The sequence below is a fragment of the Alcanivorax sp. DP30 genome, assembly GCF_009882945.1.
Taxonomy (GTDB): Bacteria; Pseudomonadota; Gammaproteobacteria; order Pseudomonadales; family Alcanivoracaceae; genus Alcanivorax.
Map to the genome: position 1 here is coordinate 341,038 of NZ_WTUY01000005.1, position 110,455 is coordinate 451,492.

Annotated in this window: 116 protein-coding genes, 2 tRNA genes and 1 riboswitch (2 of these 119 running past the window's edge); of the genes, 64 read left to right on the forward strand and 54 right to left on the reverse strand. The window is 57.7% G+C overall.

Annotated features, from left to right (window positions below; all coding sequences use genetic code 11):
- On the reverse strand, positions 1 to 283 hold the 5' portion of the coding sequence (locus GQF00_RS12510) for an START domain-containing protein (RefSeq protein WP_161319492.1). 440 nt of this gene lie to the left of the window's left edge; the window shows 283 of its 723 coding nt (coding positions 1-283); its start codon is at positions 281 to 283; the stop codon falls past the left edge of the window.
- Between the two features lie 337 nt (positions 284 to 620).
- On the opposite strand from GQF00_RS12510, the gene GQF00_RS12515 reads away from it, so the two are divergent.
- Positions 621 to 1,922 carry an exo-alpha-sialidase gene (locus GQF00_RS12515; RefSeq protein ID WP_161319493.1) on the forward strand — a complete coding sequence of 434 codons (1,302 nt, stop codon included), beginning with the start codon at positions 621 to 623 and terminating at the stop codon, positions 1,920 to 1,922.
- Entirely contained in the window at positions 1,912 to 2,544 is a 633-nt protein-coding gene (locus GQF00_RS12520; protein WP_202560491.1) for a hypothetical protein, read from the forward strand. Before GQF00_RS12515 ends, GQF00_RS12520 begins: the two co-directional genes overlap by 11 nt.
- Here the strand turns inward: GQF00_RS12520 and GQF00_RS12525 are convergent.
- Positions 2,493 to 4,025 (reverse strand): sodium:solute symporter, encoded by a 1,533-nt coding sequence (locus tag GQF00_RS12525; RefSeq protein ID WP_161319494.1) that lies wholly within the window; start codon positions 4,023 to 4,025, stop codon positions 2,493 to 2,495. The two genes, GQF00_RS12520 and GQF00_RS12525, sit on opposite strands and share 52 nt — an antisense overlap.
- A 76-nt stretch (positions 4,026 to 4,101) precedes the next feature.
- Positions 4,102 to 4,617 carry a cold shock domain-containing protein gene (locus tag GQF00_RS16785; protein WP_304503111.1) on the reverse strand — a complete coding sequence of 172 codons (516 nt, stop codon included), beginning with the start codon at positions 4,615 to 4,617 and terminating at the stop codon, positions 4,102 to 4,104.
- Positions 4,618 to 4,884: 267 nt separating this feature from the next.
- Between GQF00_RS16785 and GQF00_RS12535 the strand changes: the two genes are divergently transcribed.
- Positions 4,885 to 5,928 carry a GNAT family N-acetyltransferase gene (locus GQF00_RS12535; protein ID WP_161319495.1) on the forward strand — a complete coding sequence of 348 codons (1,044 nt, stop codon included), beginning with the start codon at positions 4,885 to 4,887 and terminating at the stop codon, positions 5,926 to 5,928.
- A gap of 208 nt (positions 5,929 to 6,136) precedes the next feature.
- Here the strand turns inward: GQF00_RS12535 and GQF00_RS12540 are convergent, their stop codons facing one another.
- The 8 genes from GQF00_RS12540 to GQF00_RS12575 form a co-directional block, all read right to left on the reverse strand.
- Positions 6,137 to 6,502, reverse strand: coding sequence for a hypothetical protein (locus GQF00_RS12540; RefSeq protein WP_161319496.1), 366 nt, complete (start codon positions 6,500 to 6,502; stop codon positions 6,137 to 6,139).
- Positions 6,503 to 6,697: 195 nt separating this feature from the next.
- Positions 6,698 to 8,599, reverse strand: a complete 1,902-nt coding sequence (locus tag GQF00_RS12545) for a M48 family metallopeptidase (protein WP_161319497.1) — start codon at positions 8,597 to 8,599, stop codon at positions 6,698 to 6,700.
- 9 nt (positions 8,600 to 8,608) lie between these two features.
- Positions 8,609 to 9,196, reverse strand: a complete 588-nt coding sequence (locus GQF00_RS12550; protein ID WP_161319498.1) for a LemA family protein — start codon at positions 9,194 to 9,196, stop codon at positions 8,609 to 8,611.
- A gap of 259 nt (positions 9,197 to 9,455) precedes the next feature.
- Positions 9,456 to 9,911 (reverse strand): DUF962 domain-containing protein, encoded by a 456-nt coding sequence (locus GQF00_RS12555; RefSeq protein ID WP_161319499.1) that lies wholly within the window; start codon positions 9,909 to 9,911, stop codon positions 9,456 to 9,458.
- A 217-nt stretch (positions 9,912 to 10,128) separates the two neighbouring features.
- The gene (gene cyoE / locus GQF00_RS12560) at positions 10,129 to 11,040 is read right to left on the reverse strand and encodes a heme o synthase (protein ID WP_161319500.1); all 912 of its coding nucleotides are present in this window, start codon (positions 11,038 to 11,040) and stop codon (positions 10,129 to 10,131) included.
- Complete coding sequence (locus GQF00_RS12565) at positions 11,037 to 12,095, reverse strand: heme A synthase (RefSeq protein WP_161319501.1); 1,059 nt, start codon at positions 12,093 to 12,095, stop codon at positions 11,037 to 11,039. The genes cyoE and GQF00_RS12565 overlap by 4 nt, the downstream gene beginning before the upstream one ends.
- Positions 12,096 to 12,102: 7 nt before the next feature.
- Entirely contained in the window at positions 12,103 to 12,717 is a 615-nt protein-coding gene (locus GQF00_RS12570; RefSeq protein WP_161319502.1) for a hypothetical protein, read from the reverse strand.
- Positions 12,718 to 12,764: 47 nt separating this feature from the next.
- Positions 12,765 to 13,514, reverse strand: coding sequence for an SURF1 family protein (locus tag GQF00_RS12575; RefSeq protein WP_161319503.1), 750 nt, complete (start codon positions 13,512 to 13,514; stop codon positions 12,765 to 12,767).
- Between the two features lie 162 nt (positions 13,515 to 13,676).
- On the opposite strand from GQF00_RS12575, the gene GQF00_RS12580 reads away from it, so the two are divergent.
- Positions 13,677 to 13,961, forward strand: a complete 285-nt coding sequence (locus GQF00_RS12580; protein ID WP_161319504.1) for a twin transmembrane helix small protein — start codon at positions 13,677 to 13,679, stop codon at positions 13,959 to 13,961.
- An 87-nt stretch (positions 13,962 to 14,048) separates the two neighbouring features.
- A complete protein-coding gene (locus GQF00_RS12585; protein WP_161319505.1) occupies positions 14,049 to 14,231 on the forward strand; it encodes a hypothetical protein in 183 nt (60 codons plus the stop codon).
- A 93-nt stretch (positions 14,232 to 14,324) separates the two neighbouring features.
- Here GQF00_RS12585 and GQF00_RS12590 read toward each other — a convergent pair whose 3' ends face one another.
- Positions 14,325 to 14,660, reverse strand: a complete 336-nt coding sequence (locus GQF00_RS12590; protein ID WP_161319506.1) for a DUF1820 family protein — start codon at positions 14,658 to 14,660, stop codon at positions 14,325 to 14,327.
- Between the two features lie 460 nt (positions 14,661 to 15,120).
- Here GQF00_RS12590 and coxB point away from each other — a divergent pair, with 460 nt between their 5' ends.
- The 9 genes from coxB to GQF00_RS12635 all read left to right on the forward strand — a co-directional run bounded on the left by coxB (position 15,121) and on the right by GQF00_RS12635 (position 26,167).
- Positions 15,121 to 16,329, forward strand: coding sequence for a cytochrome c oxidase subunit II (gene coxB / locus GQF00_RS12595; protein WP_161319507.1), 1,209 nt, complete (start codon positions 15,121 to 15,123; stop codon positions 16,327 to 16,329).
- Positions 16,330 to 16,343: 14 nt separating this feature from the next.
- Positions 16,344 to 17,951 (forward strand): cytochrome c oxidase subunit I, encoded by a 1,608-nt coding sequence (gene ctaD / locus GQF00_RS12600; protein WP_161319508.1) that lies wholly within the window; start codon positions 16,344 to 16,346, stop codon positions 17,949 to 17,951.
- 21 nt (positions 17,952 to 17,972) lie between these two features.
- The gene (locus GQF00_RS12605) at positions 17,973 to 18,548 is read left to right on the forward strand and encodes a cytochrome c oxidase assembly protein (RefSeq protein ID WP_161319509.1); all 576 of its coding nucleotides are present in this window, start codon (positions 17,973 to 17,975) and stop codon (positions 18,546 to 18,548) included.
- Between the two features lie 28 nt (positions 18,549 to 18,576).
- Positions 18,577 to 19,455 carry a cytochrome c oxidase subunit 3 gene (locus GQF00_RS12610; protein WP_161319510.1) on the forward strand — a complete coding sequence of 293 codons (879 nt, stop codon included), beginning with the start codon at positions 18,577 to 18,579 and terminating at the stop codon, positions 19,453 to 19,455.
- A gap of 474 nt (positions 19,456 to 19,929) precedes the next feature.
- Positions 19,930 to 20,511, forward strand: coding sequence for a hypothetical protein (locus GQF00_RS12615; RefSeq protein ID WP_161319511.1), 582 nt, complete (start codon positions 19,930 to 19,932; stop codon positions 20,509 to 20,511).
- Between the two features lie 71 nt (positions 20,512 to 20,582).
- Positions 20,583 to 21,692 carry an OmpP1/FadL family transporter gene (locus GQF00_RS12620; RefSeq protein WP_161319512.1) on the forward strand — a complete coding sequence of 370 codons (1,110 nt, stop codon included), beginning with the start codon at positions 20,583 to 20,585 and terminating at the stop codon, positions 21,690 to 21,692.
- A 49-nt stretch (positions 21,693 to 21,741) separates the two neighbouring features.
- Entirely contained in the window at positions 21,742 to 23,688 is a 1,947-nt protein-coding gene (locus GQF00_RS12625; protein WP_161319513.1) for a caspase family protein, read from the forward strand.
- On the forward strand, positions 23,688 to 24,797 hold the full coding sequence (locus tag GQF00_RS12630) for an LPP20 family lipoprotein (protein ID WP_161319514.1): 1,110 nt from the start codon (positions 23,688 to 23,690) through the stop codon (positions 24,795 to 24,797). The genes GQF00_RS12625 and GQF00_RS12630 overlap by 1 nt, the downstream gene beginning before the upstream one ends.
- Before the next feature lie 14 nt (positions 24,798 to 24,811).
- A complete protein-coding gene (locus tag GQF00_RS12635) occupies positions 24,812 to 26,167 on the forward strand; it encodes a hypothetical protein (RefSeq protein WP_161319515.1) in 1,356 nt (451 codons plus the stop codon).
- A 79-nt stretch (positions 26,168 to 26,246) separates the two neighbouring features.
- Here the strand turns inward: GQF00_RS12635 and GQF00_RS12640 are convergent, their stop codons facing one another.
- Both GQF00_RS12640 and rapA read right to left on the reverse strand, forming a co-directional pair.
- Positions 26,247 to 26,909 carry an alpha/beta hydrolase gene (locus GQF00_RS12640; protein ID WP_202560492.1) on the reverse strand — a complete coding sequence of 221 codons (663 nt, stop codon included), beginning with the start codon at positions 26,907 to 26,909 and terminating at the stop codon, positions 26,247 to 26,249.
- Between the two features lie 2 nt (positions 26,910 to 26,911).
- Positions 26,912 to 29,797 (reverse strand): RNA polymerase-associated protein RapA, encoded by a 2,886-nt coding sequence (gene rapA / locus GQF00_RS12645; RefSeq protein WP_161319516.1) that lies wholly within the window; start codon positions 29,795 to 29,797, stop codon positions 26,912 to 26,914.
- 180 nt (positions 29,798 to 29,977) lie between these two features.
- Here rapA and GQF00_RS12650 point away from each other — a divergent pair, with 180 nt between their 5' ends.
- The 3 genes from GQF00_RS12650 (at position 29,978) to GQF00_RS12660 (ending at position 34,573) form a co-directional block, all read left to right on the forward strand.
- Positions 29,978 to 30,157, forward strand: coding sequence for a hypothetical protein (locus tag GQF00_RS12650; protein WP_161319517.1), 180 nt, complete (start codon positions 29,978 to 29,980; stop codon positions 30,155 to 30,157).
- 18 nt (positions 30,158 to 30,175) lie between these two features.
- Positions 30,176 to 30,904, forward strand: coding sequence for a glutathione S-transferase family protein (locus GQF00_RS12655; RefSeq protein WP_161319518.1), 729 nt, complete (start codon positions 30,176 to 30,178; stop codon positions 30,902 to 30,904).
- A gap of 240 nt (positions 30,905 to 31,144) precedes the next feature.
- The gene (locus GQF00_RS12660; RefSeq protein ID WP_161319519.1) at positions 31,145 to 34,573 is read left to right on the forward strand and encodes an FG-GAP-like repeat-containing protein; all 3,429 of its coding nucleotides are present in this window, start codon (positions 31,145 to 31,147) and stop codon (positions 34,571 to 34,573) included.
- A 75-nt stretch (positions 34,574 to 34,648) separates the two neighbouring features.
- On the opposite strand, the gene uca is transcribed toward GQF00_RS12660, so the two are convergent.
- The 11 genes from uca to GQF00_RS12715 all read right to left on the reverse strand — a co-directional run bounded on the left by uca (position 34,649) and on the right by GQF00_RS12715 (position 45,556).
- Entirely contained in the window at positions 34,649 to 38,236 is a 3,588-nt protein-coding gene (gene uca, locus GQF00_RS12665; RefSeq protein ID WP_161319520.1) for an urea carboxylase, read from the reverse strand.
- 91 nt (positions 38,237 to 38,327) lie between these two features.
- Complete coding sequence (locus GQF00_RS12670) at positions 38,328 to 38,966, reverse strand: urea amidolyase associated protein UAAP2 (protein WP_161319521.1); 639 nt, start codon at positions 38,964 to 38,966, stop codon at positions 38,328 to 38,330.
- A 41-nt stretch (positions 38,967 to 39,007) separates the two neighbouring features.
- Entirely contained in the window at positions 39,008 to 39,724 is a 717-nt protein-coding gene (locus GQF00_RS12675) for an urea amidolyase associated protein UAAP1 (protein ID WP_161319522.1), read from the reverse strand.
- Between the two features lie 28 nt (positions 39,725 to 39,752).
- Positions 39,753 to 40,544, reverse strand: a complete 792-nt coding sequence (locus tag GQF00_RS12680; RefSeq protein WP_161319523.1) for an ABC transporter ATP-binding protein — start codon at positions 40,542 to 40,544, stop codon at positions 39,753 to 39,755.
- Between the two features lies 1 nt (position 40,545).
- Positions 40,546 to 41,364, reverse strand: a complete 819-nt coding sequence (locus tag GQF00_RS12685; protein WP_161319524.1) for an ABC transporter permease — start codon at positions 41,362 to 41,364, stop codon at positions 40,546 to 40,548.
- Between the two features lie 63 nt (positions 41,365 to 41,427).
- The gene (locus GQF00_RS12690) at positions 41,428 to 42,492 is read right to left on the reverse strand and encodes a putative urea ABC transporter substrate-binding protein (protein ID WP_161319525.1); all 1,065 of its coding nucleotides are present in this window, start codon (positions 42,490 to 42,492) and stop codon (positions 41,428 to 41,430) included.
- A gap of 56 nt (positions 42,493 to 42,548) precedes the next feature.
- Positions 42,549 to 42,667, reverse strand: a riboswitch (guanidine-I (ykkC/yxkD leader).
- A 185-nt stretch (positions 42,668 to 42,852) separates the two neighbouring features.
- Positions 42,853 to 43,623, reverse strand: coding sequence for a dienelactone hydrolase family protein (locus GQF00_RS12695; protein WP_161319526.1), 771 nt, complete (start codon positions 43,621 to 43,623; stop codon positions 42,853 to 42,855).
- Positions 43,624 to 43,703: 80 nt separating this feature from the next.
- Positions 43,704 to 44,018, reverse strand: a complete 315-nt coding sequence (locus GQF00_RS12700) for a hypothetical protein (RefSeq protein ID WP_161319527.1) — start codon at positions 44,016 to 44,018, stop codon at positions 43,704 to 43,706.
- Positions 44,019 to 44,077: 59 nt separating this feature from the next.
- The gene (locus GQF00_RS12705; protein WP_370519499.1) at positions 44,078 to 44,653 is read right to left on the reverse strand and encodes a glutathione peroxidase; all 576 of its coding nucleotides are present in this window, start codon (positions 44,651 to 44,653) and stop codon (positions 44,078 to 44,080) included.
- Between the two features lie 63 nt (positions 44,654 to 44,716).
- Entirely contained in the window at positions 44,717 to 45,085 is a 369-nt protein-coding gene (locus tag GQF00_RS12710; protein WP_161319528.1) for a HopJ type III effector protein, read from the reverse strand.
- A gap of 78 nt (positions 45,086 to 45,163) precedes the next feature.
- The gene (locus GQF00_RS12715; RefSeq protein ID WP_161319529.1) at positions 45,164 to 45,556 is read right to left on the reverse strand and encodes a hypothetical protein; all 393 of its coding nucleotides are present in this window, start codon (positions 45,554 to 45,556) and stop codon (positions 45,164 to 45,166) included.
- Between the two features lie 67 nt (positions 45,557 to 45,623).
- Here GQF00_RS12715 and GQF00_RS12720 point away from each other — a divergent pair, with 67 nt between their 5' ends.
- From GQF00_RS12720 to GQF00_RS12750, 7 genes are all read left to right on the forward strand, one after another.
- Positions 45,624 to 45,950, forward strand: coding sequence for a GIY-YIG nuclease family protein (locus GQF00_RS12720; protein WP_161319530.1), 327 nt, complete (start codon positions 45,624 to 45,626; stop codon positions 45,948 to 45,950).
- The gene (locus tag GQF00_RS12725; RefSeq protein ID WP_202560493.1) at positions 45,934 to 46,524 is read left to right on the forward strand and encodes a LemA family protein; all 591 of its coding nucleotides are present in this window, start codon (positions 45,934 to 45,936) and stop codon (positions 46,522 to 46,524) included. Before GQF00_RS12720 ends, GQF00_RS12725 begins: the two co-directional genes overlap by 17 nt.
- Positions 46,521 to 47,243, forward strand: a complete 723-nt coding sequence (locus GQF00_RS12730; protein ID WP_370519500.1) for a YgcG family protein — start codon at positions 46,521 to 46,523, stop codon at positions 47,241 to 47,243. The genes GQF00_RS12725 and GQF00_RS12730 overlap by 4 nt, the downstream gene beginning before the upstream one ends.
- Entirely contained in the window at positions 47,243 to 47,854 is a 612-nt protein-coding gene (locus GQF00_RS12735) for a TPM domain-containing protein (protein ID WP_161319531.1), read from the forward strand. The genes GQF00_RS12730 and GQF00_RS12735 overlap by 1 nt, the downstream gene beginning before the upstream one ends.
- A 15-nt stretch (positions 47,855 to 47,869) precedes the next feature.
- The gene (locus GQF00_RS12740) at positions 47,870 to 48,541 is read left to right on the forward strand and encodes a c-type cytochrome (protein ID WP_161319532.1); all 672 of its coding nucleotides are present in this window, start codon (positions 47,870 to 47,872) and stop codon (positions 48,539 to 48,541) included.
- Positions 48,534 to 49,520, forward strand: a complete 987-nt coding sequence (locus GQF00_RS12745) for a c-type cytochrome (RefSeq protein WP_161319533.1) — start codon at positions 48,534 to 48,536, stop codon at positions 49,518 to 49,520. Before GQF00_RS12740 ends, GQF00_RS12745 begins: the two co-directional genes overlap by 8 nt.
- Positions 49,521 to 49,857: 337 nt before the next feature.
- The gene (locus tag GQF00_RS12750; RefSeq protein WP_161319534.1) at positions 49,858 to 50,073 is read left to right on the forward strand and encodes a hypothetical protein; all 216 of its coding nucleotides are present in this window, start codon (positions 49,858 to 49,860) and stop codon (positions 50,071 to 50,073) included.
- A 96-nt stretch (positions 50,074 to 50,169) separates the two neighbouring features.
- On the opposite strand, the gene GQF00_RS12755 is transcribed toward GQF00_RS12750, so the two are convergent.
- Positions 50,170 to 50,246 (reverse strand) — tRNA-Met (locus GQF00_RS12755).
- 226 nt (positions 50,247 to 50,472) lie between these two features.
- Between GQF00_RS12755 and iscR the strand changes: the two genes are divergently transcribed.
- The 4 genes from iscR (at position 50,473) to GQF00_RS12775 (ending at position 53,652) form a co-directional block, all read left to right on the forward strand.
- Positions 50,473 to 50,934: a Fe-S cluster assembly transcriptional regulator IscR gene (gene iscR, locus GQF00_RS12760; RefSeq protein ID WP_161319535.1), complete on the forward strand. Its 462-nt coding sequence runs from the start codon at positions 50,473 to 50,475 to the stop codon at positions 50,932 to 50,934.
- Between the two features lie 170 nt (positions 50,935 to 51,104).
- Positions 51,105 to 52,253 (forward strand): IscS subfamily cysteine desulfurase, encoded by a 1,149-nt coding sequence (locus GQF00_RS12765; protein ID WP_161319536.1) that lies wholly within the window; start codon positions 51,105 to 51,107, stop codon positions 52,251 to 52,253.
- Between the two features lie 85 nt (positions 52,254 to 52,338).
- Positions 52,339 to 52,911, forward strand: a complete 573-nt coding sequence (locus GQF00_RS12770; RefSeq protein ID WP_161319537.1) for a heme NO-binding domain-containing protein — start codon at positions 52,339 to 52,341, stop codon at positions 52,909 to 52,911.
- Positions 52,912 to 53,088: 177 nt separating this feature from the next.
- The gene (locus GQF00_RS12775) at positions 53,089 to 53,652 is read left to right on the forward strand and encodes a heme NO-binding domain-containing protein (protein ID WP_161319538.1); all 564 of its coding nucleotides are present in this window, start codon (positions 53,089 to 53,091) and stop codon (positions 53,650 to 53,652) included.
- A 7-nt stretch (positions 53,653 to 53,659) separates the two neighbouring features.
- On the opposite strand, the gene GQF00_RS12780 is transcribed toward GQF00_RS12775, so the two are convergent.
- The 7 genes from GQF00_RS12780 to sufB form a co-directional block, all read right to left on the reverse strand.
- Entirely contained in the window at positions 53,660 to 54,109 is a 450-nt protein-coding gene (locus tag GQF00_RS12780; protein WP_161319539.1) for a SufE family protein, read from the reverse strand.
- Between the two features lie 106 nt (positions 54,110 to 54,215).
- A complete protein-coding gene (gene sufT, locus GQF00_RS12785; RefSeq protein WP_161319540.1) occupies positions 54,216 to 54,758 on the reverse strand; it encodes a putative Fe-S cluster assembly protein SufT in 543 nt (180 codons plus the stop codon).
- 2 nt (positions 54,759 to 54,760) lie between these two features.
- On the reverse strand, positions 54,761 to 55,120 hold the full coding sequence (locus GQF00_RS12790) for an iron-sulfur cluster assembly accessory protein (protein ID WP_161319541.1): 360 nt from the start codon (positions 55,118 to 55,120) through the stop codon (positions 54,761 to 54,763).
- A 211-nt stretch (positions 55,121 to 55,331) separates the two neighbouring features.
- Positions 55,332 to 56,546: an aminotransferase class V-fold PLP-dependent enzyme gene (locus GQF00_RS12795; RefSeq protein WP_161319542.1), complete on the reverse strand. Its 1,215-nt coding sequence runs from the start codon at positions 56,544 to 56,546 to the stop codon at positions 55,332 to 55,334.
- The gene (gene sufD, locus GQF00_RS12800; protein WP_161319543.1) at positions 56,546 to 57,769 is read right to left on the reverse strand and encodes a Fe-S cluster assembly protein SufD; all 1,224 of its coding nucleotides are present in this window, start codon (positions 57,767 to 57,769) and stop codon (positions 56,546 to 56,548) included. Before sufD ends, GQF00_RS12795 begins: the two co-directional genes overlap by 1 nt.
- Positions 57,766 to 58,521, reverse strand: a complete 756-nt coding sequence (gene sufC / locus GQF00_RS12805; RefSeq protein WP_161319544.1) for a Fe-S cluster assembly ATPase SufC — start codon at positions 58,519 to 58,521, stop codon at positions 57,766 to 57,768. The genes sufD and sufC overlap by 4 nt, the downstream gene beginning before the upstream one ends.
- Before the next feature lie 145 nt (positions 58,522 to 58,666).
- Positions 58,667 to 60,106, reverse strand: coding sequence for a Fe-S cluster assembly protein SufB (sufB, locus tag GQF00_RS12810; protein ID WP_161319545.1), 1,440 nt, complete (start codon positions 60,104 to 60,106; stop codon positions 58,667 to 58,669).
- 295 nt (positions 60,107 to 60,401) lie between these two features.
- Here sufB and ndk point away from each other — a divergent pair, with 295 nt between their 5' ends.
- From ndk to GQF00_RS12870, 12 genes are all read left to right on the forward strand, one after another.
- The gene (gene ndk, locus GQF00_RS12815) at positions 60,402 to 60,833 is read left to right on the forward strand and encodes a nucleoside-diphosphate kinase (RefSeq protein WP_161319546.1); all 432 of its coding nucleotides are present in this window, start codon (positions 60,402 to 60,404) and stop codon (positions 60,831 to 60,833) included.
- An 83-nt stretch (positions 60,834 to 60,916) separates the two neighbouring features.
- Positions 60,917 to 62,059, forward strand: coding sequence for a 23S rRNA (adenine(2503)-C(2))-methyltransferase RlmN (gene rlmN / locus GQF00_RS12820; RefSeq protein WP_161319547.1), 1,143 nt, complete (start codon positions 60,917 to 60,919; stop codon positions 62,057 to 62,059).
- Complete coding sequence (pilW, locus tag GQF00_RS12825; protein WP_161319548.1) at positions 62,059 to 62,841, forward strand: type IV pilus biogenesis/stability protein PilW; 783 nt, start codon at positions 62,059 to 62,061, stop codon at positions 62,839 to 62,841. The genes rlmN and pilW overlap by 1 nt, the downstream gene beginning before the upstream one ends.
- On the forward strand, positions 62,838 to 63,707 hold the full coding sequence (locus tag GQF00_RS12830) for a RodZ domain-containing protein (protein ID WP_161319549.1): 870 nt from the start codon (positions 62,838 to 62,840) through the stop codon (positions 63,705 to 63,707). Before pilW ends, GQF00_RS12830 begins: the two co-directional genes overlap by 4 nt.
- Before the next feature lie 18 nt (positions 63,708 to 63,725).
- Positions 63,726 to 64,844, forward strand: a complete 1,119-nt coding sequence (gene ispG / locus GQF00_RS12835) for a flavodoxin-dependent (E)-4-hydroxy-3-methylbut-2-enyl-diphosphate synthase (protein WP_161319550.1) — start codon at positions 63,726 to 63,728, stop codon at positions 64,842 to 64,844.
- 101 nt (positions 64,845 to 64,945) lie between these two features.
- A complete protein-coding gene (gene hisS, locus GQF00_RS12840) occupies positions 64,946 to 66,214 on the forward strand; it encodes a histidine--tRNA ligase (protein WP_161319551.1) in 1,269 nt (422 codons plus the stop codon).
- 178 nt (positions 66,215 to 66,392) lie between these two features.
- Positions 66,393 to 67,034, forward strand: coding sequence for a YfgM family protein (locus tag GQF00_RS12845; protein ID WP_370519501.1), 642 nt, complete (start codon positions 66,393 to 66,395; stop codon positions 67,032 to 67,034).
- A gap of 11 nt (positions 67,035 to 67,045) precedes the next feature.
- Positions 67,046 to 68,236, forward strand: coding sequence for an outer membrane protein assembly factor BamB (gene bamB / locus GQF00_RS12850; RefSeq protein ID WP_161319552.1), 1,191 nt, complete (start codon positions 67,046 to 67,048; stop codon positions 68,234 to 68,236).
- Positions 68,237 to 68,434: 198 nt separating this feature from the next.
- Positions 68,435 to 69,841 (forward strand): ribosome biogenesis GTPase Der, encoded by a 1,407-nt coding sequence (gene der, locus GQF00_RS12855; protein ID WP_161319553.1) that lies wholly within the window; start codon positions 68,435 to 68,437, stop codon positions 69,839 to 69,841.
- 98 nt (positions 69,842 to 69,939) lie between these two features.
- Positions 69,940 to 71,982, forward strand: coding sequence for a TonB-dependent siderophore receptor (locus GQF00_RS12860; protein ID WP_161319554.1), 2,043 nt, complete (start codon positions 69,940 to 69,942; stop codon positions 71,980 to 71,982).
- Position 71,983: 1 nt separating this feature from the next.
- Positions 71,984 to 72,841, forward strand: a complete 858-nt coding sequence (locus tag GQF00_RS12865) for a hypothetical protein (RefSeq protein WP_161319555.1) — start codon at positions 71,984 to 71,986, stop codon at positions 72,839 to 72,841.
- A gap of 59 nt (positions 72,842 to 72,900) precedes the next feature.
- The gene (locus GQF00_RS12870; protein WP_161319902.1) at positions 72,901 to 74,757 is read left to right on the forward strand and encodes an ATP-binding protein; all 1,857 of its coding nucleotides are present in this window, start codon (positions 72,901 to 72,903) and stop codon (positions 74,755 to 74,757) included.
- Here the strand turns inward: GQF00_RS12870 and xseA are convergent.
- Positions 74,702 to 76,060 carry an exodeoxyribonuclease VII large subunit gene (gene xseA, locus GQF00_RS12875; RefSeq protein WP_161319556.1) on the reverse strand — a complete coding sequence of 453 codons (1,359 nt, stop codon included), beginning with the start codon at positions 76,058 to 76,060 and terminating at the stop codon, positions 74,702 to 74,704. The two genes, GQF00_RS12870 and xseA, sit on opposite strands and share 56 nt — an antisense overlap.
- A gap of 264 nt (positions 76,061 to 76,324) precedes the next feature.
- Here xseA and guaB point away from each other — a divergent pair, with 264 nt between their 5' ends.
- From guaB to GQF00_RS12890, 3 genes are all read left to right on the forward strand, one after another.
- Positions 76,325 to 77,794: an IMP dehydrogenase gene (guaB, locus tag GQF00_RS12880; protein ID WP_161319557.1), complete on the forward strand. Its 1,470-nt coding sequence runs from the start codon at positions 76,325 to 76,327 to the stop codon at positions 77,792 to 77,794.
- Positions 77,795 to 77,963: 169 nt separating this feature from the next.
- Positions 77,964 to 79,535, forward strand: coding sequence for a glutamine-hydrolyzing GMP synthase (gene guaA / locus GQF00_RS12885; protein WP_161319558.1), 1,572 nt, complete (start codon positions 77,964 to 77,966; stop codon positions 79,533 to 79,535).
- Positions 79,536 to 79,866: 331 nt separating this feature from the next.
- Positions 79,867 to 86,079 carry a cadherin-like domain-containing protein gene (locus tag GQF00_RS12890; RefSeq protein ID WP_237440514.1) on the forward strand — a complete coding sequence of 2,071 codons (6,213 nt, stop codon included), beginning with the start codon at positions 79,867 to 79,869 and terminating at the stop codon, positions 86,077 to 86,079.
- 286 nt (positions 86,080 to 86,365) lie between these two features.
- Here GQF00_RS12890 and GQF00_RS12895 read toward each other — a convergent pair whose 3' ends face one another.
- A complete protein-coding gene (locus tag GQF00_RS12895; RefSeq protein WP_161319560.1) occupies positions 86,366 to 87,568 on the reverse strand; it encodes a hypothetical protein in 1,203 nt (400 codons plus the stop codon).
- Between the two features lie 431 nt (positions 87,569 to 87,999).
- On the opposite strand from GQF00_RS12895, the gene infC reads away from it, so the two are divergent.
- From infC to GQF00_RS12935, 8 genes are all read left to right on the forward strand, one after another.
- Positions 88,000 to 88,542, forward strand: a complete 543-nt coding sequence (gene infC, locus GQF00_RS12900; protein WP_370519511.1) for a translation initiation factor IF-3 — start codon at positions 88,000 to 88,002, stop codon at positions 88,540 to 88,542.
- A 42-nt stretch (positions 88,543 to 88,584) separates the two neighbouring features.
- Positions 88,585 to 88,779 carry a 50S ribosomal protein L35 gene (gene rpmI / locus GQF00_RS12905; protein WP_161319562.1) on the forward strand — a complete coding sequence of 65 codons (195 nt, stop codon included), beginning with the start codon at positions 88,585 to 88,587 and terminating at the stop codon, positions 88,777 to 88,779.
- Between the two features lie 25 nt (positions 88,780 to 88,804).
- Entirely contained in the window at positions 88,805 to 89,164 is a 360-nt protein-coding gene (rplT, locus tag GQF00_RS12910) for a 50S ribosomal protein L20 (protein WP_161319563.1), read from the forward strand.
- Positions 89,165 to 89,424: 260 nt separating this feature from the next.
- The gene (gene pheS, locus GQF00_RS12915; protein WP_161319564.1) at positions 89,425 to 90,444 is read left to right on the forward strand and encodes a phenylalanine--tRNA ligase subunit alpha; all 1,020 of its coding nucleotides are present in this window, start codon (positions 89,425 to 89,427) and stop codon (positions 90,442 to 90,444) included.
- Positions 90,445 to 90,474: 30 nt separating this feature from the next.
- Positions 90,475 to 92,850 (forward strand): phenylalanine--tRNA ligase subunit beta, encoded by a 2,376-nt coding sequence (pheT, locus tag GQF00_RS12920; RefSeq protein ID WP_161319565.1) that lies wholly within the window; start codon positions 90,475 to 90,477, stop codon positions 92,848 to 92,850.
- A gap of 20 nt (positions 92,851 to 92,870) precedes the next feature.
- The gene (gene ihfA, locus GQF00_RS12925) at positions 92,871 to 93,173 is read left to right on the forward strand and encodes an integration host factor subunit alpha (protein WP_161319566.1); all 303 of its coding nucleotides are present in this window, start codon (positions 92,871 to 92,873) and stop codon (positions 93,171 to 93,173) included.
- Positions 93,154 to 93,513, forward strand: a complete 360-nt coding sequence (locus tag GQF00_RS12930; RefSeq protein WP_035230230.1) for a MerR family transcriptional regulator — start codon at positions 93,154 to 93,156, stop codon at positions 93,511 to 93,513. Before ihfA ends, GQF00_RS12930 begins: the two co-directional genes overlap by 20 nt.
- Before the next feature lie 374 nt (positions 93,514 to 93,887).
- Positions 93,888 to 93,964, forward strand: a tRNA-Pro gene (locus tag GQF00_RS12935).
- 90 nt (positions 93,965 to 94,054) lie between these two features.
- On the opposite strand, the gene GQF00_RS12940 is transcribed toward GQF00_RS12935, so the two are convergent.
- The 19 genes from GQF00_RS12940 to GQF00_RS13025 all read right to left on the reverse strand — a co-directional run bounded on the left by GQF00_RS12940 (position 94,055) and on the right by GQF00_RS13025 (position 104,986).
- The gene (locus GQF00_RS12940; protein ID WP_161319567.1) at positions 94,055 to 95,146 is read right to left on the reverse strand and encodes a phage integrase Arm DNA-binding domain-containing protein; all 1,092 of its coding nucleotides are present in this window, start codon (positions 95,144 to 95,146) and stop codon (positions 94,055 to 94,057) included.
- Positions 95,146 to 95,352, reverse strand: coding sequence for a hypothetical protein (locus GQF00_RS12945; RefSeq protein ID WP_161319568.1), 207 nt, complete (start codon positions 95,350 to 95,352; stop codon positions 95,146 to 95,148). The genes GQF00_RS12940 and GQF00_RS12945 overlap by 1 nt, the downstream gene beginning before the upstream one ends.
- 50 nt (positions 95,353 to 95,402) lie before the next feature.
- Positions 95,403 to 95,612 carry a hypothetical protein gene (locus tag GQF00_RS12950; protein ID WP_161319569.1) on the reverse strand — a complete coding sequence of 70 codons (210 nt, stop codon included), beginning with the start codon at positions 95,610 to 95,612 and terminating at the stop codon, positions 95,403 to 95,405.
- Positions 95,612 to 95,827, reverse strand: coding sequence for a DUF551 domain-containing protein (locus tag GQF00_RS16845; protein WP_161319570.1), 216 nt, complete (start codon positions 95,825 to 95,827; stop codon positions 95,612 to 95,614). The genes GQF00_RS12950 and GQF00_RS16845 overlap by 1 nt, the downstream gene beginning before the upstream one ends.
- Positions 95,828 to 95,996: 169 nt before the next feature.
- Positions 95,997 to 96,368, reverse strand: a complete 372-nt coding sequence (locus tag GQF00_RS12960) for a phage protein NinX family protein (protein ID WP_161319571.1) — start codon at positions 96,366 to 96,368, stop codon at positions 95,997 to 95,999.
- A 249-nt stretch (positions 96,369 to 96,617) separates the two neighbouring features.
- Positions 96,618 to 97,163: a hypothetical protein gene (locus tag GQF00_RS12965; RefSeq protein WP_161319572.1), complete on the reverse strand. Its 546-nt coding sequence runs from the start codon at positions 97,161 to 97,163 to the stop codon at positions 96,618 to 96,620.
- A 120-nt stretch (positions 97,164 to 97,283) separates the two neighbouring features.
- Positions 97,284 to 97,535 (reverse strand): hypothetical protein, encoded by a 252-nt coding sequence (locus GQF00_RS12970; RefSeq protein WP_161319573.1) that lies wholly within the window; start codon positions 97,533 to 97,535, stop codon positions 97,284 to 97,286.
- A complete protein-coding gene (locus GQF00_RS12975) occupies positions 97,528 to 97,764 on the reverse strand; it encodes a hypothetical protein (RefSeq protein WP_161319574.1) in 237 nt (78 codons plus the stop codon). Before GQF00_RS12975 ends, GQF00_RS12970 begins: the two co-directional genes overlap by 8 nt.
- Positions 97,757 to 98,644, reverse strand: coding sequence for a hypothetical protein (locus tag GQF00_RS12980; RefSeq protein WP_161319575.1), 888 nt, complete (start codon positions 98,642 to 98,644; stop codon positions 97,757 to 97,759). The genes GQF00_RS12975 and GQF00_RS12980 overlap by 8 nt, the downstream gene beginning before the upstream one ends.
- A complete protein-coding gene (locus GQF00_RS16750; protein WP_255461758.1) occupies positions 98,637 to 98,759 on the reverse strand; it encodes a hypothetical protein in 123 nt (40 codons plus the stop codon). The genes GQF00_RS12980 and GQF00_RS16750 overlap by 8 nt, the downstream gene beginning before the upstream one ends.
- 229 nt (positions 98,760 to 98,988) lie before the next feature.
- Entirely contained in the window at positions 98,989 to 99,396 is a 408-nt protein-coding gene (locus tag GQF00_RS12985) for a single-stranded DNA-binding protein (RefSeq protein ID WP_161319576.1), read from the reverse strand.
- Between the two features lie 32 nt (positions 99,397 to 99,428).
- Entirely contained in the window at positions 99,429 to 101,042 is a 1,614-nt protein-coding gene (locus GQF00_RS12990) for a YqaJ viral recombinase family protein (protein WP_161319577.1), read from the reverse strand.
- 2 nt (positions 101,043 to 101,044) lie between these two features.
- The gene (locus GQF00_RS12995) at positions 101,045 to 101,959 is read right to left on the reverse strand and encodes a recombinase RecT (protein WP_161319578.1); all 915 of its coding nucleotides are present in this window, start codon (positions 101,957 to 101,959) and stop codon (positions 101,045 to 101,047) included.
- 47 nt (positions 101,960 to 102,006) lie between these two features.
- Positions 102,007 to 102,234, reverse strand: a complete 228-nt coding sequence (locus tag GQF00_RS13000; protein ID WP_161319579.1) for a hypothetical protein — start codon at positions 102,232 to 102,234, stop codon at positions 102,007 to 102,009.
- Entirely contained in the window at positions 102,227 to 102,448 is a 222-nt protein-coding gene (locus GQF00_RS13005; RefSeq protein ID WP_161319580.1) for a hypothetical protein, read from the reverse strand. The genes GQF00_RS13000 and GQF00_RS13005 overlap by 8 nt, the downstream gene beginning before the upstream one ends.
- Positions 102,445 to 102,732 (reverse strand): hypothetical protein, encoded by a 288-nt coding sequence (locus GQF00_RS13010; protein WP_161319581.1) that lies wholly within the window; start codon positions 102,730 to 102,732, stop codon positions 102,445 to 102,447. Before GQF00_RS13010 ends, GQF00_RS13005 begins: the two co-directional genes overlap by 4 nt.
- Positions 102,733 to 102,735: 3 nt before the next feature.
- The gene (locus tag GQF00_RS13015) at positions 102,736 to 103,029 is read right to left on the reverse strand and encodes a hypothetical protein (protein ID WP_161319582.1); all 294 of its coding nucleotides are present in this window, start codon (positions 103,027 to 103,029) and stop codon (positions 102,736 to 102,738) included.
- Between the two features lie 221 nt (positions 103,030 to 103,250).
- Positions 103,251 to 104,153 (reverse strand): hypothetical protein, encoded by a 903-nt coding sequence (locus tag GQF00_RS13020; protein ID WP_161319583.1) that lies wholly within the window; start codon positions 104,151 to 104,153, stop codon positions 103,251 to 103,253.
- A 59-nt stretch (positions 104,154 to 104,212) separates the two neighbouring features.
- Positions 104,213 to 104,986 carry a LexA family transcriptional regulator gene (locus GQF00_RS13025; protein WP_237440515.1) on the reverse strand — a complete coding sequence of 258 codons (774 nt, stop codon included), beginning with the start codon at positions 104,984 to 104,986 and terminating at the stop codon, positions 104,213 to 104,215.
- On the opposite strand from GQF00_RS13025, the gene GQF00_RS13030 reads away from it, so the two are divergent.
- The 13 genes from GQF00_RS13030 to GQF00_RS13090 form a co-directional block, all read left to right on the forward strand.
- On the forward strand, positions 104,985 to 105,251 hold the full coding sequence (locus GQF00_RS13030) for a helix-turn-helix domain-containing protein (protein WP_161319585.1): 267 nt from the start codon (positions 104,985 to 104,987) through the stop codon (positions 105,249 to 105,251). The genes GQF00_RS13025 and GQF00_RS13030 overlap by 2 nt on opposite strands.
- Before the next feature lie 40 nt (positions 105,252 to 105,291).
- The gene (locus tag GQF00_RS13035) at positions 105,292 to 105,711 is read left to right on the forward strand and encodes a hypothetical protein (protein ID WP_161319586.1); all 420 of its coding nucleotides are present in this window, start codon (positions 105,292 to 105,294) and stop codon (positions 105,709 to 105,711) included.
- Between the two features lie 473 nt (positions 105,712 to 106,184).
- Positions 106,185 to 106,460, forward strand: coding sequence for a hypothetical protein (locus GQF00_RS16625; RefSeq protein WP_202560495.1), 276 nt, complete (start codon positions 106,185 to 106,187; stop codon positions 106,458 to 106,460).
- Positions 106,461 to 106,462: 2 nt separating this feature from the next.
- Complete coding sequence (locus GQF00_RS13045; RefSeq protein WP_161319587.1) at positions 106,463 to 107,308, forward strand: hypothetical protein; 846 nt, start codon at positions 106,463 to 106,465, stop codon at positions 107,306 to 107,308.
- Entirely contained in the window at positions 107,292 to 108,053 is a 762-nt protein-coding gene (locus tag GQF00_RS13050) for an ATP-binding protein (RefSeq protein WP_161319588.1), read from the forward strand. Before GQF00_RS13045 ends, GQF00_RS13050 begins: the two co-directional genes overlap by 17 nt.
- Positions 108,050 to 108,316, forward strand: a complete 267-nt coding sequence (locus GQF00_RS13055) for a hypothetical protein (protein ID WP_161319589.1) — start codon at positions 108,050 to 108,052, stop codon at positions 108,314 to 108,316. The genes GQF00_RS13050 and GQF00_RS13055 overlap by 4 nt, the downstream gene beginning before the upstream one ends.
- The gene (locus tag GQF00_RS13060) at positions 108,313 to 108,621 is read left to right on the forward strand and encodes a hypothetical protein (RefSeq protein WP_161319590.1); all 309 of its coding nucleotides are present in this window, start codon (positions 108,313 to 108,315) and stop codon (positions 108,619 to 108,621) included. Before GQF00_RS13055 ends, GQF00_RS13060 begins: the two co-directional genes overlap by 4 nt.
- Positions 108,618 to 108,845, forward strand: coding sequence for a hypothetical protein (locus tag GQF00_RS13065; RefSeq protein WP_161319591.1), 228 nt, complete (start codon positions 108,618 to 108,620; stop codon positions 108,843 to 108,845). The genes GQF00_RS13060 and GQF00_RS13065 overlap by 4 nt, the downstream gene beginning before the upstream one ends.
- The gene (locus tag GQF00_RS13070; protein ID WP_161319592.1) at positions 108,842 to 109,018 is read left to right on the forward strand and encodes a hypothetical protein; all 177 of its coding nucleotides are present in this window, start codon (positions 108,842 to 108,844) and stop codon (positions 109,016 to 109,018) included. Before GQF00_RS13065 ends, GQF00_RS13070 begins: the two co-directional genes overlap by 4 nt.
- Entirely contained in the window at positions 109,015 to 109,464 is a 450-nt protein-coding gene (locus GQF00_RS13075; protein WP_202560496.1) for a recombination protein NinB, read from the forward strand. Before GQF00_RS13070 ends, GQF00_RS13075 begins: the two co-directional genes overlap by 4 nt.
- Before the next feature lie 10 nt (positions 109,465 to 109,474).
- Positions 109,475 to 109,756, forward strand: a complete 282-nt coding sequence (locus GQF00_RS13080; RefSeq protein WP_161319593.1) for a hypothetical protein — start codon at positions 109,475 to 109,477, stop codon at positions 109,754 to 109,756.
- A 160-nt stretch (positions 109,757 to 109,916) separates the two neighbouring features.
- Positions 109,917 to 110,276, forward strand: a complete 360-nt coding sequence (locus GQF00_RS13085) for a hypothetical protein (protein ID WP_161319594.1) — start codon at positions 109,917 to 109,919, stop codon at positions 110,274 to 110,276.
- 9 nt (positions 110,277 to 110,285) lie between these two features.
- On the forward strand, positions 110,286 to 110,455 hold the 5' portion of the coding sequence (locus GQF00_RS13090; RefSeq protein ID WP_161319595.1) for a hypothetical protein. It continues 85 nt past the right edge of the window; 170 of the gene's 255 nt are visible here — the first part of the coding sequence; its start codon is at positions 110,286 to 110,288; the stop codon falls past the right edge of the window.

A 110,455-nucleotide genomic window follows, 5' to 3' on the forward strand; every position in this document is an offset into this window, starting at 1 on the left:
GGCCCCTGCGATCAAACTCTTCGGCGCTGTCCACGAAATGCAGCCATTTGGGAATCGACGGATAGTCGTTCAACACCGCGACCAGTGCATATTCGTCTTTCAGCTCGAAACGGGTAACACCGCGAAAGGTTTTCAGGCGGGATTCGTCCCGGTGCTTCATGTACACCTGGATGTCATTTCGGTCACTGACCAGTTTCCAGTCCTGTAGGTCATCCTCTGCGTGAGCAGCTGACAACACCAGCAGACAAAGAAGCGCCAACCCGATCTGTACAAATCGTTCCATGGTTGGAGTATTAATCCTTAATGTTATTTTTGGCATATCAACTGCAATCATTATGACACCAATCACGGGGAGATGGACATATTGTGATCACATTGCGGCAGATGCGTTTCCGGGTTCAGATGGTCGGCCCCGTTCCCGAGGGTTAACGGCAGGCAATTTTATGAATGCTGTAATAGGGTATGCAGCCAGTGCGAGAGAGTCGCTTTTGGCGAGAATGTACGAGAGCTCGGGCGAGTCCGCCCGGGATCTCTGCTGAAGCGGTGTCGCGCACTGGTGTAGCGTGCTGTTTCATGGACAATAGGCGACCCAATAAACACTCTGTTGTGTAGAAATCAAAATGAAGCGTTTTTTCCATTTGTTGGTGGGGGCTGGATTGGTGGCCGGGTATTTTGCCGCGTCACCGGCACATATCTGGGAGCCGGCTCCTGACTTTGCCGTGCCCGACACCCGGCCTGCCCCGGCGCATGATGGTTGGCAGCTCCGCTTCGCTTCGGATGCCGATACGCCGCTGGTACACGCGCCGGCCATGGTAGAGCTTCCCGATGGCCGTCTGCGTGCGTTCTGGTTTGCTGGCAGCCGCGAAGGCGCCCCGGATGTGAATATTCACAGCGCCGTGTTCGACCCGGCCCAGGCGGCCTGGAGCGACGAGGCCGTGGTGGTGACCCGTGAGCAGATCAGCCAGGGCTGGGGGCGCCATGTGCGCAAGCTTGGCAATGCGGTGCCGGTGCTGGATGACGATGGCCGCATGCGTCTGATCGTGGTGGCGGTCAGCTTTGGCGGCTGGGCAGCCAGTCGTCTGGTGGTACTGGAATCGTTTGATCAGGGAGCCAGCTGGACGTTCGACAAGCCCTTGGTCACGACGCCGTTTCTAAATGTCAGCACGCTGGTGAAAACGCCCCCGATTCGTTATTCCGATGGCTCCATCGGCTTGCCGGTGTATCACGAGATGATTGGCAAGTTTGGTGAGATTCTACGCCTGGACGAGGATAGTCATGTGCTTGGCAAGTCCCGTATTGGCCATGGTCGCAAGGCGATTCAGCCGCTGGTTCTGGTGGATTCTCCCCGGCAAGCGGTGGCTTTTCTGCGCAACGAGAATGAGCCGAATAACGGCTATCTCTACCAGTCTGCCAGCCGGGATGGTGGCTGGCAGTGGGATGCGTTGAGTTATTCCGGGCTTGAAAACCCCAGCGCAGCCCTGGGTGGCCTGGTCCTGGGCCAGGGCCACTGGCTGGTCGTGGCCAACTGCAACCGTGAAGAGCGGGATGATCTGTGTGTGCGCGAGACCCGCGATGCTGGTGAGAGCTGGCAGAGGCGCTGGGTGTTGCATGACCGGGAGCCATGGCGGGATGTGCGGCTTGATGAGGAGGATTTTGCATCGCTGATTCAGCAGGAAATGGCCGATGGCAAACTTCCGGAGAATCCGGACAAGCTGCTGGCGCGAGTGCAGGGTAACAAGTGTGATCAGCGCCATGGTTGCCGCTTCCAGTACGACTACCCCTACATGATTCGTACTGCCAATGGTGATCTGCATATTCTTTATACTTGGAACAAAAGCGCCATCCGCCATGCCTGGTTGAAAGCGGAGCCTGTTTCGCTACCGCAGACGTCTGCCGAGGGAGGCGCTGGCCATGACCTTTGATCTATTGATTGCTGCTCTGGTACTGGTGGCGGTGCAATTGCGAATTTCCGCTGCGCTGTTGTCCAGGCCTGCCCGTATTGTGCTGTCGCTGGTGGTGTTCCTGTGGGCGCTGTTGCCTTACCCGTGGGGGCCGGCGGCCTGGCTGCTGAGTTACTTGGCCAGCTTCAGCGTGGCGTCCGGTTTGCTGGCGGTGCTGGCGATAAAACACCGGATAACCGGTATTTACTGGTTGCCGGTGAATCAACTACGAGGCGCCTGCTTGCTGCTTGTCGTACTGGCACTGTGGTTTTACCCGGCCAGCATGGGCTCTACGTATCTGGATCCTTACGCGATGGGGTACGGGAATTTCAGTCTGAGCACTGGACTGTTGCTGGTGGGCCTGTTGGCCTGGGTGCTGCGTGCCTATGCATCGTGTCTGATACTGGTGGCGGCGCAGCTGGCGTTCCGGATGGATCTGCTGGCCAGCGACAACTTGTGGGATTACCTGCTGGATCCCTGGTTGGTGTGCTGGGCTGCAGGATGGCTGATCCGGGATCGGCTGCTGCGGTCCCGGAACGGTGAGGGGGGCGCTCAGTCAGCGGCCGCCGCTGATGATGCGGGCCACAATGATGCGGCGAAATAGCCCACCACAAACATCAGAAGATTGCCGATAAGGCCGGTGTAGTAGAGATCAAAGGGGGCGCTGAGCACATCCGGCAGCAGCCCCTTGTTGGTCAGCACTGTCCAGCCGGTGAACACCAGGGTGCAGCCAATCCCGCACCATGCTGCCCGCGCATCTCCCCGCTGGCTGAAGAAACCCAGCAAATACAGCCCCAGCATGCCGCCGCCCAGCAACGAGACAAGGATGGTGGACGTGTCCTGCAGGGTCTTGGTTTCTGCGTCGTTAAGCCATAATGCTCCGCCAATCATGAATACGGTTACTGCAACGGCGATGGCCCATGCCACCTGCAGATAATGGCGATCATCCCGTCCGGGGCGCAGGTGGCGCCGGTAGAGATCCACCACGCTGACGGTGGTCACCGAGTTGATGCTGGAATCCAGCGAACTCATGGCGGCGGCCAGAGCGGCGGCGATCACCAATCCGGCCACGCCGGCGGGGAGGTAGCCGGTTATAAAGTGTGGCATGAGCGTTTCGGCGCGCGCCTCGCCCTGCAAAATGGCACTGGCTTGCACGTCCGGGAAGACCTGAAAGAACACCCACAGTGCGGTCCCCAGGAACATGTAGAATGCCCAGATCGGCAGGGCGGTGAACAGATACACCCACAGGCCGCGGCGGGCCTCTTTGGTAGATTGGGAGGCGCAGTAGCGCTGCACCGTGTTCTGATTGCTGGAATATTCGGTGAGCCAGTTGGTCAGACCGATCAGCAACATCATGGTGGCGGTTTTCTCACTCAGGGAAAACGACCAGGACGTCTCACCGGGGCCACCGTCTTCCCAAGGCGCGAGAGCGAATTTACCGGCGTTACCGGCCATATCGAAAATCTGCCCCAGACCACCGGGAAGCGCCTCCAGAATCACCCACAGACACAGGATGCCGCCCAGAAGCAGGATCACGGTTTGCAGCACATCGGTCCAGATCACCGCATCGATGCCGCCGATCACGGTATAGAGCCCGACAAAAAGGCCGCCCAGAACAATGGCGGTAGTTGGCGTCACGCCGGTGACTTCCTGAATCAGCAGTGACAGCAGCCACAGGATCATGGCCAGTCGCACTAGTTGGGCTACCAGAAAGGCGATGGCGCCATAAACCCGAATGGAAGGGCCGTAGCGGAGCTCCAGAAACTCGTAGGCACTGGTCATGTTGCCGCGCCGGAAAAACGGCAGGAAAACAAACGCTGCCACCAGCATGGCCGGCAGCAGTGCAAGATTGGGGAGGTAGCGAATCCAGTCGGTCTTGAAGGCGTCCGCAGGGTAAGCCAGGAAGGTAATGGAGCTGATGGAGGTGCCCACCAGCGACAGACCGATCACCCAGCCACGAAAGCGGCGACCGCCGACGAAGTATTCTTCAGTGCTGGTATTTTTACGGGAAAAATAGACCCCGATACCTAGAACCACGCACAGGTAGCCAGCCAGAACGATCCAGTCTGCAATTGCCAGTTTCATTGTTGTTATTCCGGTTCAGGCAGCAGCGACACGCAACATGCCATGGGTGCAGCATGTCGCGTGTCGCGTGATGCGTTTACTGCTCGATGTAGACGTTATCGGCTTGCTCGCCACGGTCGGACATGCGGGTGTCGAAGCGCACCTTGGTACCGGTGCGCAGGCTGCGGCGCCCACCGTTCTGCACGGCCTTGAAGTGGACGAACAGTTCTTCGCCCTTGTCAGTGAGAATGAAGCCGAAGCCCTTGTTGGGGTTGAACCACTTCACTTCGCCACGTTGTTGGCCGTTGCTGCCTGGCAGCGGCAATGGCAGGTTGGCGGGTGCCAGTTTACCGAACGGAATCAGCGGCAGCAGATAGACAGCTGCGGGGAGCCACATCCACCACTGGTCGGCGAAAACCCGGCCGCCATGGCTGGCGACCAGACCGGCCAGGTAAAAGAATACGGCAACATGTAATGGCAGACGTGCTGAGCCATCACGCAGGCAGACCAGATTGACGGCCGCCGCCAGCAGCAGGCCCAGGCCGGTTTGCTGGCTGTGGACGTTGGAAAGCTGGATGGTAGCCAGGTTTTCGTGAATGGTGACAATGGCCATTTCCGGCGCGAATAACAGCCACGCGCCTGGGATGGCAAGCAAAAGTGCCGCAATAGCATAAAATGCGGTCAAAGGTTTAGAGACATTCATGGATTTGACGTTACCTTGTGAAGATTGAGAGTTAACTAAAGATATAGAGCCACCGGTATCAAGGTGGCATTGCCCGGTTTGCGCATTACGCATTAAAAGTGCCAAAAAAGCGCCTTGTACCACCGTGCAATGCGCGCATTGTACCCAAGCCGGTGCGGAAACTCATGTGGAGTGACATTGTCCGACTATCCCTTTCTTGATAAGGCCTATCTGGGTGCCCTGGAAAACAGTGGCGCGGTCACAGCAGAGCGTGGCTGGACCCCCTGTCACCTGGCGCTGGAGGACGCATGGTTGCCGCTTTATGCGCGTAGTCATTCCCGTGGCGAGTATGTCTTCGACTTCAGCTGGGCAGAGGCCTATCAGCGTCATGGTCTGGCCTACTACCCGAAACTGGTGACCGCCATTCCCTATACCCCGGTGACGGGACCGCGGTGGCGTGGTTCCCCGGATCCGGGGCAATTGTGGGATGCTGTACAGGCGCAGATGGTCGAGACGGGGGCCAGTGGATGGCATCTGTTGTTCCCGGATCAGCCCAGCCGCGAGGCGCTGGAGGAGCTGCCGCTGGTGGCTCGGCAGGCCTGTCATTTTCGCTGGCTGAACCGGGATTACCGCGATTTCGATGATTATCTGGCCCGTTTCCAGTCCCGCAAACGCAAGAATCTACGCAAGGAACGTCAGCGAGTGTGGGATCAGGCGGTGACGGTTCAGCGTATCCCCGGCCCGGCAGTGACGCTGGATCAGTGGCGAGTGTTCTATCAGTGCTACGCCAGTACCTATCTCAAGCGCGGCCAGTACCCCTATCTGGATGAGAGCTTTTTCCTGCAGCTGTCAAAAAAACTGGCGCCACAGATTCTGCTGGTGCTGGCATATCGCAAGGACAAGCCGGTTGCGGCAGCATTGTATTTTCAGGACTCGCAACAACTGTACGGACGTTACTGGGGGTGTCTGGAGGAAGTGGATGGTCTGCACTTCGAGCTGTGCTATTACCAGGGCATCGAGTATGCCATCGAGCGAGGATTACAGGTGTTTGATCCCGGGGTTCAGGGGGAGCACAAGATCCTGCGTGGTTTTGAACCCGTTATCACCTGGTCCCTGCATCATCTGCGTGAACCAGCTTTCCAAAATGCCATTGCGGATTTCTGCAAGGAAGAGGCGGAGCATGTGCAGCGCTATCGGGACGAGGCCATGACGTTGTTGCCGTTCAGGAAGGATGGGGGGTAAGGCGCTTGGACCGTGCTGCTGCAGGAGCATGGCTCAGCGGAGTAACGCACGCAGTGCATGCCCAAAGGGGGAGCGAAGTGAATAACCTGCCAGCAGCCCAGGGAAGGCAAGGGTTCCAGAATCGGGTGTCGAGTGACGATTTTTTGAAAGACAAAAACTAATTAGCCCCCATCTTCCGGGATTTCAGCTTTTCGAAACGCGTCCGGCGTTACGCGGCCACCTGCTCCTCACGGTGATAGAGGATGGACATGGTGATCAGGTCGCAGGGGTCGGACTTGGGATGCTCGGGAGACTTGGGGCCCAGGGCATGGGTAACGTCATCCATCTCGCTGGCGGCCGGTTCATTCAGATCTGCCAGGAACTCCCAGACGCGTCCATCGCGGTCCACCAGGGTGCCGGTATAGATGCCATCATCGAACAAGCCGACACTTGAAAATACGGTGTTGTCCAGGTCGAGCCCCTGTGCAAGTACCCATTGGGAGAGTGCGGGGTTCAGGTCACCATTACGAACCTGCCGGGTAAGATGATCCACCGCGGCCCAGGCATTTCGTGTGCTGGCTTTGTTGAGTTCCATATCCGCTTACCTTGTATCTGCTGCTGATCCCAGTATGTCTGTTTCCTGAACAACTATCCGGGGATGGACAGGCCAAAATGCCCGAGCTGACCTGAGTGATTTTTACTTGTACACAAGTGCCAGCATATAGCCATATTCTGAAATCAGTGTAAGCGATTGGCTATTCGTGAAGCAGATTCATGCAATAAATTGCGACTAACGGCGGTCAAAAAGAGGTGGAAGGGGGCACTCCAGCAGGCTGGAAAGTGCGCGAAGCAGTTCGCGTTCTGCGGTTTTCAGTGTGCCATCAGCCATGGCCAGGTCCACGGCACAATCGATGATCGGACCTTTCAACAGCGGGGACAGGTCTGCAAGCCGATCCACGGCGCTGAACAGTTTGGCGCTGCTGCAATGACTCAGGGGAAGAAGGCTGCGCGCTGCCGGGAGCAGGCTGCCCGCGTGCTGACGGAATAGCGCTTCAGCCTGGGCCTCGCTTGCACCACCCGCCCATACCAGTACAGAAAACAGTTGTTGCAGCTCCTGGGCAACGGCTCCAAGCCGATGGAAACGGGTATGTCGGTTGCGGCCGGCATTGTCGTCAAGCTGTTGCCGGGCCAGCGCCAGCAGGGTCCATTCAAACAGGCTGAAATGCTGGTCGGCGTTGCACAGCCTTTCCAGATCCGCCAGCAGCTTGCGGCGACTGTCGCGGGGCTGGCTCTTCAGGCTCGGCAAGGCCATGTCGATCAGGGGAAGGCGTGTTTCAGGCCCGAGCTCGCGCACCGCACGGGTCAGTGACTGGAACGCTTGAGAGTCGGCAAGCTTGCAGCGGGCAAGCAGCATGGTGCTGTCTGCACGGCTGCCGGCCAGTACCAGTGCAAACAGGACTTGCCGGGCCCCCTCCGGGGTATGGGCTTGAGAGCGAATGGAGCCCGGCAGGGCGGACAGTAGTTGCTGTGCATATGCCATGTCTCCCTGCTGAACGGTTCCCACCTGTTGAGAGGGGGCCGCTGAAGCGGAGTTGTTGCCTCTCCCGGCGGCGAAGCCGGCTGCGCCTTCCGGGGGCGCTACGCTGGATGCGCTGGCAGGGGATGACGAATCCTGTTGTCTGGCACGCGCCCTGGCGCGGGCAACCCATTCCGGCCCAAGGGCGGCAAGCCGCTCGTCCAGAGAAGGGTGGGTGGCCAGCCATTGCTTGAGCTTCATGGGGATAGAGGGCGCAAAGCACATGTGGCTCATATCTTCCGCGTGGGACGACGCCAGGTGGGACCCGCCATCATTTCGGATATGGATCAACGCACCCGCCAGTCCGGCCGGGTTGCGGGTGAACTGCACGGCGGAAGCATCGGCGAGCAGCTCACGCTGACGACTGATGGCAGCCTTGATCAGGCGGCCAAAGAACAGCCCCACGTAGCCGATCACCACGAGTGCCAGCCCCAGTGCCGGCAAACCATTGTTCTTGCTGCGGGAAGAATACGCGCGCCGTGAGCGACTTCCGCTGCGCAACAGGATTTCGCCGATTTTTCCCACCGCCAGAATGCCGGCGAGTACGGCGACCATGCGCAGATTGATGCGGATATCCGAATTGAGGATGTGGCTGAATTCATGGCCGATGACCGCCTGCAATTCGTCCCGGGAAAAGCGATCCAGGCTACCACGGGTCACGGCAATAACGGCTTCGGAAGGGCGGAAGCCTGCGGCGAACGCGTTGATGGTGTTTTCCTGATCCATGACATACACCTGCGGCACAGCAATGCCGGAGGCGATGCTCATTTCTTCCACTACGTTCAGAAGTTGTCGTTCGGCTTGATCGGTGGTGGAGGCATTGATCAGGCGCCCCCCCAGCATTTCCGCCAGAGCGCTGCCCCCCTTGCGCAGTTGCCAGGTTTTCAATAGGCAGCCGCCCACAATGACGGCAAAGGTACCCAGCGCGGTCCAGTAAATGACGGGGTTGAACAGAAGCGTGCCGTTTTGCGGATAAAGCTGGATGTTGGCCATCCCGAGCAATAACACCACGGCGGTGGTGACACAGACCACCACCGCGATGACCGCCAAACAAAAATAGAGAACCAGCAAGCCGGTGCGCTGTTTGGCTTTCTGCTGCTGCTGGAAAAAGTCCATGGGTCAGCCCTAAAAGCTGACTTTGGAGGCCTGCCGTGCGGCTTCGTTTTCGATTTTCAGCAGCTGGGCTTCCTTGAAACTGCCAAACAGACCACCAATGAAATTCTGCGGGAACTGTTCGCGGTAGGTGTTGTAGTTCATGACCGCATCATTAAAGGCCTGACGGGCAAAGCCGATCCGGTTTTCGGTGCTGGTCAGCTCTTCCATCAGCTGGGACATGGTTTCGTTGGCTTTCAGATCCGGGTAGTTCTCGCTGAGGGCAAAGAAATTTGCCAGCGAGCCGGAGAGCAGGGATTCGGCCTTGCCCAGTTTCGCCATTGCAGCGCCATCGTCCGGATGGGCGGCGGCGGCTTTCTGGGCGCTCACTGCCTGGTTTCGCGCCTCGATCACCTGGGTCAGGGTTTCCTTCTCGTGGCTCATGTACGCCTTGGCAGTTTCCACCAGATTGGGAATCAGGTCGTGGCGGCGCTGCAACTGCACATCGATCTGGGCAAAGCCGTTCTTGAAGCGGTTTTTCAACGCGATCAAGCGGTTATAGATGGCGATGATGTAAACAATGATGGCGACGATAACGCCCAAAAAGATCAGCATGCCCATGGTGGGTAATCCTTCCCCAAGCGAAAAAAGTTGTGGTTATAACCTACTGCAAAAGTGCTAGCGGGGGAAGGCGGTTCGGAGAAGTTACTGTAGGAGCACCTCTCGAGGTGCGAACCTGAGCTTGGGCGAAGGAATGGCAATAATGCCAGCTCCAATGCGTTATCAAATAAAACTGTCGGCACAGGCTTGGAATTCATCCTCGCTGTCGCTCGGTTCGCACCTCGAGAGGTGCTCCTGCCGCGGCCCTGGAGAAATGCAGTCAGTATTTTATGCCCCACTTGCGATACAGGAACCCCATGATCCAGGCGGGGCCGATCATCAGATATTGGATGTCTTCGAAGAAGGAGGGTTTCTTGCCTTCAACCTTGTGCCCCCAGAATTGACCAATCCAGGCCAGCACGAATACCACCAGAGAGAATAGCCAGATGGTCACGCCGGCGCTTTCCAGTAATGACAGCGCCAGCAGACACAACAGGCTGAATGCAAGCATGCCTGCGGCAATGGGCGGAGACAGGCGAGCGTAGTAGAGCGTGACCCCTATCAGTGCCAGGCAGGCCCAGAAGCCGGTAAATAGCGGTGCGGGTATGGCCCACAGGAAGCCGACAATGGTAAAGAAAATCACCGGCACACAGACAAAGTGCACCTTCTTGTTGGTGGGGTTCTGGTGGCTTTCGCCGTAGGCGTTCAGCCAGTCATCCATGCTGCGGGTTGCCATGGTTGCCTCCCGATTATTGTTCGGTTCTGACAGTATAACGCGATGTGATGGGCTTAAAGCGAGTGCAAGCAATGGAAAACGGTGAGGAATGGCAGTGTGGCTGCCTGCAGTCAAAGAGGCCGCGTCCATGGTCGGGGCGCGGCCTCTGGCGTTTGAGAACCTTTAATTCTGGCTCGCGCCAGTTATTAATTATTCATTCTCAATTATTAATTAATGGTTACGCCCCCAGCCAGATCGCCACGTCGGTGGGCTTGATCGCCAGGTAATGATCCACCAGCAAAGCGGTGAACAGGGCGAACAGGTAGGTGATCGAATAGCCAAAGGTTTTCATGGGCAGCTTCGGGTCATCGGAGAAGCGCAGTCGCACCGCATGGTAGAGGAACACCAGACCGAGGATCAGGGCGGCCAGCAGGTAAATCAGGTCACTCATGCCCGTGAGGTAGGGCAGCAGGGTGCAGATGAACAGCAGGATGGTGTAGTACAGCACCGATTCACGGGTGAACGGAATGCCGTGGGTCACCGGCAGCATGGGAATGTCTGCCTTGGCGTATTCGTCCTTGCGGTGAATGGCCAGGGCCCAGAAGTGCGGCGGAGTCCATACGAAGATGATCAGTACCAGCAGCCAGGCATAAGGATGCACGTCACCGGTGACGGCAGCCCAGCCCAGTAGCGGCGGGATGGCACCGGCAATCCCTCCAATCACGATGTTCTGTGGGGTGGCCCGTTTCAGGTACAGGGTATAAACGAAGGCGTAGCCCACAAAACCGAACAGGGTCAGCCAGGCGGTAAGTGGGTTGACCATGAAATACAGCATCACCATGGATGCGCCGGCCAGCAGCACCGCGAAAGTAATGGCGGCTTTGGGGCTGAGCTTGCCGGCCACCAGCGGGCGCTTTTCGGTGCGCTTCATGATCGCATCGATTTTCTGGTCCATGATCTGGTTGATGGCGGCAGAGGACATCATCGCCAGGGTCAGCCCGATGAAGGACGGGATGAAGATATCCAGCGGCACCATGCCCGGCGGATCGGTGGCCAGAAACATGCCGGCCACTGCGGTGACCATCAACAGCATGACCACACCAGGTTTGGTCAGAGCCAGATAATCGCGCCAGGTAGCGTTTTCAGTCATGACGGGTCTCCTTGCTGGCGCGGGCTGAGAATGCCGCATTTCACATTGATGGCACGAATGAACAGCACCAGGGTAGCGAGCAGGATCACCGCCACGAAGTTGTGGGCCACCGCAACATCCAGGGGCACTGCGAAGACCACATTGCTGATGCCCAGCGCCAGTTGCAGGGCCAGCAAGCCGAGAAGGACAAAGGCAAAATTACGGAAGAAGGTGCTGCGGGCCCGAATCAGGATTTTGGCCACAAGTGCCAGCAACAAAATGGTGACGACAAGGGCGCCGAAGCGGTGCATCACATGGATAGTGGTGCGGGCGTCGTTATCCAGCACACCGTATTCGTAGTCTTCCTTGTCATGCTCATGGCCCCAGAAAATAAAGGCCTCATCGAAGTCTAGCCGTTCCTGCCAGCCCTCTTCGCAAACCGGCAGTTCAGTGCAGGCCACGGCAGCGTAGTTGCTGGCGGTCCAGCCGCCCAGGGCAATTTGCAGGATCACAGCAAGCAGCGCGAGCGAGGCGATGGGCTTGAGCATTCGCACATCGCAGTCGTTCAGGAAACTGGGCCAGCGGAACACACGGGCGGTGAGCAATACCAGCAGGGTAAAGGTGGTAAAGCCGCCCAGCAGATGCAGCATCACGATGGTGGGTTGCAGTCCCATGGTCACCGTCCACATGCCGAGGATGCCCTGGAAAATGACCAGTGCGACCAGGAATAGCGGCAGCTTGAGTGGCTGTTTCTCGCGTTTGCGATTCACGAAGGACAGCGCGGCAATAATGATGATGACCAGCCCCAGAGTGGATGCAAAGTAGCGGTGCACCATCTCCGGCACAGTCTTGTGGGCTTCGCGCAGGCTGCCAGGCTCAGTCTGATTGGTGGTGTTGACGTGGTCGATGGCCTTGCGGACATCCAGATGACCATAGCAACCGGGCCAGTCCGGACAACCCAGGCCAGCATCAGACAGCCGGGTCCAGGCGCCGAGGGTGATGACGCCGGCGGCCAGGATGACAGCAAAAATACAGAAACCGCGCAGCCAGCGCTGCGACACAGTAGGAGTAGACATAAGTCAGTTAACCGATCAGTGACCCTTTCAGGGTGCGTTTGAGGTCTACGCGGATGTTCTCCGCTTCTTCCAGTGTGGCTTCCATGTTTTCATGCGTGGGATAACGCATGAAGATCTGGCCGTCCGGGCTGACCAGAAAAATATCGCCAATGGGCTGGCTGGCGTTGGGCGCATAAGCCGGAGCCAGCGCCTGCTCTACCGCTTTTGGAGAGGCCTGGATGGAAATCATGCCTTCCACATTATCGTTCAGGAACTCACTGAGGCTTGCCGCTGCCGGGGCGGTGTGCAGTATCACGCGGCGCACCCGGTCGATGTCCTCGCCGAGTGTCAGGCGAACCTGGCGAACCTGGTAGTAGAGGCCGTTCTTGCAGCGCGTGTCACACTCGCTGTCAGCAATATAAAGAATGGACCACATTCCCTTGGTGTCGTCCGCGCCGAAAGGATGGCCTTCTGTGTCACTGGCTTTCAGGGACGCTACGTCGATATGCGGGATCAGCAACTGCCCCTTGTTCTGCCGCGGCAGTTCCCAGGGGTTGATCAGGAATCGGCCCGCCAGGGCAAACAGCACAAAGGGGCTGATGATAGCGACCAGGGTAAGGATGTTTTTGGTCTTTGGTGACATATCAGTGTCTGTTCTCCGTGGTGGCCCCGGATAATGAGGCGCACACCTTATTGTGGCTTGCCAGTAAGGCGGCGCTTCTGTGCGCGGGTGCCTGCAAACAGGAAAATCACCAGCGCCGCAATGGCCAGTCCCAGCCATTGCAGGGCGTAGGCCTTGTGTTGCTCGGGTGCCATGACAGTGATGTCCTGCCAGTGCCTGGGCAGCGGGTCGAGTCCACCCAGCGACAGTTCCGGGGTGACCCGGATTTCAAAGGGCGCCAATTCTACCCCAAGTTTTTCGCTGATGGCGTGAAAATCCACTTTTTGTACCCGCAATGGCCATTGATTGTCTGGCAATTGCTCGTCCTTGAGGACAAATGCTTCTCCGGGGGACTGGTAGACGGTGCCCTCGACTTGCACCCGGCCTTCGATGACGGGAATGTCCGGCAGGATATCCCGGCGGTTGCCACGGGGCAGCCAGCCCCTATTGATCAGCACCCATTGGCCTTCGTCGGTTTGCATTGGTGTGAGCAGGTGATAGCCCGCAATCCGGTTGAGGGTGCGGTTATCCAGAAGGATCGAGTGAGCGTTATCCATTACCCCGAAAACCCGGGCACGGCGGTGTTGGGGGCTGTCGTTGGCGAGCAGAGAGGCCAGATTGGCCGGGGGCAGCTCTGCTTTCTGTTGTTGGCTCTCCAGCCAGACGCGCTTTTCCTCTGCACGCTCCAGCTGCCACCAGCTCAGGCGCAGACAGGTGCCCACAACCACAAAAAGGGCAATGACAGCCAAGTAGGCCTTGACGCGAGTGCGCGATGACATAGTGAAAATCTCTGCCGGTCGGGCATGGTGCCAACCGCCTTTTGTGTGCAGGGCGGTGGCGGATGATTACAATGGCGGCACATTCTACATAGGACAACCCGATGCGGCCATGCACAGTGGACATGTGGCGCTCAGATTGTCGACACAGGAGTCAGGCTATATATGTGGTGGGTAAAACTGATTGTCATCGTGCTGCTTCTGGCGGCCGTGTTTTCACTGGGGCGGGCGCTGATGGCGCTGGTAAAAGGGGAGCAGGGCGAGGGGAAGTCCAAAACCATGCGGGCGCTGGCCTGGCGGGTAGGTTTCTCGGCGGCGGTCTTCCTGTTTATTCTGCTCAGCATGATGATGGGCTGGATTACCCCCCATGACGTGAATCCCAACCTGCTGCATGGTCAGCCTATCCAGCAAACATCGTCTGCGGATTCCACGGGGCCTGCTGGCGAGTAAAACTCTGGTAAAAAGCGCTTGGCTGCAAGAACCCGGCGGCGATTCCTGCCTCTAACTTGCCATGTTTCATGGTCTCAGGAGGCAGTGATGGTCACAGATTGGTTGTTTCAGCGTTTCATATTGCTGGTATTTGTGGGACTGGTCGCGCGGGCGGAAAGGCTGACACAGGCGACGATGGCGGTCCGGCAGAGTGGTGGTGGTGCGCTGTTGCCTGAAAAATGTACGAAGTTTTTGCGCAAACGGGAACTTTCCGGCGTCAGGCCTGACTAATTCCCTGCAAGCAACGTTTTCTCCTCAAAATATCAGGCAACCCCTCGGGGCGTTCGATGGCATCGACGCCCTGTTTTTTTGTCTGCAGGTGTCTCAGCGGCTTCCCGGCTCCCTGGGCGCTGGCGGGAAACTCAGGGTGGCAATATTGGGTCCTTTGGCCTCCGAAACCCTGACGGGGCCTTCCTTTTTGACTTCATCAATACGAATAATGGCGTGCAGCGGAATATAGGAGCGGATCACGTCAGTAAATTCGGTCTTCAGCTTTTCCTCTGCGGGATCCACCACCACGCCAGAGCGCTCGCCAAACCGGAATTCTTCCACCTCGATAAAGCCGTAAAGGTCACTTTGATATATCTGGCCGGCATAAACTTCATAGGTTTTGCCATTATTAAGGAATATCACACGGTAAATCTGGCGATCTTCGGGCATCGGAGCATCCGGTGGCGTGCAGATAAAAGGAGAGTCCGGAGAGGATGAGGAATAAATCCCTGTCGGCTCAAGGGTTGCTGAGTGCGCAGGGAATTATACAGAGACTCCCTGACAAAATGTAACGCTGCATCTGCCTGAAAAGCTTGATAAACCCTACCGTTTGGCTGGACTTTACCCATGCGAATGACTAGAGTTGGCGCCCATAAATGCAATAGGGCATTTTGCCGCACCTTGATCAATCCGGTGAGTCGTCAGCTGTCGGGAACTAGCTGGTTGATTTCATTGGTATTGCGCCTGTGCGACGGCAGTACATGACCACCCCCTTGGTCACTGCGGTCCACAGTTTGGTGTAGCAGATTCCCGTCGCATCAATCCTGAAACTTCGCTTTCCAGGTGCCGGTTACGGCAAAGAACAAGCGCGCCCATTAGAGGTGTGCTGGGGAAAACAGGGAGCAAACGCATGCAGTCAACTCTGTTCCACCGCGCGGCAGCGGGTCTGACGTCACTGATGATCAGTGGCATGACCTTCGCCAGCGACTGGACCGAACGTTCCAATCTTGACCTGCGACCCGGTGTTACCGAGGTCAGCCAGGAGATTCAAGACCTTCATACTACCGTTCTCTGGATCGTGACCGTTATCGGTCTGCTGGTGTTCGGCCTGATCGTGATTTCCATGATCCGCCACCGCCGCTCCAAGAACCCGAATCCGGCTACTTTCCATGAAAATGTATTCCTGGAAGTGCTTTGGACGGTGATTCCCTTTGTCATCCTGATCGCCATGGCCGTGCCCGCTACCCGCGTGCTGGTTCAGCTGGATGACACGGCAGAATCAGAGTTGACCGTGAAGGTGACCGGCTACCGCTGGAAGTGGAGCTACGAGTACCTCACCTATGAAGACGACAACGATATTGGTGTGTCCTTCTTCTCCAATATGACCACACCGCCTGAGCAGTACAACAACCCGGTATTGTCCGGTGGTCTGTTCCCCTACGGTACGGCGAAGGAGCTGGTCGGTAAGGAAGCTCCCGAGAAAAACCATGACTACCAGTTGAGCGTGGACAACAAGCTGATTATTCCTTCAGGTCAGAAGGTACGCTTCCTGGTGACCTCTGACGACGTGATTCACTCTTTCTGGGTGCCTGATTTTGGTGGCAAGAAAGATGCAATTCCCGGCTTCGTCAATGAGACCTGGGCGCTTGTTCCTGAAGGAAAGGAAGGCACCTACTACGGTCAGTGTGCTGAGCTCTGTGGTAAAAACCACGCCTTCATGCCCATCGCGGTAGAAGTGGTTACCCAGGATGATTTCAAAGTCTGGATTGCTGAAGAAAAAGAGAAGGCGGCTTCCGGTCCTGACCTGACCCCGTTCTCCGGTCTTGATCAGGCCATGGAAGAAGGTCAGCAGGTTTATGCTACCGCTTGTGCTCTGTGTCACGGTGCCAACGGGGAAGGTGGCATTGGTCTGCCGTTTGCTGGCTCTGATTTCGCGACCAAAAGCGAGCACCTGAACGAACATATCGATGTGCTGGTCAATGGCCGTGCTGCCATGCCTGCATTCAAGGCTCAGCTGACTCCGCGCCAGATTGCGGCGGTGATCACCTACGAGCGTAACGCTTTCGGCAACGACACCGGCGATCTGATCCAGCCCGCCGATGTTAACGACCACGAATAAGGGAGGGGATAGCAATGTCTACTGCAGCTGCAACCCATGATGATCACCATGATCATCACCACGCCCCGACCGGCCTGAAACGCTGGCTGTTCAGCACCAACCACAAAGATATTGGTACTCTGTACCTGTGGTTCAGCTTTGCCATGTTCCTGGTTGGCGGTTTCATGGCCATGGTAATTCGTGCCGAGCTCCTCGAGCCCGGCATGCAGTTCGTGGATCCGGAGTTCTTCAACCAGATGACCACCGTGCACGGTCTGGTCATGGTGTTTGGTGCGGTCATGCCCGCCACGGTTGGCCTGGCCAACTGGATGATTCCGCTGATGATTGGTGCGCCGGATATGGCGCTGCCGCGGATGAACAACTGGTCCTTCTGGATCCTGCCGTTCGCCTTTGGCATCCTGATCTTCGCCGTGCTGATGAGCGCCTTTGGCGCCGGTAACCCCAGCGCGCCGAACTTCGGCTGGACTTTCTACGCGCCGTTGTCTACCAAGTATGGCCCAGCGTCCACCGACCTCTTCATCCTGTCCGTTCACATGATGGGTATCTCCTCCATCATGGGCGCGATCAACGTGGTAGTTACTGTTTTCAACATGCGTGCCCCAGGCATGACCATGATGAAGATGCCGCTGTTCGTATGGACCTGGCTGATCACTGCCTTCCTGCTGATTGCCGTTATCCCGGTACTGGCGGGTGTAGTGACCATGATGCTGACGGATCGTCACTTCGGCACCAGCTTCTTCGATGCCGCTGGCGGTGGTGACCCGGTACTGTTCCAGCATGTGTTCTGGTTCTTCGGGCACCCTGAGGTGTACATCATGATCCTGCCGAGCTTCGGCATCGTGTCAGCGATCATCCCGGCCTTTGCTCGCAAGCCGCTGTTCGGTTACGCCTCCATGGTGTACGCCACCGCGTCCATTGCGTTGCTGTCCTTCGTGGTATGGGCTCACCACATGTTCACCGTGGGCATGCCGCTGGCCGGTACCCTGTTCTTCATGTACATGACCATGCTGATCTCCGTGCCTACCGGCGTGAAGGTGTTCAACTGGGTGGCGACCATGTGGCGCGGCTCCATGACGTTCGAGCTGCCCATGAAGTGGGCGATCGCCTTTGTGGTGCTGTTCACCTGTGGTGGCCTGTCTGGTCTGATGCTGGCGATCACTCCGGTAGACTTCCAGTACCATGACACCTACTTCGTGGTGGCTCACTTCCACTATGTACTTGTAACTGGCGCCATCTTCTCCATCTTTGCGGCGGCTTACTACTGGTTGCCCAAGTGGTCCGGCGTGATGCCGAGCAAGCTGCTGGGCGAGCTGCACTTCTGGAACTCCCTGATTTCTGCAAACCTGCTGTTCTTCCCCATGCACTTTGTGGGTCTGGCCGGCATGCCGCGCCGTTACGCTGATTACGCTCTGCAGTTTGCGGATTACAATTTCTGGATTTCCATTGGTGGCTTCTGGTTCGGTCTTTCCCAGGTGATCTTCCTCGTGGTGGCGGTACGTTGCGCCATGAAGAAAGGTGAGCCGGCCCCGGCGAAGCCCTGGGAAGGTGCAGAAGGTCTGGAATGGGAAGTGCCGTCTCCGGCGCCGTTCCACACTTTTGACACCCCGCCGGTGATCAAATAACTGACGCGAGATGAGGGCACTATGAGCGATAATCAGCTCAGCGTGGAAGAACGCAACAAGCGTACGCTGACCAAGCTGGTGATCTGGGCAGTTGGCATGTTTGCCTTTGCCTTCCTCATGGTGCCTTTTTACAACGTGATCTGTGATATCACTGGATTGAACGGCAAGACATCGAGTACGGCTGCCACCGATGCACCTGCAGAAGTGGTGGAAGACCGTACCGTGACCGTGGAATTCATTACCCAGAAAGGGGATGGTATCAGTGGTGAGTTCACCTCTGAGACCAAACGGGTAAAAGTGCATCCTGGTGAAATCACCCTGGTGCATTTTTATGCCAGTAACCCCACGGATTCGGACATGGTGACCCAGAGCATCCCGTCGGTTAGCCCGGGGGAGGCGGCGCGCTACCTGCACAAGACCCAGTGCTTCTGCTTCGATCAGCAGACGCTGGCAGCAGGTGAACGCAAGGACATGCCGATGATCTTCTATCTGGATCCGGAAATTCCACGTCACATCAACCAATTCACTCTGTCATATACGATCTTCGATGTGACAGAGCGGGTCGCCGGTAAAAATAACAGCGTGGCTGCTAACTGATAACAGCCGGTTGTAGAGGAGAATTTTAATGGCTACTGACAAGTATTACGTACCGGAAAGCAGCCCCTGGCCGCTGACCGCGTCTATCGGTCTGTGCATGACCGCCGTGGGCGGCGCACACTTCATCCAGCAAAGCACCATGGCCGACATGGAGCCGAGCTTCACGGGTAAGCCCCTGTTTTTCCTGGGTCTGGCCTGGTTGCTGGTGGTTGTCGCCCTATGGTGGCGTGACACCATCAAGGAATCCGTGACGGGCCTGCACAGCAACCAGCTGGGCGGTTCCTACCGTCAGGGTATGCTGTGGTTCATCTTTTCCGAGGTGATGTTCTTTGCGGCCTTCTTCGGTGCCATGTTCTATACCCGCTGGCTGATCATCCCGTGGCTGGGTGGTGAAGGCTCCAATGCCATGACCCACGAACTGCTGTGGCCGAACTTCCAGCCCATGTGGCCGCTGACCGAAACTCCGGGGGGTACCACCACTACCCCGATGGGCGCCTGGGGTCTGCCGGCGATCAACACCGCCATCCTGCTGGTGTCTTCCATTACCCTGACCATTGCTCACCATGCTCTGCTGGAAGGCAAGCGCGGCACACTGATCCTGTTCCAGGCGGCTACCGTTGCGCTGGGTATGATCTTCCTGGGCCTGCAGGCACTGGAATATGTACACGCCTATGACATGGGCCTGACGCTGGATGCCGGTATCTACGGTAGCCTGTTCTTCCTGCTCACCGGCTTCCACGGTGCCCACGTGACCATCGGTACCATCTTCCTGCTGATTACCCTGATCCGTGTGATCAAGGGACACTTCAGCGAAGATAACTGCTTCGCCTGGGAAGCGGGTGCCTGGTACTGGCACTTTGTGGACGTGGTATGGCTGTTCCTGTTTGTCACGGTGTACTGGCTGTAAGAAACGCCACAGACACCACGCGACAGGCAAGAAGCAAAAAGCCGCGCCCCAAAAGGGCGCGGCTTTTTTTATGGAACGCTGAGTGTCGGGTGCATGATGCTAATCGTCCGCTCATGTGGGGATGCTGGACGTGTGATGCATCCATTACCGGATGATGGCTTTTCTTATCAAATTCACGATGAATTGCCGGGTCTGTCTTAGCCTCAAGATCCGCGGCGTTTGCGAGTGATCCAGGCAAAAGCCGCGCAAGCGCATTGCAAATGGATGCCTTGGCAAAGTGTAACCCTCACCCAAAAAGGGGGGCGAAGCGGTTTTCGCAACCTGGAACGCGTTCTTCGCGCCAAGCCTTGTCTCACCGATCACTCGTCAACGATCGGGTTTTAACCCTGCGCTGTTCAAAACTCAAGATATGTCCCTCTCACTGAAATGAGAGCACCGGCGATCCTCGCCGGCCCCATTTAAGCTGGAGGGATCATGAAATCTCTATTTAGTGTTTCTGCGGTGGCTTGCGCAATCCTGCTGGCCGGTTGTGCCAACAAGGACGTGAATGATGCGGCAGTGCCGGATGATGTGAAGCTGCCTGGCTGGGTGCTGAATCCGCCCAATCAGGATCAGTTCGTCGGCACCGATTGCATGGCGTTTAACGGCAACATGAATATCACCAAGCAGGCGTCATCGGCCAATGCGCGGCTGGAACTGGCTAACCAGATCACTGTGGCGGTGGATGGACTCGCGGAAACCATGGCTAACCGAACTGGCGTTGGCAACGGTGAAGCCGCAGAAGGTTCTGATTTTACCTCTGTATCCGAGCAATTGACCCAGCAAAGCCTGAATGGTGCGGTGCTGGATGCAGTGGAGTTCGGGAAGATCGAAGGAAAGACCCAGCTCTGCACCATGTGGGTATTGAATGGTGAGCGTTCCAAAGCCCTCTTCAAGAATCTGGTAAAAGCCAGTGGTGCCAGTCTCAACGCTCAGGATGAAGACGTTCAGTACCAGAAATTCCTTTCATCCCAGGCCCGTGAGCGTCTGGATGCAGCGCGTAACCGCGATAACTAACTGTTTCGAATGGCCGCTTCCTCAGGGGGCGGCTGGTTCTATCCTTTTACTTGAGAATAGGTTGGGGACTCATGTACAAGAAAATCATTGCCACTTCTTCCTTGCTGCTTGCGACACAACACGTTGCCGCCCTTGAAGAGTTCTACACCGCGCCTGGTGCCCGTGCCATGGCGATGGGAGGGGCATTTACCGCCGTAGCGTCAGACAGCAGCACCATCTGGTACAACCCGGCGGGTCTGGGGTTTCTGCCCAGTAATGCCATGGATATTACTGCCGACTACGGTAGCGTCATCGTGGGTGAGAAAGCCCCGTCGTTTAACGCTGATGGCGTGTACGAACCCTACAAGACGGATAATGAACTCAAATATCTGGGACTGAGCGGCAAGGGTTTCGGTATCGCTTATTTTCGGCCCTATGACTTCAACACCTTGGCGTCTACGGATGGAGGCCAGAATGTGAGGGTGCGCACCGAATACAAGGAACTGAAATTCGGTTTTGGTTTTGACATGAATGAGAATGTCGCCCTTGGCGGTACCCTTGACATGGTCATGCAGGATACCGATTCGAACTGTAATAGCTGTGAAGAATCTGATGGTGAAACTGCCATGGGCTTCACCCTGGGTGCACTGGGCAAGTGGACGCTGGATGAAGAGAGTCACACGGTATTCCAGGCGGGCGCAACCTACCGTTCAGACACTGATGTGGATGTGGTTCTGGGTGATCTGGAAGACCTGCCTAACCGACCGGAAGTATTGAGTCTCGGTGTTGCCCTGAAGCGTCCCTTCACTTTGGGCGGCTGGTCTCTGCATGCAACCGGTACCGTGCAACGTGACGAAATCTCCTACGGCAAAGTGTTGTATCTGGGCCAGAGTGGCAGCCAGCCTATTGCGGTGGACCACGCGCGAACCGCTTACGGTGTGGAAATGCAGTTCATTACTCCCGCCAACCACAATTTTTTTGTCCGGCTGGGCTCTTATGAATCCGAGGCTGATGGTGGTGGCAGCGCCTTCAAGCCTTACTCAGAGGGCGTTGAAGCAACGACCGTGGGCATTGGTGTAATGCTGGAAAACTGGGTTGTCGACTATGCCATTGAGAACCGGACTATCCTGAAATCTGACTTTTCTAATGTCGACGATCAGGATGAAAGGTTGTTCAGCTTCTCGATTTCCCGAGTACTTTGATGGGGGTGGCCATCTTGCGAGGTGGTCGCATTTGCTTCTGGGGAGAATCATGATCAGATCGTTTTTGCTTGTTGCCGGGCTGATGCTAAGCGCCATGTCCTTCGCGGATGACAACAAAGCGCTGGATTATTATCAGCAGGGGTATCGTGCTGAGTCACGGGGCAGTACCGATGAGGCCATTGATCTGTACCGCAAGGCCCTTGCCGAACGCTCCCGGGACGGACAGATAACCATTCCCGGCAAAGTGAGTTACGAGTGGTATGAAACGCCCCGGGGCATGGCGCGTCGTAAAGTAGAAAGCGGAGGTCGTACAGAGCCGTACTATCCCGAGCAGAGAATGAATGAACTACTGGCCCGGATTGAGCGTGAACGCCGCGAGTTGCAGAACGATGAGCAACGGCGCCAGAAGTTCATGAACCCGCCGCAGTTGTTGTTAACCGCTGAGTTACTGGATGCCAGTAACGACAAAGCGGTGGATGGTGGTGAAAGTGGCAAGTTGTTGGTGACAGTGCAGAACAGCGGAAAGACACGGGCTGATCAGGTCGTGCTCAAGCTGGACTCCAGCAGCTATGCCCTGCAACACGATGCTACGGTTACTATCGGCAGCATCGAACCGGGTAAAAGCCTGGTGCGGGCGATTCCCTATCAAGCCCGAAAAACCCTGCGTGATGGCTCCTTGACGCTGACAATTGCTGCCAGGGAGAAGGATGGGTTCGACTCACGTGAGCTCTCTTTGCAAGCAGTGGCTCGCGCCTTCCAGCCCGCGAAACTGCAAATCGCCAGACAGGAAATTCGCCGTGGTGAGGGCAGCCTTCTGCTGGTCAGCTATGACATTGTCAACCTGGGGAAAGGTGTTGCAAGAGATGTGACCGTGGCGATGACAACAGACGAACGGGTCATTCTTCGCAACGAGTCCGATTTGAAAAAAAGAATCGGAACGCTGGCCCCCAATGAAATGCGCACCGTGGAAGTGGGCCTTTATACCAGCCTGCGCAGTGGCGATGGCCTGAAGCTGGCGCTGGAAGTGACTGAGGAAGGTAACGCCGGAGGTTTGCGTCAACGTCTGGCGTTGAACGTGCCTGATGCTGCTTCTGGCGAGATAGGTATGGGGGCAGTGGCCTATACCCCTGTCACCGCTCCGGTGGCTATTGATAATGTCGGTCTGAATATTCCTTCAAGTGCCGTCCAGGAAGATATGGCCGTCGGAATCATCATTGGCAACAGCAATTACGCGAACCTGGATCCGGTTCGCTACGCAAACCAGGATGCCCGTACGGTATCTGATTACGTGGTCAAGGCGATGGGTTATTCCCGGGATAATGTGCGCCTGGAGCGTGATCTCTCTTCCCGGGAGTTTCGTCGGTTGTTTGGCACTCGTGAGCGTGGCTTCAAGGATGGTGTGTTGTATCGTCGTGTGGAGTTGAATGCTCGCCGTCGCGAAAATCCGCCAGTATTTGTGTATTACTCGGGCCATGGCGCGCCATCGCTGGAAGAGGATGGCAAGGCTTACCTGGTGCCCGTGGATACCTCTCTGCGTGATCTCGCCTATGAAGGTTATGCACTGGATGATTTTTACGCCAGCATCGCAGCCCTGCCCAGCAATAACGTCACAGTGGTGATTGATTCCTGCTTTTCGGGCAGCACCAATGATGGGTTGCTGCAGAAAGATATCAGCCCGGCGCTGTTAAAAACGGCAGATACCATTACACCGATAGACATGGGGAATGCCTCAGTCTTTACCAGCACCTCCCCAAGGCAGGTTAGCTACTGGTATAACGAAGCGCGGCACAGCCTGTTCACCTACTATTTCCTCAAGGGCCTGCGAGGTAGCGCGGATGACGATAGTGATCAGCGTATTACCAGCGGGGAACTGCACGAATATCTCAGCTGGAATGTGGCCAACTATATTCTCGAAGCCAACAAACCCAGCGACCAGACCCCTCAGTTGGTGGGTGACAATCGTCGGGTGATGGCTGTTTACAAGGGAGCGCCCTGATGTCGTCTTGTAACTGGTTGAGAGCTGGCCTGGTGATGGCGCTATTGCTGGTCAATCAGTCCGCGCTGGCCTGGTTTGGGAAAGAAAAGGATGACGACAAGGTCTATGCGTCATCCTGCGCCGACAGCCTTGCTGGTGTGGATGGCAGCGTCGTTGTGCGCGGCTATGGTCAAGGTGCCAGCTTCCAGCAGGCCAAGGCTGAAGCCCTGAAGGATATCTCCGAGCGCATCAGCGTCCAGGTGACAGGAAAAAGTGTCTCCACCTCACAGCTTAACAACGGTGAAAGCAGCAGCTCGTTCCAGTCATCGGCCCGGATTGATACTCGACTTCGTATCCAGCAGGCGGTGCAGGTGTGTTCGGACAATGGTGACCCTTCCGGTGATTGGCATGTGGTGTTTGAATTTGATACCCGCAGCGCAGTGCAGCAGCTGGCTGCGACATTGAACAAATCGTTGGCAGGCAATCGTGTCCGGCTGGAAGGCAATCCCTATCTGCTGGGTTCGCAACTGATCAATGAGCTTCGTGCCGGTTTGCATGTTGGCCATGGGCAGAACGCACAGCCGTTATCGTTATCACTGAAACGCCAGCATGGGGGCTGGTACCTGGTTGCCGGGGATCAGCAGGTGCGGCTGAGTGATGACGATATCTTCCAGAGTATGCATTTTGCCGGATCATCCGAATTGATCCTGTCGTTGATCAAAACGGCAGACACTGGCCAACAGCTTGATCAATTGTTGGTGGGAGACCAGTTTTCCCTGCGTGTGGATAGCACTCTCGAAGGTTTCCTTTCGATTTTTAACGTCTATGCGGATGGACGCGTCTCTGTGCTGGCTGCCAATCAGCCCATTGATGAAGGGGGTTTGAAAATACTGCCTGGCGGGAGCATGACTTATGAAGCAGGACTGCTTGAAAGTGGCAAGACGGCCAGAGATTTCTACCTGGCGATTGTGACTGATGAGCGGATCCAGTCCGCCACCCTGCATCATCTGCGTGAGAGCCATGGCATGGTGGAAGGGGAGTCCAGCTATCAACTTCACCGGCTGTTTGATCTGCTTCATGACTCGCATCCCAGCGTGAGTTCCCTGGTGATTACAACTTTGCCGCTTTGACAATGGATTGCATCATGCTGTCAAGAACATTGCTTTGCCTGAGTCTTGCACTGGTAACGGCTGCTCATGCCGATGATTTTTCACAATGGAAAGCGGCCCATGAACAGAACTTTCAGGCCCACTTGAGCAGCCAGCAGAAACAGTTCAGGAAAATGCTTGAAGATGACTGGGCTGCGTTCATGGGGCGGCCGGGTGAAGTGCGCGATCCGGTGCCAAAGCCGGTGCAGCCACCGGTACTGATCAAGGAGGATGAACCCGAGCGGCAACCGGCTCCTCTGCCACCGAAGCCTCAGCCTGCTGGTCCGGTCGAACCGCCAGCCGATGACAGCGTACTGTTTATTGGTCACAGCCTGGTTCCACCCCCATGGTCGGTGTCCCTGTCGGGCAATTATCACTCTAAAGCTGCCCTGGTAGCAGCATACACGGCGCTGGCGGGCAGTGATTATCAGGCAACGCTGGATTGGGTCGAGAAGAATAGAAAAGCTATGTCGTTGGGTGACTGGGGGCTTTGGCAACTGATCCGCAAGGTCACGCAGGCGCAGGCGGAGCGCCCGGGTGATGCGATGCTTATGCAGTGGTTCCTGCTGGTGGAAATGGGGCGTGCCGTGCGCCTGGGGTATGCTGATCAGCAGGTGGTATTGCTGACTCAGGTACAGCAGAAACTTTATGGCCGCAGTTACTACACGCTGCAGGGGAAAAAATATTACGACCTGGCGGATACGATTGATGGTGGTGTGTCACTGAATATACACGGTGAGCAAGGTGAAGCACGCGCCTTCGATCTGGCTTTTCACCAGCATCCGGTCACGAAACCGGATTACGGCCACCGCGAAATCCGTCACGGGGATGACCGATTGTCCTTTGAATTCGACCGGGAGCTGGCGCGTTATTACGGCGATTATCCGATCATGGATCTGACGTACTATTTCGCCGCGCCGTTCAGTGATTCAGTGCTGACCTCCCTGCAAACGTCCTGGACAAGACTGGAGGGTCGCTATGCGACCGATCTGGATAAGGTGAATGCGCTGATGCAATTGATTCAATTCGGGGTGGCCTACGACACCGATCAGATGCAGTTTGGCCGGGAGCATTATCAATTGCCGGAAGAGCTGTTGTTCAATCCGGCAGCAGACTGTGAAGACCGGGCAGTTTTCTTTACCAAGGCTGTACGGACATTGTTAAAGATGGATGCGGTGGGGCTGTTGTATCCGGGGCATGTGGCGGCCGCCGTTGCCCTGCCCGGTGCAGGCAGTCGCCTGACATTTGCCGGGCGCTCCTACCTGGTTGCTGACCCAACCTATATCGGCTCTCGGGCCGGTGATGCCATGCCGAAATACAACAACATGACTCCTGAAGTGATCAGCTTCTAGAACAGAAGGGTGGCCGAACGCTTGTCTTCTGTTCCGCTGATTCATTGTCGAGGAACATATCGTTGATTTCGTTGCGGCGTCAGTTGTCAGGCGCTAGTCGTTCGCGCAGCCACTCTCCGATATCCCTGATCTGTTCCAGGCATACCATGTGCTCCATGGGATAGCTGCGATAATCGGGGTTCAGTCCCATTGCCTGCAGGCTGGCAACAGCCCGTTGGCCCAGCTGTTCCGGAACCACCGGATCCATGGTGCCGTGGTTGACCATGACGGGAAGCTGGGCGTTGGCATCGCTGAGCGTCACAGGCATGGCCATATAGGTGGAAAGCGTCAGCAGGCCGGCCAGGGGTTTGCGGTGGCGCAGGGCGCACTGGTAGGCCACAGCGCCACCCTGGGAAAAACCGGCGACGATGATCTTTTCGCTGGGAATGCCACGCTCCAGCTCCCGCTCAATCAGGCTGTCCACCGCATCGGCGGAAGCCAGTACCCCGGTTTCATCCACCTTGCGGTCGATATCCATGGCGAGGATGTCGTACCAGGCGGGCATTACCATGCCGCCGTTGACGGTCACCGGGATGTTGGGGGCATGAGGAAAGATAAAGCGCACCGACAGATCGTCAGGCAACTGCAGTTCAGGAACAATGGGTTCGAAATCATGGCCGCTAGCCCCCAGGCCGTGGAGCCAGATGACACTGGCCTGGGCTGGCTGTTTCGGCTCGATCTCGATGCATTCCAGCAGGGTCATGATTATTCCCCTCCGGCCACAATGATGCGCACGGCATTGAGTTGGCATTGCGCATTGGTGAGCAGCTTTTCCAGTTGGGCGGTCTGCTCTTCCATGGCGGTGATTTCTTCTTCCCGTACCGCCGGATTCTTGGCCTTCAGCGCTTTCAGGCGGGCCAGTTCGTGGCCCTGTTCCTGGCGCATGGCATCCAGGGCGCTGGCGATAATCCCCTCGGCTTCCTGAGCTGCAGCCGCATCGTTGGCCTTGAGCAGTTTTTCCAGCAGGTCTTTCTGGCTGGACACGATCTTGCGGCTCAGGGGCTTGTCCATCTTGTGGCACTGCTGGCTGAGGCCGTCATGGCTGATGGCCTGGCTGATGTTCTTGCCGTTGGCATCCAGCAGGTGGCGAATCACGGTGCAGGGCAGAAAACGGTCCGCCTGCAGGTGGCGTGGTGCCATGGACTCCACCGTATAGATGGCTTCAATCAGCAGGGTGCCAGCCTTGATGCGCGGATTTTTCAGCAGGCTGACGGCGGCCTTGCCGCGGTGCTCACCGAGCAGCATTTCCATGCTGCCTGTCACCATGGGGTGTTCCCAGGTCATAAATTGCATGTCATCGCGGCTGAGTGCCGTAGCGCGATCGTCGGTCATGGTGATGCCTTCATCCGGTAACCCGGGGAAGGCGTCGCGCATATGTGGACCGGGCTTGAGGATAATGGCGGTGTCGGAGTGGTCTTCCTGATCCACGCCGTAACGGTCGAACACCCGCTGCATAAAGGGCAGCGGGCTTTCTTCATCGGACTCAGCCAGTGATGCCTTGAGCTGTTCCGCCCGCGCGTCGTCAAAGGAGCTCAGTTCCAGCAGGCGGTCGCGGCCGGTTTCCATCAAGGTGTGAAGTTCGTCCGCGATGGTACGGGTTTCGTCTACCAGTGCATCAATGGCGGTGTATTCCGGGTCACTGCAGAGCAGGGTTTCCAGTGCATCGCGGCTACGCAGGTAGATATCGTGCCCCGCCGGGTTGGTGTGTTCAAAGGCATTCATGCCTTCGTGATACCAGCGGAACAGCACTTCCTGGGCGTGGCCTTCAAAGTAGGGGACATGGATCTGGATGTCTTCGCGCTGGCCGATGCGGTCCAGACGACCGATGCGCTGTTCGAGCAGGTCCGGGTTGAGGGGCAGGTCCAGCAGCACCAGATGATGGGCAAACTGAAAGTTGCGGCCTTCGGAACCGATTTCCGAACAGATCAATGCCTGGGCGCCATCGAAGTCGTCGGCAAAGAAGGCCGCGGCACGATCCCGTTCGATCAGGTCCATGTCTTCATGGAACATGGCCACGTTCATACCCAGTTTGTAGTTGCAGTGGGCATGCAGATCGGTAGCCGTATGACGGCTGGCGCAGATCACCAGCACTTTTTCCTGGCGATGCTGCTTGAAGAACTGCTCCAGCCAGGTGACCCGTGGGTCCAGCGTGCACCAGCGATCATCGTGATACAGGGTTTCCGGATGCAGTTGCCCCTCAAGGGATTCGTCGCTGTCGTAGCGGTATTCCTCGGGGAGTTCCTGTGGATAGCCGTGGGCATGGCGCTGCGGAAAGCCGGCGATATTGTGGCGGGTGTTGCGGAACATCACCCGGCCGGGGCCAGAGCGATCGAGCAACTCAGCCAGGACCGCGTCACGGTCGGCGTCACTGATGGTCATGTCTGGCAGTAGCGCCTGGGCCCTTTCCACCAGACTGGCATTCCAGCTCTTCTGATCGTGGAGATCGCCGGCCAGCTGGGCGATTTCCTGGTAATGGCTTTGTTCTTCCCGGAATGCGGCAAGGCTTGGGTAACGATCCGGATCCAGCAGGCGCAGACGGGCGAAGTGACTTTCCAGCCCCAGTTGCTCCGGAGTGGCGGTGAGCAGAAGCAGGCCCCGGGCCTGACGGGCAACGGTTTCCACCCGCTGGTAGCTGTCGCTGGGTGACTCTTCGCTCCACTCCAGATGGTGGGCTTCGTCCACCACCAGCAAATCCCAGTCAGCCGCGGCCAGCTCCTCGATATTGCATTCGGCCAGGAATTCAGTGCTGCACAGTACCAGTTGTTCAGACAGGAAGGGGTTGTCCTGATTGTCCGGGGTTTCCCCTTTTTCTTCGGCAATTCTTTCTTCCTCGATAATCTGCGCCAGCATGTCCTTGATGCTGGTTTCCGGCTGAATGGCGTTGAGTCGCTCGCTGTCGAAGATGGAAAAATGCAGATTGAAACGGCGCACCATTTCCACGAACCACTGGTGTACCAGTGCTGGCGGCACCACCACCAGCACCCGTCTGGCGCGGCCGGTAAGCAGTTGCTGGTGCAGAATCAGGCCGGCTTCAATGGTCTTGCCAAGGCCCACTTCATCGGCAAGCAGCACGCGAGGTGCATAGCGGTTGGCGACTTGGTCGGCGATGTAAAGCTGATGGCCGATGTGGTCGATACGCGGTCCGCGCAGCCCCTTGATCCGGGACTGCTGCTGTTGGCAATGGGCATTGAGTGCATCCACGCGCAGCTCGAACCAGCGGTTGGAAGAAAGCTGGTTCGAAAGCAGACGATCCAGGGCCGAGTTGAGGCGCAGGGTATGGCCAAGCAGGGTCTCCGGCACTGGCTGCACGTTCTCCGGTTCCCCGGCAGGGTGCGCCATGTATACCTTCAAGCCATTAAGTTCGTTGACCTCGGCCACAGTCAGTTCCAGTTCGCCCTCGGTGCGAATGGTGTCGCCGGTGTTGAAGGTGACCCGTGACAAGGGGGCGTTATTGATGGCGTAGGTCCGCTCTTCCTCTACCGCCGGGTACTCTACCGTGACCAGCCGGTAGTCCAGTTCCTTGATGATACCGAGACCCAGTTCAGTTTCGGATTCGCTCAGCCAGCGCTGGCCGGGGGTAAAGTCACTCATACTCAATGCCGGTTATTTCCTGGGGGGCGAATTATACGGCTTTGAGAGGTCACCTTCGATGCCTGTGTAGTTCTGGATCCGGTTTTGTCACGTTGAAGGCTGAAACCGGGCCCGGTGGGCTGATGGATGGGCCGCGAATTGCGGTATGCTGGGCAATCCTGAACAACGCGCAGCAAGGTTATGGCCGATATCCTGCCCTTCAAGAGACCGGTGAAAAAGGCGCCCCGTCGCGGTATGTGCCAGCATGGCTTTCACAAGTGGACAATATGCAAGGCCAAGCAGTTCGATGTGAAGCAGGGAAGGCTGGTCACCGTGTACCGTTGCGAGCGCTGCGGCAAACAGAAAGTCGAAGCTCATTAACCTGCACGGAATTCAATCATGACCGTCATTCTTCATCAGTTCCCGATATCCCATTATTGTGAAAAAGTACGCTGGGCTCTGGACTACAAGGGCGTTCGCTACCGGGTAAAGAATCACCTTCCCGGCTTGCACTTGAAAAAGGTTAGCCGCCTTGCGGGAGCCAGTAGTGTGCCGGTCATTCAAAACGGCAAGGATGTGGTGCAGGGTTCGGCTGCGATTATCAGCTACCTGGACCGGCATTTTCCGGATAGACCGTTGACCCCGGCGGATGAGGCCGTTGCCGCGCAAGCCATCCGCTGGGAGGCATACTGCGATGAGCAGGTTGGGCCTCATGTGCGTCGCTACTGCTATCACACCTTGCTGGATTATCCGGATCTGGTGATTCCGTTTTTCGCCCAGGGTGGCCCGTTATGGGGAAAGCCGTTCCTCAAGGCCATCTATCCCAAACTGCAGGGGGTGATGCGCAAGGCCATGCAAATCCGGGAGCCGCAGGTCAGTGAAAGTCGCCAAGCCCTTGAAGATGCCATTGCTACGCTAGCCCGTGAATATGAGAGCCGGCCCTATTTGGCCGGGGATGGGTTTTCCCGGGCCGACCTGGCGGCTGCAAGCTTGCTGGCGCCCCTGTTGATGCCGCCGGAATATGGCCTCGACTGGCCGCAGTCCATGCCGGAGCCCTTGCAGGGTTGGGTGGATCAACAGGTGCCATTGTTGGCCCGCTATGCAGATTTTTACCGCACGTACCGTTGAATCGGGCTGAGATGGCCTGGGGGGGGAGGCAAAAGAAGAAGCCCGGATTATGACCGGGTTAACCGGTTTTTTTTCAGTTTTGCAGTTTGTCCTTTGAAAACAAATGGTTATGCGGTACGTGCGAATTCTGGGCAAGAAAAAAATGTGGTGATTCGGTTAATAATTGTTCCATAATGCTAAATACTGAGACGCGGCTCACATTTTGCGTCGGCATAACAATAATGATCACCGGAATCCATTATGTCAGCAGGGATGCCCTTCACCCGCTTTGCCATGGTGTTTTGCTCCATCATGGCCGTGTTCACGCTTGTCGCCTGTGGCGGAGGTGGCGGTTCGTCGGGAGGTGGTGGTGCACCTGCCGCGTCTGCATCGGCAAACCCTGTTGGCCCCAATGATCCGGTTGATTCAGAAGCCGCGCTTGATGTCTGGCTTCGCAGTGTCATTACCGAAAAGGGCCTGACTGGCGATCCTGCCACTCCTCGCCAGCAGAGTCAGAAAACCCCGGATAGCGACCCGAAGGTCAAATTGGGGCAGATTCTGTTTTTCTCCCACACCCTGTCTGGCGATCGCAGCTCGTCATGCGCGACCTGCCATATCCCTGACTTTGGTGGCAGTGACGCCTTGTCTCTGGGAATCGGTGTGTCACCTCTGGACGCCTCCCAGGTTGGCCCTCCGCGCCAACTGGATATCCATAACGATCTGGACCCGGCGGCGGACAGCAAGCCGAATATGCATCGCAACAGCCAGACGGTCTTTAATAGTGCGCTCTATGACCGCAGCATGTCGTACGACGGCCGCGTTTTTGTGCTTGATGAAGGCGTGCAAAGTGGAGGCAAAGGGCAATCCATTCGCACTCCGGAGAGCGGTAACCTGTCAGATGCTTCTGAGGCAGATGGTCTTCTGGAAGTTTTCAGCAAGTTTCCATTGACCAATCACAATGAAATGCGCGCCTATCTGTTCAGCGCCCTGTCGGAAGAACAGTATCGCGAACATCTGGTGGCGAGGTTGCGAGGTGAGGTCGACACGCACTTTCTTTCTCCACAGGGCAGTGACAACTGGCTTGCCTTGTTCCGCGCAGCCTTTGATCAACCTGGCGCTAGCGCTCAGGAGGTAATCACCCTGGTGAATGTGCAGCGTGCTCTGGCGGCGTACATGTCATCCATGGTTTTTATCGACAACCCCTGGAAGCGCTATGTGCAGGGCGATAATGACGCACTGACGGCAACGGCAAAGGAAGGCGCACGCCTGTTCTTTGCCGGTAAGGAAGAGGGCGGGCTGGGCTGCGTTGCCTGTCACAGTGGTGATTTCTTTACCAACGAAAAATTCTACAACGTGGGCTTTCCGCAAATCGGCCGTGGCTTCATGCGAGCGGAGAAAGATGATATTGGCCGCTGGAACAGCACCCGACTGGCAGCAGACAAATATGCGTTCCGGGTACCGAGTCTACTGAACATCCAGCTCACCATGCCATACGGTCATGCCGGCACCTTCGATCAGTTGAGCGAGGTAGTTCGCTATCATGCCAATCCTCGTCAGGGGCTTACCATATTCGATTTTTCCCTGCAGCAACTTGCCCAGTTCCAGGGCAAGGAGGGCTATGACTATGCGCAGGGGCATACCCTGGCAGTTCAGGCAGAACCCAGTTTCCTCATTGCTGAGCCGTTATTGCCGGGCCGGAATTTGACCGTGCAGGAAGTCAACGCACTGACAGTCTTCCTGCGCACACTGACCGATGATTGTGTGAAAAATTACCAGTGCCGAAACCAGTGGACACCGGCTCAGAGTGAGGATCCGGACGGCAACCTGCTGGTAGCAGGATTAAACCCGGTGCTTGCGCCAACCGTTCCAGTGGACCCGGACCCGGACCCGGACCCAGATCCAGATCCAGATCCAGATCCAGATCCGGAAGAGCCACCCACAGAGCCGCAGGATTACCCGAAGTCCTTTGCCTTGAATTTTACCGCGCCAGCACGGGATACATTTGTGGAACTGGCCAGTTGTGATTCCGAGCCATCCCTGTTTGTGCTGAACACAGGTTTGCCAGTATTTACGCCGCGGCACCTTTTTGCTTTTGGACTCTACGATATGCTCGGCAGCCCGCTTCATCCTCATGGGTTTGATCCGGAAACCTGGAACGTGGAGGGCGTCGTCAACATCGAGCCGACGATGATTGCAGGTGGTGTGAGCGCCGGTTATCTGGATGACGACTGTTGGCTGGATCTGGCCTATGCCGGAGGTGACGAGTCGGGAATGGTGTTCTATCGCAACCGCGGTGGGCAACTGGGTTTTGATACCATGGATCTGCTCACTGATGATCCCGGAGGCAAGTATACCGGCACTGCCATGATTGATCTGAATGGCGATTACCGCCGTGAAATGCTGTTTGGCAATTTGCTGGAGAAGCATCTGCCGATTTACTCCAGTGATGACGACGGTGGCTATTACCCGGTGGCGAACCTGAGCATCAGCCGCAATACCTACGGCATGTCGTTTGCGGACGCCAATCACGATGGTTACCCGGAAATGTTCCTCGCGCACTGGTTCCCGGGTAACGTGCTTACTGCTCCTGTGTTCTGGGAAAACAATGGAGGCACCGAGCTTGAGCACAATGATGTGGAAGCCGGGCTTTCCAACAATGATTTATCCCAGTCCTGGAATTTTTCACCCCAATTTGCGGACATCAATGCTGACGGTGAACTGGATCTTTTGCTGGGTTCAGATTTTGGTACCAGTGTCGTCATGGAAGGTCAGGGTAATGGCACTTTTGCCAATATTACCGACCGGACAATTATCAGCGACGAAAACGGGATGGGTTCCACGCTGGGTGATTACGATAATGATGGTGATCTGGACTGGTTCGTCACCTCCATTTATGACCCGAGCGGTGAAGCGGAAGCCAACTGGGGGGTGACGGGAAATCGCCTGTACCGGAATAACAGCGCAGATGGCGAGTTGATTCTGGAAAATGTGACTGAGGCTGCGGGTATCGCCGATGGCAACTGGGGGTGGGGTGTCTGCTTTGCCGACTTCAACAACGACGGCTTCCTGGATGTGTTCCATGTCAACGGCTTTGGCGCCATACCGGCCTCTGCAACATCGTCAGAGAAAGGGCTGGATCTGGTTGAAAATTATCAGACCGTTGCCCAGGAATATTTTGAGTCTCTGCCGCGTTTGTTTATCAATCAGGGTGATGGAAGTTTTACTGAGCAGGCTGTTCAGTGGGGGTTACTGCTGCCGAGCGAAGGGCGGGGCATTACTTGTCTTGACTATGATCGCGATGGCGACATGGATGTAGCGCTGTTGGATCATTCCAAGGGGCTGCAGTTTTTCAGTAACCAGATAGGGCATGGCAACGGCAAAAAATTCCTGTCGGTTCGTCTGGTTGGAGCGTCCCCCAACACAGAAGCCATAGGCGCAAAAGTGCGCGCAACCGCCGATGTGGGCGGTAGCTTCGGTCTGCAGACCCAGACCCGGGTAGCCATGGCCAACACCAACTTCAACGGCCAGAACCCACCGGATCTGCATTTCGGCATGGGCGAAGCCGAACAGGCTGACCTGACCGTAACCTGGCCGGATGGCGTGAGTTGGCAGTGTGACGCGGTGGACACCAACCGCTTCATGATCCTCGATCAGCGAAGCCTGCCTGCTACCTGTGCGGCAGCACCTTAATAACAGCGACTAGCTACGAGCTTCCAGCTGCGAGAAAAGGATAAAACCTGTTTTTCTCATAGCTGGAAGCTGCTTTTAATTCAACACCATGATTGCCTGGCCAGCATTGATCTGTTGGCCTTCCTGGCGGGAAATGGCGACCACCTTGCCGGATTCCGGGGCGGTGATTTCGATTTCCATTTTCATGGATTCCAGCACGGCGACCACGTCCCCTTCCTTCACCACGTCCCCTTCGGCCACGTTCAGTTTCCAGATATTGCCGGCGGTAGGGGATTCCACCCGGGTGCCATCGACGTCTTCCCCGCTGTTGTCCGCATCCAGATCCTGTTCAGACTGGAAGTTGATCTGACCGCTTTCCACCCAGCGTTGCAGTTCTTCATCAAAGGCCTGATTGCGGGCCTCGGTAAACTGGGCGATGTCGTGTTGGTTGTCATCCAGAAAACGCTGGTACTCGCTCAGGTTGAAGGTGGTCTCTTCAATTCGGATCGGGTAGTCCCCCTTGGGGAAATCCCGTCGGATCTGGTTGAGCTCCTCGTGGCTGACTTCGTAGAAACGAATCTGGTCGAAGAAGCGCAGCAGCCAGGGTTTGTCGAACGCCTCGGTTTTGCGGTAACGGTTCCACATCTGCAGGGTACGGCCCACGAACTGGTAACCTCCCGGGCCTTCCATGCCATAGACACACAGGTAGGCGCCGCCGATACCCACGGAGTTTTCTGCGGTCCAGGTGCGGGCCGGGTTGTACTTGGTGGTGACCAGACGGTGCCGCGGATCGTAGGGTGTGGCCACGGGTGCGCCCAGATACACATCGCCGAGCCCCATCACCACATAGCTGGCGCTGAACAGAATCGCTTTCACGTCATCAATGCTGTCGAGCCCGTTAATGCGGCGGATAAATTCCAGGTTGGAGGGACACCAGGGCGCATCCTTGCGCACCGATTGCATGTATTTCTCGATGGCTTGATGACAGGCCTCGTCATCCCAGCTCAGCGGGATATGCACGATGCGTGACGGGACTTCCAGATCATCCTGTTGCTGCAGGGTACGCTCAGCCTCCACCAGTTTTTTCAGTAATGTACTGCGCGCTAGTTGCAGCGGATTGAAATGAATCTGCAGCGATCGGATACCGGGAGTGAGTTCGATCACGCCATCCAGTTGCTGTTCTTCCAGCCACAGCATCAGGGCGTGGGCGCGGAAACGCAGGCGCAGGTCCAGTATCAGCGGCCCGTATTCCACCAGCAGGTAGCGGTCACCCGCGGCACGGTAAACCACCTCTACGCCGGCCTCTTCTTCTGAAAGGGTAGTGAGTATCGGTGTGGTGATCTCGACGTTTCCAACCTGCTTCACCGGTTCACTCAAGCCTGCTATGCAGGCGTCCTGTTCTTCGGCCAAGGCATCCGCGTCTTCCAGACTGATGGCTTCGAAGCGCAGCGTATCACCGGCTTTGAGTTGGCCGAGCTTCCAACGGTCTGCGAGCACCACCGTCGCCGGGCAGACAAAGCCGCCAAGGGATGGACCATCCGGACCAAGGATCACGGGCATGTCACCGGTGAAATCCACGGTGCCCACGGCGTAGGCATTGTCGTGAATATTGGAGGGATGCATGCCGGCTTCCCCTCCGTCACTGCGCGCCCAATTCGGTTTCGGACCCACCAGACGGATACCGGTCCGGCTGGAGTTGTAGTGCACCTGCCAGTCGGTGGAAAAAAACATGGCCATGTCATCGTCGGTGAAAAAGTCCGGTGCGCCATGGGGGCCGTAGATCACCCGCAGAGTCCACTGTTTTCCTAGCGCAGGTTTCAGGTTATCCGGTACCTCGAACTGACTGGGAGTGCCAGTATCTTCTGCAACGTGCAGCACATCGCCGGTGCGCAGGGCGCGGCCGCCGTGACCACCAAACTGGCCGAGGGTAAAGGTGCTGCGCGAGCCCAGATAGGGCGTGCACTGAATGCCGCCGGCAATGGCCAGGTAGGCACGGGCACCCTCGCCGCAGACCTTGCCCAGCTTCAACACCTGGCCGGGTTTCACGTCAACGGACTGATACCTCTCGACAGGACGGCCATCCAGTGTGGCGTCCATGTCTGCACCGGTGAGGGCAATGCGGGTGACCTGATTGAATTTGAGGGTCGGGCCATTGAGGGTAAATTCCAGGCCAGCCGCGTGCTCATCATTACCCAACAGACGGTTGCCAAGCCGGAAGCTGAGATTATCGAACGGGCCTGACGGCGGTACCCCCACCGGCCAGTAGCCACTGCGGCCAGGATAATCCTGCACGGTGGTCATGGTGCCGCCCGCCACAACATCCACTGTAAAGGGCTGGTGGTTGAAGCCGTTCAGGTAGCGGGTGGTCATGCGACCTTCCGCGAACACTGGATCAGCCAGAATGGCGCGAACGTATTCGCGGTTGGTCTCAATGCCTTCCAGGGTAATGGCATCCAGCGTGCTGCTCAGCGCCGCCAGCGCTTGGTCACGGTCAACTTCGTGGATGATCACTTTGGCGAGCATGGGGTCGAACAGCGGCGAGACGGTGAGGCCCGCTTCCACCCAGTGGTCAATACGCACCTGTTTGCCGTCGGCTTCCGGAAAGCTAACAGCGGTAAGCAGACCGGCGCTGGGCTGGAAATCCTTGTTGGGATCTTCCGCATAAACCCGGGCCTGGATGGCGTGACCATTGGGGATGAACGGCCCCAGGGTATCTAGCGCCGGCAAATCCCCGGCGGCCAGTTTGACCATCCATTCCACCAGGTCCACGCCAAAAATCTGTTCGGTAACGCCATGCTCCACTTGCAGGCGGGTATTCACTTCCAGGAAGTAAAAGGCGTTGGTGTCCTGATCAAGAATGAATTCCACCGTACCGGCATTGCGGTATTGCACCGCTTCCATCAATGCCCGGGCAGTATCCTGAAGCTCGCGGCGAACATTGTCGGGCAGGTTGGGGGCCGGGGTTTCTTCCAGCACTTTCTGGTGGCGGCGTTGGGCGGAACAGTCCCGCTCGCCGAGAGTCACGGCCTTGCCATTGCCATCACCAAATACCTGCACCTCAATGTGACGGGCGCGGGCGATATATTTTTCAATAAAGACGCCGTCGTTGGAAAAGTTGTTGGCGCTGAGTCGGCGGACGCTGTCCCAGGCCTTGTCCAGGCTGTCGGGATTTTCACAGATCTGCATGCCGATGCCGCCACCACCGGCGGTGCTCTTGAGCATTATCGGGTAGCCAATTGTGTCTGCGGCTTTACGTGCAGCGTCCCTGTCGGTGAGCAGGTCGGTGCCGGGCAGGAGGGGGACGCCGGTTTTTTCTGCCAGTGCGCGGGCGGTGTGTTTGAGACCGAAGGTATCCATCTGTTCCGGGGTCGGGCCGATGAAGGCGATCCCGCGAGACTCGCAGCCTTGTACAAAGTCCGGGTTTTCACTGAGAAACCCGTAGCCGGGGTGCACGGCGTCCACACCCTGTTCTTCCATCAGGGCAAACAAGGCATCCTGATTCAGGTAGGTGTCACGGGCGCTACCTTCGCCCAGGCAGAATGCGTCGTCGGCGTAACGCACATGCAGGGAATCCCTGTCTGCCTCGGCAAATACTGCTACGGCCTTTACGCCAAGGTTGTTGAGGGTACGGATAACACGGGTGGCAATGGCGCCGCGGTTGGCAATCAGAACCTTGTTGAACATGGCTGCGTCTCTTCGACAGATGACGGGTCGTCCCGCCATGAAATCCTTTGGCCGCCAGGGTCGTCCCCGGGGAATGCTGCTGTGTTGTGGCTTAGTCCCAGATCAGCACTTCAATGGGGGTCGGGTTATAGCCGTTGCAGGGATTGTTCAGCTGCGGACAGTTGGAAATCAGGATTACCGTATCCATACAGGCGGTCAGTTCCACGTATTTACCCGGCGCTGAAATCCCGTCTTCAAAGGTCAGGCCGCCTTCTGCGGTCACCGGCACATTCATGAAGAAGTTGATGTTGTGCGTGATGTCCTGCTTGGCAAGATGGAACTCCGGGTGTTCGTTCACGGCCAGCATCCAGCTATCGCGGCAGGCATGCATGCAGCGCTTTTCCAGGTCATAACGCACGGTGTTGCTTTCCGTGGCGCAGGCGCCGCCCAGGGTGTCGTGACGACCGCAGGTGTCGGCCACGATTTCCAGCAACGGGTTCATGCGATTGCTCATCAACACGGTGCCGGCGGTGAGGTAGACATTGCCTTGCTCGCGAATAGTGTCCATGGCGCTGTAACGCTCAGCGGGGTCGTTGGCACTGTAGAACAGCGTGTCGGCGGCCTGGTTGCCTTCCAGATCCAGAAGACGCACGGTCTGACCTTTCTGGATGGTGCGAATGAAGTAGTCACCGGCCGCCACTATCTCGCGGAAGCTGGCCTGTTCCGGTTGCAGTTGGCTTTCTTTGATCATGTTGCTTTCCTTGTAGCTTGAAGCTTGTGGCTTGCAGCTTCTTACAATCCCAGGTGGTAGAGGCGGTTGTTTTCGAAGGCTCGGCCGTTTTCCGGACGGAAATTTCTGCAGTAATCGTCCTCCGTAACGGGCTCGGCTTTCAGCATCTCGATCTGCACCGGTTTCATCGGGTATTCCTCTGCCGGATTCAGCGGGTGCGGGCAGGTGTGCAGGATTACCAGGGTGTCCATTTCGAATCGCAGGGTGACGCTGGCACCGGCTTTTGCCGCAGAGGGATCAAATTTCAAATTGCCGTCGTCATCGGCGGCCACTTTGGAAAACAGGTTCAGGTTGGCAGCCATGTCCCGTTCGGTAAGGCCGTACTTGGCGAGTTCGGTGAGAAAACTGTGCTCGCCGCTCAGGGTCCACTGGTTGTGACAATCCTGATAGGAACGTACCGCATATTTTTCCTTCAGGGTTTTCTCGCTGAGGGTGCCACAGACAGTGTCGTGCCAGCCGAAGTCATCTTCCACGATGGAGGCGAACACGCGCCCCATGTCGGAGTAGAGGCAGTTGCCTTTGGTGAGTTTGAAAGTGTGCTGGCCCTTGAGACTGTCCGGGGCGTTATAGCGTTCCAGCAGCATCTCCGGGTTGTACATCAGCATGGCCAGATTGGCGCCGCCTTCCATATCCGTCAGACGCAGCTGCATGCCGCGGCGCACCTGCAGCGACCAGTGGGCGCTGCCGGGCAGGGTGGTGGTGTAAAGGCTTTCGCTCATGGTGAAGTCCTTTGTATTTGGGTCTGAGTCACAGGGTGTCGTTAAGAACGCGGCTGGTTTTTCTGACGTTCTGATTAATATCGCTGAGGGTGCCACTCTGGCAGTCGCCCACCGGCAGATCGTAGGTCACTCTGGCGCCGTAGGCGCCGGGGGCCTGGGGGTCCAGACGGGGCTTGTCGAACACCCACAGCCGGGTGCCGAGGTAGAACCCTTCGGTGATGTCGTGGGTGATCATGAACACCGTCAGGTTTTGTTCTTTCCAGAGTTTCAGCACCAGTTTGTGCATGTCGGCACGAATGCCGGGATCCAGGGCGCCGAAGGGCTCGTCCAGCAGCAGGATACGTGGCCGCTTGATCAATGCCTGGGCTAGCGCCAGACGTTGCTGCATACCGCCGGAAAGTTCATGGGGATACTTGTCGACGGCATGGCCTAGCCCGACGCTCTCCAGCATGTCCCTTGCTTCCTGGCGAAGCTGACGGCGTTTTTTGCCAAACGTCATGCCCAGCCAGCGGTTGCTTTGCAGCTCGCCTCCCAGCATCACGTTTTCCAGCGCAGTCAGGTGATTCAGAACCGAGTAGCGCTGAAATACGATGCCGCGGCTCTCATCCGGCTCAGCGGGCAGCGGCTGACCGTCCAGCAACAGTTCGCCCCGGGTGCCTTCTTCGGTACCGAGAAGGAGCTTGAGGAAGGTGGTCTTGCCGCAGCCAGAGGCGCCGACGATGGTGACGAATTCACCTTCCTGAACGGTGGCGTTGAGTCGTTCCAGGACGATCTGGTCACCGTATTCCTTCCACAGGTTTTTCATTTCGATGATCGCCATCTTAATGTCCTTGCTGGTGGAACCAGGGATAACGCCATTGCGAATAGCGGGTGAGGATAAAGTCGATGGCAAACGCCAGCAGGGTGATCCACACCACGTAGGGAAGAATCACGTCCATGGACAGGTAGCGGCGTACCAGGAAGATCCTGTAGCCCAACCCTTCGGTGGCGGCGATGGCTTCGGCGGCGATCAGGAACAGCCAGGCCGGCCCGAGTGAGAGGCGCACCGCACTGATCAGCCGCGGCATCAGTTGTGGCCATACCAGGCGGGTGATGATCTGCCAGGTGTTGGCGCCCAACGTCTGTAACTTGATGATCTGCTCACGGGGAATTTCCATCGCCCGCTGCTGCAGATCACGAATCATAAAGGGGGTAATGCCGATAATGATGAGCATCACCTTGGCCAGTTCGCCCAGCCCGAAAATGATGAACAGCACGGGCAGGATTGCCATGGGTGGTACCAGTGACAGGCCGGTTACCAGGGGGGAAAAGGTGGAACGAATCAGCGGGATGGTACCATTGCCAATGCCGACGATAATGGCGATCAGGGCGCTGATGGCCACACCGATACCGAGCCGTTGCAGGCTGGCCAGCGTGTCGGCCAGAAGCAGGTACTCGCCACTTCGTTTGCTGGGTTCGAACGCCATGCGGTTGATAGCCTGGACAAAACTGTCCAGTGCCGGCAGCAGCTTGTCGTTGGGGTTTTCCGTCAGCCGTGCGTCGGAGGCCAGCGTATAGAAGATTATCAGCAGCACAAAGGGCAGCAGACCCAGGGCCCAACTGGCAGGTTTGCCCGGTTGGCGATTGATCAGTTTCTTCATGGCATTTCCCGGTGATGTTGGAAGCGTCAGACGCCTGATATCAGACGTCCGACGTTGCTAGCTCTACAGCTTCCCGTCGGCTGCCATGGCCATGTAGTCCGGGATAAAGCGCAGCTGCACATTGCCTTCGCTGCCGAAAACGCCAACCGGGGTTTCGATACCGACAAAGCCGGCGTCCGGGGCGCCCTCACCGAGCAGGCCGTGTTCGAAAGAGAATTCCGCCACTTTCTGCATGGTGTCTTTGAGCTCGGCGCTATTGACGAATTCCACCGCTTCGCTGGCGTTGTAGAACATGCGGGTGGAAGCCAGCTGGGCTTCGTAACCCGCCAGATCGGTACCGGATGCCTTGGCCATGAAAGTGCGAGCGGCCTTGCCGGCGTCGTCCTCAGCGGACATGGTGGCCATGATTTCATACCAGGCACCGGTAAGCGCCTTGCCGAAGTCCGGGTTGGCTTTCAGGGTCTCGGTGTTGACCACCATCAGGTCGATGATTTCGCCCGGGATCCTGGAAGAGTCGAACACCTTGTGGCTGTCCGGCATGGCGGTGATTTCGCTGAGCAGCGGGTTCCAGGTTGCCACCGCAGTTACGTCATCGGTGGTGAACGCGGATACCAGATCGGCATCAGAGGTATTCACCACAGTCAGGTCTTTCTCGCTCAGGCCAACAGTGTCCAGGGCGCGGGCCAGCAGATAGTGGGAAACAGACAGTTCCACCAGATTCACATTCTGGCCCTTGATATCGGCCAGCTTGTCGGTGCCCTTGAGCACGATGCCGTCGTTACCGTTGGAAAAATCGCCCACGATCAGGGCGGTGGAATCCACGCCACCTGCGGCGGGAATGGTCAGGGCATCCATGTTGGTCATGGCGCAGCCGTCGTAGGCGCCGGCGGTGTACTGATTGATGGACTCCACGTAGTCGTTGATCTGTACCACATCGATGTTGATGTCGTATTTGTCAGCCCACTTGTCGACGATCTTTTGCTGGGCGCCATAGTCCCACGGCATCCAGCCTACATAGATGGACCAGCAGACGCTGAAAGAATCTTTGGCCAGGGCACTGGCTGGAGTCAGGGCGGCAAACAGGGAAAGCGCTGCAGCGGCAGCTGTCTTGCGTACGGAATGGGTCATCTCGGACCTCCTTGGCTACGGACGGAGAGGAATCCAATGACACTGCTGTCATCGTGCTCTCCCGGGCTTTTGTCCCGCCGTGTAACCTTCAGCCGATTGCTCGGTGCCAGGAAGGTCGACCGCTCTCGGACCAGACATCTCCCTCAGGGAGACCGGAACCCTAGCTGTCTATTTCGCAAATTGTGTTGAGTGCGTGATGGCTTGCGTGCCATTCGATTCCTCAACGGGGGTTTTGCAAGTGGGGTGCCAACTTGTGAGAGATAATGAAAACAAGGGCTTGGAGAGGGGGAGGGGCGCGCAGCGCAAACAGCTGCATTGAGATGGGGCGCCAGCCGTGCTGGCGCCCTTGTTTGGTGCGAGTCAGTCCGCCATGAAGTCCATGAGCGCGTCCCAGCTGGTGAGGTCGGCATGGGCATCGTAGCCAACGGGTAGCTCAAAGCGTTTTGCCACGGCATCAGCGCCAGGGTTGGTGAAACTGTGTTTCACACCGGGGAAACTGAGCAGGCGCAGATCCACGCCAGCAGCGGTCATTTCGGTAACGAACTGGCTGACCTGTTCTGCGGGAACCATGGGGTCGGCCTGCCCCGTGGCCACCAGTACTTTCGCCTTGATCTCCCCAGCCTTGGCCGGGGTCTTCGTGCCCAGGGAGCCATGGAAGCTGGCGACGCCGGCCAGATCAGCCCCGCTGCGTGCCTGGTTCAGCACCACAGCACCGCCGAAACAGTAACCGATGGCGAATACCCGCTTTGGATCCACCTGCTGTTGCTTGAGCAGCATTTTACGGGCGGCCTCAAAACGGGCGTTCATCTTTTCCGGCTCTGCCAGCGCGGTTTCCATGAAGGCGGTGGCATCTTTGGGGTGAGTCGCCACTTTACCGGTGCCGTACATGTCCACGGCCAAGGCAACAAACCCTTCCTTGGCCAGCAGGCGGGCGCGGTCGCGGGCGTAATCATTGAGCCCCCACCATTCATGTACCACGATAACCCCGGCAGAGGGCTCCTTCTGCTTGTCGTTGAGGTACATGACGCCGGTGCCCAGGTTGTCAGGCAGCGTCACGCGGGTTTCGATGATGTCGGCGCGGGCGCCATGGCCCATGACCAGAAACAGGATAAACAGCCCAAGCCGTTTCATTGCCTTTCCTCTTGCTAGCGGTTGAAGATGATTTCAGGGTTTCGCGTCAGGCGTCCGGCCTTTCGCGTTGCGCACACGGATCAATCCTGCCAGACCCAGCGAAGGGGTTCGCCAAAATCATCGTAGAGCAGCTTGCGCTGGGGACGCGGGTTGAGCCGTTGACGGCGGGGTTTGTGCTTGCGGGCATCAATGGTGGCCGCCACCTGACTGAGATCGGTACGGCTGGTTTCACGGGGGCCGTTGAAGAGGACCGTCTGATGGCCCTTGCCGCTGACCGGGTCGGCACCACTGACTCCGCTGGGGACTTCACGGATGGATCCACCTTTCTCCAGAAAGCGTTGCATATCGCGCTCCAGGCGATGACGCTGCTGTTCTTTGCTGCTAAGAACCTTCACGGGCCCTGTCCCAGGTTAAAAGTGGAACTATCGACCATAACAGCCTGCGCGCAGGGGTTCTACTGCCCACTGGTGGGAGTTTGTAACACCGCCTTGATCGCACTCTCAAGTTCTCCTCCCATCGGCTTCGATGATGCCGGGAAGTGCTGAATCTGACTGCCGTCGGGGGAAACGAGGTATTTGTTGAAGTTCCAGCCCGGGGCTTGGCTGGCATCTCCCAACGCCTTGAACACCGGGTTGGCTCCACGTCCCTTTACACTGCTGGTGGCGGCCATGGGAAAAGTCACACCGTAATTGATGTAGCACACCTTGGCGGTGTCACCCTCGTCGTCAAGTTCCTGGCGAAAATCGTCGGAGGGGAAGCCGAGAATGACCAGCCCCTGGTCTTTGTACCGCTGGTAGAGTGTCTCCAGACCTCGGAACTGACCGGTATAACCGCAACGGCTGGCCGTATTCACCACCAGGGTGGTGCGGTTGGCCGTGAGCGCGCAGAGATCCAGAAATTCTTTGGAATGCAGCTTGCGCACCTGGGTGTTGAACAGGGCTGCGCAGTCGCCATTCGCGTCCCCTGCGAAGGCTGGCATAGGCGCAGCCAGCGTCAGCGTGATCAGTATGGTGTAGAGATGGCGAATCACGGTGGCTCCCCCTTACAGTTGATCCCGCACTATTGCGCCCGGCAGGTCAACGGCACGCGAAGGTCAGCGGGTCTTGGGAGTTAATGCGTCGCTATCGAACGTCACGTCAGCCAGCGTGTGGCGCATGAAGGTGCGGATGTTGGCGTGGTCATCGCCTTGCGGGTTGCTCAGTACGTGGTCCCGGAAGAAGTGCCCAAAGCAGGCCAGGGTCTGCTCATCGCTGAGCTTGTGCAGCTTGGCGAAGGCGAAGATCTTGCAGGAGCCTTCGTTGGTACCGGCCTCGTTTACCATCATGTCGTCGCCACTGCCATTGGTAAAGCGGGCGGGGGTGTAGTCGTAGTGTTCGTCGATGGTAGCTTGTACCTGCTCGAAAGCCACGACTTCAGGCATCAGGTTCAGGGCAAATAGCAGGGTTTCGACGGAGTTGCTCATGGGGAATCCTGTTCCGGTGATCGCTAAAGGGCAGAAGGGTAGCGTCATCACCGGAACAGGGGAAGGCCAAACAGCGTGTTACTCGGCTGCCGGTACCAGTGGTGCCATGCCGCGGGCGCCCAACGGGTTGCAGTTTTTCAGGACCACTTTGCCCTGTAGCATGTTGCCGCGGGAGTACTCACGGAAAATACACTCGTTGGTGGCCGGGTCGTAATCCTCAATCCACAGGTTGTCATCTTTCCAGGTGGCATTGAGGTGATAGTGCTCTTCCGGAATGGTGATGCTCATGGTGCCGCCAAAGCGCTTCACGAACACCTGTTGCAGCCAGAAGTAATAGGCCAGGGTTGCCACCAGCCAGATGATCACTGCGATGATCACCGCAGGTTTCCATTTGCCGGCACGGGCACCAATACCCACAAGCGCAGCGATGACCAGAACGGCAACCAGAAACCAATAGAGATACGTAACCATTTTTCGTCCTTGTTGTCTGAAACGTCTCTGGCATCATAGCAATGATTTCAAAGACAGATGTAAAAGCATGCAACAGTGGTGGGTCTATATGGTGAGGTGTGCGGACCAGTCTCTGTACACCGGTATCTGCACGCAGCCGGCTCGCCGCTTCCATGAGCATAATCACAGCCCCAAAGGGGCACGCTACACCCGTGTGCGTCGTCCGGTGGTGCCGGTTTTATTGGTGCCCGGTGGCGATCGTTCCTCGGCCAGCCAGCTGGAAGCCCGGCTGAAAGGGCTTAGCCGGCGCAACAAGGACAAATTACTGGCGGCGCTGCGTGATGAAAAACGCAGGACGCCGCTGTCGATCTGGATTGAAAATGATGGAGAAAAAGCGGATGACAATCTGGCGTAGTTTTTTGCTGGTCATGCTGGCGGGCTGGTTGAGCGGTTGCGGGATCAACAACATTCCCACCTATGATGAGCAGGTTAAGGCCGCCTGGAGCCAGGTGGAAAACCAGTATCAGCGTCGCGCTGACCTGATTCCCAATCTGGTCAACACGGTGAAGGGCTACGCGGCCCACGAGCAGGAAGTGCTGGTGGACGTGACCCAGGCGCGGGCCAAGGTGGGCTCCATCCAGGTGGACGGCAACATGCTCGACAACCCGGAAAAGTTGCAGCAGTTCGAGCAGGCCCAGCGCCAGCTCGGTTCCGCCTTGCAGCGCTTGATGGTGGTCGCCGAGCGCTACCCGGACCTGAAGGCCAACCAGAACTTCCTGGCTCTGCAATCCCAGCTGGAAGGCACCGAAAACCGTATCAGCGTGGCGCGGCGGGATTACATTGCAGCAGTACAGATCTATAACACGGAAATTCGTACCTTCCCGGGCCGTCTGTGGCATAGCTTCCTGTACAGCGATATGGAAGTACGCGACACCTATGAAGCCACCTCGGAAGGTGCCGACGAGGCGCCGGCTGTCAGCTTCGAATGATGCGTTTTCTTATACTCACCCTGCTATTACTGGCCCGCCCGTTATGGGCGGCGCCGGATTTCCCCGAACTCACTGGTCGGGTGGTGGACCAGGCCGGGCTGCTGACGCCGGCCCAGGTGCAGAGTCTCACCGGTTCCCTGGCGGCGGCGGAGCAAAACTCTTCCAATCAGGTGGTGGTGGTCACCCTGGCGGATTTGCAGGGCTACGATATTGCCGATTATGGCTATCAGCTGGGGCGTCACTGGGGTATCGGCAGCAAGGACAACGACAACGGTGTGTTGCTGATTGTGGCCCCCAATGATCGCAAGGTCCGCATTGAAGTGGGGTACGGCCTGGAAGGGGCGCTGACGGATGCGCTTTCCAGTGTCATTGTTCAGCAGGAAATTCTGCCTGCGTTCCGCCAGGGCCAGTTTTACGGCGGTATTCAGGCTGGTGTTACCGCCATCCAGGCGGCCATCAAGGGTGAATACGCCGGCACCCGCCAGCCTCGCCAAAAGCCCTCTGGGCTCAAGGTTCTGGGTATCCTTGGCATCATGATCGTACTCACCTTCCTGCTGTCATTCGGCGGAGGCGGCGGTCGCGGCGGTCGTCGTGGAGGTTTCATGTTCCTGCCCATGCCCATGGGGGGAGGAGGCTTCGGCGGAGGTGGATTTGGTGGCGGCGGCTTCGGCGGCGGCGGTGGCGGTTTTGGAGGCGGTGGCGCCTCGGGAGGTTGGTGATGTTGCTGGATAAACAGGCCCAGGCCGATCTGGCTGCGGCCATCAATGAACAGGAAAAACGCACTGACGCTGAATTGGTGACAGTGCTGGCACATCAGGCCGACGACTATCGCTACATTACAACGTTGTGGGCGGCGCTGCTGTCCCTGCTGGTGCCTGCGGTGTTGCTGTTTGTTCCGCACTGGTTAACCAGTTTCGAGGCCCTGTTACTGCAATGGGGAGTATTGCTGGTGCTGGCGGTGCTGTTTCGTTTCAAGCCGGTCCAGTTCCGGCTGGTGCCCCGCGGCCTGCAACGACAGCGTGCCGCCAGTCTGGCGCGGACGGCTTTCCTGCAGCAGGGTCTGCACCATACTCGTGATGACACCGGCCTGCTGATTTTCGTCAGTGAAGCGGAGCACTATGTGGAGATCCTGGCAGACCAGGGCATCGCCCGGCATGTCAGCGACGAGGAATGGCAGGCCATCGTTGATGCCTTTGTCCGTCGGGTAAAAGCTGGCCAGGTTGCCCAGGGGTTCCAGGAAGCCGTGACAGCCTGTGGTGACAAGCTTGCCGCCCACGTTCCCGCCACCCGGGAAAAAAATGAACTGCCCAACCACCTGGTGGTGCTATAGCGCCGGGTGGTGCTAGTGTTATCTCTGACCAATGCCATGGAGGGTGCGTCAGTGATGACCCGGATCGGGGCCACCGCAAGCATGTTGTTGTTGGCCGCCTTGGGCTGTGCCCAGGAAGAGGCCGCCACCGCCCAACCTCTTGATACGCTGCTGCAGACCTGTGCCGCCTGCCATGGGCCGGAGGGACAGGGTGTGGCCAATTATCCGCGCCTGGCCGGACTGGGGGAGCGCTACCTGGTTGCCCAGCTGGAGGCCTTTGCCAGTGGTCAGCGTGAGAACGCCATCATGAAACCCCAGGCTGCCAGCTTGACGGCTGCCCAGCGCCAGGCACTGGCCAGGCACTTCAGTGGCCTGTCTGTGAAGCCCTCTGCCAACACCGGCTTCACAAACATCAATGAGGCCGGCCGGCAACTAGCGCAACGGGGGCGCTGGGAACAAGGTATACCCGCCTGTGTACAGTGCCATGGACCGGACGGAACCGGCATCGGTGAGGACTTTCCTGCCCTGGCAGGTCAGCCGGCCCGTTATCTGCAGGATCAGCTGGAAGCCTGGCGCTCCGGCAAGCGCGCAGGTGATCCCATGGGGCTGATGACTAGCATAGCCCGCTCTTTAAAAGGCGAGGATCTGGCGCCGGTGGCGGCCTACTTTGCCTCCCTGCCTGCAGTAACGGAGAGTGGCCATGAATAAGATCGTCATCATCGTGGTGACCACTTGCGCCTTCCTGGCGGGTATCGCCTGGGAAGCCGGTGTTTTCCTGGCCGGCGACCGCCCTGACTACCGGGCCGAGAGCGAGGCCTTGCCCCCGTCTCCGGTGGAAGCAGCGCCCGCTGTTCCTGCCGTCAGCGGCCCCGCTACTGATCCCGGGCCGCCACCGAGAAGTGCCATGCCTGAAGGTCCCTTTGGCGATATGGTACGCAAGGGCGAGCGGATCTTTACCCATACTCGTGACGAGGCCAGTGCTTACGTGGGCAATGATCTCAACTGCCGAAACTGTCACCTGGATGCCGGTCGTTATGAAAAAACCGCCCCCATGCGTGCCGCCTGGCCCAAGTATCCCGCCTATCGCAGTAAAAATGATCACGTGAATGACTTCGCTGAGCGCTTGCAGGGGTGCTTCATGTACAGCATGAACGGCAAGGCCCCGCCCCGTGGTGGTGAGATCATCCAGGCGCTGGAGGCGTATTCCTACTGGTTGGCTCAGGGCACTCGAGCAGGGGAAAAGCTACAAAGTAAAGGGTTCCCTGCCATCGCTGATCCGCAGCAGGCCCCTGCCTATGACCGTGGCGAAAGGGTTTACCAGGACAACTGCGCGTTCTGTCATGGCGCCGATGGCCAGGGGCAACGGGCCGCTGACGGCTCCATCGGCTTTCCTCCATTGTGGGGGGCGCGTTCCTACAACTGGGGTGCCGGCATGCATCATGTGGACAAGGCCGCGCGTTTTATCAAGGCCGCCATGCCCCTGGGGAAACCCACACTCACAGAACAGCAGGCCTGGGATGTGGCCCTGTATATCAACAGTCAGGAGCGCCCTCAGGATCCGCGCTTTGAGGGCTCGGTCACGGCAACGGCGAACCGGTTACATCAGCATGGATTCAGTCAGTACGGTAAGACGGTCAACGGTCGCGTGCTGGGAGAAAATTCCCCGCCTGCCGGCACGGTGCCTTAATGGCAATTGCGGCAGCTGAAACCCGCCAGGAGCTGATTGTTTGCTAACCAATTGTTATTTAATGGAAAGTCGCTGAAAGCCTGATAAGAAATGCCGTCTGTCACATTCTTTGTATATGAGAAAAGTAGATAATTGCGATGGCCGCCGGAATCCGGTATCAAAATAAGGCAATGAAGCGAAGGCGAAGGGGTCAGGCCATTTTTGTCGCCTGCCAGCAATCTCGCCAGCGCGGGAAACATTGATAAAAAAGGAACCAGGACAATGCCGCAGCCGATGATGCAGCGGTAGTGATCCAGAGCGTAGCGGAACCTTTGGAATGCGCTAAGGAGAGATAACAATGAAACTGTTTCGCGAACACCGTGGCACAGCCACCCCTATTCCCCCTGTACTGATCACCGAATCGAACGACCTCGAACGCCTCAAATCCATTGCAAGGAACACTGCCGCGTTTGATCTGGGGGTCCAGGACGTTGAATGGGAAGACCGTAACGATGAACCTGAATGTCTACGTCTCAGGCTCAGTGACAACTATTATTTTGTGATCCGGCCTTAAGTGGATCCTGAGCAAAAAAACGTTGCAGCAAGCGTTGAATTTTTCATAGCACAAAAAAAAAAGGCTTGGCGTTTCCGCCAAGCCTTTTCTTTTGTTTGGTAGCAAGGGGCGGACTTGAACCGCCGACCCCAGCATTATGAGTGCTGTGCTCTAACCAGCTGAGCTACCTTGCCATTCGAGGCCGCGAATTTTCCGTGAGGTGGGTGCGGGTGTCAAGCTTTGTCGGTTCAGCTGGGTAATGTTTAGCCAGACCGGAGCGAATGCTGGTGAAATAGGGGAACGATTTGGGGATCTCTTGTCTTAATTGAGAATCGTTGTCATTATCGGGTTTGAATACTTGACTGAAATGGTCGGGATTATTAGGCTTCAGCAGGTAATACACATAAAAAGGGTGTGGATATGCGACTGACTACCAAGGGCCGTTATGCGGTCACGGCGATGCTGGATCTTTCCTTGCACGCTGCAGCCGGCCCGGTGTCGCTGGCGGACATTTCGGATCGTCAGGGTATTTCCATTTCCTATCTGGAGCAGCTGTTTGCCAAGTTGCGCCGTAACGGTCTGGTGAGTAGCGTGCGAGGCCCGGGGGGTGGCTACCAGTTGAGTCGTGCCAGCGAGGAGATTGATGTGGCCTCGGTGATTTCGGCGGTGGATGAACCGGTGGATGCCACTCGTTGTGGCGGCCAGGGCGACTGTCAGGAAGGGGACACCTGCCTGACCCATCACCTGTGGTGCGACCTCTCTGACCAGATCCAGAACTTCCTTGGCGGGATTACCCTGGGAGAGCTGGTGTCGCGGCAAGAAGTGAAGCAGATCGCCGAGCGTCAGGATCGCCATCAACGGCTGCCTGTGAATAGTCTTTAGAAAACGGTCGGACCTCTGAAGTCTGATATCGGACGAAAATAATCAGGCCGGATGGTTTGGGGTTGGCGTCAGATGTCCGGCCTAACCAGCCGATTCGCTCAATGAGCCCAACGTCCTTATAATTTCCCCCTCATTCAAAGCCTTGCACACAACGGGTTTCAATCTTTGCCATGAGCCAAGCTGTTTATCTTGATTACGCCGCCACCACCCCGGTGGATCCGGCGGTGGTGGACGTGATGGTGCGTCATCTCGGCCCCGAGGGAACCTTTGCCAACCCGGCTTCCCGCAGCCATCTGTATGGCTGGCTGGCGGAAGAGGCGGTGGAGAATGCCCGGCGTCAGGTGGCGGATGTGCTTAACGCTGACCCCCGCGAGATCGTCTGGACCAGTGGCGCTACGGAAGCCAACAACCTGGCCCTGAAAGGGGTTATTGAGGCGCGTGGCGGTGGCCATGTGATTACTGGCGCCACCGAGCACAAGGCTGTGCTGGATGCCTGCAAGTGGCTGGAGCAGCAGGGCCATGCTGTGACCTATCTGAAGCCTGCGGCGGATGGCCGTATCTCGCCGGATTCCGTAGAGGAAGCGCTGCGCGATGACACGGTGCTGGTGTCAGTGATGCATGCCAATAATGAAACCGGGGTGATCAACGATATCGAAGCCATCGGTGGCCTGTGTCGTGAGCGAGGGGTGCTGTTCCATACCGACGCGGCCCAGAGCGTGGGTAAGTTGTCGCTGGATGTTCAGGCCATGCCGGTGGATCTGGTGTCAGTGTGTGCTCACAAAGTCTACGGCCCCAAGGGTATCGGCGCTTTGTATGTGCGCCGGGCGCCGGGGGTGAAAGTGGCGGCACAAATCCATGGTGGCGGCCATGAGCGTGGCATGCGTTCTGGTACCTTGCCGACCCACCAGATTGTGGGTATGGGCGAGGCGTTCGCACTGGCGGCTGGCCAGCGTGAGGAGGAGGGCGCGCGCATTGCCGCCCTGCGAGATCGTCTTTGGCAGGGCATCAGCGAGCTGGAAGGCGTCAGCATCAATGGCGGCGAGAGTCCGCGTCTGCCGGGGCATCTGAATGTGGCCTTTGCCGATGTGGATGGCGAGATGCTGCTGACTGCCATGAATGGGGTGGCGGTGTCTTCCGGTTCAGCTTGTACGTCGGCCTCCCTGGAGCCGTCCTATGTGCTCAAGGCCATGGGGGTGCCAGATGATCTGGCCCATGGTTCCATCCGCTTCTCCGTGGGGCGGTTTACCACTGAGGCCGATATCGAGTCTGCCGTTCAAAATGTGATCGATGTCGTGAAACGGCTGCGCAAGGCGGGCTAACGGTGCTTTACCTCGGCTGAACGGTTTTCTGTACGGGCGTGCCCGCTTGCTATGGTGGATGAACCATCATCAAGGGAGCGGGACCATGCACGGTGTGATTATTTCCAACCTCCAGAAATACGTGGTCGAAAAGCTGGGCGAGCCGGCCTGGGACGGCCTGCGCGAAAAGGCGGGCTTGCTTGGCAAGGCGTTTATCCCGATCAGTATGTATCCGGATTCTGATCTGGATGCGCTGATAGCGGCTGCGGTCGAGACCACAGGCCAGGATCGCGAGGCCATTCTCCAGGACTTCGGCGCCTGGGTGATTCCTCCCTTGATGAAGATGTACCGGTCGTTCATTCCTGAAGACTGGGATGCCGCCACCTTTCTGGAAAACGTGGAAGAACGTATCCATGAGCGGGTGGTTCGTATGAAGGATGATGCTGCGCGGCCGCCACACATCAACGTGACCCAGGTGTCGCCTGGCATTCTTGAGGTGGAATACCAGTCTCATCGGGACATGGGGGCGCTGGCGCTGGGCTGTGTGTATGGCGTAGCCGATTTCTACGGTGAGAAAGCCACCCTGATTGAGCAGAAGAAGGGGCCGGGCACCCACCGTACCTATTCGGTCCGTTTGTCTGCGGGAACCGGGATCCGGCGGCGTCAGGAAGCCGTTTGAATGCGGGCTTCGGTTGCCAAATATCGACCTCGTTCAGCATTAAGTGACTACCTGCGTCACTGAGTTTGATGCCGCTCACGAAATCAGGTTGTGAGCGGCGCCATGGCCCCGCCAGGCGGTTCTATTCCGGGTACGTCTCTTGCTGGTTTGTTGATATAACCAGTCGGGAGGCAAATTATGCATGGAGCCATTGTTTCCAGTTTCAAGCGCTATCTGGATTCTTCTCTGGGTGAGGAAATCTGGCAGCATGCAGTGGAAGATGCGGGCCTGAAAGGCAAGACCTATATGCCGGTGTCGATCTATCCTGACGAGGAGATGGAGGCGCTGTTGACTGCTGCAGAAAGGTCCTCAGGGCTGCGTCGGGACAATCTGCTGGAGGATTTCGGCGAATGGGTGATTGCCCCGATGATGCATCTCTATCGGGCCATGATTCCGCAGGACAGTGACGCGATCTCCTTTCTGGTGAACCTGCAGCAAACCCACGAACGTATTCTAAGACTCAAAGACCCTGAAGCCCGTGCGCCGGGTATTACCGTGAAGTGCTGCGGCGGTGGGCTGGTAGAGATTCACTATGCTTCCAGCCGCAATATGGCTGCGATGATTCCCGGCGCGGTAAGGGGCATCGCTGCCTGGTTTCATGAAGAGGTGACATTGCTGGCGTCCGAGCCGGGGCCGGAGGGGAACGCGACCTTTGTGTTTCGACTCAGCAGCGGCGAGCTGGCAGCGAAACAGGTGGTGTAATGCTGGATCAGGCGGCCAGGTGCTCCGCCTGATGCTTGATCTTGGCGACCATGGCGCGCAGGCCGTTGCCGCGGGTGGGGCTCAGGTGGCTGAGCAGGTCAATCCGCTCGAAGAAACTATCCATGTCGTAGTCATGAATGGCTTGGGGGGATTGCCGGTTCAGTGCGGACAGGACAATGGCTGCCAGGCCTTTCACGATCAATGCATCGGAATCCACTGCAAGATACAGGGTATCTGCATCAGCGTCATAGTCGGTTTCCAGCCATACCTGGCTCTGACATCCGCGCACGAACCGGTCTTCGGTCTTCAGTTCATCAGGCAGGCCGGGCAGCTGCTTGCCCAGATCGATGATGTAGCGGTAACGCTCTTCCCAGTCATCCAGGAATTCCAGATCCTCGGCGATGTCTTCGGCGGTAATCTTTTCGCCAAGGGTGATGTTACGAATATCAAATGACACGTCGCTTGAACTCCGTGGTCGGACGCCTGAAGTCGGACGTCGGACGCAAAAAAGAAAAACCGTAATGGGCTGGGGCAGACGTCTGACTTCCGACGCCTGACTTCCCTTAAAACATCCCCAGCTCGAGCTGGGCTTCTTCGCTGATCATCTCGCGGCTCCAGGGCGGGTCGAAAACCAGGGCCACTTCCACCTTGTCCACGTTGGGGACCTTGCCCAGGCGATCTTCCACATCCCCCACCAGTACCGGTCCCATACCGCAGTTGGGGGCGGTGAGCGTCATGCGTACCTGCACTACGTTCTGGTTGTCGCGGCGGATCACGTCGCAGCCGTAGACCAGACCCAGCTCCTTGATGCTCACCGGGATTTCCGGGTCGAAGATGGTCTGCAGGGTGTTCTCCAGATCGTCCTGGCGCACGCTGCCGTCGTCATTGGCGGGGGCGAAGTTCAGCTCCAGGGGCTCCTGACCGATGGCATCGGCGTCGGTACCGTCGATACGCGCCATATTGCCGTTGATGGTCACCGTGTAGGTGCCACCCAGGGCTTGGCGCAGGTTCACGAAGCTGTTCTTCGGAATGGTAATACGGGTGCCATCCGGCACCTTGCGGGCCGGTACATCACGCTGGACGACAACCGTTCGTTGTTCTGCCAAGGTCAGGCCTCTTCGACAGTAAAGCTTTCACCGCAGCCGCACTCGCCGGTGGCGTTGGGGTTGCGGAACTTGAACAGGCTGTTGACGCCTTCGGTGACGTAGTCGATGACCAGGCCGTTGAGCATGGGTAGCCACTTTTCAGGCACGTACAGGTTCACGCCGTCGATCACGAACAGCTTGTCGCCGTCTTTGGCCTCTTCGACGAAGTCCAGCACATACATGAACCCGGAGCAGCCGGATTCGTCCAGATCCAGACGGATGCCGGCGGATTGGGCCCGCTCGATTTCCCGCAGGGCCTGTTTATTGGCAGCGTCGGTCAGGTGAATAGTGATCTGACCGGGCTGAAAGGTCTGAACCGTCATGAATTACCTACCTTGCATAAAGCATGGTTGAGCTTTCCGTAGGAGCGTCGCTGGCGGCGCGAATGGTTGGAAGCGAGGTACGAGTTTCGAGTTGCGAAAACCTTGCCGGGAATATCTTCCTGGTCTTTTGCTTTTCGAAACTTGCTCCTCGCAACTCGTAACTGCCTTTCGCGTCTCAAGCGACGCTCCTACAGCGGGGTGGCTGCAAGGCCTAGAGAAAGGTTTTAACCTTCTCCAGTGCCTCGAACAGGCGATCCACCTCATCAAGGGTATTATAAATCGAGAACGAGGCACGCACAGTCCCCGGAATGCCGAGCGAGTCCATCAACGGCATGGTGCAGTGATGGCCGGTACGGACCGCCACGCCTTGCTTGTCCAGCAGCATGCCCACATCCGCGGGGTGCCCGCCGTCCAGCAAAAAGGACAACACACTGACTTTACTGGCGGCGGTGCCGATGATTTTCAAGCCGTCAAAAGCCTCTGCCTTTTCAGTGGCACGGGCCAACAGGGCATTTTCATGGGCTTCCAGGGCGGCACGGTCCTGGGCACTGAGCCAGGTAATGGCCGCGCCCAGGCCGATCGCCCCGGCAATATTGGGGGTGCCGGCTTCGAACTTGTAGGGCAGCTGGTTCCAGGTGCTCTTCTCGAACGTCACCACTTCGATCATCTCGCCGCCGGTCTGGTAGGGCGGCATGGCTTCCAGCAGCGCGCGGCGGCCGTAGAGCACGCCGATGCCGGTGGGGCCGAACAGCTTGTGGCCGGAGAAGGCGTAAAAATCCACGTCCAGATCCCGCACGTCCACCGGGAAGTGGGCCACGGCCTGGGCGCCGTCGATCAGGGTAATGGCGCCCATGGCTTTGGCCTTGGCCACCATGTCCTTCACCGGATTCAGGGTGCCCAGGGCATTGCTGGCATGGCCGATGGCGAAGATTTTGGTTTTTTCGCTGAGAAGCTGCTCGAAAGCGTCTTGGTCCAGGCTGCAATCGTCGCGCAGGGGAATCACCTTCAGGGTGGCCCCTGTGGCCAGGCAGGCCTGCTGCCAGGGCACGATGTTGGCGTGATGCTCGCTGGTGCTGATCAGTACTTCATCGCCGGGCTGAAGGCGCTCGCGGGCCACGCACTGGGCGACGATATTGATGGCCTCGGTGGTGCCCTTGGTCCAGAGGATTTCTTCGCGGCTGGCGTTGAGGAAGTCAGCCACGATCTGGCGGGCGCCCTCGAACTGGCCGGTGGCCTCATCACTCAGATAATGGGCGCCGCGATGCACATTGGAGTTTACACTGCGGTAGTAATTCTGCAGGGCATCGAGCACCGCCACCGGTTTCTGAGTGGTGGCACCGTTATCCAGATAGACCAGCGGCTTGCCGTTGACCTGCTGGTCCAGAATCGGGAACTGGGCGCGCAGGGCTGCCACATCAAACGTCATCAGGCGGCATCCCCCGCCGGGCTGGCATGGGTCAGCTCGGCTTCCAGCCAGGGTTGGGCCCATTCGGTCACTGCCTCGTGGGGCAGGGACATCAGCAGTTCGTTCACGAAGCCCAGGCTCAGCATGCGCTTGGCTTCCGCGGCCGGGATGCCGCGGGACTGCAGGTAAAACTGCTGCATGGCGTCGAGCTGGCCGACGGTGGTGCCGTGGGCGCACTTCACGTCGTCGTTGTAGATTTCCAGTTCCGGCTTGGTATTGATCTCCGCGCCGGGGTTGAGCAGCAGGTTCTTGTTGGAGAGTTCCGCGTTGGTGCCGCTGGCCCCGGGATGAATATGGATGCGGCCGTTGAATACGGCCTTGCCATTTTCCCCGGCCAGCCCCTTGAAGTTCTGGTCAGATTCGCAATTGGGCACGGCGTGCTCCACGCAGATCTGGTTGTCCACGTGGCTTTTGTCGCGTACCACGAAGATGCCCTTCATGTTCAGTTCAGCGCCACTCTTGCTGACCAGGGCATGGACGTCATTGCGGCGCAGACGATTGCCGGTCATCAGCTGGTAGCTGTCCACGGTGCTGACGCCTTGCTGGTCAATCACCAGAGTGCCGATGTGGAGGGTGGCGGCTTGCTCACCCTGCAGACGGTAATGGGTCAGTTTGGCGTTATCGGCGGTGATCAGGGCGGTAACCGCGTTGGTCAGGGCCTGGCCTTCCGCGTGGTAATGCTCGATGACAGTGGCTTCAGCCCCGGTGTTCAGCTTGACGATCACGCGGGGATTGCAGTGAGCCGGCGCGTCGCTGGCGGACTGGATCTGCACATGGATCGGCTGTTCGATACGGGTGTTGGCGGCCACTTCCAGCACCACGGGCTGGGCCACGGCGCTGTTGTAGATAGCAAATGGGGTATCCAGACCATTCACGGCCGGGCTGTCCTGTTTCAGGCTTACGCCGTCGGGCAAGGTGCTGCCGCCAAGCGTACCGTTGGTGATGCTCACCACGAAATCACTAAGGGCGGGCAGGGGCTTGGCCAGCTCGCCATTGGCTACAGCGTTCAGGTGGCCATCTGCCAGTGCCAGCAGGGAGGTGTATTTCCAGCGCTCGGTCTTGCGCTCCGGAAAGCTGATCGCTTCCAGTTCGCCCAGATCCGCGCTATCACCAGCCAGACGCCGGGCGCTGGCCAGGGTCTGGGTTTTCAGCTCCAGTGCCAGATTGGTGGGGGTAAGACTCATGCAGATTCTTCCTCGCCGGTGAGCCAGCCGTAGCCTTTTTCTTCCAGCTCCAGGGCCAGTTCCTTGCCGCCGGATTTGATGATCTGGCCGTTGTACAGCACGTGGACGAAGTCCGGCACGATGTAGTCCAGCAGGCGCTGGTAGTGAGTCACCAGTACGATGCCGCGCTCCGGACTGCGCAGGGAGTTGACGCCCTTGGCGACCACCTGCAGTGCATCGATGTCGAGCCCGGAATCGGTTTCATCCAGCAGCGCCAGCTTCGGTTCCATCAGCATCATCTGCATGATTTCGTTGCGCTTCTTCTCGCCGCCGGAGAACCCTTCATTCACGCCCCGCTTGAGGAAGCTGGCGTCCAGGTTGACTTGCTTGCATGCGGCACGGGCCTGACGCAGCAGGGTCACTGAATCCCACTCTTCCTTGCCCTGGGCGCCGCGAACGGACTCCAGTGCAGCCTTGAGGAATTCCATGTTGGACACGCCGGGGATCTCTACCGGGTACTGGAATGCCAGGAACAGGCCCGCCTGGGCACGCTCTTCTGGTTCCATATCGGCCAGGCTCTTGCCTTCGAACAGGGCTTCGCCGCCGGTGATCTCGTAGTTGTCACGACCGGCCAGTACATTGGCCAGGGTGGATTTGCCGGAGCCGTTGGGGCCCATGATGGCGTGCACCTCGCCCGGGTTAACGGTCAGGTTCAGGCCCTTGAGAATCGGCTTGTCCGCCACGGAGGCGTGAAGATCACGAATGTCCAGCATGTTTTGATGCGCCTTTCGGTTGGGCCGGGAGTCCGGCGCCGGGTTGATTCAGGGTTGCTGTGGGAGCTTGCCAGCAAGCGATTTGGGCTCTGCCAATGCTGTACCGCTTGCAGGCAAGCTCCTGCGGCGTAGTTAGTGTCGGGGCTTAGCCCACCGCGCCTTCCAGGCTTACTTCCAGCAGCTTGCCGGCTTCCACGGCAAACTCCATGGGCAGTTCCTTGAACACCTCTTTACAGAAGCCGTTCACGATCATGGATACGGCTTTCTCCGGGTCGATACCGCGCTGGCGACACAGGAACATCTGGTCATCACTCACCTTGGAGGTGGTGGCCTCGTGTTCAATGGTAGCCGTAGGGTTCTTCGACTCGATGTACGGGAAGGTATGCGCACCGCACTGATCGCCCAGCAGCAGCGAGTCACACTGGGTGAAGTTGCGCGCGTTTTCCGCGCGGGGGCTGATCCGCACCAGGCCCCGGTAAGTGTTCTGGCTGCGTGCCGCCGAGATGCCCTTGGAGATAATAGTGCTCTTGGTGTTCTTGCCCAGGTGGATCATCTTGGTGCCGGTGTCCGCCTGCTGCATGTGGCGGGTCAGGGCCACCGAGTAGAACTCACCGATGCTGTTATCACCGCGCAGGATCACGGACGGGTACTTCCAGGTGATGGCGGAGCCGGTTTCCACCTGGGTCCAGCTGATCTTGCTGTTGTCGTGGGCCACGCCGCGCTTGGTCACGAAGTTGTAGATACCGCCCTTGCCGTTCTCGTCACCGGGATACCAGTTCTGCACGGTGGAGTACTTGATCTCGGCGCCGGGCAGGGCAACCAGCTCAACCACTGCCGCATGCAACTGGTTCTCGTCCCGCTGGGGAGCGGTGCAGCCTTCCAAGTAGCTCACATAGCTGCCTTCGTCGGCAATGATCAGGGTGCGCTCGAACTGGCCGGTGTTGGCTTCGTTGATACGGAAGTAGGTGGACAGCTCCATGGGGCAGCGAACGCCCTTGGGAATATAGACGAAGGAGCCATCGGAAAAGACTGCGCTGTTCAGGGCGGCGTAAAAGTTATCGCCTTGGGGCACCACGGAACCCAGGTATTTCTGAATCAGTTCCGGGTGTTCCTGAATCGCTTCGGAAATCGAGCAGAAGATGACCCCGGCTTCCCAGAGCTTCTCCTTGAAGGTGGTAAACACCGAGGAGGAGTCAAACACCACGTCCACAGCCACCCCGGCCAACATCTCTTGCTCGTGCAGGGGGATGCCCAGTTTTTCATAGGTGGCCAGCAGCTCCGGGTCTACCTCATCGAGGCTCTTCGGGGCATCGTCCAGGCTTTTGGGCTTGGAATAGTAGGACACCTCATTGAAATCAATGGGGGGGTGGTTCAGGTGAGCCCAATTGGGGGAGGGCATTTCCTGCCATTTGCGGTAGCTGTCCAGCCGCCATTCCAGCATCCACTCCGGCTCGCCCTTCTTGGCGGACAGAAAACGGATGACATCCTCGCTCAGCCCCGGAGGCAGGGTCTCGGTGTCCACCGTGGTGGTGAAACCGGCCTCGTAATTGGAGCGAATCAGCTTGTCCAGTTCGGCTTGGCTCATAGATCAGCGCCTGCGGTTGAATACCAGAGTAATTTAGTCGGGTATTATACGCCTTTCGCGGGCGCTGTCGAATGGGGCGGGCCAGATAAAGGCGGCTCTCGGTGACGGCGGGGCGGTGCGTGTCCGACGGGGCGGCAACGGTATCATAATTCGCCTCTCTTGCGTATAATCCGCCGGTTCCAGGGGGTTGCTGCGTGGGCTGCATTGCCAGTCTGCCGATCACCCCTGTCATTGCCCCGGGGAACCAATTGGGTTTCCGAGGACCATTTAACGCAAATCTGGAGTGAACAGACTGATGGCTGTTGAGCGCACCCTCTCTATCATCAAGCCTGATGCCGTGGCCAAGAACGTTATCGGCGACATCGTTTCCCGTTTCGAAAAGGCCGACCTGAAAGTGGTTGCCATGAAAATGGTACACCTGAGCGACGAGCAGGCTGGTGGTTTCTACGCCGAGCACAAAGAGCGTCCTTTCTTCAAGGATCTGGTGTCCTTCATGACCAGCGGTCCTGTGGTGGTTCAGGTTCTGGAAGGCGAAGATGCCGTGACCAAGAACCGTGACCTGATGGGTGCTACCAACCCGAAGGATGCGGAAGCCGGAACCATTCGTGCCGATTTCGCTCAAACCATTGACGAGAACGCGGTACACGGCTCTGACTCCACCGAGTCTGCTGCCCGCGAAGTGGCCTACTTCTTCTCTGACGAAGAACTGTGCCCGCGCACCCGCTAATAAAGGCGTGAGTGCAATACCAGCCACGGCCTCTGGCCGTGGTTGGCGTTTTAAGGAAACCCGGTTTCCGACTGGAGAATGCTATGACAGCCCAACAGAAGGTAAATCTGCTCGGCCTTGATCGCCCGCAAATGGAAGAATTCTTCCTGAATATGGGGGAGAAAAAGTTTCGTGCCCAGCAGGTGCTGAAATGGATCCACCACCATCAGGCGGATTCGTTCGAGCAAATGACCGATGTGGGCAAGGCATTGCGCCAGAAATTGTCTGAGGTGGCGGAAATCCGCGGCCCTGAAGTGACCCACGAAAGCATCAGCCGTGACGGTACCCGCAAATGGGTATTCGAACTGGATAATGGCGGTGCCGTGGAAACCGTATTTATTCCCGATGGCCGCCGCGGCACCTTGTGTGTGTCGTCCCAGGTGGGTTGTGCGGTGGATTGCAGCTTCTGCTCCACCGGCAAGCAGGGCTTCCAGCGGGACATGACCAGTGCCGAGATCATCGGCCAGGTGTGGCAGGCCAGTCGTTCGTTCGGGCCGCGCCGCAATCTGGGTGAGCACCCCATCACCAACGTGGTGATGATGGGCATGGGCGAGCCCCTGCTCAACTACGACAAGGTGCTCACGGCCATGCGCATCATGAAAGATGACCTGGGCTACGGCATTGGCAAGAAGCGCATCACGTTGTCCACCTCCGGGGTTGTGCCGCGGATGGACCAGCTCAGCCAGGATCTGGATGTGGCGCTGGCGGTAAGCCTGCATGCCCCCAACGATGAGCTGCGCAATCAACTGGTGCCACTGAATCGCAAGTACCCGCTGAAAGAGTTGATGGCGGCCTGCAAGCGTTACACCAAGAACATTTCCCACAAGCACAACACCATCACCATGGAATATGTGATGCTCCGGGATGTGAACGACAAACCGGAACATGCGCGCCAATTGGTTAAACTGCTTAACGGCATTCCGGTGAAGGTGAATCTGATCCCGTTCAATCCTTTCCCGCATGCGGGGTATGAACGCTCACGCAAGAGCGATATTCTGGAGTTTCATAAGTATCTGAATGACAATGGATTGTTGACTACGGTCAGGACGACGCGCGGTGATGATATCGACGCCGCCTGTGGTCAGCTGGTGGGGCAGGTGCAGGACCGGACCCGGCGCAGTGAGCGCTGGAAACAATCCATTTTTCACCGCTCCGAACACACGGATAATAATACAGCGCAAGCGTAATGAATCCTTTTATTCGCGGTATCCTGGGTCTGCTGATTGCAGGCCTTCTCTCCACCGGGTGTGTGACGGTGGAATCTGGTCAACGGGAAGTCAAAGTTGACGAGGCAGTCACCAGTCGGGTTGCTGCCGGCCTCCAATACCTTCAGCAGGGTGATCCCGCTGAAGCACGACGACATTTCTCCCGTGCCTTGCAGCTTGATGACAACAGCGCCGTGGCTCACAACGCCATGGCCTTGCTGTACAAGTACGAGCAAGACCCGGAAATGGAAGAATACCACTACAAAAAGGCGGTCAGCGCCGATCGCAGCTACTCTCCGGCCCAGAACAACTATGGCACCTTGCTGTTTTCCCGCGGCGACTACGAGGATGCGCTGAAGCGCTTTGAGCGTGCGGCCAACGATGCCAGCTATTCCGGCCGCGGCAGTGCCTGGGAAAATATTGGTCGTTGCTACCAGAAGCTGGGCCGGGATGAAGAGGCTCAGAAAGCCTTCATCAAGGCGCTGCGTCTCAACCCGCGGGCGGTGGTGCCGAACATCGAGCTGGCGGATCTGTATTTCAAGGAAGGCCGTGCCCGTCTGGCCTGGGATTACTATCAGCAATATGCACAGCGAACTGATCAGCAGGGCCCCCGTTCCCTGTTGCTGGGGGCCCAGCTGGCAGCCACACTGGGTTTCAAGGATCAGCAGTCCAGCTATGCGCTGGCACTGGAAAACCTTTACCGTCGCTCACCGGAGTTTCGTGAGTGGCAGAAATGGACCGCCGCACGGGAGAGCGCACAATGAGCGATAAAATGGTCGTGTTACCCGGCGAGCGTTGTCGCAAGGCCCGGGAAGCCATGGGCTGGACCACAGCAGAAGCTGCCAAGCGCATGCATCTGTCCCATACCTACCTGCTTGCTCTGGAAGCCGACGATTACGAGCGTTTGCCCGAGGCCACTTTCGTTAAGGGCTATCTGAAAAATTATGCCCGGCTACTGGGCCTGCCTGCTGATGAAGTGGCCAACACTTTTCAGCAGATGGTTAATGAAGACGCCTTTGACAAGCCGCTGGAACTGCCTGCCCTGCCTCGCAGGCCCGGTCTGCTGAAACGTCCGCTGGTTTGGGGGGGGCTGGTGATCCTGCTGGTAGTGGCAGTGCTGGCCCTCTGGCCCGACAAGGCTTCCGAACCGGAGACAGCTGGTTTTGCCCCGGTGGAAGACAACATGTCTGAGGATGCTGGCGAGCAGGACGCTATGGATGCGCCTGTGGAGTCTGGCGATGATGAGGCCGGCGTAGTGGACTCAGACATGGCCGACAGCAGTGATGCAGTCACCGGCGAGCAGGCCACTGACGAGATGCAGGAAGCCATTGACGAGGAGTTGGTAGAGCAGGAACCTGCTATCGATCCGGCGCTGCTGGCCCCCAACGGGCTTGACCGGCTGGTGTTCGATTTCTCTGCCAATTGCTGGTTGGAAGTGAAAGACGCCAACGGCCGCGTTCTGCGCCAGGGCGAACAACCTGCCGGTACTACCATGCAGGTGGATGGCAAGGGACCTTTCAGCCTCAAAATCGGTAATGCTGCCGCCATCAGCGAGCTGTTGCTCAATGGAGAGGCTGTCACCTTGCCGACGGATTCTCCCGGTAGAGTTGTCAAACTCACGCTCCCCTGATCAAGACCGAGACATACCATGGAACCGGAAGTCAAAATCGAGCGCCGCAAGACCCGACAGATCTTTGTCGGCAAGGTGCCGGTAGGTGGTGACGCACCTATCTCCGTGCAGAGCATGACCAACACCGAAACCTGTGATGTGGCGGCAACAGTGGGCCAGATTCAGCGTCTCCAGGACGCCGGTGTGGATATCGTGCGCGTCTCTGTGCCGAGTATGGAAGCTGCGGACGCCTTCGGCGAGATCCGCAAGCGTGTGGATGTGCCGCTGGTGGCGGATATCCATTACGACTACAAGATCGCCCTGGCCGTGGCCGAAAGGGGCGTGGATTGTCTGCGCATCAATCCCGGCAATATTGGCCGGGAAGACCGCATCAAGGCGGTGATCCAGTGCGCCAAGGACAAAGGCATTCCCATTCGTATTGGCGTGAATGCCGGCTCTCTGGAAAAAGAATTGCAACGCAAATATGGCGAGCCCACTTCTGATGCATTGGTGGAATCGGCAATGCGCCATGTGGATATTCTGGATCGCCATGACTTTCAGGACTTCAAGGTCAGTGTGAAGGCGTCCAACGTATTCATGACCCTGCAGGCCTACCGCAAACTCTCCCAGCAGATTGAGCAGCCTTTGCATCTGGGAGTGACTGAGGCGGGGACCTTCCGCTCCGGCACGGTGAAATCGGCGGTGGCACTGGGCTCGCTGCTGATGGACGGAATTGGCGATACCATCCGTGTTTCCCTGGCCGCCGATCCGGTGGAAGAAGTCCGCGTGGGTTTCGATATTCTCAAGAGTCTTAACCTTCGCAAGAAGGGCGTGAACATCATTGCCTGCCCGAGTTGCTCACGGCAGAACTTTGACGTGATCAAGACCGTCAACGAGCTGGAAGCACGACTGGAAGATATCAACGAATCCGTGGATCTGGCGGTGATCGGGTGTCTGGTCAACGGGCCCGGTGAAGCGCGGGAGGCCGATGTGGGCCTCACCGGTGGAACGCCCAACAATCTTTCCTATCTGAACGGTGAGAAGAGCCATCACGTTACCAAGGAAGATCTGGTGGACGAGCTGGAACGCATGGTGCGGGCCAAGGTAAAGAAACAGCGCGAAGATGAGGAAAAAGGCATCATCGCCAGAAGTGAATGATTAGTCGGATGTCGGGAGTCTGACGTCGGACGTTTGAATCCGGCAGGTTTTTTGTCAGGCGTCCGACCTCGGAGGTCCGACGTTTTTAGCAAGGAATTTTCGTGAGCAAGAAAATCACCTCCATCCGCGGGATGAATGACATCCTGCCGGAGCAGACCGGCCTGTGGCAGTGGCTGGAAGGCAAGGTACGCGACGTACTGGCCAGCTACGGCTACCAGGAAATCCGTATGCCCATCGTCGAGCAGACCGACCTGTTCAAGCGCAGCATTGGTGAAGTGACGGATATCGTCGAAAAGGAAATGTATACCTTTGACGACCGTAACGGTGACAGCCTGACCCTGCGCCCGGAAGGCACCGCCAGCTGTGTGCGAGCGTGCGAACAACATGGCCTGCTCTATAACCAGGTGCAGCGCCTGTGGTACACAGGCCCCATGTTCCGTCACGAGCGCCCCCAGGCTGGCCGTTATCGCCAGTTCCACCAGATCGGGGTGGAAACCTTCGGTATGACCGGTCCGGACATTGATGCGGAAGTGATCCTGATGACGGCCCGGCTGTGGAAGGCCCTGGGACTGAGCGACAAGGTGACCCTGGAACTGAATTCCCTTGGCGACAGCGAAGACCGTGCCCGCTATCGCGATGCGCTGGTCGATTACCTGAAAGCCAATTTCGACCAGCTCGATGAGGATTCGCAAAAGCGCCTTGAGCGCAGTCCGTTGCGGGTGCTGGACAGCAAGGATAACGGTACCCGTCAGGTACTGGAAAATGCCCCGCAGCTGGCCGATTACCTGAACGACGACGCCCGCGAGCACTTCGACGGCCTGAAAGCCTTGCTGGATGCCAATGGCATTGCTTATAAAGTGAACCCGTATCTGGTGCGCGGCCTCGACTATTATGGCAAGACCGTGTTTGAGTGGGTCACCGACGCGCTGGGTGCCCAGGGGACTGTGTGTGCTGGCGGCCGTTACGATGGCCTGGTTGAGCAGCTGGGCGGCAAGCCGACCCCGGCGGTGGGTTTCGCCATGGGTGTTGAGCGACTGATTTTGCTCATCGAACAACAAATGCCGGAACTGTCCGCGCCGGTGGACGTCTATGTGATGGCCATGGGGGATGTGCTGGCCCCCACAATGGCCTTGGCAGAAGAGCTGCGTGATGCACTGCCGGGCAAGGGTGTGCAGTTACATTGTGGAGGCGGCAGCTTCAAGAGCCAGATGAAAAAAGCCGATCGCAGCGGCGCTGCAGTGGCCTTGATCATCGGCGAAGACGAGCTGGCCAGTGGTGTGGTGACAGTGAAGCCCTTGCGCGGGCAGGGCGAGCAAGCGCAGGTGGCGCAGGGCGATGTGGCCAACGCGCTGACATCGTTTCTGGAATAAAGACAGCTACAAGCGACAAGGCGCGATGAGCCCGGGCGCGGCGTTGACGGAAATTGAAAAGCACGGCATTTGCCGCGTTGTAGCTTGCTTCCCGACGTCGATAAGAGCGTCCTGGGATACGAAATAAACAAACGCCGGGAAAAACACTTCCGGGTCATAAAAACGAAAGGAGATCAGGGTGGTCGATTACATCCGTGACGAAGAAGAGCAGGCGGAACTGCTCAAGAGCTGGTGGAAAGAGAACGGTACTGCCGCGATCATCACCATTGTGCTGGCCGTGGCGGCGCTGATTGGCTGGCGTGAGTGGCAGGGCTATCAGGCCGAGCAGTCTGCGGATGCATCAACCCAGTATCAGAGCATGCTGGAGACGCTGGCCAATACCGAGGCGAATGCCGAGGATGTGTCTGCTAAAGCAGATGCCCTGATCGACGCCTATCCGGGCTCTGCCTATGCGGATCATGCCCGTCTGGCCAAGGCCAGTGTGGCTGTTGAAGCGGCAGATTATGATCAGGCGGCAGCCCTGCTGGAAGACGTGGCCAATGACGGTGCCACTGACGAATTGACCTACACCGCTTCCTTGCGTCTGGCTCGCATCTACCTGCAGCAGCAGGCGTGGGACAAGGCAGAATCTGTACTCGGTGCGACTTTCCCGAAAGCGTTTAACGGCATGGCGCTGGAGCTGCGTGGTGACGTGGCCAAGGGTCAGGGTGATCTGGCTGCCGCACAGGGCCACTATGCCGAGGCTCTGGAAGTCCTGCAGGACGGTGGTGAAAAAGACCGTGTGCAGATGAAACTTGATGATCTGAATACCGCTTCCTGAACAGGATTTTCATGAAAAACCTTCTGCTTCCCCTGTTGCTGGCCGGCCTTGTGCTGGCTGGCTGCAGCTCCAACCCCAATGCCATTGAACCCAACGATCTGCCCGACTTTCAGGCCAGCTACAAGGTAAAACGGCTGTGGAGCGAAGGGGTGGGCGATGGCCTTCAGGATAGCCAGCTGACCCTGCGCCCTGCGGTGACAACACAACAGGTAGTGGCTGGTGATGTGGAAGGCCGGGTGTATGCCATCAATCGTCAGACCGGCAAGCGCCAATGGCGAATAAAAACCGGTGACCGGATCGCCGGTGGTTTCTATGCCGGCTATGGCATGGTGCTCTACGGCACCCGTGAGGGCATGGCCGTGGCGCTGGATGCAGAGACGGGCGAAACACGCTGGCGTACCCAGCTCACCGGTGAGGCGCTGGCCATTCCGGTGAGTGACGGCAATCTGGCCATTTTCCAGACTCAGGATGGCCATGTTGCAGGCCTGGATGCGGAAACCGGCGAGCAGCGCTGGGATTATGAAACTCCACCCCCGACCCTGACCCTGCGTGGCCTTGCCCAACCCACGATTGCTGGGGACAAGGTTTACGCGGGCTTTGCCAACGCCAAGGTGGTGGCACTGGATCTTGCGGGTGGAGTCCCCGTTTGGGAAAAGCGCATCGCGGAGGCCACTGGTCGTTCGGAACTTGATCGCCTGGTTGACGTGGATGGCAATCTGATTGTGGAAGGCGGCGGAGTGTTTGCTGTCAGCTTCCAGGGCAAGATCAGCGTCATGGACCAGGATACCGGGCGTCAGTACTGGGACAAGCCCATGTCCAGTGCCACCGCGATCAGCAGCAACGGCGCCGGCAGCTTGTTCGTCGCCGATGATGTGGGGGTGGTGCGCGCGGTAGACCAGCGCGGAGGTGCTGTGCTCTGGAAGCAGGACAAGCTCTATGGCCGTCGTCTTACCGGCACGGCCTACCAGGATGGTCTGGTCGCAGTGGGTGATTTCGAGGGGTATATCCACTGGCTGGATGCGGAAGACGGCAGCATTGTCGCCCGCGAGCGTCATGATGGTGATGGTTTCGCCGGTACCCCGGTGGGCTATGACGATGTGCTTTATGTGGTTGGCTTTGATGGCAAGCTCTCGGCCTATCAGCTGACCCCCCGCAAGCCGTCGTTCTGGAAGCGGGTGTTCTCCTCGGATGAGGAAGAATAAGACCGCAGGTCAAGTGAGGCAGTGGGCAGGCGCATGGCCTGTCCTGCCCCATGACCCTGCAAGGGTTCCGGGGCATTCCTGTTACGTCCCTGAGGGGGAGTGTTCCCGTCCTGCCAGCAGATAATCCCGTTTTCTTCTCTCCGCCTTACACTCCGATTTGCGTTACCATAGCGCCCAAACATTCTTGTAGAGACACCTATGAAGCCGGTTATCGCCCTGGTGGGGCGGCCCAATGTGGGCAAATCCACCCTGTTCAATCGTCTGACCCGGACCCGGGATGCCCTGGTGGCAGATTTTCCCGGCCTTACCCGTGACCGTAAATACGGTGACGGCAGGCTTGGCGACTACCTGTATACCGTGGTGGATACCGGCGGGATCGGTGAAAACGACGACGGCATTGATGTACCGATGACCGAACAATCGTTGGCAGCCGTTGGCGAAGCGGATCTGGTGATGTTCCTGGTCGACGGCCGGGCAGGCCTCACTGCGGCGGACGAGCAGATTGCCAATGAACTGCGCAAGCTCCCCAAACCGACCTATCTGGTGGTCAACAAGACCGACGGCATCGACCCGGACACCGCCATGGCAGATTTTTACGCCCTTGGCATGACCGAGGTGTTGCCCATCGCAGCGGCCCATGGTCGAGGCGTGCGCAGCATGATCGAAACCGTGCTGGAAGCGTTCCCGGATCTTGAGCCCTACTATAATGAAGAGGGTGAGCCGGTCGATACCGACGATGGCAGCATCCGGGTGGCGGTACTGGGGCGTCCCAATGTGGGCAAGTCCACCCTGATCAATCGCATGCTGGGTGAAGAACGGGTAGTGGTGTTCGATCACGCCGGCACCACCCGTGACTCCATCGAGGTGCCCTTCGAGCGGATGGGCAAGGCTTACACCCTGATCGATACCGCCGGAGTGCGACGCCGTGGCAAGGTGTTCGAGATGGTGGAGAAATTCTCGGTCATCAAGGCCTTGCAGGCAGTGGATGCTGCCCAGGTGGTGGTGGTCGTGATTGATGCCCGGGAAGGGATCACCGACCAGGATTTGCATCTTTTGGGTTATGTTCTCGATAGCGGTCGCGCCCTTATGATAGCGGTTAACAAATGGGACGGGCTGGATGCCGACCACAAGGAGCGGGTGCGAATCGAACTGGGCCGCCGGCTGGAATTTGCTCCCTGGGTGAAGATCAAGTTCATTTCGGCGCTTCATGGTACCGGGGTGGGCGATCTCTGGGGTATGGTGGAGAAGGCGTGGGACAGTGCGTTCATCAAGATCGGCACCAACGAGATGACCCGGATCATGGAGTCCATTCTGGCCGGGCATCCGCCGCCCCGAAATGGTCGTTTCCGGGCCAAGCTGCGATATGCCCATATGGGAGGCAACAACCCGCCCACCATTGTGCTGCATGGCAACCGCACGGAATCCCTGCCAAACAGTTACAAGCGTTTCCTGGAAAATCGCTTCAGGGAAGTAATGAAACTGGAAGGCACGCCCATTCGGTTGGAGTTCAAATCCGGCTCCAACCCCTATGAGGGCAAGAAGAATGTGTTGACCGATCGACAGGCTCACAAGCGGCGTCGGATGATCAAACGCATGAAAAAATAGGACATTAACTTCAGGGAGGAGTTGCCATCAAACGTCGGGGGATGTGGGGAGCAATAACGGCAATCGTCTTGTCGCCAGCGGCATGGGCCATGGAGCCCATGATGCCCCTTGATGGCAATTCCACCATGGTGCTGACTCCTGCACGGGTCAGCCAGCCCCAGTCAGAAGCCCCTGCCAGTGTCACGGTGATTGACCGTAATCTGATCGAAGCCAGCGGCGCTCGCGAACTCTACGAAGTCCTCAAACTGGTGCCAGGCATGTCTGCCGTGAAGGTGGATGGCAATGTGCCCACCGTGGCCTATCACGGCACCCAGGCCCGTGATACCCGCCGCATGCTGGTGCTACTTGATGGTCGCAGCCAGTACCAACCCGGTCTTTCCCGGGTGAACTGGAATGACATGCCGGTGGATATTCAGGATGTGGAGCGCATCGAAGTCACCCGTGGCCCCGCCGCAGCAGCCTACGGAGCCAACGCCTTTACTGCCGTTATCAACATCATTACCCGTGATCCCCGCGATATCAGTGGTAACAGTATTTCCATCGCAGCAGGCAACAACGCAATACGCGATGGCCGCGCTGCTGCCGCCGGTCAAAGTGAAGATATGGCCTGGCGGGCCTCAGTGGCACGCCGTGCAGATGATGGTTACGACGAACCCTTGGAGGGCAGCAAGCTCCCGGACGCCAAGCGCATTGAAACCCTGAACAGCGAGTGGCTATGGACGGCTGATGAGAAAAATACGTTTGCTATTCAGGCGGGCGGCAGCACCAGTCGACTGGAGCGGCTGCAGGACGGAGGGGCTGCCAGTCTGGGCGAATACCGTCAGGACCCGGTGCAGAAGGGCGAGCGCGCTTTCCTGCAACTGGAGTGGCAGCATGCCTTCAGTCAGACTCACCAACTCAAACTCACCGGCTACGGGCAGTACAACAACGAAGTGACAGACTTCAAGGTCTGTTACTTTGATCCCGTTACCGGGCAGATCGGGCCCGGCGGCGGGCTGTTCTTTTCCCGGGAGCTGCGAGACCTGTTTCTGGCCAATAATGGTGACATCGATGCCACGCTTGGCGCCGCACTCTCGAACCCGGCGGTGCTTTCCCGCTACGGTGCACTGGCAGGCCTGAATGAAGATTTCTGTGCCGTCAACGAGCTGGATATTCAGGAGGAACGCTACGATCTGGAGGTGCAGGATACTCTGCAGATCACCGACCGCTTGCGACTGGTCAGTGGGCTGAATGTGCGCCAGGATCGCGCCATCTCGCAGACGTATCTCTCTGGCACCGAGGAAAACCTGAGCTATCGTGCTTTTGGTAACCTGTCAGCGGAAGTGATCCGCAATGTGCTGGTGAACCTGGGTGGCTACTGGGAGCACGACGAGATTAGCGGCAAGCACTTCAGCCCACGGGCCGGAGTGAACTGGCGCTTTCTGCCGGGCCACAGTTTACGCTATGTCTATTCCGAAGCGGTGCGCACCCCGGACATCTATGAGGAGCGGGCGCATACCAATATCCGCGCTTATGAAATGCGTCAGCCGTTTGCCTCAGATGCCAATGGGCTTCTGGGTTGGTCTCCGGCCTATTTCTTCGTCACCCGCACCAGCCCGGGCACCCTGGAGCCTGAGGAAATACGCTCCTGGGAAGTCGGTTATTTCGGGCAGTTGCGCATGCTGGATCTGGATGTCCGCTATTTCCAGGAAACCCTCACTAATCTGCTCAGCCATGCCCTTAATCCCTTCGAGTTTGAACCGAACAACGAAGGTGAGGTATTCCACCAGGGGACCGAGGCGCAGCTGACCTGGCGCCCGTCAGTGAACCATCTTGTTCGTGGTACCGGGGCGCATATCCACACCCGCACCAACAAGAAGACGGAGGGCCGGCTGGCGGCGCGCGATAGCGCCAGCCTCCTGTGGGCCTGGCAGCTTACCGATAACTGGGGTTTCAGTACCGCGTACTATCTGTTCGATGCCTATAATGACAATGTGTTCGAGCGCGTGGATGCGCAGCTCCGTTTCCGGCACCAGCTGGCAGGGAGTGAAGTGGAATGGAAGGCCGTGGTGCAGCATGCACTGAACAAGGCTCCACTGGTGTTTGAAGAAAATCGATATGCCGAAGACAGGATGTGGCTCGGGATGTCGGTGAGGTTCTGACATGAGGGTTCAACAAGGATGTTGGCTGTTATTTCTCTGGCTGTTGTTATCGTCGGAGTCCCTGCTCGCTCGCCAGAACCTTCTGATTTATGTTCAGGCCGCTGAGGGCCCATTCAAAAGCGGCTTCGTAAATGCCCTGCAGGGCAGCAATGCCGATATTCGCCTCGCCCCGTCCGGGGAGAGTGCCGAGCTGATCATCGCCTTGGGTGATGACGCCTTTTCCCGTTCAGCTCCTTATGGCAAGCCTGTGCTGGGCGTATTTGTCAGCCGTGGGCTTGAAGAGAAGTTGCGCCGCAAGGGCTGCCATTGCGCCGCGATCTGGGCGGGCGTGGCTCTCAACGATCAGTTGGCCATGCTTCAGCTGATGATGCCGGTCGCGGCCAATGTGGGCGTGATTCTTGGTCGCAACAGTGCCTGGTCGGAAGGCACGGTGAAGGAGTACCGTGGCCGGCTGGGGTTGAAGCTGTTCAAGGTGGATGATCAGACGCAGCTAGGGCGTGTGTTGCGTGACGAGCTGGATGAGCTGGATGCACTGGTTCTGCCTGTGGATGAACAGCTATTTGGTCCGGACAGTGCCAAGCTGGTACTGCTGACCAGTTACCGGCTGCGGCGCCCGGTGTTTGGTCCTGATCAGAGCTATGTCCATGCAGGCAGTGCTGCAAGCCTGTTCGCCAGCGGCGGCGATCTGGTGTCCGAGACACTAATTCAGATCGAGGCCTTTAGTCAGCGTCGCCGTTTTCGTCGTTCCGGGTTTGTGCATACGCCGTCGGTGATCGTGAACGAGCATGTGGCCAACAGTTTCGACATGCGTTTCCATGATTCCGAAGCCCTGCGTTCTGCCCTGGAGGTGATGCCGTGAAGACCGGGCCGGGTATTCGCAAGCAGCTCCAGATACTGGGCGTGGTCCCGGCGCTGTTCATGCTGGGCCTGTTGCTGGTGGCGCTCACCTGGCAACGGTTCGAGGATGCTGACCGGGATTTGCAGGCGCTGGGCAGTTTCATGGCTTCCCAGCTGGCGTCGTCATCGGAGTACGGTGTTCTGGCGGGCAACTACAGCGACCTGCGTCGTCAGGCCCAACTGGCCATGCAGCAGGCAGACCTGCAGTATGTGGTGTTCCGTGATAACGATGGCAAGGTGCTGCTCTACGAAGGGCGCCAGGATCGGGTGGCTGGCACAAGCATCATCGAATTCCATTCCGGGATTTATCGTCAGCCGCTTCTGGACACCGATACCCTGCGCGTTTCCGCCGTGACCCGGGATTCCCCGGTGCGTATCGGTGAAGTGGTGCTGGGTATGTCCAGTTCACGGCTGCTGGCAAGACAGAAAGAGATCCTGCTGGCGAGCCTGATTCCCGCCTTGTCGGCCATGATTCTGGGACTCTGGATCGCCCACTATCTGACGCGCCAGATTGCCTCGCCACTCAATTACCTGTCCGGCCTGTTGCGCACCTTGCGTGGCGGGGATTACCACGTGCGCGGTAACAGCCCGCTGCAGGGCGAGCTGGGCGATCTGCAAAGCGATATCAACCAGCTGGCGGGCAGTCTTGAGGAGGCCAGGATCGATCAGCAGAGCGCGATCAATGAACTGCAGGCCGCCCACAAGCAGGCTCAGACCGCCAGCCAGGCCAAGAGTGATTTCCTGGCCATGATGAGCCATGAGCTGCGCACCCCCATGAATGGCGTGCTGGGCATGCTGCAATTACTGGAGCAGACCTGCCAGAGCGAAGAGCAGCATGAATATACCCAGGTAGCGCTGGAATCCACCGGGCACCTGCTGGATGTGATCAACGATATTCTTGATTTCTCACGCATCGAAGCTGGCCGCATGGATCTGGATCCGGTGTTCTTCGAGCTGGCCCCGTTGCTGGACAACTGCCTGTCCACGTTCCGTTATCTGGCAGAAAAGAAGGGATTGTATCTACACCTTGAGAAAAGCCCGCTGATCAGCAGCAAGCTGGTGCGTACCGATCCGACACGGTTGCGGCAAGTGCTCAATAACCTGATCTCCAATGCCATCAAATTTACCAATGAAGGCGGCATTACGGTGACCGCCACAGCGCACCAGGTTCGTGAAGACTGGCTGGACGTGAACCTGTCGGTGGTGGATACCGGTATTGGTATACCCGAAGACAAGCAGTCTCGCTTGTTTCAGGCTTTTTCCCAGGTGGATTCCTCCACCTCCCGGCGTTTTGGTGGTACCGGTCTGGGACTGGCCATTGCACGGCGGCTTAGTGAAATGCTGGGCGGCACCCTGGCCCTGTCCAGCTCGGAAGGTGGTGGCAGTACCTTCACCGTGTCGTTGCGGTTGTTCTACCGTCATGAAGTCACGGATGACCGTGAAATCGTGTTGATCGGACATGATGAAGAGCCGCGAACGCTCAACGGTCTGGTGCTGCTGGTAGAAGACAATGAAGTCAATCTGATGGTGGCGCGGCGGATTCTGGAACAAATGGGCGTTACCGTGGTGACGGCAGTGAATGGCCGGGAGGCGCTGACCAAGGTAGAGCAGCGGGATTTCGATTGCATCCTCATGGATGTACAGATGCCGGTCATGGATGGCATGGAAGCGACCCGTCGATTACGCCAGTGGGAGCGTGAGCAGGGCAGGGTGCCCATGCCGGTCATCGCGCTGACCGCCAATGCCATGGAGGAAGAGCGGGAGCGTTGTCTCAGTGCCGGCATGAATGCGCATCTTGCCAAGCCCTTCCGGCGCCAGCAGCTTAGTCGGGTGCTGACCCCGTATCTGACCCCTGAACGTGCTCAATCCGGGCGCTGAACTCCCCATCTTTCAATCGTGTGGTGACAGTGTCTCCCGGCTTCAGCTGATTCACTGAACGTACCGCCTGTTTGCCCTTGAAGCTGATGCTGTAACCCCGTGCCAGGGTTTGTAGCGGACTGGCGGTATCCAGTCGCTTGCTCAGGTTCGCCAGCTGCAGTTGCCGCTGTTCCATTTTACGCGTGACGGGTTGCGGCAGACGCTGACTGAGGTTCTCCAGCCGTTGCTGGCGGTCTTCCAGCAGGCGTTCGGGTGAGACCCGGGCCAGCCGTTGTTGCACCGGCATCAGGTGGCTTTCTGCTAAACGTAGATGATGACGAATCTGCCGTTGCAGGCGCGCCTGCAGTTCATCCAGTCGCTGGCTGCTCTGCTCCAGATGATGGCGCGGTGAGCGTAATCGCTGGGTGAGATGACGCAGGCGGTCCTTGGGAGTGCGCAGCTGCTGGGCCATGACCCATTTGAGCCGGCGTTGTAGTGTGCCGAATCGTTGCGTCACCACCGACAGGTCAGGGCTGATCAGTTCGGCGGCAGCAGAAGGTGTGGGGGCACGCAAGTCGGCGGCGAAGTCGGTGAGCCCGGTGTCCACTTCATGCCCCACTGCCGAGACGATGGGAATGGGGCAAGCGGCCACGGCCCGTGTCAGGGCTTCATCGTTGAAGGCCCACAAATCTTCCAGCGAACCGCCACCGCGGCCAATGATCAATACATCGCACTCGTTGCGGCTTATAGCCAGCTGCAGGGCCTGCTTCAATTGAGCAGGAGCATCGGCACCCTGCACAGCGGCAGGGTAGATGACCACTGGAATCGATGGGCAGCGGCGCTTGAGTACTTGAAGGATGTCGCGGATGGCGGCCCCGCTGGGAGACGTGACCACGCCGATCTGGTTGGGCCAGGCCGGCAGTGCCTGCTTGCGCTCCTGGGCAAACAGGCCTTCAGCCTGCAATTGGGCCTTGAGCGCATCGAACTGGGCCTTGAGTGCCCCTTGTCCAGCGGGTTCCATGTGTTCGACCACAATCTGGAAGTTGCCACGGGGAACATAGAGCGTGACCTTGGCGCGCACCAGCACCTGCTGGCCATTCTGGGGGTTGAAATCCAGCAGCCTGTTACGGTTTCGAAACATGGCGCCGTTAATCTGGGCGCGGGAATCCTTGAGGCTGAAATACCAGTGACCAGAGGCAGGACGGGAAAAGTTGGATAGTTCCCCCTGCAGCCAGATCAGTGCAAAGGAGCCCTCCAGCAGGCCCTGGGCTTCCAGGTTCAGCTGGCTGATGGAGAGAGGGTCGGTACGCGATGAAAAGCTCATCGCGGGAGAGTAGCGATTTTTGCAGCCGTCTGCCACTGTCTGGATTGTGTGCAGGGGACGAAATGTCGTATAATCGCCCGCTTAATTTCCGGGGGTGGCCCGGGGAGCCTCTGTATCGTCCCTTGCGTGCAGCAAGGGGTTGTAGAGAGGGTTCGCAGCCGCCTTAACCGGCGGCACCCGGTCCTCCTCCTTAACTCCGGGTGCGCCCGCCAGAACCCCAATCAGCGGTTCATGTCGGGAGCCCCTCACTTCCTACGGTGCAATATGCTCAGAATCGTGCAAGAAGCATTGACGTTCGACGACGTTCTGCTTGTACCCGCCCATTCCAATGTGCTGCCCAAGGATGTGTCCCTGAAGAGCAAGTTGACTCGGGACATCTCCCTGAACATTCCCCTGGTATCTGCAGCCATGGATACGGTCACCGAGCACCGCCTGGCGATTACCATGGCCCAGGAAGGCGGCATCGGCATCCTCCACAAGAGTATGGATTTGGAAGACCAGGCGCGTAACGTGCGCATGGTGAAAAAATACGAATCCGGCGTGGTGAAGGATCCCATCACCATCGGGCCGGAAGCGACCGTGGCGGAACTGCTTAACCTCACCGAAGCCAACAACATTTCCGGCGTGCCGGTGGTGGAAGGCGACAAGGTGGTGGGTATTGTCACCAGCCGTGACACCCGTTTCGTCACTAATTTCGACCAGCGCGTTCAGGACATCATGACCGGCAAGGATCGGCTGGTGACTGTGAAGGAAGGCGCCGGTGCTGACGAAGTTCAGTTGCTGCTTCACAAGAATCGCATCGAGAAGGTGCTGGTGGTTAACGATGCCGGCGAGCTGCGCGGCATGATCACCGTGAAAGACATCGAAAAAGCCCGCAAATACCCTAACGCCTGTAAAGACTCTCAAGGTCGCCTGCGAGTGGGCGCGGCGGTAGGTACCGGCGAAGGTACCGATCAGCGTGTGGCGGCACTGGTAGAGGCCGGTGTGGACGTCATTGTGGTCGACACTGCCCATGGGCATTCCCAAGGTGTGATTGATCGTGTTGCCTGGGTGAAGAAGCATTTCCCGGAAGTGCAGGTCATCGGCGGTAACATCGCCACGGCCGCTGCAGCAAAAGATCTGGTGGCGGCTGGCGCGGATGCGGTGAAAGTGGGCATCGGCCCCGGCTCCATCTGCACCACCCGTATCGTAGCCGGTATCGGTGTGCCGCAGATCACAGCGATCTCCGATGTGGCCGCTGCCTTGCAAGGCACCGGTGTGCCGTTGATCGCTGACGGTGGTATCCGTTTCTCAGGTGATATCGCCAAGGCTGTGGCGGCTGGCGCCAGTGCCATCATGATTGGCTCTCTGCTGGCGGGCACGGAAGAAGCGCCGGGCGAAGTGGAGTTGTTCCAGGGTGGCTACTACAAGGCCTATCGTGGCATGGGTTCCCTGGGGGCCATGTCCGGCAAGACCGGTTCCTCCGATCGCTACTTCCAGGATGCCGCTGCCGGCATCGAGAAGCTGGTGCCGGAAGGTATCGAAGGTCGCGTCCCCTACAAGGGCCCAATGAGTGCCATCGTGCATCAGCTGATGGGTGGGCTGCGCGCCTCCATGGGTTACACCGGTTGTGCCACCGTGGAAGACATGCGCACCAAGCCGGAGTTCGTGAAGGTCACCAATGCGGGCATGAAGGAATCCCATGTGCATGACGTGACAATTACGAAAGAGGCTCCGAATTACCCGGTTGGGTGATTTGTGTAAAGTGGTCGGACGTCTGAGGTCAGACGTCTGACGCCGGAATCGGTCGGGGTTATCTCCGGCCGTTTTGTTTTCAAAGCGTCCGACGTCAGACATCCGACGTCAGACCCGTAACCAACAGGCCCGGCGCCAACCGTCGGCAACCACCGCGGGATAGAACCCCATGCAAGATATTCATGCCCAGCGCATCCTCATCCTGGACTTTGGTTCCCAGTACACCCAGCTGATTGCCCGCCGTGTGCGTGAGATCGGTGTCTACTGTGAGATTCGTGCCTTCGACATGACCGCTGAGGAAATCAGCGAGTTTGCGCCCAAGGGCATCATCCTGTCTGGTGGTCCGGAGTCGGTCACCGCTGCGCAAACCCCACGGGCCCCTGAAGCAGTGTTCGACGCCGGCGTGCCGGTGCTGGGTATCTGCTACGGCATGCAGACCATGGCCGAGCAGCTGGGTGGCAAGGTCATTGCCGGCGAGAAGCATGAGTTTGGTTATGCCCGTGTGGAAAAGGCGGAAAAAAATGGCCTGCTGGACGGCATTGTTGACCATGAAGAGCAGGGCAAGGAATACCTTGATGTGTGGATGAGTCACGGTGATCGCGTGGGCGAAATGCCGGCGGGATTCCAGACCATCGCTACCACGGGTAGCTGCCCGATTGCCGGCATGGCCAACGATGAAAAGCGTTTCTATGGTATCCAGTTCCACCCGGAAGTGACGCACACCTTGCAAGGTGGCCGCCTGCTGGAGCGCTTCGTTCGCGAGCTGTGCGAATGTGAGGCTCTGTGGACGCCTAGCAACATTATCAACGATGCCATCGAGACCATCCGTGAGCAGGTGGGGTCTGACGACGTCATTCTCGGTCTGTCCGGGGGTGTGGATTCTTCTGTGGTAGCGGCCCTGCTCCACAAGGCGATCGGCAAGCAGCTTACCTGTGTGTTTGTGGATAACGGCCTGCTGCGTCACCAGGAAGGTGATCAGGTCATGGAGATGTTTGCCGACAACATGGGTGTAAAAGTCATCCGTGTGGACGCCGAAGACAACTTCCTGGGCAAACTGGCCGGCGAAGCCGACCCGGAAAAGAAGCGCAAGATCATTGGCAACACCTTCATTGATATCTTCGACGAAGAAGCCAGCAAACTGAAGAATGCCAACTGGCTGGCCCAGGGCACTATCTACCCGGATGTGATTGAGTCTGCCGCCAGCAAGACCGGCAAGGCCCACGTGATCAAGAGCCATCACAACGTGGGTGGTCTGCCGGAAGACATGAAGCTCAAGCTGGTAGAGCCGCTGCGTGAACTGTTCAAGGACGAAGTGCGCAAGATCGGCCTGGAGCTGGGCCTGCCCTACGACATGGTCTACCGTCACCCCTTCCCGGGCCCGGGTCTGGGGGTACGTATTCTCGGCGAAGTGAAGAAAGAATATGCCGATACCCTGCGTCTGGCGGACCACATCTTCATTGAAGAACTGCGCGCCGCCGGCCTTTACCACAAGACCAGTCAGGCCTTCGCTGTGTTCTTGCCGGTGAAATCTGTTGGCGTCGTCGGCGATGCCCGCCGTTATGAATACGTGGTGGCCCTGCGCGCCGTGGAAACCATCGACTTCATGACCGCTCGTTGGGCGCACCTGCCCTACGAGTTCCTGGAACTGGTTTCCAGCCGCATCATCAACGAAATCCCGGGCATCAGCCGGGTGACCTACGACATTTCGTCCAAACCCCCGGCGACGATTGAGTGGGAATAATCCCTTAGCGGAACAGGAAAAGGGCGGTCAACTGACCGCCCTTTTTTTATGTCTCGGCAGCCTGCCTGGGGTGTCTGGGCCACGCGTTTCGGCCGGAACCTTTCTGTATTTGCCGTGGCTGCTTGTGCATCAAGAGCAGTTTTTGAGACGGGTTTTCACCATGGCCAGGGTAACGACGATCTCTTTTTTATCCCTTCTGTCCATTTCTTTTAACGTCATACCTCATTTGGGGGATGTGGGCTCTAAATGCGGCCGGCTATGCTTCTGGCGATAAGGAAAGTACTGACAAATCTGGGGAATCACTATGTTGGGAACTAAAGCGAAGTTGCCTATGGCCATCGCGCTTGCCACGGCATTGATGGCGGGTTGTGGGGGCGGTGGCAGTTCTAGTTCCGGGGGCGGCTCTGCTGCGCCGGGAACGGAGACGCCTGCGACAGGGGCTGCTCTGCAAGGGCGAGCGGTCAAGGGGCCGTTGGTGAACGCGCAGGTCAAGGCGTATGCCGTGGATTATGACGCGGATGACCTGATTGGCGCTGCTGAGCCGGTGGACACTGGTGCCACCAATAATCAGGCGCAGATCACTGGCATTAATCTGGATCCCGAGGGGGCGCCCTACATTATCGTGGTTGAAGCCGACGGAGATACCACCGACCTGACCACAGGCGCCGCGCCGGTGATCACAACCATGAAAACCGTGGTGACTGCGGCCATGCTCACGGGCAATACGCCGGTGGTGGCGACCCCGCTGACATCCCTGGCCACGGAAGTGGCAGCCAGCAAGGGAGCAACGGCGCAAACCCTGCAGCAATCGCTCAACGATGCTCAGAATACGGTCAAGTCCACGCTGGGCTTTGGCCTGGATGAGTCGGTGGATATTTTTACCGCGTCACCGGTAATCACGGATGAGACCGATACGGTGGAAGAACAGGAGCAGGTGGCCGCGTATCGTCTTGCGGTTGAGGCCGTATCGGCGGTGCTCAATAACGCGGCAGCCGACTCCTCCGATACCGGTGATTCCGCCACCGACGTTTTGCTGTCCATGGCGAAAGACCTCAGTGATGGGGTGATTGACGGCAAAAATGGAGACCAGGACTTGCCAGAATTGGCAGGCGTGGACGTCTCTGCTGAAACCGTTGCGAATCTGACGATTCCGGGAACCACTATTCCGGTCAATACCATCACCACAGTGCTGGGGAATGAAGCTCAGAACCTGGGTTCCTCCGTGACGATTGATGAGTCGGTAACGGTCCAGCCTGAAGAAGTCGCTACAGTTGCCGATACGGATTTCGATGGCGTGAAGGATGATGTCGATAACTGTATCAACACCAAGAATGCCGATCAGCTGGATGCCAATGGCAATGACGTGGGTGCAGCCTGTGAGGCCGCCCCGCAGATCACGGCTGTATCCGCCTCTGGCGCGGAAGACTCGGTGATCAATGTTGCTCTGCTGGCCAGCGATGCCGAAGGGGATGCGCTGACTTTCACGGTCGATGGTCAGGTGCTTCCTGAGGGGCAGAGCAGTTACGCCTATCAGCCCGAGGCAGACTTCTCGGGTCAGGTGGTGTTGCCGTACAGCGTTACCGATGGTGAAAGCTCGGCGGTCAGCACTATTACTATCGATGTGACTCCAGTAAATGACCCGGTATCGGGTAGCCTGGTGGTTGAAGGCGCCGCCGAAGAAGGGGCCACCCTGAGTCTGAATAACCAGATGACGGATGCGGACGGTGAACTGACTATCCTGTCCTATCAGTGGTTTGCCAGCGGTGCTCCCATTGCCGGTGCCACCGACGAAACCTTTATCCCGCTGCAGGCCCAGGTGGGCGCAGTGATCAATGCTGAAGTCGTTTTCAGCGACGGTGTGTTCCCTGAAGTGACTGTGCCCTCGGCGCCTACCGCGCCGATTGCCAACACGATCAATGACTCGACTGGCGGTGATGTCGTCATTCTGGGTGCAACCGTTGAAGGCGAAACGCTGACCTTTGAGAGTTCTCTGGTCGATCCTGACGGTCCTGTTGTCATTCAGAGTCTGCAATGGCTGGCTGATGAGGTGCCGATTGCAGGGCAAACCGGTGCTTCTCTGGTGCTGGCCCAGGCGCAAGTGGGCAAGGTTATCCGACTGGCTGTGACCTACTCTGATGGCACCTTCAGCAACACGCTGCTGACGGGGACCACCGGCATTGTCGCCAACGTCGATAATGCTGCCACCGGTGCCGTTTTGATCAGTGGCACCCCCACGGAAGATCAGACCCTCGTGGCAGAGCCTGGCTTCAGCGATGAAGACGGCCTGACCAATGTGGAATATCTCTACCAGTGGTTTGCTGATGGTGAAGCCATCAACGATGCCACCAGTGGCGAGCTGACACTGGACGACAGTCATGTCGGCAAGGCGATCACCGTTCAGGTTGAATTTACCGATGACCTGGGTGGCACCGAGACGCATGTTTCCGAGCCCACTACAGCGGTAGCCAACGTCAACGATCCGGTGCAAGGCACCGTGGCCATTGCTGGCACTGCCATGGACACCCAGGTCCTGTCGGTGGAGAACTTCCTGGCTGGCCTCAGCGATGATGATGGTTTGCCGGCGTCTGTGCCACCTGAAACCTCCTATCAGTGGAAGCGTAATGGTGGTGACATCGCTGGCGCCAATGCCGCGACCTATACCCTGGTTACTGCCGATGTAGGTACGCAGATCACTGCAGAAATCCAGTTCCCGGATAATCGTGGTACCACCGAGACGGTGCTCTCCGAGGCCAAAGGCCCGGTGGCAGCGTTCAACAATTTGCCGACGGGTTCCGTTACGCTGACCGGGGATACCCAGAATCAGCTGTGGACCGTGAGTAATGATCTGGCGGATGTCGATGGTCCGGCAACGCTGGTGATCAGCTACCAGTGGTATGCCGATGGCAGCCCCATTGAGGGTGAAACCGGTACCACCTTTACGCCGGATCAGGCCTACGTCGGCGCGTCGATCTTTGTTCGTGCCAGCTACACCGATGACGACAGCAACGTCCACGAAGTGGATTCCAATGCGACCCAGGTGATTGATGCGGATGATGCTTTCACCGGTGGCGTGGCCATCGAGGGCATCAACACCGAAGATCAGACCCTGACGGCCACCAATGACCTGTCCGACCCGGATGGTGAAATTGTGATTGTGGGTTATCAGTGGAAAGCGTCCGGCGCAGACATTGCCGGTGCCACCACGGACAGCCTGGTGCTGACCCAAGCCGAAGTGGGTCAAAATATTACCGTTGAGGTGACCTTCAATGATGGCGTGTTCGGCAATCAGGTGGCGCTGTCCTCTGCCACTACTCCGGTAAACAATGTCAACGACCTGCCGGAAGGCGAGGTCACCATCAGCGGTGAGCCTGCACCGGGCAATGTCCTCTCAGCAAGCAACACCCTTTCCGACGAAGACGGTATGGGCCCGGTGACTTATGAGTGGTTTGTGAACGCAGTCAGCGCCGGCTTCGGTAACACCTATGACGTCCAGCAGGCAGATGTGGGCTTTGATGTCTATGTGAATGCCAGCTACTACGACGGTCAGGAAACATTCGAAAGTGTGGATTCTGCTGCTGTGACCATTGAAGCGTCCGCACAGGCCGCCGCATTCGATCCGGCCCGCTTCTCTGGCCAGACGGTCTATGATGTCTATGTGGAAGATGGCGATGACAGTGAATGTGCTGGCACAACCACCTTTGTACGCATGGAATTCGATGCTGGCGGTACCTTCGACGGGACCTCTGCCTGTAACGATGAAAGCATTTCCGGTAACTGGGCTTTCGAACAGGATAACCAGGTGCTGGTGCTGACTTCTCCTGACTTTGATCAGCCAAACTATGTGACTGCCGACGCCGATGTGGTGGATGGCAAGCAGCAGAGCTGCTGGATTGATGATCAGGATATTCTTGATTCTGCAACTGCACTGGACATCTGCCGCAATGGTGAGGGGAGTCAGTTCTACTCCCTGGCTGACTGGATCGGTTATGATGCGTTCTACTTCAATCTGGCCGATGTACACGCCGATACTTTCGATACCAAGCGTTTCTCACACACCTGGCTGGCAGGTCGTACCCTGTACGATGTCTGGTATGGCAACGTCAACGATAGTAATTGCGAACTGATTACCAATAGTGACCGTGGCTTGAGTGAGCTGGTGTTCTCTGCAGATGGCTTGAGCGTGGACGTTACCGGTATTGCCGGCGATCAGTGTGACGAGCCAGGCATCAGTATTGCTATCAATGCTGACGGGCAGCTGGGTGACAGCGTGTCTGGCGCGGGTATCAACTTCCTGGGTAACACCGATCAGTACCTGGAGGTCGTGTTCCGAAACGAAGACGGCTCCCCGGATAACGTGGATCGCTTCTACCACACCCTGAGCGAAGCACAGGCGGCATGGAATGCGCTGCCAGGAGCCGAAACCCCGGGTGCCACTTATACCCAGAACTTCCAGGCAGCCCAGCTGCTCAAGGCGCCGGTCTACAATGTGCACAGCGTGGACGGTGACTGGTTTGTCGAGAAGATCGAGTTCTTCGAAGGTGGTAGTGCTGAAATCACCGAACGTGGTGGTGAAGATGTTCGCTTCAGCGATGACGGGGCATTCTATTCTCCGGCATTTACCTCCTATACGGTTTCTCTGAGCCAGCTCTCCCTTGCAGTGAGTCAGGGTAATGTCACCTGGAATATCGCTGCGGATCCCAACATCGGGGCGGGTTTCATGTCCTCCACCGGTAATGGCTATGAGGTTTGCTGGGGCGACTGCGGCTCTGTTGAGACATTCTTCTTCAGTGAAGAAAGTGCACAGCGCTACATTGATTCCCAGAACACCGCGGGACCAGACAGCCCACTGCTCGGCAGCTGGTTAATTGACGAAGGGGTGAATCAACGCAACATCCTGACCTTCATCGACGGCAGCCGCTATGTGGTTTTCCATGAGCACACCAACACCGATCAGAGTGCGGGTTCTGCCGAATACGGCACCTACACCTGGGATCAGGAAACCGGGGACTTTACTGCCAGCGCCACGGCTCAGTCTGATGGGGAGGGTGGCCTTGATGGTGCTGCCTTCAACCTGCAGGTCAGCGGTGATGCCTTCACCACTGATGATGGCTTCGGTGCGGATCGTATTGTTGACGCGACTCAGCCCATCGTCGGTTCCTGGATCCTGGGCGAGGGTGATGATCTCAACATCCTGACGTTCCTGTCAGATACCGAGTACGCCATCGTGCACACCCAGAATCAGGAGTGTTATGGCGATCCGTGTTCGGCTCAAGAGCTGTCCGGTGAGTTCGGTTTCTACTCCTGGGATGGCTTCAACTTCACTGTTTCCTCGGTGTCTGTGGATACCAATGGCCCGGGTGGTCTCTATAACAATGATGACCCCGCCGACCAGCAGGGCGAGTCGATCACCATCAATGGTAATGCGCTGACGTTCACGGATGCGGACGAAGGTCCCTTTGAGTTCATCCGGGTGGGCGGGCAGTCCATGGCGCTGGTATGTGGCTATGAATCCGGCTGGGATGATTTCACCGGCAAGCCGCTGACATTCAATTCCCTGGATGACTACAACACGGTGGTAACGGACTGCGATATGCAGTTCGGTCTGCCGTCCTGGTCCTCTGCCAGTCTGGCCAACAAGACCTTCTACGATGGCGAAGGGGAAATGACCTTTGATGCCATCGGGGCGATGGCCACGGGTCTTGATTATGGCGATGACGAAGTGAAAGGCACGCCAGACGATGAGATCTTCTATGCGGAAGTGTCTGATTTTGCCACCAATCAGGTCATGCTGGAGTATTCCCTGACCGAGGGAGGCACGATCGAAGGCTATGACCTGCTGACTCTGGTGTCCACCGATGGCGTTAACGAGCGCGAATTCAAGGTGTTCTACGAGGATTACAACTGGGAAGAGTCTGACCTTGGCTTCGCGGACACGGCTAACAAGGATGGTGAGATCTGGAGCTGGACCTGGTACGAAAGCGATCCCAATGCCGAGACCCTGGGTTGTTTCTACGAATCCGGCTGGGACGACCTGACTGAAAAACCGCTGATCTTCAACTCGATCAGTGATTTCAATGAAGTTCGCTCCAGTTGCGAGGGGGAGTTCGGGACATTTGCGTTCAGCACCACATCCCTGGCCGGCACAACGTTCTATGAAGAGGGGAACGAAACCCGCTTCGTGTTCGATGGCACGGGTACAAGTGCCGTGGTGACCGGGGCGGGTGATGATGGCCTGCTGGATACTGGTGATGATGAAACCTTCTTCATTGTTGCCAGCAACTTCGATACCAATGTAGTCAAGTTTGAAGCCTCCGAGACGCTTGGTGGTCCGGTGGTGGTCACCGAGCTCTGGGGGCTGGTGAACTACGACTCTGACTTGATGCTGGACGGCAAGGACTTCTGGCAGTTCCGTGTCCTGTTTGAAGATCATGGCTGGGTTGAATCTGACCAGAGCACCGATGATGTGGACAACAAGGATGGCGAGATCTGGCACAACAGTGTGAGCACCGCTAGTGACTTCGACTGGAATGCCCTGCAGCCCTGAATGAACGTGTGTTGATCTCTGTTTTTAAGAGGCCCCGCAGATGCGGGGCTTTTTTTGCGCTTGGCGAAATTGCAGGAAAATACCGGATGGTGACGGTTTGCCAGACGCCCGGCGCTGAAATCCATCCCGTCTGGCTGGGGCAGTGCCTCGATCGCCGCTCTTTGTCCCGTGCTTCATGAATAGAAACCCCGGGACGGAACAGGCCATTCACCGAGGCATAAAAGGATGGCTCCGGGATCCGGGTTCTGGCCTTTCAGCTTTTGCGTCAATCATCCGGCCTCGGGCGTTACGAACAAATCCGCAGCAAATGTGTAATCAGATCCACCTGCCGGTTGAAGTTGTTCTTCTGCAGCAGTGACTTGATGTTGGTGCGGATGGTGCTGATGGCAAGGTCAAGCTGCTCGGCGGCCTCTGAGGTGTTGGCGCCATTCAGCAGGCACAGGCAAACGCGTGCCTCGGCTTCTGTGGCGTTGATGACCTTGCGGATTTCCTCGAGACCCGGGGTGCGGCAGGCGTTGGGGTCAAACATTTCCACCAGCACGTTGCGATTATTGCGTTGCTCGTTGTGCACCGGGGTAATGGAGAAGCGCAGGGGCAGGGCATCGGTATGCAGGTAGAGCGTGTCGTTGTCGTCCAGCGCCTCGGTCTTCCCGGTGATGAAAAGCATCAGCTGGGTGTAGAAATTCTTGCCAAACGCTGGGTCCCTGAACTCGATCTCCCGGGTAGCGGTGTTCACGGTGAAAACGTTGTAGCGGTTCCCGACTTCCACAAAGGCCGGGCTGGCACTGATCAACAGGGACAGGGGGGAAAACACGGCCACGGGCTGTTTGAGCACGGCAATGCTGCTTTGCAGGTCCTTGAAGATCTGCTCGGAGCGGTGCAGTCGTTCGTAAAGGTCGAGAGCGATCTCGGCGTGTTGTTTCAGCCGCCCGAGCAAGGCCATCTCCTCGCGGCTGAAGACCGGGCTGGATTTGTGCCGGTTGAAGACCAGTATTACGTGCTGCTGGTATTTGTTGGTGAAGGCGATGGCGGCGCTGTCGGCGATGCCGGCGGCGCGGATCCAGGTGCGGGAGAAAGTGGACATGCCGGCCAGCACATCGCAATCCGGGTCGCCATCGGCATAGCTGAACAGGGTGTTGGGGCCCTGTTCCAGGGCGCGGGCGATGGCTTCATCCTTGAACACCAGGCCAGTCTTCAGCATTAGCGGCACCACGCCGGGCGGGTACCCCACGGCCCAGCCATAAAGGCCTTTGAGCTGCGGTTCTTTCTGGATGACCGCCAGGCAGCAGCTGACCAGATTCAGCGCTTCACGGATGTGGCGCAGAAAGGGGTCAAAGCCTTCCTTGTGGTCGACGCTGCTGTAGAGGCTGGTGACCAGCTTGTCGAACATATCGGTCTGGTTACTGCCGGTTTTCCGCCATTCCTCGCTGCTGTGACGGCTGCCGGAAAGTTCCAACTCTTTGTTTTTGCTTGGACTATCCTCTGGCATTTACGCTTTTCATCCCCGTGACTACCCCATATTCAGGCTACCTTGTGTCTGGGGAATGTTGAATGGTCCAAATGTCGTCTGGCTGGCAGACTGGGCCAATCGGGCGATGTACGGCTGTCACGCGGCTGGCTTGGGCGGGGGGATTGGCTCTGGACAGACACTGGTTAGCGTCATTCGATCAAGTTGCTTGAAAAATAGCCGGATTTGCTTAAAATACGCAACCTTCCCGGGTTTTGGGGCTGGCTTGCTGGCCTTTGGATCGTGAGCAGGTTCTCACAGCCGGGTAGCATTCATTCCGTTTCAGTCAGTTGCGCGCTCCGGACAGTGGGTTTGGGGTTGTTGTGCCCGTTGTGGTGGCATACAATGCGCGCCTTTACTGAGGCGGCGAGGCATATCGCCTCATTGTCGATAATAGATTGGAGGTTCACGACATTAAGCGTGGAGGCAATAAGGGCCGCGAGCAACGCGCCCGAATCAATCAGCAAATCCAGGCAACCGACGTTCGGTTGATCGATGTGGAAGGTGAGCAGGTCGGTATTGTGACCCTGCAGGAAGCCCTTGAAAAAGCAACGTCTAAACAGCTGGATCTGGTAGAAATCTCCCCTGGTGCGGAACCGCCCGTTTGCCGAATCATGGATTACGGCAAGCATCTGTTTGAGGCGAAGCAAAAGGCCAAAGAAGGGCGCAAGAAGCAGCGCCAGACTCAGGTCAAGGAAATTAAATTCCGTCCCGGCACCGATATTGGCGACTATGAGGTGAAACTGCGTAACCTCAGGAAGTTCCTCGAGGCCGGCGACAAAACGAAGATTACCGTCCGCTTCCGCGGCCGGGAAATGGCACACCAGGAGCTGGGCCGGGAACTGCTCGAGCGTATCGAGAAAGACCTGGAAGAAATCGGCACTGTTGAGCAGCGCCCGAATATGGAAGGTCGCCAGATGATTATGGTGATCGGCCCGGGCAGAAAGAAGAAGTAACCAACCGGTTACTACCGACATTAACCAACTTGAGAAGGTACCATGCCTAAGATCAAGACAAATCGTGGGGCTGCCAAGCGTTTCAAGAAAACCGCCTCCGGTTTCAAGCGCAAGCAGGCATTCAAAAACCACATTCTGACCAAAAAGTCGTCCAAGACGATTCGTAAACTGCGTCCGAAGCAAGAAGTCCACGAAAGTGATGTGGCTCTTGTTAAACGCATGATGCCTTACGCATAACTGATACGGATCTGGAGACTTAAAAATGGCACGAGTAAAACGTGGTGTGCAGGCCCGTCGTCGGCACAAGAAGATTCTCAAGCAGGCTAAAGGCTACTATGGTGCCCGCAGCCGTGTTTATCGCGTAGCGGTTCAGGCCGTTACCAAAGCTGGTCAGTACGCTTACCGCGACCGTAAGGTCCGCAAGCGTCAGTTCCGTCGTCTGTGGATTGTTCGTATCAACGCCGCTGCGCGTCTGAACGGCCTGTCCTACAGCCGTCTGATCAATGGTCTGAAGAAAGCGGCCATTGATATCGACCGTAAAGTACTGGCGGACATCGCTGTCCGCGATCAGGCAACCTTTAGCGCTTTGGCCGAGAAAGCCAAAGCGAGTCTTACCGCCTGATTCACTGTTCTGTCCTGGACAGAGCAGCATACTCAACGGGGGAAGAGCTCGCGCTCTTCCCCCGTTTTTGTTTAAAAGACCAGCTTCAAGCTTCAAGCTACAAGCTGCAACACGGTTCGCAATTGTTGCCACCCGAAACCGCTTTCCCCGCGCCGCTAAGTTCGGGCGCGGCATTGAAGCTTTCGAATAGCACAGCGTTGGAACCGCGTTGTAGCTTGCAGCTTGAAGCTTGCAGCTTTTAAAAGACTGCGGAGTCTTCAATGGAAAATCTCAATGCTCTGGTCGATGCTGCTGTGGCTGAGGTCGAGCAGGCCGGTGATATCCGGGCCCTGGATGATGTGCGGGTAAAATACCTGGGCAAGAAAGGCGAAATCAGTGCGCTGATGAAAGGCCTTGGCAAGCTCAGCGCTGAAGAGCGTCCCAAGGCTGGTGCCGTCATCAACGAAGGCAAGGAAAATGTGCAGGCTGCCATTTCTGCCCGCAAGACGTTGCTTGAAGAGGCGGCGCTGGCGGAACAGCTGGCCAGCGAGACCGTGGATGTGACCTTGCCGGGCCGTGGTGATATGCCGGGCAATTTGCATCCCGTCAATCGCATGCGCCGCCGCATTGAGGATTTCTTCCTGCGTCTGGGTTTTGATATTTCCGAAGGGCCGGAAGTGGAAGATGACTTCCACAACTTCGAAGCACTGAACATTCCGTCCCATCACCCGGCGCGGGCTATGCACGACACCTTTTATTTCGGTGACGGCCGTTTGTTGCGTACCCATACCTCGCCGGTTCAGGTGCGAGTGATGGAGCAGGGCAAGCCCCCGTTCAGGATCATTGCACCCGGTCGCGTGTACCGTTGTGACTCCGATCTGACCCATACCCCCATGTTTCACCAGGTAGAAGGCCTGCTGGTGGACAAGGACATTACCTTTGCAGACCTGCGCGGTACCGTGGCGGAATTCCTGCGCTTCATCTTTGAAGTGGAGGACCTGCCGGTGCGTTTTCGTCCCAGCTATTTCCCGTTCACCGAGCCCAGCGCAGAAGTGGATGTGGGCTGTGTGAGCTGTGGTGGCGAGGGCTGTCGAGTGTGTTCCCACACGGGTTGGATCGAGATCATGGGCTGCGGCATGGTCCACCCGAAAGTGCTTGAGCACGGTGGTGTGGACGCCAATGAATACAGCGGTTTTGCCTTCGGCATGGGCATCGAGCGGATCGCCATGTTGCGCTATGGCGTCAACGATCTGCGGTTGTTCTTCGAAAACGATACCCGTTTCCTGTCCCAGTTCAGTTAACGCCCGCAAAAACGTTTAAGGAATTCAAGAATGCTTGTGAATGAAGCCTGGTTGCGGGAGTGGGTTAACCCCGCAGTGGATACGGATACCCTGGTTAAACAGTTGACCATGGCCGGCCTCGAAGTGGACGGTGTGGAGCCGGCAGCTCCGGCCTTTACGGGTGTGGTTGTGGGGCAGGTGGAAAGCTGTGAGCCGCATCCGGATGCAGACAAACTGCGCGTGTGTCAGGTCACCAATGGCAGCGAGACTGCCCAGGTAGTGTGTGGTGCCAGCAACGTACGTCCTGGTTTGAAGATTCCCTTTGCCCAGGTGGGCGCCATGCTACCCGGGGATTTCAAGATCAAGAAGGCCAAGCTGCGCGGTGTGGAATCCAACGGCATGCTGTGTGGGGCCTCCGAGCTGGGTCTGGAAGACCTGATTGATGGCCTCATGGCGTTGCCGGAGGATGCGCCGGTGGGCAAGGATTTCCGTGACTATCTGCAGCTGGATGATGCCGTCATTGAGGTGGATCTGACCCCGAACCGGGCAGACTGCCTGAGCGTGCGGGGCATTGCCCGCGAGCTCGGCGTCATGAACCAATGCCCCTTGACCGAAGTGGCTATCAGCAAGGTGGCCCCGGCCATCGACGACACGCTGGCGGTGACTCTGGCCGACAGCGATGGCTGCCCGCGTTATCTGGGGCGTGTGATCAAGGGCGTTAACGTCCAGGCAGAGACGCCGCTGTGGATGGTGGAGCGTCTGCGTCGCGCGGGCCTGCGCACCATTGATCCTATCGTGGACGTGACCAACTACGTCCTGGTGGAGCTGGGTCAGCCCCTGCACGCCTTCGATCTTGCCAAACTCAACGGTGGCATCACCGTGCGCAAGGCCAAAAACGAAGAGAAACTGTCCACCCTGGACGACCAGGCGCTGACGCTGCGCGATGATACCCTGGTGATTGCTGATGACAGCGCAGCCCTGGCCCTGGCCGGCGTCATGGGTGGCAAAACGTCCTCCGTCACAGAGGCAACCCAGGACATCTTCCTGGAGTGCGCCTTCTTCTCGCCGCTGGCCATTGCTGGCAAGGCCCGCTCCTACGGTTTGCACACGGATTCCTCCCATCGCTTCGAGCGGGGTGTGGACCCGCAGCTGCAGAATGATGCCATCGAACGCGCCACCGCCCTGATCCTGGAGATTGCCGGGGGCCAAGCGGGTCCCGTAACCGAAGCGGTGGAAGAAGAAAAGCTGCCCAAGCAGGCAGAAATCACCCTGCGTGCAGACCGTATTGAAGGATTGCTGGGCATGGCGCTTCCAGCCACTCAGGTGGAAGATATCCTCAGCCGTCTGGGCATGGAAATCTCCACCCAGGAAAGCGGCAAGGAATGGATCGTGCTGGCGCCCAGCTGGCGCTTCGACATGGCCATCGAGGCAGATCTGATCGAGGAACTGGCACGGATCTACGGCTATGAGAAGCTGCCAAGCCGCGTTCCGGCAGGCTCTCCGTCCGGTGAAACCGTGGGTGAGCACGTGGTGGCCCTGCGTCGTCTGTCCGATACCCTGATTGACCGCGGGTATCTGGAAGCCATTACCTACACCTTCGTGGAGCCCGCCCTGCTCAAGCAGGTAGAACCCCGCTTTGAGCCGCTGCCGCTGCTTAACCCGATTTCTGCGGATCTGGGTGTGATGCGGACCACGTTGCTGGCTGGCTTGTTCAGCACTGCGCGCCACAACCTGAACCGTCAGGCAGATCGGCTGCGCCTGTTCGAAACCGGTCTTCGTTTCGTGCCCACGGACGAGGGGCTCGAGCAGACCCCGATGATCGCCGGTTTGCTGTATGGCAGTGCCCAGCCGCAGAACTGGGAAGGCAAGCGCCCGGTGGACTTCTTCGACCTGAAAGGGGATGTGGAAGCCCTGCTGACCCTGTCTGATGCCAGTGAGTTCAGCTTCACTGCCGGTGAGCATCCGGCGCTGCATCCGGGCCAGACCGCCGCGCTCAAGCGAGGTAAAGAGGTGGTGGGCTATCTGGGGCGCATTCACCCGCGCCTGGCGGCGGATCTGGACCTGCCAGCCAATTTGTATGCCTTCGAGCTGGCCTCTGCCCCCCTGCAGAAGGGCGTGCTGCCGAAGTTTGCCGGTGTTTCCGATCAACCTCGCATGCGTCGTGATCTTGCCTTTGTGGTGGATGACAGCGTGCCAGCCGGTGAACTGGTCGCCGCCGCGCGAGAAGCCTGTGACGAGCGTCTCACGGATGTTCGGATTTTCGATATATATCAAGGTGATAGCATCGGTAAAAATCGCAAAAGCCTCGCTTTGGGCTTGACCTTCCAGGACCGTTCACGCACTCTTAAGGATCAAGAAGTCAACGACTTGGTAGAAGCTGTTGTTTCCCAGTTAAAACAGCAGTTTAACGCCGTCTTAAGGGATTGATTCGGGATTGGGAGTAGTTCATGGGAGCGCTGACCAAAGCGGACATGGCCGAGCGTCTGTTTGAAGAGCTTGGCCTGAACAAGCGCGAAGCCAAGGAAATGGTGGAAATGTTTTTCGAGGAAATCCGCCATTCCCTTGAAAGCAATATTCCCGTGAAGCTCTCAGGTTTCGGCAACTTCGATCTCAGAGATAAAAGCGAACGACCAGGGCGCAACCCGAAAACCGGTGAGGAAATCCCTATCACTGCCCGTCGGGTTGTTACCTTCCGTCCAGGACAAAAACTAAAACAACGGGTTGAAGCCTATGCTGGAACCAAGTCATAACGACGAACTCCCGGCGATCCCGGGAAAGCGGTATTTCACCATTGGCGAAGTCAGCGACCTGTGTGACGTAAAGCCGCATGTGTTGCGTTACTGGGAGCAGGAATTTCCCCAGCTCAAGCCGGTGAAACGTCGCGGCAACCGTCGTTATTATCAGCGCCAGGACGTGCTGATGATCCGTCAGATCCGTAGCTTGCTGTACGATCAGGGCTTCACCATCGGTGGTGCCCGTCAGCAGCTCACCGGCGGCGCCAATGCCGAATCGGCCACCCAGTACCACCAGCTCATCAAGCAGATGATTGTGGAGCTGGAAGACGTTCTGGACGTATTGAAAGCCTCCTGATCGCCTGTTTACTCTATGAGCCATGCTTGCATGGCGATCAAGCCCCGGCAGCCAAGGCTCCCGGGGCTTTTTCATGCCCGGCAGGCCCCGAAGCCGCCGTAGGAGCCTGCCTGCAGGCGATCGTACCGGGGGAGGTGGTGCATGGCTGGTGAGGGGGCTTAAATTGTCCGGGGTGTGCCCCAGCCCATCCGGCAGGGGCGCGGGCTGGGCACAGTGGCCGATACCCGTTTGCTCCGCGTTGCAGCTTGTATCTTGGGGCTTGCAGCTGGCCATCGCACAAACCCTGATCAATCAGCCGTTTACTGGTTCCATCCCGCCAACGAATCCGCTATGATGCTCGCCGCTTTGGAGGCTCTGCCTGCCAAGCACGATCTCGGGGCGTAGCGCAGCCTGGTAGCGCACTTGCATGGGGTGCAAGGGGTCGGAGGTTCGAATCCTCCCGTCCCGACCAAAAATCCCCATAAAGGTCAGTCACTTAGCGGTGGCTGGCCTTTNTCTGTTTTTGGGCGGATGCAAAACAAAATCAAAACCCCTGCAAAACCTATCCCCGGATCTTCGATATATCCAGGTCGGCAATGGCCTCCTTCCAAACCACATCATCGTGGTCTGCCTCGTAGTTTCGCGTCATCTTCCCGCTGGCATGACCAGCGATGGCCTGACCGTCTTTCCCTGCCTTTTTGTACAGATGGAGGCTGGTGGCTCGCAGCTCGTGAAAGCCGGGCATTTCTTCCTCTGACAGGTGGGCATAGCACTTGGCGTCATCCCGGGCGGCCTTGAATGCCCGGGTCAGGTATCGGTTATCAACCTTGGTCCAGTGGCCGTCCTTCTTCACCTTCCTGTCCGGCTTCCGGTGGATCAGATAGGGCGAGGCGATATTGTCACGACACCGGGCAATGATTTCCTGCAGGGCAGGGGTAAGAGGCAGCCGCAGCCACCCGGCGTCCGTATGCCGCTTGGTCTTGCTCTGCACCACATACAAGGCGCCGTCCCGCACATCCTCAAACTTCATGTTCAGAATGTCTTCCCGGCGCTGGGCGGTGACCAGGGCAAGGTCTATGGCGTTCTGTAGCCACGGCTCTGCCTTTGCCCGAATGGCTGCAATGCCTTCCACGGTGTGGCGCTTGCGCTGTTTCTTCTCGATTCGGGCCATGGTGGCGGCGGCAGGGTTGTCCTGGCACAGGCCTTTGGCGATCGCATGGGCGAATACGTCCACCAGCAGGGCGCGGGCTTGATTGGACGCCCGGGCGGTCAGGCCATCCAGAAACCGGGCCACATGGCGGATGGTAATCTGGTCCACCGGGGCTTCACCCAGGGCAGCACGAATCTGCCGGATGCGCACGGCATACAGGTCAAGCGTGGCCTTGGCCAGATCCCGGTGAGGCAGCACATCAGCCTCATAGGAGTCCAGAAACTGGCCCATGGTGCACTGAGTGCCCAGCACGCCTGCCACCAGGTCACCCGGGGCGGCCAGCTCGGCATTCAGGATCTTGGCCGCCTTGATGGCTTCCTGCTTGTTGGTGCCCATGCCGTGCCATGTGCCGGTGTCCGGTCGCCGGTAGCGGTAGGCCCGCCCGTTGGGGTACAGGTTGGGCGGCAGGCCGTGGTTGCCCTTCTTGCGTGGCCGTGGCGCCATTAACCGGCCCTCAGAACGGCATCAGCCAGGGCGTTTCCGGTCTGCTTCTGGTAGGCGTCCCAATCAATAAACCACAGGCGTCCAATCTGAGCCCCGGGCAGTACATCGCGCTGTATCTGGTCACGGATCGCCTGATTGGTCAGCGGGGTTCCGTTGGCACCCCACACCCGGCGTTTGAATTCGCGAATCTTGATCATTTCACTCATGACTATCCTCCAGCCAGTCGGTTGCTCTCATTCGTTGCATGGGGGGCTCCTCAGCCAAGGGCCAGAAATGTCCACTTAATGGCAAGCAAGCCGCCATACCCGCTCAGAACGAGCAAGGGGAACGCTATACACCAGAAAAAGGCGTATGAAGCATATTCCCCGATAGTGGCCCGTCCGGTGGAGCGGATGTCTTGAGCCTTTGCTAAGCCAAAGACTGCGCCTGCCAACATCAGCGAGAAAACAACTTGCCCTTCGGTCATCACTCCCCCTCCTTGCGCGGTGGCTCCGGTAGCGGCATCCAGTGGGTTATCTTGTCGTTAGCAGGGTGCATTCCCTCGAACCGCCAGCCAGTCCACGGAAATTGAGAGGCTGAGTTATCCAAAAAGCAGGCAATCAAGACGGCCCCGCTTTTTGTCGCAACCATGGCTCTCTCTCCCTCAAGTGGCCGCTCCTCAGCACCAATCCACTCGCTCATTGGTCACACTCCCCATATTCGACAACGCGCCATCCGTACCAGGTGCGGCGAACGCCACACAAGGTATCGCCAGCAGCATGGCGTTGTTTTACTCGCTCGTGCACGACCCGGTAATTTACCTCCGGCAGCCACACGCACAGAAAGACAAAAGCAAACAGAAAGAAAAGCATCACTCCCCCTCCACCAGTTCATCAGGCACGTCCACGAAGCCGGAGGGGTTTTGGGCGGCTACGATGGCGCGGCAGGCGGCGATGAGGCGATTAGGGCCGCCCTGTATCGTCTTCATATCATGGGTTTGCGCCCAGCACTTGTCGCCATTAACAGGTTTATCTATGCGATACAGGTGCTCATCCATGAGCGGGCCGCATTGTGACCAGTCCTCGGTCGGACACCATGTTCCTGACATAGGAGTCCCATATTGATCGAGCCAGTGTCGAATAAGAGGTGGCTGGCTTTCGATTCGCTCCAAGCCTTCAGCTTCAGCCACAGCCCAATCCAGCGCCACCCCTTCCAGCTCCGCTATCGCTATGCGTTTAGTCATTGGTGGGCTCCTTGCACTGATTGATCTCTATTCTGGATACCGAATGCTCAGGTATCATGGTTTTGCCAATGATATAAAACCCGTTTACGGTCTCTATGCTTTCAGCATCGGTGCCATATGAAACAACTGAGTTTCCGCTCCAAATTGTGTATTTCTTGCATGGTCGAGGCTCAGACTTGGCAGATAGAGCAAGACCGACAACAGCGAGCAGTGTCAGCCCGGCTATCACGGCAATAATCCGCAGAAACATCACTCACCTCCCGGCATTTTCAGTGCGCCAGCGTCGTAGAGGGCTTCTGCGATTTCATCAAGGTCCATGAAGTCATGCAATGCCCCGGAGGCCAGTACAGCCTCCACTACCCGCTCCTTTTCGGTTTTTAGGGGACGGCAACGAATATCTGAGTCATCACATTTATAATGCCAACGGCTTGCAGGGTAATTCTTGAGCGCCATAAGACAGCTAATGCCGTCATTGAAAAGCATCACACGATCATCCCAGCTCATTCCGTTCAGACTAAACTCAAACTCCACCCCAACCGGCGGCAACCCATCTTCCGGCCCTGACCATTTCTTGGCTGGGCGAGGGATGTAGGCGGCGGCATAGTCATCACCAGACGCGTCATCAATCCAATATTTTCGGTCGCTATTCCATGCCTCCCAGCCATATTCGGCTGAAAGTCGCATCCACGGGCATTCTGGCTCGCCATCGTTGGCGTCGTAATGAGTCGCCCCCTCCGGAGCCACCGAATCCCAATAAGCCCGGTCAGTTTTCAGTCGTTCGATGTTGATGGTCATAATCCTTTCCTAAATCCCCAGCCCAATACGCAGCCCCTGGCCGGCAGTCCATCCCAGAACAAAGCCCCAGAAACAGAGCAGGGCGGTTATGGCGGCCACGAGCTTTATCAGGCGCATGGGTTACTCCTTGTTGAGTAGGGCGGCGGCGCGGCGTAGGTCTTGAGCACCAAAGCACTTTTCTTCGCTTGGCGATAAGTTAGATAAGTCGTAGTACTCCCGCGCAAACGGCTCCAGCGCCTTCTCCAGCTCCGCAATGCGGGCCTTGGCTGCGGTGAGTTCTGAGCCAAGAGCCTCGTTTTCACAGACGTAGCAGGTGCCGCCTTGGCCACAGGTGCCACCATCAATAGGGCACTGCTTCTGGTACTCACTCATCTTTATCGTCTCCGGTGGTGGGGCGGGAGTGCAGAAAAGAAAGGCTGAGGACATTGAATCGTTTGTTCGTCGCGCCGAGTTCTTCCTGTAGTTTTTTCTTCAGGGCGGCATATTCATCAGGGGTGTTGATAGGGCAGCCCCAACTAGCTGTGCCGTCACGGTATTCATGGCTAATCCCATCCCCCATCATGACTGCCCAGTGGTATAGGTAGCTTTTACAGTCACTCACTGTCGTCACCCCCATTGCTGCGGAGGCGGTCGGCGGCGTCCTGAGGGTCGATAGATGGCTGGCGAAGTCGGGCAGCGCACTTGATCAGCCATGAGTTTACTTTCCTTAGCGTTCTTGCTTGTTCGCTTTTGTTCTCCAGATAGCCAATCTGTTTTGTGATTTCGTCAATAAAGCCTTCCAGCGCCTCGGCCTGCACTTCATTGCGCGGCTGGGCGGGGTGGGTGTAGAGAAAGTGAGTTCCGTATGGAAGCGTTTCCCACTCAACATGGCACTCAGTTGCTGAGCTGGTGTATTTCATCACCGCCTGCTCTTTCACCGGCTCCACCTCCCCGCCATCGGCAGTGGGGGTGGGTTTAGCGGCTAGGTCTACTTCCATTGACGTGCTGCAACGCGGGCACTGATACACCACCTTCCCAGCGTCGGCAATATGCTCGGGCTGTGGGGCGGCGGTGAGCATGTCCAGAAGTTCGGCCTGCTCATTTGCATCCGAAGCTGAGTAGCGATTTGCGCACGGAATTACGCCGCATGTTTGCAGGTTGGCGTAATCTTCCAGAATGGCTGAAATAAGATCGAAATTAACACCCTCCGGCACCGCAACAGATGGCGGGGCGGGGTGGGTGTAGACTGGCTTACAGACCCAATCAGAAGCTACTGGGTACAGCTTTACCGGCTTGCCATCCGCAAGGGTGTTTAGGGTTACGTGGCTCAGGTAGCCCACCGGCTCCGCCTCCCCACCATTGGCGCTAAGGGCGGCTTGCCATGCTTGCCACATTCTGCGCGTTTCTACAAATTCGTAGTTGTCATCCCTACCAAATCCGCGCTTTATTGTGTAGCCTTCATTCTCGCACCAACCCTCAAACGCCTCTCTCAAATCACTCATATCCATCTCCCTGCTTCCGGTTCTTGTATCGCTCAATCCATCTTTCCAGGCTGCGCCAACCACTCTCGGTGTCATCAACGATGGTGCGCATGATGCCGCTGCCGTTATCGCGCATGACGCATATCTGCGTGGCTGAGTAGCGCTGGATGGTCACTACCGATCCGTCTCCCTGGCCACAAAGGCCGTTGTCTCTCGCAATGCCAGCCGCACGCTCTTCCCCTTGCGGATCTTCACCAGCACCAGGCGCTGGGCTCTCTGCTGTGTCCTGTCCTGCGCTCCCAATCCCTGTATGCGGTGGGTAAGGAGCTGCTGGACTGTTGAGGGGTGGAGGGTCATGGCTTCACCTAAAAGGGGATGTCTGAGTCGGTCTCAAAATCGTCTGCCGGTGGCTGGCCGCCACCCTGAGCCTGTGCCCGGTTCTGCTGTGGCTGCTGGTCGCTACTCGGCGCATCACCCTGCAGCTCAATCTCGCGCATGATGACCTCAACGCTGGTGCCCTTGCTGCCGTCATTGCGCTCAAACTCACGCACGCGCAGCTCCCCGGAGATCGTGGCCTTGCCGCCTTTGCGCATGTGAGGGCACAGCTTTTCGCCGCGCTCACCGAACAGCACCACGGTCAGCCAGCTGGTGTGCTTGTTGTCGCCCCAGCCAGAATCCACCGGGCAGCGCACTGTAGTGATTGGCTTGCCAGCTTGCGTGTACTTCGTTTCTGCGTCCTGCCCGAATCGGGTGGTGAATGTCAGAATGTTCATGCTCTCTCCGTTGTCTGAATGGATGCGGTGGCCTACGCCACTCGCTGCAATTCCTGCTGATTCATTTCCAGCACCCAGGCGGCGGCGGTATGCACGTCCACCTGAAACTCGGCGGCGATGGCGCGGAGAATGTCCTGGTCGTTGGGGCGGAAAGGCTTTTCTTCGGCCTTGTATTCGGCGCGCGGCTCGCTTTTCACCTGTTCGGCTACTGGTTCAGGATCGGTTTTTTCGGCGAGCTTGCAGGCCATTGATTCGGCCTCAGCTTCACGCTGGGCTTGCGCCTGAGCATCAGCCTTCTGCTGCGCTTCGCGCTCTGCCTTGGCCTTTTCCTCGGCAGCGATGCGCTGGCGTTCAGCCTCCAGGCGGCGCTCTTCTTCCTGCTTGTGGCGTGCAATGCGGCTCTCGACTTCCAGCTTCACCAGTTCGCTGTCTTTCAGCGCAAGCTGCTGCCGGTCGGCGAACAGGAATTCGTAACCAGCCTCGGAAATGATCTTGGCGTTGACCCGGATCGCGTCGGCATATTCATTGATGGCGATCTTCGCCCGGGCCACTTCGTTGTCGGCGGCATCGCGCAGGGTGGCGATGGTGCGCTTGCCCTTCATGGCTTCGTTAAAGTCCGTGGGGACGCGGGGGAGGGTGTAGCCGTCCAGCGTGGCCTGAACCTTGGCGCCGTGGTCTTCGACGGCCTGTTTGCCGTCCTGCGCAATCTTCAGCTTGATGGCCCGCTTCTGGCTCTCCACCAGCTTCTCGGCCATCAGCCTGTTCTTTCGGGTCAGCTCCTGCAGCATGTCCTTGCGACGCTTGGCTTTGTCCACGGTTTCAACCTGGGATAGCAGTTGAGTCTCAGCAGCGTCCAGCGCCTCTTCTGCCTTCTTTAGCTGCTTGACCTGACCCTGCAGGGTGGCAAAGTCATCATCCGTCTGCGGGTCTTTCACCAGCACCTCATCCAGGAACAACTTCAGCGATTCTTCAAAGCGGTCGAAGTTGTCCACGATGAAAAGCTCGCCGGACACCTGAACAGATACAGCCGGCAGGTCTTCGGTCACCGTGGCGGTAGCTGGCCGCTCCTGCTTGCGCGGCTGGTAATCGGCCAGGTCGGCCCGGAACTGCTCCCAGCCTGCCTTGATGGCGGCCAGACGCTCGGGCGTAGTGGTGTACCAGAAGTGATTGCAGTCATCGGTGGTGCCGTCGCTGGCCATGAACAGGCATTTTTCGGCACCGCTCACCAGCAACTGCTGATCCATCTGGATTTTGTAATGCTCGTCCAGGGTATCCACGGTTGCCGAGCGCAGCGTGTCATTGATCAGCTTGTGCTCCCAGATCACGTCTTCCAGCATGGTCACGCCGTCGAAGCTGGCCAGCAGAACGCCGTCATCATCCAGCGCAGTGGCCGGAAACAGCTCTTCCCCGATGATTTCCTCGGCAATAGGCCGCGCAGCAGCTTCAGCGGCGTGGCCACGGTCAAAGATGGCCTGCTGGGCCGGGGTGACTTCCTCGGCCATGCCGGTGGCTTTCTGCTCCATCAACGCGGTGCGGGTCTGGTACTTGCTCTTGCCCATCATCGCCGGCGCTTCGCTGGCGGTGTTGTGATTGGTGCGCAGGGCTTTCCATTCCGGGCTGCCCTGGGTGACGTTTTGAATCTGCATGATTATTCCCCTTGCTCCACGGCCAGCACCTGCTGCGCCTGTTCTTCGGTCAGCGGCGCCTTACTGGCCACCATGTCGATAATCTGCTTGCCGGACTTTTTGCCCGCTTGGATAAGCTGGGCCCACTTTGGAAAATTGGCCGCAAAGTCCTCTGCCGGGTAATGGGGCAGGGCCTGTGGCTGGTCGGCTTCACGCGGTGTAATGTCGCGCTCCTTCCGGTTGTTGAACTCGTACATCCAGTTGTCATTGCCCAGCATTTCCATGATTTCACTGCTGTTCGGCAGCCGGCGGGCCAGGCGATGAAGGGCGGACTTCAGGGCCATGCGCTCAAACCAATCTTTCCAGGGGCCGTAAGCGCCGGTCTTGCTGGCGGAGCGCACTTTCTCAACGTCTGCCATGGTCATTGGCTCAACGATTACGTCCCCGGTCTTCATCCTGGCCATGGCGTAAACCAAGATCATGGGCCCGCGGTCACCGGCAAAATTAGGGCGGTGCTTCAGATGCTCGCCATCCTCGTCCACCCAGTAATCAAACTGATCGTTCTGGTGAACGGCACGGGCCGTTATTACGGAGACTTCGCCAGACTGGCGCGCGCGCTTGAGAACACCATCCACCATTGGCATGTACTGGATTTTCTGGACCCAATTCGGGTTATCCCGGGTGCCGACATTGGTATTAAACTGAACCAGTGCGGCCTCCCTGTTGTCCGGCACAAGGCCATCGCCTGCGCAGCGCTGAAGGCTGGTAAAAAGGCTCTGGCGGTCCGCATTAAGCAGATCTGGGTTGCTCTGGATGGCAATCATTGCCGTCTTGATGAATCGTTCCACCGGAAGGTGATCAGGCAGGATGGATTTCAGCTCTTTATGTTGAGCCTGTATCTCCTGCTGGAACTGCTGTATGGGTGCAATCGCGTTCATGCTCTGCTCCTTGAAAAAAGGCGGGGCGGACCCCGCAAAACAACAGATCAGCGCTCTGTCGTATCGGTATCTCTTGCGGCCAGCATTGCGTCTGCCATGGCGTAGGCGTGTTCTGCGACGCGCTCCCAATCAGGTGCAGGGGAGTGCGGGTTAGCGATAGCCCCTTGCATAGCCTTAGCCGCGAAGTAGTCGCGCAGGGTCATACCTTCCTGATCGTTTACATTTGCATCATTGGGCACCGGGAATGCTGGCCCGCCGCTGTTCACCTCACTCATGTCCAACTCCTGCCACTTGCACCGGCTCGGCGCAGTTAATGTCTTTGTCCCAGTCCCGATGCACTCCGGCCTTTACTCGCCAGCAGTACTCTATGGCTGATGACTTCTCTTCCAGCTTCGCGTCCTGGTAGTCCATTTCCCCAGCCATGCAGTAGATGGCGAGCAAAGCAAATGACAGGGCGCCGCCGAGAATGATTTTCCAGTAGCGGTTCATGCGACCCTCCGGGGTGCTTGCGGGTAGATCAGCAAAGGGCAAGGCGCTGGCCACTGACCGCCAACCCTTGCTGCAATGGCTGCGTTAATCAGCGCATCGGCCCGGTTGATGAGCATGCATTGCAGGCTTTGCGGGCCATGCTCGGCCTCGGCCTGCAGGTAGCGCCCGTGCCACTCTTTGCGGACGCTCTCGCAGGTATCCATGGTCACGCCTTCGTGCATGATGACCTTGGCGTCGGTCATGGCTTGCTGGGTTTGAATTTCGATCAGTCGGGCGATACTCATGGGTTACGGCTCCATCCGTTCTTTGGCTTCGGCTTCCAGGTACTCGCGGGCAGCGGCCCGGAATTTCTCTGCGTCCATCATTTCGCTGATAACTTGATCCCGGATGGCGCGGAATTCCGGCTTCCAGCACAGCGCCTTCCACAGGTCTTCAGGCTCAATCAGGTGGCCAGCGCCAGTGGTTTGCAGCGCCTCTTCCTCTTCGCGCTGGAATTCTTCACCGGCTGCGCTTTCGAGAATGTCCGCGCCATGCAGTGCGTCCTGATAATCCCAATCGCTGTTGAAGTTGCGTGCTTCCATGTCTGGCTCCGGGCTGTTCGTTTAGCGTGGAACCAGTATCAACCAAAAGTTGACATTAAGTCAACAACCAGATGTTGATGTTTTCAGGAAAAGGTCAACTTGGCGCAAAATGACCATGGAATTCTGTGGGCAAGAAAGAAGGTGTTGGCGCGCAGAACAGGATTGCGGGCACAAAAAAAACCCGCGCTTGGCGGGCTTGGTGGCGCTAGCGTAGTGCGGTTTTATTCAGCGCGCGCGTCAGAGATGTACAGGGTGTGAATCTCGCCGGCTTTCAGTACAGGCTTGGCCGTGATTCGGAAAGGCGTCTGCTGGTCAAATGAGTGGGTATAGACGTTGCCGGGCTGATCCAGCGTTGGGTCGGTGATTTTCCCTTTCAGTAGCCCCTCATACTGCTCGACGGTAATCTCGCACCGGCCTGTATTTCTGTTCAGACTGCTGATCGAAAGGCACCGCATTTCTTGAGAATTTTCGACAATAAGGTCGTCCGTAGACTTGATAGCCTTGGCTTCAGGTTCGGCAATCACCGTTGGCGCCTTGCTGTCTGCATTCTGAACGAGCTGCGAACAGGCCCTGCCTATAGGGGCCACCATGGTGCGCCCGTGATTGCGGTTATTATCCGCCAGTTCCGGGAGCATCCTTATCAGCGTCTCGTGCAGCGAAGCCAAGTTGTCATTGGACTTTACAAGGCCATTTGCCAGGATCTGCTGTGTGTCTGAGCTATTTTCAGCCAGCTTGGTGATCGCCTCCGCAAGCTCCTTCACAACATCCTCCTTAGAGTCTCGTGTCCATATTTCCTTGAGGGAGTCTATCACCATCCAGAACAGGGTGGACATTGCTTCTTTGTATGAAGCGACAAACAAATTTCCATCGGCCAGAGCTGGGGCGATACACATTATCGCTTCCAGGGACCCCTGTTTGGGAGCGGCAGTGAAGCAGAGAAATTCTTTCTTGTAATTCCCCTTCGGCACTTCACCAAAGACGCAAAAATGCGCAGTAGCAGTATAAATGCGTGCTGCGGCGGCTATAGACTCGCCGAACATTGCTGCATCCATGAAGTGATGATCTGTCTGCTTCCCCTGATAAGAAATCTTGAATGGAGTGACAATATTATTGTTTCTGTCCATTTCCCTGCTGTCCCTCCAGGGTAGTTATTTTCTCCTCGCCCGTCCTGCGGATGAGGGCGCTACATTGGGTCGTATTTCCCGATGACGACGCCGCATATGGACCAGTCGCCATCAATCCTGATTATCGGGTCCGGCCATTTGGGGTTTCCTGGCTTCAGGAAGTATTCACCCTCAGAAAAAGACAGCTGCTTGAGTGTAACCTTAAGGTCGCTGTGCCGCTTGGCAACAACGTACTTGCCCGGGTCAGGACTCCGGTCCGGATCAATAATCACTATTTCGCCGTCACATATCCGGGGGTCGTTGCTTTCGCCCTCTACCCGCAAAGCATATGTATTTGGGCCAGCCGAGGGAGGCCGAAAAGGAAGCCAGTCATCAGCATCGCCAGGCTCAAACGGATCTTCAGCGTCGCAAAATTCCCCTGCTTGAATGTAGCTAATAATGGGGATTCCGCCTGGCTCCGTGGCATTCGAATAGGTGCCAATCTCATCGCCGACAGCAAATACCCCGTACAGCATATAGTTCGGCTGGATATTAAATATCCCACATAGTAATTGCATGTTCAGACGATCCGGCATGCCCGTGCCGTCCAGCCACTTATGTACGCCCTGAACGCTTATCTTGCCGCCGGCAGCCTCTATTTCACGCTTAAGCCGAGGCGCACGGCCTCTTGCCTGCCATCCAGCTTTGTCCATTTGCTCGACTAGCCGGGCAGAAAACGCCTCACGGATAGCCTGAGTATCTGAGTCAACCATGCGTTGATTGTCGCATAGGGGTTGATCAACAGTCGGTTGCTGTTTAATATCAACTAAAAGTTGATGTTCTGGAGCCGTCATGGCCATTTCTAAATTCATTTCTGATGACCCTCTTGCTGAGGCTGTGGCCCTGGCTGGCGGACCCATCCCTACAGCTAAAGCCTGCAGCGTAAGCCGTCAGGCCGTTGACAAGTGGCTTGCCCGTGGCCAGCTGCCCCGGACTGATTACACCGGCGAGTCGTCGCACGCAAAAGCCATTGCCTCATTGGCAGGCGAGCAGGGCGCTGAATTTTCAGCCTCTGATCTGCTGGAAGCCCTTAAGGAAAAGGCAAAAAACGCCGCATAACCCCGGCGCTTTTTATTTACGAATTTTCAGGAGAGCGAACATGAGCGAACACCAGCGAACAATGCCCCTTCTGGGCGCCGTCGATGCGGAATTGCGGGACGTTGACCCGGTGGCAGTGGCTGGTTGCTCCCATTGGGCTCAGGCCCTGCGCTTGTGCTTGCGGCAGGCTCGTGTGAAGCGCTCCCAGCGCAACTGGGCAGACCTGCTGGGCATGTCAGTGGGCACCCTGAACACCCTCCTGAATTCCGACCATCACGCGAAAACCGGCAGCCGTGTCCGCCATCTGGATATGGACATGATTGCCGACATCGAGGATCTGGCCGGCAACAACGCCATCAGCCAGTACCTGGGTATGCGCAAAGCCCGCCAGTTGTACTGCCAGCGGAAGGAAGTGAGCCCTGAGCAGGAATTGGCAGAGCTAAAAGCGAAGGTGGCCATGCTGGAAAAGCAGGCCGGATAGAAAGCAAAAAGCCCCGGCGCTGTAGGAGGCATACCGGGGCTTTCATCTGAAGCAACGAGGTGATTATGAAAGCAAGACCGATACTTTTCAACACGGACATGGTGAAGGCGATTCTGGCAGGGCAGAAGACGCAGACGCGGCGCGCACTGAGAGACCAGCCGCCTGCGAATATGTCCGATGCATTGCGCGTTGGGGCTGGTCCGTTTGAAGCCGTTCGAAAGTCAGGCATGTTCCGCTTCGCGAATAAAAAAAACGGTGATATGTGGCCAGAAGGTCCACTCATTTGCCCCTACGGCCAGCCTGGAGACCTGCTGTATGTCAGGGAAGCATTCAGTGGGCCACACTGCATGGAGGCAACAGAAGACTTTCCGGCATTAGCCCCCAGTGTTTGGCCGAAAGATTGCGGGATTCATTACTGGGCTGACGGAAATCCGTTTTACGGAGACTGGACACGGCCTCGGCCCTCAATCCACATGCCCCGTTGGGCATCCCGCCTGACCCTGGAAATCACCGATGTGCGCGTAGAGCGGTTGCAGGGAATTTCTGAGCTGGATGCCATTCATGAAGGTATAGCCGTTCCTGAGCGCCTGCCTTGTGGTGCTTGGTCGCATGATGCAGTACAGGAGTTCTGTGAGCTATGGGATTCCATCTACAGCAACTGGGATGCCAACCCCTGGGTCTGGGTAGTGGAATTCAAAGCCCACCACTGCAACGTCGATGCTCTGCTTCGTGAGCGGGAGGCTGCGTAGTCATGGCTCGTGCCCGCAATATAAAGCCGTCCTTCTTCGATAACGACAACTTGGCCCTGCAGAACGATCCGCTGGGCCGGCTGCTGTTCATCGGGCTGTGGACCCTGGCCGATTACAACGGGAATCTTGAGTGGCGCTCTCACCGTATCAAGGTGAAGTTGTTGCCCTACGATGAATGCGACGTGGAACAACTCGCGATAAATCTGGATAAATCTGGATTCATACGGTTCTACTCGGACGGCGAGAAAGTTCTGCTCAATATTCCGAATTTCACCCTTCACCAGAACCCGCACAAGAATGAGAGGGATAAAGGTGCTGCTGTTCCTGAGTACAGCGAAGAGCGCCGCCAACTCATTGATATTTCTACACTCACGATAAATCGCGATAAATCCCGAGCGAATCCAGATCAAAACGGAACTGATCCTGCTGATTCCCTCTTCCTGAATCCTGAATCCTCTTTCCTGAATCCTGATTGCGGAAGCCCGAAATCGGAAGACCCGCCTCCTGCCGGAGACGAGGGGGCGGGCAAGCCGCCCAAGCCCAAATCGAAAATCACCAAAACCGACCTGATTAACGATTTCGGAATCCCGGAAGAGCTGGCCGTGCAGTTCCTGCAAATCCGCAAGGACAAGCGGTTAACCCTCACGCCAAAAGCCATGGAAGACCTGGTCAATGAATTCAGGAAAGCGGGTCTTGGCGTATCCATGGGTATCGAGCTTTGCTGCAAGCGCTCCTGGGCAGCATTCAAGGCGTCTTGGGATTGGCGTCCGGCCAGTTTTGGCGACGAGAAATCCTTCACTGAAACCGATTACAGCAAGGGAGTGACCGCTGATGGTCGACTCGCGTAAAGCAGAAAACCTGATCCCGTTCAGCCTCCGTGATCTGCCGGAGCCGGGCGACATTCGCAATCAGCCGGTGATGATGACCTGCGAGCACCACGGCAAGTGGAAGCGTCAGGAAACCATGGACGGCCAGGTGATTTCCCCGGACTGCCCGCAGTGCATCCAGGATCGCCGCATGGCCACCGACCTTGGCCGGGCAGCTATCCCGCCGCGCTACCAGCACCGCTCTCTGGAAACGTATCAGGTCGAAGGGCCGGGCCAGAAGCAGGCGCTGGAGGTGTGCCAGACCTACGCCGGGAACATCAAGCGCACACTGGCAGAGGGTCAGAACATGCTGCTGATTGGCTCCGTGGGTACCGGCAAGACGCACCTTGCCTGTGGCGTTGCTCGCCGCTTTCTGGAGTCCGGCCACACCGCGCTGTACGTCCGCACTGCCGAGCTGATTTCCATGGTTCGGGAGACCTGGCGCCCCGATTCCAAGAAAACCGAGCGCAGGGTTATGCGCGAGCTGACTGATCCGGACTTGCTGGTGATTGACGAAGTGGGCGTGCAGGCCAACACCGAAAACGAGCAGCAAATTCTGTTCAACGTCATCAACGGGCGTAACGAGCAAATGCGACCCGTAATCCTGATTTCAAATCTGGACGCCGAAGGCATCAAGAAGGTGCTTGGTGAGCGTTCCTCTGACCGGATCCGGGAGTGTTGCCGGGTCGTGCAGTTCAACTGGCAAAGCTGGAGGGGCAAGGCATGAAACACAACGCAGCAACCCAACGCGAACGCATCCGGCAGTACCTGTATTCCTGCCCGCACGGCGCGACCCGTAACGAGATCCACCGCGACACCGGCCTGATGGTGCAGACCCTGTGCCGCCGCCTGCGCGAATTGGAAGACCTGAAGCACATCACTGCGTGGCGCCGGGTGATCTGTCCGGAAACCGGCGTGCTGAACAAAAACTACCGGCTCACCGGTAACCAGCGGGCGGCCATGACACGGAAAGCGGGGAGGGCGGCATGATTCAGCAAAGCCTTTTCAACTTCTCTGCGCCTGTGGTGCCGATTTCTTCGGAGCCTCACCAGGACGTTTCTCATGTTGAGAATCTTCTGTTCTCGCTGCCCCGGTCTCTCGTTTTGCTGTGGGAGCAGAGGGGGAATCCTGATTCGCCAGCCAGAAAGAATGCCGGCCGCCTTGAGTTGATTGTCAGCGATGCGTTTGCACATGGCCTGATTGATGACAAGGAAAGGGCTGCACTGGATGGCTGTATTCGGGACGCCATGCCTGTACCCACTCCGGTCCTGATGACGCTGGGAGGTGCTGCATGAGTCAGATCCCCATGTTCCCCGCAGAGAAAGCCAACTTCATTCCTCGCGAACCGAAAGCGCCGCGCTACCAGCTGTGTGATAGCCGATACGAGCACGGCAAGGGCTGCGCAGGGTGCCCGATTCACTCCATCTGCACCGGTGGTCACCAGTGGGGGTGGGAAGGCCTTAAAGATTGGCAAGAGCGGTGCGACAAGGCCGCAAAAAAGCATTTGGAGGCAGCATGAACACATTCATCAGAAAGCCCCGCCAGAAAAACATCATCGTGAAGGGCGCAACGGTCTGTTACGACGATAAGAACCAGGGCTGGGTGTTACCCGGTCGCCGGTTCACAAAAGACCACGAACGCGCCTACCGGGCCTGCTGCATCATGGCCGCGATTATCGGGGGCACGGCATGAGCCAGGAGCGCATTTTCTACTTCGGACGGCGCAACGTGCGCGAGGTACTGGCTCAGGCGTTCCGGGTGGCCTGCGAGCTGACAGGGATCGCTGACAAATGGGAGCTGGTACTGCGTGAACGTAAGCGAACGCTGCCACAGAACGCCAAGCTGTGGGCCTGCCTGCAAGACATCGCCGACCAGTGCGAGCTGGTCATCAACGGCAGACCACAGAAGGCCAGCAAAGAGGACTGGAAGCAGGTCTTTACCGCCGCCTTGGCGCGTGAGAACCGCATGGCCCTGGGGCTTGATGGCGGTGTGGTTGTCCTTGGCACAAGCACCAGCCGCATGCGCAAGACCGAGTTTTCAGACCTTCTCGAAATGATCCACGCCTACGGTGCGGAGCATGGGGTGCATTGGAGCGACCCGGCTCTGGCGGCGTTTGGCAAATATCCGGAGGCAGCGTAATGGACCAGTCATGGCTTCAACCGCTGGCCTTCGGCCTAACGGTATTCGCAATGGGCATTACGGGCTACACGCGGCACTGGCTGGGCCTTGTCGCATCCTGTTTCTTTCTTGGGCTGCAGATCGCTGCGCTGGTGTCCTGATGTACCGCAGCTGGTACGCAATCGTAAACGGCAAGCGCATTGCCACGATGGTGGGCGAGCCAAAGAGGCGTGAAGAGGCGCTGGATTTTGCACGGTTCCACTGGCCGGAGGCTGATGTGGAGCCCAACGAACTGTCGAGGGTGGACGGATGAATTGCAGGCTGTGCGGGAATGGCGGAACGAACCGCCTGTCAGGCGATCACGTTTATTGCCCGAAATGCAAAGGCCATGAATACCGTGGGCTGTTGTTCACTGCTAATGAGTGGGCGGACTGGGTAGAAGGTGTCAGCGAGCCTGATTTTGGGGATGCGGAATGAAGGGCGGCAAGGCACCAACAGCCAGCCAAAAGCGCTGGCATGACTGGCTGGCAAATCAGGGCTGCTATCTGGGTTTAGGCCCTGCCTGCATCCATCACTGTGTTGGCAGCACAGGCAAGCACAACAAAGTGGAAATCGGTCAGTGGTTTTGCATTCCGCTGAGCTATGAGGCCCACCAAGGCGCAGGCGGCATCCACGGTGACCTGTCCGCCTTTGACGGCCACAACCTGGGCGAGCGCCGCAAGGAAATTGAAAAGACCATTTTCAACCGTCTGGTGGCTGTGTATCGCCGCCAGCACGGGGAATATCCGTGCCCGCCTGATGTGTTGGCGGCTATTGAGAATTATCACCGTTAGGAGAGCGCAATGGCGAAGGTGACAGGGATTGGCGCGGCAGCGGGTGATGCTTCACGAATCACGCTTGAGGCCATGCTGCTGAACAGTGCGGAAACAGAGATTCAGCATTACAAAAAGGGGTTTTTGATCCTTCTGGATGACGAGGATGACCGGTGGGAGATCGGTTACCGCAATTCTGG

What these genes read in the sequence shown, in the direction of transcription:
- GQF00_RS12515 (WP_161319493.1), top strand. Translation starts at nt 621, where the DNA reads ATGAAGCGTTTTTTCCATTTGTTGGTGGGGGCTGGATTGGTGGCCGGG.
- GQF00_RS12520 (WP_202560491.1), top strand. Translation starts at nt 1,912, where the DNA reads ATGACCTTTGATCTATTGATTGCTGCTCTGGTACTGGTGGCGGTGCAA.
- GQF00_RS12525 (WP_161319494.1), bottom strand. Translation starts at nt 4,025, where the DNA reads ATGAAACTGGCAATTGCAGACTGGATCGTTCTGGCTGGCTACCTGTGC.
- GQF00_RS16785 (WP_304503111.1), bottom strand. Translation starts at nt 4,617, where the DNA reads ATGGCCATTGTCACCATTCACGAAAACCTGGCTACCATCCAGCTTTCC.
- GQF00_RS12540 (WP_161319496.1), bottom strand. Translation starts at nt 6,502, where the DNA reads ATGGAACTCAACAAAGCCAGCACACGAAATGCCTGGGCCGCGGTGGAT.
- GQF00_RS12545 (WP_161319497.1), bottom strand. Translation starts at nt 8,599, where the DNA reads ATGGACTTTTTCCAGCAGCAGCAGAAAGCCAAACAGCGCACCGGCTTG.
- GQF00_RS12550 (WP_161319498.1), bottom strand. Translation starts at nt 9,196, where the DNA reads ATGGGCATGCTGATCTTTTTGGGCGTTATCGTCGCCATCATTGTTTAC.
- GQF00_RS12555 (WP_161319499.1), bottom strand. Translation starts at nt 9,911, where the DNA reads ATGGCAACCCGCAGCATGGATGACTGGCTGAACGCCTACGGCGAAAGC.
- cyoE (WP_161319500.1), bottom strand. Translation starts at nt 11,040, where the DNA reads ATGACTGAAAACGCTACCTGGCGCGATTATCTGGCTCTGACCAAACCT.
- GQF00_RS12565 (WP_161319501.1), bottom strand. Translation starts at nt 12,095, where the DNA reads ATGTCTACTCCTACTGTGTCGCAGCGCTGGCTGCGCGGTTTCTGTATT.
- GQF00_RS12570 (WP_161319502.1), bottom strand. Translation starts at nt 12,717, where the DNA reads ATGTCACCAAAGACCAAAAACATCCTTACCCTGGTCGCTATCATCAGC.
- GQF00_RS12575 (WP_161319503.1), bottom strand. Translation starts at nt 13,514, where the DNA reads ATGTCATCGCGCACTCGCGTCAAGGCCTACTTGGCTGTCATTGCCCTT.
- GQF00_RS12580 (WP_161319504.1), top strand. Translation starts at nt 13,677, where the DNA reads ATGTGGTGGGTAAAACTGATTGTCATCGTGCTGCTTCTGGCGGCCGTG.
- GQF00_RS12585 (WP_161319505.1), top strand. Translation starts at nt 14,049, where the DNA reads ATGGTCACAGATTGGTTGTTTCAGCGTTTCATATTGCTGGTATTTGTG.
- GQF00_RS12590 (WP_161319506.1), bottom strand. Translation starts at nt 14,660, where the DNA reads ATGCCCGAAGATCGCCAGATTTACCGTGTGATATTCCTTAATAATGGC.
- coxB (WP_161319507.1), top strand. Translation starts at nt 15,121, where the DNA reads ATGCAGTCAACTCTGTTCCACCGCGCGGCAGCGGGTCTGACGTCACTG.
- ctaD (WP_161319508.1), top strand. Translation starts at nt 16,344, where the DNA reads ATGTCTACTGCAGCTGCAACCCATGATGATCACCATGATCATCACCAC.
- GQF00_RS12605 (WP_161319509.1), top strand. Translation starts at nt 17,973, where the DNA reads ATGAGCGATAATCAGCTCAGCGTGGAAGAACGCAACAAGCGTACGCTG.
- GQF00_RS12610 (WP_161319510.1), top strand. Translation starts at nt 18,577, where the DNA reads ATGGCTACTGACAAGTATTACGTACCGGAAAGCAGCCCCTGGCCGCTG.
- GQF00_RS12615 (WP_161319511.1), top strand. Translation starts at nt 19,930, where the DNA reads ATGAAATCTCTATTTAGTGTTTCTGCGGTGGCTTGCGCAATCCTGCTG.
- GQF00_RS12620 (WP_161319512.1), top strand. Translation starts at nt 20,583, where the DNA reads ATGTACAAGAAAATCATTGCCACTTCTTCCTTGCTGCTTGCGACACAA.
- GQF00_RS12625 (WP_161319513.1), top strand. Translation starts at nt 21,742, where the DNA reads ATGATCAGATCGTTTTTGCTTGTTGCCGGGCTGATGCTAAGCGCCATG.
- GQF00_RS12630 (WP_161319514.1), top strand. Translation starts at nt 23,688, where the DNA reads ATGTCGTCTTGTAACTGGTTGAGAGCTGGCCTGGTGATGGCGCTATTG.
- GQF00_RS12635 (WP_161319515.1), top strand. Translation starts at nt 24,812, where the DNA reads ATGCTGTCAAGAACATTGCTTTGCCTGAGTCTTGCACTGGTAACGGCT.
- GQF00_RS12640 (WP_202560492.1), bottom strand. Translation starts at nt 26,909, where the DNA reads ATGACCCTGCTGGAATGCATCGAGATCGAGCCGAAACAGCCAGCCCAG.
- rapA (WP_161319516.1), bottom strand. Translation starts at nt 29,797, where the DNA reads ATGAGTGACTTTACCCCCGGCCAGCGCTGGCTGAGCGAATCCGAAACT.
- GQF00_RS12650 (WP_161319517.1), top strand. Translation starts at nt 29,978, where the DNA reads ATGGCCGATATCCTGCCCTTCAAGAGACCGGTGAAAAAGGCGCCCCGT.
- GQF00_RS12655 (WP_161319518.1), top strand. Translation starts at nt 30,176, where the DNA reads ATGACCGTCATTCTTCATCAGTTCCCGATATCCCATTATTGTGAAAAA.
- GQF00_RS12660 (WP_161319519.1), top strand. Translation starts at nt 31,145, where the DNA reads ATGTCAGCAGGGATGCCCTTCACCCGCTTTGCCATGGTGTTTTGCTCC.
- uca (WP_161319520.1), bottom strand. Translation starts at nt 38,236, where the DNA reads ATGTTCAACAAGGTTCTGATTGCCAACCGCGGCGCCATTGCCACCCGT.
- GQF00_RS12670 (WP_161319521.1), bottom strand. Translation starts at nt 38,966, where the DNA reads ATGATCAAAGAAAGCCAACTGCAACCGGAACAGGCCAGCTTCCGCGAG.
- GQF00_RS12675 (WP_161319522.1), bottom strand. Translation starts at nt 39,724, where the DNA reads ATGAGCGAAAGCCTTTACACCACCACCCTGCCCGGCAGCGCCCACTGG.
- GQF00_RS12680 (WP_161319523.1), bottom strand. Translation starts at nt 40,544, where the DNA reads ATGGCGATCATCGAAATGAAAAACCTGTGGAAGGAATACGGTGACCAG.
- GQF00_RS12685 (WP_161319524.1), bottom strand. Translation starts at nt 41,364, where the DNA reads ATGAAGAAACTGATCAATCGCCAACCGGGCAAACCTGCCAGTTGGGCC.
- GQF00_RS12690 (WP_161319525.1), bottom strand. Translation starts at nt 42,492, where the DNA reads ATGACCCATTCCGTACGCAAGACAGCTGCCGCTGCAGCGCTTTCCCTG.
- GQF00_RS12695 (WP_161319526.1), bottom strand. Translation starts at nt 43,623, where the DNA reads ATGAAACGGCTTGGGCTGTTTATCCTGTTTCTGGTCATGGGCCATGGC.
- GQF00_RS12710 (WP_161319528.1), bottom strand. Translation starts at nt 45,085, where the DNA reads ATGAGCAACTCCGTCGAAACCCTGCTATTTGCCCTGAACCTGATGCCT.
- GQF00_RS12715 (WP_161319529.1), bottom strand. Translation starts at nt 45,556, where the DNA reads ATGGTTACGTATCTCTATTGGTTTCTGGTTGCCGTTCTGGTCATCGCT.
- GQF00_RS12720 (WP_161319530.1), top strand. Translation starts at nt 45,624, where the DNA reads ATGCAACAGTGGTGGGTCTATATGGTGAGGTGTGCGGACCAGTCTCTG.
- GQF00_RS12725 (WP_202560493.1), top strand. Translation starts at nt 45,934, where the DNA reads ATGACAATCTGGCGTAGTTTTTTGCTGGTCATGCTGGCGGGCTGGTTG.
- GQF00_RS12730 (WP_370519500.1), top strand. Translation starts at nt 46,521, where the DNA reads ATGATGCGTTTTCTTATACTCACCCTGCTATTACTGGCCCGCCCGTTA.
- GQF00_RS12735 (WP_161319531.1), top strand. Translation starts at nt 47,243, where the DNA reads ATGTTGCTGGATAAACAGGCCCAGGCCGATCTGGCTGCGGCCATCAAT.
- GQF00_RS12745 (WP_161319533.1), top strand. Translation starts at nt 48,534, where the DNA reads ATGAATAAGATCGTCATCATCGTGGTGACCACTTGCGCCTTCCTGGCG.
- GQF00_RS12750 (WP_161319534.1), top strand. Translation starts at nt 49,858, where the DNA reads ATGAAACTGTTTCGCGAACACCGTGGCACAGCCACCCCTATTCCCCCT.
- iscR (WP_161319535.1), top strand. Translation starts at nt 50,473, where the DNA reads ATGCGACTGACTACCAAGGGCCGTTATGCGGTCACGGCGATGCTGGAT.
- GQF00_RS12765 (WP_161319536.1), top strand. Translation starts at nt 51,105, where the DNA reads ATGAGCCAAGCTGTTTATCTTGATTACGCCGCCACCACCCCGGTGGAT.
- GQF00_RS12770 (WP_161319537.1), top strand. Translation starts at nt 52,339, where the DNA reads ATGCACGGTGTGATTATTTCCAACCTCCAGAAATACGTGGTCGAAAAG.
- GQF00_RS12775 (WP_161319538.1), top strand. Translation starts at nt 53,089, where the DNA reads ATGCATGGAGCCATTGTTTCCAGTTTCAAGCGCTATCTGGATTCTTCT.
- GQF00_RS12790 (WP_161319541.1), bottom strand. Translation starts at nt 55,120, where the DNA reads ATGACGGTTCAGACCTTTCAGCCCGGTCAGATCACTATTCACCTGACC.
- GQF00_RS12795 (WP_161319542.1), bottom strand. Translation starts at nt 56,546, where the DNA reads ATGACGTTTGATGTGGCAGCCCTGCGCGCCCAGTTCCCGATTCTGGAC.
- sufD (WP_161319543.1), bottom strand. Translation starts at nt 57,769, where the DNA reads ATGAGTCTTACCCCCACCAATCTGGCACTGGAGCTGAAAACCCAGACC.
- sufC (WP_161319544.1), bottom strand. Translation starts at nt 58,521, where the DNA reads ATGCTGGACATTCGTGATCTTCACGCCTCCGTGGCGGACAAGCCGATT.
- sufB (WP_161319545.1), bottom strand. Translation starts at nt 60,106, where the DNA reads ATGAGCCAAGCCGAACTGGACAAGCTGATTCGCTCCAATTACGAGGCC.
- ndk (WP_161319546.1), top strand. Translation starts at nt 60,402, where the DNA reads ATGGCTGTTGAGCGCACCCTCTCTATCATCAAGCCTGATGCCGTGGCC.
- rlmN (WP_161319547.1), top strand. Translation starts at nt 60,917, where the DNA reads ATGACAGCCCAACAGAAGGTAAATCTGCTCGGCCTTGATCGCCCGCAA.
- pilW (WP_161319548.1), top strand. Translation starts at nt 62,059, where the DNA reads ATGAATCCTTTTATTCGCGGTATCCTGGGTCTGCTGATTGCAGGCCTT.
- GQF00_RS12830 (WP_161319549.1), top strand. Translation starts at nt 62,838, where the DNA reads ATGAGCGATAAAATGGTCGTGTTACCCGGCGAGCGTTGTCGCAAGGCC.
- ispG (WP_161319550.1), top strand. Translation starts at nt 63,726, where the DNA reads ATGGAACCGGAAGTCAAAATCGAGCGCCGCAAGACCCGACAGATCTTT.
- bamB (WP_161319552.1), top strand. Translation starts at nt 67,046, where the DNA reads ATGAAAAACCTTCTGCTTCCCCTGTTGCTGGCCGGCCTTGTGCTGGCT.
- der (WP_161319553.1), top strand. Translation starts at nt 68,435, where the DNA reads ATGAAGCCGGTTATCGCCCTGGTGGGGCGGCCCAATGTGGGCAAATCC.
- GQF00_RS12860 (WP_161319554.1), top strand. Translation starts at nt 69,940, where the DNA reads ATGATGCCCCTTGATGGCAATTCCACCATGGTGCTGACTCCTGCACGG.
- GQF00_RS12865 (WP_161319555.1), top strand. Translation starts at nt 71,984, where the DNA reads ATGAGGGTTCAACAAGGATGTTGGCTGTTATTTCTCTGGCTGTTGTTA.
- GQF00_RS12870 (WP_161319902.1), top strand. Translation starts at nt 72,901, where the DNA reads ATGCTGGGCCTGTTGCTGGTGGCGCTCACCTGGCAACGGTTCGAGGAT.
- xseA (WP_161319556.1), bottom strand. Translation starts at nt 76,060, where the DNA reads ATGAGCTTTTCATCGCGTACCGACCCTCTCTCCATCAGCCAGCTGAAC.
- guaB (WP_161319557.1), top strand. Translation starts at nt 76,325, where the DNA reads ATGCTCAGAATCGTGCAAGAAGCATTGACGTTCGACGACGTTCTGCTT.
- guaA (WP_161319558.1), top strand. Translation starts at nt 77,964, where the DNA reads ATGCAAGATATTCATGCCCAGCGCATCCTCATCCTGGACTTTGGTTCC.
- GQF00_RS12890 (WP_237440514.1), top strand. Translation starts at nt 79,867, where the DNA reads ATGGCCATCGCGCTTGCCACGGCATTGATGGCGGGTTGTGGGGGCGGT.
- GQF00_RS12895 (WP_161319560.1), bottom strand. Translation starts at nt 87,568, where the DNA reads ATGCCAGAGGATAGTCCAAGCAAAAACAAAGAGTTGGAACTTTCCGGC.
- rpmI (WP_161319562.1), top strand. Translation starts at nt 88,585, where the DNA reads ATGCCTAAGATCAAGACAAATCGTGGGGCTGCCAAGCGTTTCAAGAAA.
- rplT (WP_161319563.1), top strand. Translation starts at nt 88,805, where the DNA reads ATGGCACGAGTAAAACGTGGTGTGCAGGCCCGTCGTCGGCACAAGAAG.
- pheS (WP_161319564.1), top strand. Translation starts at nt 89,425, where the DNA reads ATGGAAAATCTCAATGCTCTGGTCGATGCTGCTGTGGCTGAGGTCGAG.
- pheT (WP_161319565.1), top strand. Translation starts at nt 90,475, where the DNA reads ATGCTTGTGAATGAAGCCTGGTTGCGGGAGTGGGTTAACCCCGCAGTG.
- ihfA (WP_161319566.1), top strand. Translation starts at nt 92,871, where the DNA reads ATGGGAGCGCTGACCAAAGCGGACATGGCCGAGCGTCTGTTTGAAGAG.
- GQF00_RS12930 (WP_035230230.1), top strand. Translation starts at nt 93,154, where the DNA reads ATGCTGGAACCAAGTCATAACGACGAACTCCCGGCGATCCCGGGAAAG.
- GQF00_RS12940 (WP_161319567.1), bottom strand. Translation starts at nt 95,146, where the DNA reads ATGGCGCCACGGCCACGCAAGAAGGGCAACCACGGCCTGCCGCCCAAC.
- GQF00_RS12945 (WP_161319568.1), bottom strand. Translation starts at nt 95,352, where the DNA reads ATGAGTGAAATGATCAAGATTCGCGAATTCAAACGCCGGGTGTGGGGT.
- GQF00_RS12950 (WP_161319569.1), bottom strand. Translation starts at nt 95,612, where the DNA reads ATGACCGAAGGGCAAGTTGTTTTCTCGCTGATGTTGGCAGGCGCAGTC.
- GQF00_RS16845 (WP_161319570.1), bottom strand. Translation starts at nt 95,827, where the DNA reads ATGAGCGAGTGGATTGGTGCTGAGGAGCGGCCACTTGAGGGAGAGAGA.
- GQF00_RS12960 (WP_161319571.1), bottom strand. Translation starts at nt 96,368, where the DNA reads ATGACTAAACGCATAGCGATAGCGGAGCTGGAAGGGGTGGCGCTGGAT.
- GQF00_RS12965 (WP_161319572.1), bottom strand. Translation starts at nt 97,163, where the DNA reads ATGACCATCAACATCGAACGACTGAAAACTGACCGGGCTTATTGGGAT.
- GQF00_RS12970 (WP_161319573.1), bottom strand. Translation starts at nt 97,535, where the DNA reads ATGAGTGAGTACCAGAAGCAGTGCCCTATTGATGGTGGCACCTGTGGC.
- GQF00_RS12980 (WP_161319575.1), bottom strand. Translation starts at nt 98,644, where the DNA reads ATGAGTGATTTGAGAGAGGCGTTTGAGGGTTGGTGCGAGAATGAAGGC.
- GQF00_RS16750 (WP_255461758.1), bottom strand. Translation starts at nt 98,759, where the DNA reads ATGCGCGATAACGGCAGCGGCATCATGCGCACCATCGTTGATGACACC.
- GQF00_RS12985 (WP_161319576.1), bottom strand. Translation starts at nt 99,396, where the DNA reads ATGAACATTCTGACATTCACCACCCGATTCGGGCAGGACGCAGAAACG.
- GQF00_RS12990 (WP_161319577.1), bottom strand. Translation starts at nt 101,042, where the DNA reads ATGCAGATTCAAAACGTCACCCAGGGCAGCCCGGAATGGAAAGCCCTG.
- GQF00_RS12995 (WP_161319578.1), bottom strand. Translation starts at nt 101,959, where the DNA reads ATGAACGCGATTGCACCCATACAGCAGTTCCAGCAGGAGATACAGGCT.
- GQF00_RS13000 (WP_161319579.1), bottom strand. Translation starts at nt 102,234, where the DNA reads ATGAGTGAGGTGAACAGCGGCGGGCCAGCATTCCCGGTGCCCAATGAT.
- GQF00_RS13005 (WP_161319580.1), bottom strand. Translation starts at nt 102,448, where the DNA reads ATGAACCGCTACTGGAAAATCATTCTCGGCGGCGCCCTGTCATTTGCT.
- GQF00_RS13010 (WP_161319581.1), bottom strand. Translation starts at nt 102,732, where the DNA reads ATGAGTATCGCCCGACTGATCGAAATTCAAACCCAGCAAGCCATGACC.
- GQF00_RS13015 (WP_161319582.1), bottom strand. Translation starts at nt 103,029, where the DNA reads ATGGAAGCACGCAACTTCAACAGCGATTGGGATTATCAGGACGCACTG.
- GQF00_RS13020 (WP_161319583.1), bottom strand. Translation starts at nt 104,153, where the DNA reads ATGGACAGAAACAATAATATTGTCACTCCATTCAAGATTTCTTATCAG.
- GQF00_RS13030 (WP_161319585.1), top strand. Translation starts at nt 104,985, where the DNA reads ATGGCCATTTCTAAATTCATTTCTGATGACCCTCTTGCTGAGGCTGTG.
- GQF00_RS13025 (WP_237440515.1), bottom strand. Translation starts at nt 104,986, where the DNA reads ATGACGGCTCCAGAACATCAACTTTTAGTTGATATTAAACAGCAACCG.
- GQF00_RS13035 (WP_161319586.1), top strand. Translation starts at nt 105,292, where the DNA reads ATGAGCGAACACCAGCGAACAATGCCCCTTCTGGGCGCCGTCGATGCG.
- GQF00_RS16625 (WP_202560495.1), top strand. Translation starts at nt 106,185, where the DNA reads ATGCCCCGTTGGGCATCCCGCCTGACCCTGGAAATCACCGATGTGCGC.
- GQF00_RS13045 (WP_161319587.1), top strand. Translation starts at nt 106,463, where the DNA reads ATGGCTCGTGCCCGCAATATAAAGCCGTCCTTCTTCGATAACGACAAC.
- GQF00_RS13050 (WP_161319588.1), top strand. Translation starts at nt 107,292, where the DNA reads ATGGTCGACTCGCGTAAAGCAGAAAACCTGATCCCGTTCAGCCTCCGT.
- GQF00_RS13055 (WP_161319589.1), top strand. Translation starts at nt 108,050, where the DNA reads ATGAAACACAACGCAGCAACCCAACGCGAACGCATCCGGCAGTACCTG.
- GQF00_RS13060 (WP_161319590.1), top strand. Translation starts at nt 108,313, where the DNA reads ATGATTCAGCAAAGCCTTTTCAACTTCTCTGCGCCTGTGGTGCCGATT.
- GQF00_RS13065 (WP_161319591.1), top strand. Translation starts at nt 108,618, where the DNA reads ATGAGTCAGATCCCCATGTTCCCCGCAGAGAAAGCCAACTTCATTCCT.
- GQF00_RS13070 (WP_161319592.1), top strand. Translation starts at nt 108,842, where the DNA reads ATGAACACATTCATCAGAAAGCCCCGCCAGAAAAACATCATCGTGAAG.
- GQF00_RS13075 (WP_202560496.1), top strand. Translation starts at nt 109,015, where the DNA reads ATGAGCCAGGAGCGCATTTTCTACTTCGGACGGCGCAACGTGCGCGAG.
- GQF00_RS13080 (WP_161319593.1), top strand. Translation starts at nt 109,475, where the DNA reads ATGGCTTCAACCGCTGGCCTTCGGCCTAACGGTATTCGCAATGGGCAT.
- GQF00_RS13085 (WP_161319594.1), top strand. Translation starts at nt 109,917, where the DNA reads ATGAAGGGCGGCAAGGCACCAACAGCCAGCCAAAAGCGCTGGCATGAC.